The following is a 114876-nucleotide window of genomic DNA, read 5'->3' on the forward strand; positions in this document are numbered from 1 at the left end:
GACCCGACAGCGCCACACCGAGTTTCGCGGCCGCCGCCTGATCGGCCACCGCCACGTTGCCGGTCCCGGTGGCCGCGATCTGCTGGGCCAGCAGGTCCGCATTGCCCCCGCGCGCCGCGAGACCCACCACTTCGAAGCGGTCGGGGTTGGCCGCGATCACCTCCAGTGCCTGCGTACCAATCGAACCGGTGCTGCCCAGCAGCAGAACTCTCACAACGTCGGACACGGATCCATTGTCCCCTGCCCCCTGCTCGCTACGACGCTGGGTCGTATGTCACGATATTGGCCAGCAATCGATTCGAGCCGTAAAGGAGCCACAGTGGCCGCCACGGAACTGGAACCCGCGCACCCCTCTGAGGTTGTCACCAAGGTCGACACCGCCGAGGTTCCGTCCGCCGCGTGGGGCTGGAGCGGCGAGTCGCGCCGTACCGCTCGCGCCGCCGGCTGGGTCGTCGTCGTGATCCTGCTGGCCATGCTGTTCGAGAACCAGCAGGGCAGCTCCTCGGGCACCGGCAATGTCGGTTACATCTTCCTGGTGCTGTTCGCAGCCGGTCTCGCCTTCGTGCTGATCCGCGACTCCATCGTGTCGCGCCGCCCGCGCTAGTTCGATACGAAATCCCTTGCCCCACGGACATGTCCGTGGGGCATTCGGGTTTTGCCGGACCCTTCCGGCAGCACCGCCAACGAATTCGGGCCGGATCGCCCCCAAGCGATCCGGCCCGAATTCTGTTGTCACGCAATGCCTCCTGCACCGGCACTGCTGCTCGCCGCGGCGGGCGCGCCGCCCGCCGCGGCCCGGCCGGACCGTGGTGGTCCCGGTCCGGCAGTCGTTCAGCGGCTAGCTGGCCGGGGTGGAGTCCGGTGCGTTCAGGCGGTTGAACAGGCCGATGCCGACCGCGATGGCGGCGGGCCCGCCGACACCGATCAGACCGGCCGCGGCGCCCAGCGGGATGCCGATCGCGGCGCCGGCGACACAGCCCGCGATGCCGGTCGGAACCGACATGATCACGACACCGGCGATGGCGCCGCCCAGCGCGCCGATGGCGCAGCCGGCCACGCCGCCGACGAGGGTGCCCAGCAGGGTGCCCATGGAGCTGGCGATGCCGAACTGGTTGACCGCGGCGCCGAACGCGGCGTCCTGGTCGGCCTGGCTGGCGACGTCCTTGACCACGGGGGCCGGCAGGGCCGGGGCCGGGAAGTCGGCGGCCGGGTCCATGTTCGGGGTGAAGGTGGCGGTGTTGCCGTCGATCTTGGCGGCGACCGGGTGGGCGACGTCACCGGTGATGATATTGAGCGGGAACTGGGTGACCAGGCCGCCGTTGTTGTCACGCACCTGGAACTGGCCGTCCTGGGTGGTCAGCGAGCCCGCGTCGGTCTTCAGCACCACCGAAGCGCCGTCGATCTTGGTGTCCCAGTGGATCCCGGGATCGGCGGCGGCCGCGGGATCGGCATAGGCGGTCCCGGCGGAGATGCCGAGGGCCGCGATGGCCAGGGCCGAGGTGGCGGCAAACTTCGTGTAACGCATACTTCTCGTCGCTTTCTTGAACGGGCGCTTCCCTCCTGGGAGCGAGGTCCTCATCGAGCACCCGGATCAAGATAAGTCAGCAAATGTTGCCTACTTGTTGCCAAACCGTAGCGAAGACACTCCTTAAAGTATGTTTTGCGTAAAGACAGCGTTCGCTGAGTCTTTTACAAGTGACCCAGGCAACCTTTCGGCGCATAAAGAGGCCCGCCTCACACGCCCATCGGGGGCGTCGGGGCGGGCCTTTCTGCGTGAGCCGACCACTACTGGTTCGCCGGATCACGTGTATCGATAGCCGATATCACCGACTCCAAACATGGTGAGCCAGGTCACTTTTCAGTGGATCAGCGGCGGAAGCGCTCGCGCAGCTGCGGGTCGTTCTCCCACCACAGTCCGGTGGACACCGGCTCGTCGTCGGCCTCCGTGCCCCGGGTCGCGGTGCGCGATACCGCCTTCCGGCGCGGCCGCGCCGCCTCGGCGGCATCCAGCTCGGCATCGATCTCCCCGGCCCGGCGCTTCTCGTCGGCGGCGAAGGCCCGCATGACGACCAGCGAGTAGATCAGCCCGAGGAGATCGCCGAGCAGCCACAGGATGCCCGCGCCGATGGTCTGGTCCAGGCGCGCGTCCGGACCCCAGGTGCGGCCGAGCGAACCGTAGTAGCCGGCGGCGACCAGCGGCCCCAGCCACAGCACGATGCCGAGGATGCCGTCGGCCAGGGACTCCGCGATGGTGATCAGCAGCGACAGCCCCTGCGTGAAGTGCTTGGGCACCGGATCGATCTGCAGGCGCGAGTAGAAGTACAGGAACCCGATGGCCACCACGATGATTCGGGTGACCGCGTCGACGCCCCCGTGCCGCAGCACCGACTCGTACCAGGGCGAGAGGAACAACGCCCAGGGCAGCAGCAGGATCAGCATCGAGGCGGTGGCCGGGTGGGTGAGCAGCCGGGCGACACTGCCGGAGAGCATGGCGTCCAGGCGTTTCCGGCCCGCCGGGCCCAGCGCCGCGCGCAGCACGGTGAACGGCGCACCGGCCGCGAGCGCGAAGGGCACCAGGTAGAGCAGCAGGAGCACCTGCAGCGCGCGCACCCAGAACAGGGTGTCGGAGTAGACGCCGATCATGCCGACGCCGGTGTACAGCCACACTCCCAGTCCGGCCAGCCCGAAGTAGAGGGCCCGGCTCACCGGAAGCTGTTCGCCGCGCTGTCTTCCCTTGAGGAAGCAGGCCGCGTACGCGAGTCCCAGGAGCGCGATGACCAGCACGGTCGAGGTGTCCCACCGCCAGGAGCTCACCAAACTGCTCACCTGCAGCGGTGTTCGGGTCTGTAGCACGGGACCCAGTATGCGCCGTGCCGCCGCGGGGGACGGCACGGCTCCCAGGAAGGCGTTGCGCGGCTAGCGGGAGACCAGGCGGCGGTAGGTCACGGTGTCGAATTCGCGCCCGTGCTCGTCGACCGCGACGACGTCCATCTCGCTGGAGAACACACCGGGCCGCACATCCACGCGAATGAACGAGTAGCGGCTGAACCGCACCCGCGACCAGGCGACGGCCTCCTTGCCCTCCTTGCCGTCGGAGCCCCACAGGGTGCTCTCCGGCACGAAGGTGTCGGGCTGCTCGTTGCCGCGGTAGGTGTCGCCCGCGGCGAAGGTGCCGTGCGCCGCGCCGCCGCCGCCGACCACGTAGTAGACGGTGCCGTCGGTGTCGGGGTAGACGATCGAGTTGTCGGGTGCGACCTTGGTCGGCCGCCCGCCGCGCATCGGGTCGGTGCGCTCGAAGTTGTGATTGTGGCCCTGCAGCACCAGATCGACCCGGTACTTGTCGAACAGGTCGGCCCAGGCCCCGCGCACGCCGCCGTCGCTGGCGCCGCCGATGCCGGTGGCGTAGGCGCACTCGTGGAAGAAGCAGACGATGAAGTCGATGCTCGGGTTCGCGCGGTAGCCGGCCAGGGTGGATTCCACCCAACTGTTCTGTGCGCCACCGGAATAGCCGAGATTGGCGCGGACCTGCCAGCTCACCTCGTTGGCATCCAGCGACAGCACCGCCACATTGCCGTAGGTGAAGGAGTACACCGACGGGCAGCCCGTGGGCCCGTTGTCCGGAAAGTCCATGCGCGCCATCAGGCCGCCGTAGCCGTGATTGCCGTAGACGGCTTCCATGTCGTGGTTGCCGGTGGCGAACATCCAGGGCACGTGGCCCGCGCTGCTCTCGATGGCCTGCAGGTAGGTGTCCCACACGAACGGGTTGTAGGCGTCGATGGCGTCGGTGTCGGCTTTGCCATTGGGCACGAACCAGTCCGGGCCGCCGCCGTGGGAGGTGTCGGCGTAGCAGATGTCGCCGGCCAGAATGTGGAATTCCGGGTTGCTGGCGACGATCTGGCGCTGGATGTTCTCGGCATTGCGGGAGCTGGGGGCGTCACCCTCGCCGTACCTGTTGCGGTACGCGCCCGCCGGCATGCCCGCGGGCAGTGCCGGGGTGTCGTCGACGCCCTGGTCGCCCATCATGGTGAAGCGGAACGGCAGCAGCGCGGCGCGTGAGCTCGGCATGGCGGTGTTCGCGGAGAGCACGTCGCTGCTGTAGCCATCGGCGGTGCGCCAGCGGTAGAAGTGCGGCAGGCGGCCGGGCAGTCCGTCGACGGGGGCGTGGACGTAGAACTGTTCGGCCGACAGCACTCCCCCGTCGGTGCGCGGGAGCTGGGTGACCAGGTTGCGGACCTCGGCCTCGAGGGTGCCGCCGAGGGTGGGGGTCGGGCCGTGGTCGAGGAAGACCTTGGTGGCGCCCGGGTTTCGCGACAGCTGGGCCGAGAAGCGCAGTTGGCTGGCCGCGTCCGTGCCGTACCCGACGCGGCGGCCGCCGACGGTCAGCGGGGCATCGTCGGCGTAGGCGACGCCGCGGCCGCCGAAGGCGGAGCCGAGTCCGGCGGCCATGGCCGCGGCGGCGCTGCCTCGCAGGAAGGTACGCCGGCTCACGCGATGCCGTTTCAAATACGAACGGTGCCAGTCGTATTGCTCGTCCATCGTCATCTGCGCGGCGAGCTGTGCCGGAATGCCCGTGCGGGGCACCGTGCCTAGAGGATTCAGCATCGAGAAAACCTTGTCACCGTGAGTCCGTTTGCGCGGTCATCAAAACGCCGCAAGCTTACGGACTCGCGACATGGCGGTGAACACAGGACGATTCGCGCGGCGAGCCGCCGGAATCAGGCGGGCAGCGCGATGTGCGGGTCGGTCGAGCGGTACGGCTCGGCGCGCGGGCCGGTGGCGAATCCGCGCAGCACGGTGGCGACGGCATGGTCGATGGCCGCCTCGCGATGGGCGGGCTCGGCGTCGGCCAGCGGGCCGTCGATGATCAGGCTCGCCAGTCCGTGTACGGCCGCCCATGCGGTGAACTCCGCGCCGGGACGCTGACGCGGATCCATGAATCCCGTCGCGACCAGGGCGTCGATTCCGGTCCCGATGAGCTGGAAGATGGGATCCTCGAGCACCTCTTTGTTCACGTCGACATCGCTGCCGCAGAACGCGGTCCGGAACAGCCCGCGCTCCCGCTCGGCGTACTCGATGTAGGCGCGCCCGGCGGTGGCCAGCCGGGCGATCGCGGTCGCGGTCGGATCAGCTTGCGCCGGAACGTTTTTCATCGCGCCGTCGAGGGCCTCGAACAGGGCTTCCTCGGCCTGCTCGCGCACCGCGGCGAGCAGTTCCTCGTGACCGTTGAAGTGGCGGTAGGCCGCGGTGGCGGTGACGCCGACCGCCCGGGCGGCGGCGCGGACGGTGACCGCGGTGGGCCCGCCGATCTCGGCGAGCTGCGCGGAGGCGCTCACCAGGGCATTGCGCAGGTCCCCGTGGTGGTAGGGACCCTCGCGTGCGGGCTTCTTCGCCACATCGTCGGTGATGTCCACGACATTGATGTTGACACCTGTACAGATCACGAGGCAAGTTAACACCCATAAAGTTCACGCCCGTCAACATCAACTCGCACGCCTCCGAGAGGAATCACCGATGAGCGCTTTACTGGGCCGGATCGGCGACTTCGCCTTCCGGCGCCGTGGCCTGGTCGTCTCGATCTGGGCCATCCTGCTGATCGCCGTCGTCGGCGGTGCCGCGCTCGCGGGCGGCCGCCTCGACGACCGCTTCACCGTGCCCGGGGCCGAGTCCCAGCGGACGCTGGACACCCTGTCCGAGACCGCGCCCGACGCGGCGGGAGCCAACGCGCAACTGGTCTTCACCGCGCCCGAGGGACACCTCATCACCGAGGCGCCCTATCGCACGGCGATCCAGCACACCCTCGAGGTCGCCGGAACCGCGCCGGGAGCGATCGGGGTGACCACGCCCCAGCAGGGGGGAGCCGTCTCGCCGGACCAGCGCACCGCGATCGGTGTCGTGCACTTCGACGGCGACCGGTCCAAGGTGACCAGCGCCGCCCGGGACGCGGTCGAACGGTCGGGCGAGACCGCGCGCGAGGCCGGGCTGGACGTGTCGGTCGGCGGCTCCGCGTACGGGGCCGGGCAAATGCAGCCGGGCGTCACCGAGATCCTCGGACTCGGGGTGGCGGTGCTGGTCCTGCTGATCACGTTCGGTTCGCTGATGGCGGCCGGAATGCCGATCCTGTCAGCGGTTTTCGGCATCGCGGTCACGGTGGGCGGGCTGTCCGCCCTGAGCGCGGCGGTGCCGGTGTCGTCGACCGCGCTGACGCTGGCGCTCATGCTGGGCCTGGCGGTCGGGATCGACTACGCGCTGTTCATCCTGTCCCGGCACCGGTCCCAGCTGGCCGCCGGGCTGACGCCCCGGGAATCGGCGCGGCGGGCCAATGAGACCGCCGGCAGCGCAGTCGTTTTCGCGGGTACGACGGTGGTCATCGCGCTGGCCGCGCTGAGCGTGATCGGCATTCCGTTCCTGACCGTCATGGGGCTGGCCGCCTCCGGCGCGGTGCTGATCGCGGTGGCGGTGGCGCTCACACTGCTGCCCGCGCTGGCCGGATTCGCCGGCGCCCGGCTGACGCCGCGGGCGGGCTCGCGCGCCCACCGGCGGGCCACCGCCACCGGAGCCGACAGCATGGGCGCGCGCTGGGCACGGCTGGTCACCGCGCGGCCGCTCGTTACCGTGGTGGCCGTGGCCGGGGCGCTGATCCTGCTGGCCCTGCCCGCCGCCTCGCTGCGAATGGCTCTGCCCGACAATGGTTCCGCCGCCGCGGCGACGGGTCAGCGGCAGGCCTACGACACCATTGCCGAGAAGTTCGGTCCCGGCTTCAACGGCCCGCTGGTGGTGGTCGTGGACGCGCCGAACGGCGACACCCGCGCTGCCGCGACGGTCGCCGACACGGTGCGCGGACTGCCCGACGTCACGTATGTCGCACCGCCGCAGCCGACCCAGCGGGCAGGCCAGTCGCTGATCATGGTGATTCCGGCCAGCGCGCCGGAGTCGCGGCAGACCACCGATCTGGTCCACGCCATCCGCGATCGGGCGCCCGGCGCGGTCCCCGGGGCCGAGGTGGCCGTCACCGGCGATACCGCGGTCACCATCGATGTCTCGCAACGGCTTTCCGCGTCCCTGGTGCCGTTCCTGGGCATCGTGGTCGGCCTGAGCCTGGTGCTGCTGGTCCTGGTGTTCCGGTCGATCGCGGTACCGATGAAGGCGGCAGTCACCTTCCTGCTGTCGGTCGCGGCGGCGCTGGGCACCACGGTCGCGGTCTTCCAATGGGGTTGGGCCGCGGACCTGTTCGGCGTCTCGAAGGTCGGGCCGGTGGTGAGCTTCCTGCCGATCATCCTGGTGGGCGTGCTGTTCGGGCTGGCCATGGACTACCAGGTGTTCCTGGTGTCCGGGATTCGCGAACAGTGGCTGCACCGCCGCGACGCCGGGGCGTCGATCATCGAGGGCACCCGCCACAACGCCCGGGTGGTGACGGCCGCGGCGACGATCATGGTGGCGGTCTTCGCCTCCTTCGTCCCCACCGACGACGCCATGATCAAGCCGATCGCCTTCGCCCTGGCGGTGGGTGTGCTGGTGGACGCGTTCGCGGTCCGGCTGACGCTGGTCCCCGCGGTGCTGGCCCTGCTCGGCCGCCGGGCGTGGTGGCTGCCCCGCCGCCTGGATCGGGTGCTGCCGACGCTGAATATCGAAGGGCCGCAGGAGGACAGCGAGCCGGAGCCGCAGCGCGAACTGGCCGCGGTCTGAGCCGGGTGACGCCCGAAACCGATTGGGCTCAATCGGTTTCGGGCGTCATCAGTCCCTGGTGGGTCGCCTCGTACTCGGTCTCGAAGGCCCGCTCGCGGCGACGTTCGCGCAACTTCCACCCGATCAGCGCGAGCACGATGATGGCGACGACACCGATGGCCAGGTCCCGGCCGACCGTCTTGGCCACCGCCTCGTAGGACTGCCCGGCCACGAAGCCGAGCACCACGAACGTGGTGCCCCAGACGATTCCGCCGGCGGCATTGAACAGCAGGAAGCGCCGGTAGGGCATGCGCGAGGTGCCCGCCAGCGCGGGCATCATGGCCCGGAAGAACGCGGTGAACCGGCCGAGGAACACCGCCCAGCCGCCGCGCCGGGCCAGATAGTCCTGGGCGCGGTCGAGGCGGCCGCGATGCCGATCCAGCATCGAGGCCTGCAGCAGCCGCGGGCCCACGTGCTTGCCGACCTCGTAGCCGACGCTGTCGCCGAGGATGGCGGCGGCCACCACCAGCAGGATCATCAGCCACAGCAGCACATGTCCCTGGCTGGCGGCCACACCGCCGAGCACCGCCGCCGTCTCACCGGGGATCACGAAGCCGACGAAGATCGCGTCCTCGGCGAACACCAGCAGGGTGACGACCAGGTACACCCAGATCGGCGCGATATCCAATATCCGGTGCAGCAGCGAATTCATGTCCGCCACGGTACCCAGGCCGCTCGACCCGGGTGCTCGGGACGCTCAGCTCGCGGACGCCGCCACCCGAGCCTGTTCGGGACGCCGCCGCAGCAGCGCCCACAGGCCCAGCGCACAGCCCGCCGCGATCGCGAGGGCCGCCCAGCCGGGTGCGAACGAGGTGAAATCGGCTATGGTGCACGGCTTTCCAGGGTCGATCAGCAGGCAGTGCCCGCGCCGGGTGTAGTCGCGCAGCGCGAGCACCGGTGTGGGCACGTAGATCAGGGCGATGCCCAGCACCCGGGTAGAGGCGTAGCGCGGGGTGACTGCGCCGAAGCAGTAGCCGGTCAGCAGGGCGAGCAGCGCGTGTCCGAGCATGGTGAGGGCGACGGGATGCCCGGCCGCGACAGTCAGCACCGCGTAGCCGGACAGGCCGATGATGCCGACCGCGGCGACCCGCACACCGGGCCAGCGGATCCCCGCGACCAGCCCGCCGGCGACCAGCACCACGAGGCCCGGGATCGACCATCCCGGAAGGCCTGCCACGAGGACAGCGCTGCCCGTCCCGACGAGCGCCACCGCGAGCAGCACCTGGACGCCGTCCCGCCTGGGCAGCATGAACGCGGTGAGCAGGGCCCCCACCGCCGTGGCCGCGGCCGTCACCGCGATTGCGAGCGGGCTGTCGCCGTGGCGGGCCAGCACCCCACACCCGACCAGGCTGACGCCGATCATGAACGCGCCCGCGATGATCGGGACGATGGGCAGCTGGACCGTAGGCGTTTCCGCTGGATGCCCGCCCGGCTCGCGCAGGAACCGGAGTCCGATGACGAGCAGGGCCAGCGCGATCAGCCACAGCGGGGGCGCGTCGATGGCGGGCCAGTTCTGTGGGAAATGCGGATCGGCGAGCTTGGCCTGGGCTTGCGGGATGAGGTCATGGGCGACCACGCCGCCGATCGCGCCCAGCAGCCACGCCGGCGTCGCCCAGGTGTACCGGGATTCGACGCGGGAGCGGGACAGCACCCCGGCTCCCGAACCGCCGAGAATGAGCCCGCCGGCAATGGAATCCAGGAAGTTCAGCGTGGCCAGCGAGGTGCCGAGCACGGCGTGTCGTCCCAGCAGGTGGACGACGAACAGCAGCGCCGCCCCGCCCAGCGCCACACCCCAGCGCAGGCTCTGCCCGCCCAGCGCGGTGGACATTACCGCGATCACGATCGCGACCAGCGCCCCCGCCGCAATCGCCTGCGGCATGCTGAAGACCAGCAGTTCCAGGTGCAGCGCCGAACTGCGGGAGGTCCACGCGAAGTCGATGGGCACCATGAGCGACAGCCCGGCGACGAGCGCCGCCAGGAACGCGGTGCCCGCCTCGATGGCGTCGCGGCCGCCCCGGACCCTCATCGGGATCCGGTGGACCGAGATCCGTCCAGCCGCTGACCAGCACTCATGGCGCCAGATTAGCAATCATCACGCTATCGATCCGGGAGGTCTGCGGCCGCGTCCCCCCACCTGCGATTCGCACACTCCGGGCCGGTGAGCATGCTGGATACCATCCGGCGGGCGGAATCCCGTCAGGCCCAGTGCGCGAGGACCATCGCCATCGCGGCGAGCCCCACCGCCGCCACACCCGCGGACACCAGGAGCAGCAGCGGCCCGGTGCCGCGATGCGCGCCGCGGTGCAGACTTCGGCTGCGCGCCATGGCGATTGCCGCCACCAGCATCATGACCACGGCCGCGCTCAGCGGCAGCAGACCGGTCGGCTGCCAGTCGATCCCGCCCTCGGCGGCCACCTTCGTGAACAGTGCGGCATTGGCGATGGCGGAGATGGCGGTGCGCCGCCAGGCCAGCGCGGTGCGCTCGGTCGCCAATCCGGGATCGCGGGCGATCGCCGGCGTACTCACAGGCTGAGCACGCCGACCACGGCGATCGCGGAGATCAGCGCGACACCGGCCGCGAGTACCGGGATCAGCGCATTGCCCGGCAGCCGTTCGCCCGCCCGCATGGCCCGTTCCACCTTTCGCCACTGCGCGTACGCCCCGACCGCGAGCACCACCGCCAGCACGATGGCCGACATGGCGATGGCCGCGCGTACGCCGTGGATGCGGAAGCCTTCGACCAGCGTGTGGACGGCGACGCCGCCCGCGAGCAGGCCCAGCGCGGTGCGGATCCAGGCCAGGAAGGTGCGTTCGTTCGCGAGGGTGAATCGGTAGTCGAGTTCGGTCTGCTCTTCGGAAGCCACCCCTCCAAGTTATTGCGTAATAACTGCAATAGCAGCACGGTGTGAGCACTCGGACAGGCCGGTGACCGGCCATGGCCGGCGCGAGTCAGCGCACTCGGCTCGCCGGATCCTCCGCAAGGAAGGCGTCGAGAACCTTCGCGGTGGCCTCGGCGGGGATGCCGTGATCCGCGCCGCCCGGCACCTCCACATAGCGGGCGCGGGCGAGTTCGGCGGGCAGCGCCCGGGCAGCGGAGCGGACGCCGGGCCAGGATTCGGGGCTGCTGATCACGAGGGTCGCGAGGTCGAGGCGGGCCATGGCGGGGGTCGGCAGGTTGGGCGGGCGGCAGATGGCGGCGTCGTAGACCACCGTCTGGGCGATGGCTTCCAGGTGCGGCCAGACCGGTGAGTGATTCACCTGCTCGACCACGTCCGGCGGCAGGCCGATGCCCCCGAGCTGCATCAGTTCCACGGCCGCGCCGGGTTCACCGCGTGCGATGAGGTCGGCGAGGCGTTCCGGCAGCCGCCTCATCGCGGCCCGCGAATAACGGGCCGTGCTCGATCTCACCGCGAACGAGGCCGAGCGCGCCTACCTGCGCCGCCGGCTCGGCGAGGTCGGAGGCTGATTCAGCCGGCCGGGTCGGCGGGCGCCTGTTCGATCGGAAAAAGGATGGGGCTCAACAGGTATTGGTCGCGCCCGGAGCCGGGCTGGTTGGCCAGGCGCGGCAGGATCGCCGCGCGCAGCTCCGCGATCAGCTGCTCGAGTTCGTCACGGCTCAGCCAGAGCGCGTGCTGGCGGAAGCCGACGAGATCGGCTGCCGGATCCGCGTTCTCGCCGTCGAGGTAGGCATTGAATTCGGCGACGAGCACGGCCATCGCGAGGGCGAAGACCGGACGGTAGCCGTCGGCGGGCAGTGCGGCGGCGGCCTCGGCGTTGATGGCCGCGTTCTCCTGACGCAGCCGGTAGCGACGCTCGACCGCGCCGCGCACCCGCCGCTCCTCCGCGACCTCGAGAATGCCGGCGGCGGTGAGGGCGTCGACATGGCGGTACACGGTCGCTTTCGAGGTGTCCGGCAGGCGGGCGCAGAGGTCGCCGGTGGTCAGGGTGCGGTCGCCGCGCAGGGCGTGCACGATACGCAGCCGCGCCGGATGCGCCAGCAGCTCGAAGGTCTCCACTTCCCAACCTTCTCATAGCCTGCTACCTTTCTCAATCATAAGAATGGTTGCACTGATTGAGAGAGGTTCGGGGACATGACCGTTGACATCGATCCCGAGACCGTGGCCGCCACCGTGGCCGACCTGCTGCGGAACGAACGATTCGACGAGCTGGCGGAGCTGTTCGCGCCGCGACTGGCGGCCGTGGTGTCCGCGGAGACCGTCCGGGCCGGGTGGACCGGTGAGACCGCCAGGATCGGCGCGGTCCGGTCGCTCGGCGCCGCGGTCACCCGGCCCGCTGCCGACGGGCTGACGTCGGTGCAGGTGCCGGTCACCTGCGAGCGGGGTGCGCTCGCGGTACACCTGGCGGTGGACGCGGCGGGCCGGCTGCACGGGCTCCGGCTCGCCGCACCGGCCGAATCCGGCTGGACGCCACCGGATTACGCGGCACCGCGCCGATTCCGCGAACGGGACGTCACCCTCGGTGCGGGCGCTACCGCGGTATCCGCCACGCTGACCCTGCCGGTCGGGAGCGGAACCGGGCCCGCCGTGGTGCTGGTGGCCTCCGGGCCTGCCGACCGGGACCTCACCACCGGACCCAACAAACCGTTCAAGGACCTGGCGTGGGGACTCGCCAGTCGCGGTGTCGCCGTGCTGCGCTTCGACAAATTGACCCACGCGCACAGCGAATTCGAGAGTGCGGCGGGGTTCACCATGGTCGAGGAGTACCTGCCGCATGCCCTGGCGGCGGTCGAGGTGCTGCGCCGGGAGCCCGGGGTCGACTCGGCCCGGATCTTCGTGGCCGGGCACAGCGGCGGCGGCAAGGCCGCGCCGCGCATCGCGGCCGCCGACCAGGGCATTGCCGGGGTGGCGGTGCTGGCCGGGGATACCGTGCCACTGCCGCGGTCGATCCTGCGCGCGCTGCGGCACATCGCGACGGTCGAGCCCGAGCAGGACATCGGCGAGTTGCTGGAGAGCATGCGTGCCCGGGCGGCTCGGACCGAAAGTCCCACGCTGTCAACCGAAACCCCGGCCGCGGAGCTGTTGTTCAACTGGCCCGCATCGTATTGGCTGGACCTGCGGGACTACGACCAGGTCGCCACCGCCGCCGCCTTGGACAGACCCATCCTGCTCATCCAGGGTGGCCGCGACTATCAGGTCACCGCCGACGAGGACCTGGCGCTGTGGGAGGCCGGGCTGGCCGGGCGACCCGACGTCACCATTCGTGTCCACCCCACGGTCGACCACATGCTCTGCTCCGGTACCGGACCATCCACACCCAGCGGCTACCTGCGACCGCACCATGTCGATCCGGCGGTGATCAGCGATATCGCCGACTGGCTCGGCGCGGAACCCGTCCGGCCGCGCCTGGGCGAGCGCTGGAAACGCTTGCGCGGCACCGCCTCTCGAGCCACCATCAGCGGATGAAAATGAGACATGTTGCAGTGTTGACGGCGAGCGCGGCGGCCGCGCTCGGTATCGCCTCCGGAAGCGCGGGCGCGGCACCCATGTACACCCGCGACACCGCCATCGCGCTCGCCTATCTCGACGCGCTGGTCAGCCACGACGCGTCGGCGGTGCCGTTCGCGCCGGATGCGACCCGGGTCGAAGCGGGCCTGCAGACCGGCTTCTCGGGGCCGCAGCTCACCTACGACCTCGAGCACGGGCCGCAGTATTCGCTCGTGCAGCGCTTCTACAACCTGCGCCTGACCGAGGCGGACGGTGTGGTGACGGCGCGGTATCTGCTGGATTCCGGCGTCGCGCGGGTGCGGCTGGTGACGGTGGACATCACCGAAACCTTCGCGATCAGTGACGGTCTCATCCACACCATCGACGCCACCATCGTGCCGGTCGGCTAGCTCACCCGGGGGCGGCGCATGAGCAGCAGCGGCCGTCCCGTCGACACCAGCCAGTACTCGAAGGCGTTGAGGCCGGCCAGGATCGCGGTCGTCGCGGCCAGCGTCGCGATCTGCGGTAGCAGCGGCGCGGCGGCGGTCAGGACCGCCAGCGCCAGCGCGGTGACGAACCGGCCGAGGGTGGCCGCGCCGAACATGCGCCAGCGGGTGAACAGGAAGGTGGTCACGTACAGGGTGGCGCCCAGCGGCAGCAGATATCCGGTCACGCTGTGCGCCACCGCGGTCGGATGCTCGACCATGGTGCGCGCGCCCACCGCCACCAGCACCAGGCCGATCACCAGCAGCAGGTGCCCGTAGCTGAGCACATCCCGCACGACCGTGCCGCGCACCTGGTTGGTGCGCAGCGAATGCTCGACCGCGGCGAAGCCGTAGGCGAAGTATAGCCACCACAGACCGCAGCCGAGCACGAAGATCAGCACCACCGCGATCCAGGCCACCACGCCCAGATGTGCGTCCGCCGCTTGGGAACCCACCGAGGCGACAGTCTCGCCGAGCGCGATGATGACGAAGGTGGCGAAGCGTTCGGGCAGATGGGTCGCACCGAACTGGACCTTCTCCAGGCGGCGCGCCAGCAGCGCCGGACCGCCGAAGGCCAGTGCCACCGCGATGATCCAGAGCCCGTTGCGCATTCCGCCCGCGGGCGCGAGTGCGGCCGCCACCAGGAGCACCGCCGCCGCCAGGGTCACCGTGAACGGATTGAGCCAGTTCCCGAAGGTCCCCGCCGACGAGAACGCCCGCTTGTGCTGCATCTCGCCCCACAGCAGCAGCCGCAGTGCCAGGTGCGCGCCGGCCAGCAGCAGCGGTTGCGCGTGCCCGGTGAACGCGTGTGGCGCGGTGATCGCGATGACGAACATGCACAATCCGCAGGCGAACAGGAATATCCGCTGCTGGTTGGAATCCTCCACCCCGTGCACGGCCAGCGTGGTCCCCACCCACGACCACCACATGATGCCCAGCAGCAGCACCGTCTGCCCGACCGCGCCCCAGCTCTGCCCCGCCACCGCCACGTGCGCGGCCTGCGTCACCGCGAACACCAGCACCAGATCGAAGAACAACTCGGCCCAACTGGCCCGCTCGTGCGCCTCGTGTAGAGGTTCAGTCACACCCGTAAATCCCTGCCTAGCTCCGCATCCGGCGGGTTCACTCTAGATCGTCTGGGCGGCATCGGCTTCCGTCAGGGCGCGGAGGAAGGCGGGTGGGACCTCGGGCCAGTCGGGGCGCCAGCGGCCGGCGGCCTGGTCCGCGGCGAGGGCGGCGAGGGTGGCGACGACGTGCGGGCCGCCGTCGAGGATGTAGCGGACCGAGCCGTGTTCGGCGCACTGGGCGGTGACGGTGGCGAGCAGGGTCTTGGCGGCGTCGGTGCGGCCGGTGGCGGCCAGGCAGGCGACCAGCAGACGGCGGGCCTTCAGGAGTTCGCGGGGGCGGCGGACGGCTTCGAGCTCGTCGACCCATTCCTGGGCCCAGGTGCGGGCCAGTTCCCGGGATTCGGTGGCGGATTCGGCCAGCAGCAGGCGGATGGCGGTGAATTCCTCGTACAGGACAGTGAATTCGTCGATGGGGTCGATCGGGGTGCGGCGGTGGGCGTGGTCGACCACCGCGAGCGGGCCGAAGTCGGGGTGCGGCGGCAGGCCCAGGCGCAGCCGCTCGTTCTCGACCTCGGCGCGCAGACGGGGCAGCGACATCGAATCGGCCACGCGCGCACCCTCGTTCAGGCGGCGGATGGCGGCGGCGCGGTCGCCGCGCAGCGCCTTCACCCGGGCGCCGACCACATAGCGGGCCAGTTTGAAGTCGACGACACCGGCGTCGGCGCCGAGTTTGTAACCCTCGTCGAGCAGGCGCTCCGCCTCGGCGACCTCGCCACGCTCGTAGAGCAGTTCACCGAGCAGCGATCCGGCCAGGCGAGCCCCGTAGGAGTGGCTGCCACCGGATTGCTTGGCGATCTTCAGGGCGCTGCGGAAGTACTCCTCGGCACGTGGGATGTCGAGTTGCAGACTGGCGGCCAGGCCCAGAAAGCACAGGCCGTGAACATTGTTGTAATAGCCCTTGTTCCGGCGCATGTACGGAGCCGACCACTCCTGGATGCGGATCGCCTCCTCGAAGTCGTAGCGGTAACCCGCGGCCAAACTCGCGCAGTTGGCGCCGATGGCCACCACATACGGTGAGAGCTCGTCGGCCATCGCGAAACACGGTGCGAGCCAATCCTCCACGCCGGTCAGCACATCCGCGCGGACCGTCACCACCGCGTGCACCACACCCGCTTCGGCGCGCAGCCGGGTCGTGGTCCGCGGGTCGAGACCGCCGCGCTCGAGCGTCTGCTCCGCCAGGGACAGCGCGCGTTCGGCCGGACCGGCCCGGTGCAGCAGGATGTTCGCCCACGCCAGATCCAGTTGCAGCCGCGGATGGGATTCGATGACGGCCGGCGGCAGCTTGTTCACCAGGCCGATGAGGCTGGCCATCTGGCCGTATTCGAGCAGCGACATGCCGTCGCGCTCCACGATTTCGACCGCACGCTGCTCGTCACCGGCCAGCAGGGCGTGGTCGACCGCCTCGCTCACGTGCCGGCGCCCGGCGAACCACTCCGAGGCCGCGCGATGCAGGCGGTCGATCTCCGCCGGCCGACCGTGTTCGAGCCGCTGCCGCAGGAAGTCCTGGAACAGCTGGTGGTAGCGGAACCACGGGCCGCCGTCGACCCGGCGCAGGAACAGGTCCTGCTGCTCGATCCGTTCCAGCAGGGCCTGCCCGTCGGGCACGCCGGTGAGCGCGGCGGCCAGCTCGCCGCAGGTGCGTTCGGTGACCGAGGTCGCCACCATGAAGTCGAGTACACCGGGTTCCAGGGCCTCCAGCACGTTCTCGGCGAGGAATTCGCCGATGGCGTGATGACGTCCGGTGAGCTGCCCGATCAGCTGCCCGGGATCGTCACTGCCGCGCAGCGACAGCGCCGCCAGTTGCAGTGCCGCGACCCAGCCGCCGGTGGATTCGGTGAGGTCCGCCACGTCGTCGCGGTCCAGCTCCAGCCCGCCCAGCTCGACCAGCAGGGCATAGGCCTCACCGGCGGTGAATCGCAGTGCGGCGGTGTCGATTTCCACCAGTTCGTCGCGGGCGCGCATGGAGCTCATGGGCAGGCCGGTCTGGTGGCGGCTGGTCACCAGCATGCGCAGCACCGGACTGCAGCTCTCGATCAGGAAGCGCAGCGCGGCCTGGGTATTCGGGTCGCTCACGCGATGCCAGTCGTCGATGACCACGGTCAGCGGCTCACCGCGCTGGTCGATGTCGTTGATGAGCGAGGTCAGGACGAAGCGCCCGGCCTCGTCGCCGTGTTCCTCGAGGAGTTCGCCCAGTTCGCGCGCCAGGGCGGGCCGGACCGCGCGCACCGCCTCGATCAGGTGGGAGAGGAACCACACCACATTGTCGTCGTCGTTGTCGACGGTCAGCCAGGCCACCGATCCCCCAGCGGCGGTGACCGCCGCACACCATTGCGCGGCGAGGGTGGTCTTGCCGAAACCGGTGGGGCCGTGGACGACCGCGAGCCGGCGGTCGCTGCCCGAGCGCAGCGCGTCGAGCAGGCGCGGGCGGTCCACCAGGACCCGGGTGAGGGTGGGCGGGCGCAGCCGGGTGGCCGGGACCGGCGGCGTGGCAGTGGTGATGCGGGAGCGCCGGCGCCCGGCCTGGGGCGGGGTAGTGCGGCCGACGGTCCGGGCCCGGTCCGTCGGCGGTGGCGGTTCCGCGGCGGGCGCCGGAATCGGTATGTCGTCGGGTGGCAGCCCGTGCCGTTGCTGGATATCCCGCAGCGCCGCACCGAATTCGGCGGCGGAGCCGGGGCGTTGGGAGCGCTCGCGCGACATGGCCGCCTCGATCGCCCCGGTGAGGTCGGCGGGCAAGCCCTCCCCGGTCAGGTCCGGCATCGGATGCCTGGTGATCCGCACGAACTGTGCGACCAGCTGTTCCCCGCTGCGCCGTTCGAACACCGCGTGCCCGGTGGCCGCGCAGAACAGGGTCGCCGCCAGGCTGTAGACGTCGGCGGTCACATCCGGGGCCTGCCCCTGCAGCACCTCCGGCGCGGTGTAGGCGGGCGACCCGGTGATCGTGCCCGCCGCCGTCTCGAATCCGCCTGTCAGCCGCGCGATTCCGAAATCGGCGAGCTGCGGCTCCCCGTACTCGGTGAGCAGGATGTTCCCGGGCTTCACATCCCGGTGCAGCAGTCCCCGCCGATGCGCCGTCTCCAACGCCCCCGACAGCCGCACCCCGAGATGCAGCACCTCCGGCCATTCGACCGGACCGCCCTGCTGTATCCGGGTATCGAGCGACCCGTGCGCGTGGAACGGCATCACGATGTACGGCCGCCCGGTGTCGGTGGACCCGACCTCGAACACCGTCACGATGTTCGGATGCCCCGAGAGCTTCCCCATGGCGAGCTGCTCGCGCACAAACCGTTCCAGGCTCTCGGATTCCAGGTCCGCGGTCAGTACCTTGATGGCCACGGTTCGCCCCAGCGCGTGCTGAAAACAGCGGTACACCACGCCGAATCCCCCGCGCCCCACCTCGACCGGCTCCCCGAACCCGGCAGCCGCCAGTTCCGCCGCGAACCCGAGAGTCTCTTCGCGGCGCGTGGAAAACGGATCGGCATGCGGCACAGCGACCCCGATACGAGAACGAGCCAGTCACCCCGAGCATAAGCCGATCACCGCCACCGCGCGCCGATCTCCGCCCGCGTGAATCTGCGCCGCGCATCGGTCAGCCAGTCGGGCCGTTCCCGCCGCAGCCGCAGCACCTCCCCGACGGTCCAGCCGCAACCCAGTTCCGGCAGGTCCCCGACCGCGATGTTCAACCGCGCGGCCGCGGCCGCGCGCTTCAAGGGCGTTGCCGCCGAGGCATTTCGATTCCGCTTCGTTGTCATGGTCGTCCATGCTGGGGACAGTCCATGCGGCACCGCGGCGGTTCGGCGACTTCGCACCCCTCGGTGGTTCAGCGCGCCCGGAAGAAGTCCGCGGAGTCGGGGCCCGAACAGCGTGGCGTACCTTCCGGCCCCACACTCCCCAAATCCCCTTTCCCCGTTCCGATGACGGTCACGGAGTGCGCAGAGCTCCACGGCCATGACACGATTCCGCCCCCGCCGGGAGCTGCCGAGCGGGGGCGGTTGTGCGGATCAGTGGCGACGCGCGTAGTCGGCGGCTGCCGCCCAGTCGACGAGGACGCATGGTTCGTCACCGACGGTCCAGGCGTCGTGTCCGGGTGGGCAGATCATGAAATCGCCCGCGCCGATCTCGCGTTCGGTGCCGTCGTCCATCCGGATGCGCATCCGTCCCGACACGCAGTATCCGACGTGGGTCGCCTGGCAGCTGCCCGTGCCGGCGATCGGCTTGACGTGGGTAAATCAGATCTGCGACAACACTATCCGGTGGCACAGTCGCAGCGGACCGAACCGTCGCTTCCATGCGGACGCGGGATGGCGCGCCGCAGCGCTGCTACCGGCCGACCGCTGGGTATGGTGGTCGCGTCGCTGGTCCTTTCGGGAATTGCAAGGTTTCGGCACTCCCGCTGGACACAAGGTTCGCGAAACAATCCCGAGACAAGGATGGTTCATGGCCGTGAGCGTGAAGACAGTGCCGACGGCTCGGTCTGCCTCGGCCCGACGGAGGCGGATGCGGATGGGCCGGGCCGCGACAGCCACGCTCATGTGTGCGGCACTCGCCTCGACGATGCTCTCCGGCCGAGCGTGCGCCGAAACGGCCGATGGTTCCGAGGGGTGGTCGGCGATGGCGGAGGTATTCTCTCCGAACGATTTCCGTGCGGCGCCGTTTCTGGGCAACGGCCGCATCGGTGCGATGATCCCACCCAGCGGAGCCGGGTACCAAGGCTACGGCGCGGGAGTCGTCACCTCGTATCCATTGCAGGAGCCACGCTACACGGGCACCTATCTGGCCGGGTTCTACGCGGATGCCGCCTCCTTGCAATCCACCCAGGCATTGGCGGCGCTGCCGGCGTGGTCGGGGCTGACCGTGGCCGCGGACGGGAATACCTATCAAGCAGATGTCGATCCGGCGACGGTCGGCACCTATAGTCAGCGTCTGAACTACCGCGACGCGACCGCCACCACCAAGGCGACCTGGTCGCCGAGCCCCGAGCACCACGTGGATCTGGAGTTCGAGACCTTCATCTCCCGGTCCGAACCGAACCTCGCGATTCAAAAGCTCACCGTCACCCCGCGCTACTCCGGGCAGCTCGACATCACCGATCTCATCGACGGCGCCGCAGCCCGCCGAGTCACCCCGGTCACGGCCTCGAGCGACGCAGCGAGCAAACAGAGCACCGTCGGCGTGCGCGCCGAAAACACCGACAGCACAGCCTATCTGGTCTCCACTATCGACACCCCCGACAACCTGATTGCCACCTCGATCCCGGCGGCGGCCAACACCGCCGGACTGGGGTTCACCGCCTCGATGACCGCCGGTCACCCCTACACCTTCACCAAGTACGTCGGCATCGCCTCCTCCGACGACGGCCCCGACCCTCGGGCGATCGCCACCGCGGCATCCCAGCGCGGCCTCGAACGCGGCTACGCGGCCGAGCACACTGATCATGTCGCCGCATGGAACACCCTGTGGCAGCCCGCGATCGAGGTTCCCGGACGCGAGGATTACCGCCTCTGGCTCCGGGCCGCGCTGTACTCGGTGTTGTCCAGCGTGCGCGAAGGCGAACACTGGTCGGTGCAACCGGCGGGCCTGTCCTCCACCGATTACGCGGGCATGACTTTCTGGGACGCCGACACCTTCGTCTTTCCCATGCTGCTTGCCCTCTACCCGGCGTTGGCGCGCACCATTGTCGACTTCCGGGTCGCCGCGCTACCGCAGGCCCGCGCCAACGCACACGCCTACGGGCTGCCCGGTGCGGTGTATCCGTGGAACGATGGTCCCGCACAGCGCTGCGGGAGCCCGGTGGTGTGCGGGCTGAGCGAAGAACATCTGGCCAACGACATCGTGCTCGCCCAATGGCAGTACTACCTGGCCACCGCGGATCTGGCATGGCTGTGCACCGGTGGCGCGCCGGTGATCACCGCGATCGCCGACTACCTCACCGTGCGCGTCGGCCCGAAACTGCTCGACGGTCACTACCATTACGCACCAGTCGGTGGGCCCGACGAGTATGCCGCCGTCTCCATCGACAATGCCGTTACGAACGCCGGTGTGGTCAACACCATGCGTACTGCCGCTGCTGCCGCACAACTGTCCGGGCTTCCCGTGGACCCGCGCTGGGCCGACATCGCCGCGAACATGGCCATGCCTCCCGACATCGCTCCCGGCGTTCCTGCGGAATACCTCGGATATCAAGGCACACAGATCAAACAAGCCGACACCGTGCTGCTGAGCTACCCGTTCTCCTACACCGCACCGGGATACTCGGCGGTCGATACCTACCGCTACTACTTCGACCGCACCGATCCCGACGGCCCGAACATGAGCAACAGCATCGGAGCCATCATCGCCGCACAATATGATCCGGGCCGCACTCAGGAATTCCTCGACCGGTCTGTCCAGCCGTATGTCCGCGATCCCTACCATTTCCAATCCGAGGCGCGCGGGGACCGCTCCGGCGCCAACACCATCGGACAACCCGCGTGGATCTTCGTCACCGGCGCAGCGGGATTCCTGCAAGCAATGCTGTACGCCCCCTCCGGATTACGCTGGACCGACACCGGCCCTCGCCTGGACCCCATGCTGCCCAGCGGATTCCCGGACGGTCTCACCATCAGGAACCTCTCCATCCGAGGCAGCACCCTCACCCTGCGGATCCAACCCGAAATCTCCACTGTCGAAGTGACCGCCGGTGATCCGATCACTCTCGAAACACCTACCGGCACATACACTGTCACCTCGGCGGCGCCGTTGACCCTGCCAACACGACGAGCCGACCAATAGCACTCGAACAGCCGCCTCGAACCGGGCAACGCGCCCCCGCAGAGACAGCAGGCGGAATACCCGTGCAGGGCTGCCACTATGCCTGTTGTCTCTCGGGGTCCCTTCCTGGCAGGACGGACAGTGCCGCCGAGCGCGCGGCGATTCCACTGCCGAGACCCGGGCGATCTACCACCCACCCGGGCGCACGATCGACCAATTGCCGGTCCGGCATGTCTTGCCCGCCGCGATCTCACAAGCCTTGATTGCCACCCCTCGGCGGCCATCCCACTTGCTCCCCGGTGTTGCTCGACAGCTTACGAAAGGTCAGGTCCCAGCCACCGCAAACAGCTCGAGCTGCAGGCCGTCGGGGTCGCGGAAGCACAGAACCTTGCCGAACGGAGTGTCGGCCACCGGTGACCAGGTGACGCCGCGTTCGTCCAGGAAGGTGGACCACTCCTCCAGCGCAGCCGAGCTGTTCACCCCGAAGGCCAGGTGATCGAGCCCGCTCCGGCTGGGGTCGAAGCCCGAGCCGCCCGCGAGATGCTGCTGGAACGCGAGAATGGTGCCATTGGAGTCCATGCAGATGGTCTCCAGGAAGTCGTCGCAGTCGAGCGTGGTGAGCGGCTGGAATCCGAGGAGGTCGCCGTACCAGGCGACGCTGGCGTCGCGGTCACGGACCGACAGCGACAGGTGGGAAATACCGGTGATCTGAGGGGACAAGACTCACTCCAATACTCCGAAACGGAGCATTAGAATACTCCGGAACGGAGTATCGTGACAAGGTATGACGCTGACTACCACGTCGTATGCGATCCTGTCCCTGCTGGCCGTCCGTCCGTGGACAACCTACGAGCTCAAACAGCAGATGGACCGGAGCCTGCGCGCCATGTGGCCACGCGCGGGCAGCGTCCTCTACGAGGAACCCAAGAAGCTGGTGGAGCACGGCCTTGCGGTGAGCCGCGCCGAGTTCACCGGCCGCCGCAAGAGCACGGTGTACGAGATCACCGAGGCGGGGCGGCAGACGTTGCGGGAGTGGTTGGACGTGCCGGGAGCCGGTCCGGTCCTGGAGTTCGAAGGGCTGCTCAAGGTGGCGTTCGCCGACCACGGCAACCTCGACCAGCTCCGCGCCAACATCGCCCAGATCAGGGCCGAGGCCGAGTTCCGGATGGCAGCCGTCGCCGACCGGATGGCCGAATACCAGGAGAGCGGCGGTCCCTACCCCGAGCGGCTCCCGGTCATCGCGTTGAGCGCCCGCTTCCTGCGCGAACAGAACGAATTCATGCTCCGCTGGGCCCGGTGGGCGGAACAGGAGACCGCCCACTGGACCGGCACGACCCTCGAGGCCGGCGCCCGGGTCCCGCCGGACGCGTTCTCGGATTCGGTGTGACGAACCGGCCGCACCGCCGAGACCATCCTTCGGCCACCAACTGTCCCGCCGGAAACTTTGGAGCGGGGCTATCCCTCGGCGGCAAGCTGGCCGCACGCCGCTGCGATCTCCTGCCCCCGCGCATCCCTGTCCGCGTAATACCGTGCGGCATCCAGGACTTCGGCAACCGGCCAGCGGTTGTTGGCCGGCACCAAGGTGTCTCGGAGTTCGTCGTCGGGAGTGTGCGGGGAGACAGCCAAAGTCACCGAGAGGTCCTCGTCGGCGAGCTTGCGCATGGCCGGGGCCAGGCCGACGGTCGAGACCACCACATTGCGAGGGGAGATGCCGAGGCCGTCGGGGGCAGGAGAGGTGATGCGGCGGACCGCGTTCACCGCGCGCTTGTAGTTGGCCAGCGGCTCGCCCATGCCCACCTTCTTACAAGGGAGGACCAGCGGCGACGCGCCACGTCCGCTGAGGCTGCGCTGATCAGTCCAAGCGGGGCAGCGGCGCCCTTCGACCTGTCAGCCCTCGGCTGCGAGTTGGCCGCAGGCGGCGGCGATTTCCTGGCCGCGGGTGTCGCGGACGGTGCAGGTTACGCCCTGGGCATGGACGCGGCGGACGAACTCGTCCTGGGTCGGCTTCGGGCTGGCGTCCCACTTGCTGCCCGGGGTCGGGTTCAGGGGGATCAGGTTGACGTGGACCAGGGGGCCCAGGGCCTTGTGGAGTTTCTTGCCCAGCATGTCGGCTCGCCAACCCTGATCGTTGATGTCGCGGATCAAGGCGTATTCGATGGAGACTCGGCGGCCGGACTTGTCGGCGTAATAGCGGGCGGCGTCCAGGACTTCGGCGACCGGCCAGCGGTTGTTGACCGGTACCAAGGTGTCTCGCAACTCGTCGTCCGGAGTGTGGAGGGAGACAGCGAGTCTCACCGACATGTTCTCGTCGGCGAGCTTGCGGATGGCGGGGGCCAGGCCGACCGTGGAGACGGTGACCGAGCGCTGGGAGATGCCGAAACCCTCGGGTGAGGGGGAAGTGATGCGGCGGACCGCGTTCACCACGCGCTTGTAGTTGGCCAGCGGCTCGCCCATGCCCATGAACACGATGTTGGACAGGCGGCCGGGGCCGCCGGCGACCTCGCCGTCGCGCAGGGCGGACGCGGCGGCGCGGACCTGGTCGACGATTTCGGCGGTGGACAGGTTGCGGTTCAGGCCGCCCTGGCCGGTGGCGCAGAAGGGGCACGCCATGCCGCAACCCGCCTGCGAGGAGATGCACAGGGTGTTGCGGTCGGGATAGCGCATCAGCACCGACTCGAGCAGCGTGCCGTCGTTCGCCCGCCACAGGGATTTGCGGGTGGTCCCCTCGTCACATTCGATGTGCCGGACCTCGGTGAGCAGCGGCGGGAACAGCGCCTCGGCGACGGTGGCCCGCATGGCCTCCGGCAGATCGGTCATCTGGGCCGGGTCGGCGACCAGCCGTCCGTAGTACTGCCGTGCGATCTGATCGGCGCGGAACTTCGGCAGGCCGAGCTCCTCGACCACCGTCTTGCGCTCCTGCGAATCGAGGTCGGCGAGATGCCGCGGCGGCATACCGCGACGAGGGGCGTCGAAAACGAGGGGCAAGGGGGTAGTCATAACCGTTCCAGTGTCCCATCCCCCGGCGGGCCGACGCCGTCCGGGGGAATCGCGTTCCTCACAGTGAGCGCGATCACATGGGCGGCGGCTCCACGTCACAGGTGCCCCGGATCCGGGCGGCGGCCGCCCGCGATTCCGGATGATCGGGGCCGAGGGTGGCCGCGTAGGCCTCCAGGGTGTCCTGTTCCAGGTCGTCAGCGGCCTCGATGCGGCCCAGCGCACGCCAATCCAGGCTGAGGTTGAGCGCGCACTGCAGGGTGTAGGGATGCCAGCCGCCGCGCGCCCGCCGCAGCCGCGCCAGGGTGTCTGCCCCGAGTTCGGCGGCCTCGGCCGTGCGTCCCAGTCCGGCCAGATCCGAGGCCACGTCGGTCTGGGCGGCGAGGGTGTACGGATGATCGGGCCCCAGCCGGTCCAGGAAGATCCGCACCCCTTCCAGATCCGCCTGCAGCGCTTCGTCGTACCGCCCGAGCGTCCGCAGCGCCGCCGCGTGGTTGACCGCGCACGCGGCGGTGTACGGATGATCCGGCCGCACCGCCCGGCAGATCCGGTACGCCTCGGCCGCGTACCGCAGCGCCGCACCGGGATCCCCGGTCATCCGGTAGTCATTGGCGACATTCGTTCGGGCGGCGACGGATTCGGGATGCTCCTCCCCGTACACCTCGACATGGTCGGCCAGCACCGCGCACTGCATCTCCAGCGCCTGCGCGTACCGCCCGGACTTGCGGTAGGACACGGCGAGGTTCTTGCGAGCCCGCAGAATGTGCTGCTGCCGCGGATTCTCGAACAGCTGGACGAAATCCCGCAGCACCTGCTCCTGCAGCACCACGGACGCCTCGACGTCACCCAGCTCGCGGTGGTTGCGCGCAACATTGTTGACGCAGTGCAACTTCAGGACCGCTTCGGAGGCCAGCAGCGGATCGTTGCGGAACCGGTCGTAGTTCGCGACATCGGCGTCCATGGCATCGGCGAAGCGGCCGACCATCCGGTAGGCCACGGCGAGGTTGTGCTCGGCGCGAATGGTCTCGATATGACTGTCGCCCAGATGATCTCGCGCCCACCGGAACGACTCCTCGTTGACCTCGACCGCTCCGGCCCAGTCCCCGGACGTGCGCATGCAGGCGGCCAGCAGATCGCTGGACCACACGTGTTCCTCCGGATACCGCTCGCGCTGCCGTTCCACACCGGCCCGGGCAGCCGCCGCCACATCGCGGGCCTCGGCCGAACGGCCCAGCTGCCACAGCGCATTTCCGGTGACGACCCGGATGCGGACCACGCCGATGTGGTCGGGACCCAGCAGCTCCGAGTAGCTTTCCGCGGCCCGCAGGCCGAGCCCCGCGGCGGCGGTCAATTCGCCCTGCACACCGAGCGCGTCCACCACGTGCTGGATCAGCGCGGGCAGCTGCGCACAGGTGCCCTGCGGATCCGCCACCTGCCGGCAGGTCAGCGCCTCGGAGCAATCGAGCTGCTGCCACAGCCACAGGTACCGCTGCCAGAGCGCGGGCAGATCCGTGCGCTGCGGGTCGGCATCGCACAGCATGCCGTGCACGACGTGCCGGTTCTCCTCGACGACGGGCGCGCTCAGATAGTCCCGGATACCGTGCCACGGCACGGCGTGGATCTTCAACGCCTGGCCGCGATCGGTGAACGGATCGCGGCAGACGTCGGCCACCGAATCCCGCGTCGCGAGGGTGAGCACGTTCCGGCGGCGGTGTTCGGTGATCAGCGCGTCCCGCAGTGGCGCGGGCAGCCGGCGTCCCGGTCGCCGCTCGGTCCCGGGTAGCTGGGAGATCAACAGCGCCAACGGGATCGGCTGCCCCTCCTGGAACGCGGTGAGCAATTGCAGCAGCCGGCCGGCGGCCCATTCGTCACTGCCCACCGGGGATCCGATCAGCGGTTGCACCACGCCGCCGAAGATCAGCGCGGCCTGCCGGTACAACCCGCCCGCCAGCACCGGGAACGGCTTGTCGGCCACCGAGCGCACGAAGGTCTCGTCGATGACGTCGGCGCCGCCCGCCCCGCGGTGCGCGAGCGCGTTCAGCAGCACCGGGCTGCCGTCGACGGCCGCGCTCAATCCCTTGGCCAGATCATCCGGGAGCGCCCGGACGTGCCGCTGCAGGAAGTCGATGCCCTCCTGCTCCGAGAAGCGCGGCACCGTGATCGGCCGCGGCTCGTCCCAATCGCGGGCCTTCGACGTCAGCAGCACATGGCCGGGACCGTCCCACGGGATCACCTCGGACAGGCGTGCGGGCTTGCGCGGCAAGGGAAACCGCTCGCCCGCGGCCCGGTACCGGTCCGGCGTCACATTGTCGTAGATGATCAGGTAGCGCTTGCCGAGGGTCCGCAGCGCCTGCACCACATCCAGGTGCAGGGTCTCCCGCGGCAGCGAGTCCGGCAGGCCGAGCGGCTCGGCCAGCTTGCCCAGCTCGGCGCGCAGCACCGCGCCGTTCTCACCGGGGATCCAGGCGATCAGATCGTATTGTGACCGGAAGCGGTGCACGTACGCGGCGGCCAGCCAGGTCTTGCCGCTGCCGGGCCGGCCGGTCAGCACCACGACGTTCTCGGCGTCCAGCCGGGCGCGGATGTCCTCCATCTCCTGTTCGCGGCCGAAGAACCAATCCGCCTGGTACTGGGGCATGGTCATGGATTGATACCCGGGGTACATCTGCTCCCGCGGGTAGCGCACCTGCAATCGGCCGGCCTGCCGCAGGGTCTCCGGCACGGTCTCGGACGCCGTGTGGCCGAGCGCGTTCAGGACTCGCGCCCGCGCCTGCTGCGCACTGGGCAGCACGCGGAGGTTGACCACCGGTATGCGGTCCGAGTCGGCGGGTACGTCGGCGGCGCCGACCAGGACGGCGAGCACGCCCGCCCGATCGGCCAGCCGTGCCCAATCCTGCTGCGAGAACCCGGCCGCCCGGATGAAGTTCACGCTGACCACCAGCACCACCGTGCCGGCCGGCTCGGCGGAATCGGTCCCGTTCAGCCGCCGGGTGCGGACGTCGAGGCCGACGCCCGCGCACACCTGCTGAATCCACAGCCCCCAGACCGCGTCCTCGGGCGCGTGCACAATCACGATCGGCTGGTCGGCCGGAATCGGTTGCGGCGGAATCGATGCCAAGGGTCGCTACTCCGTTCGCCGGTTCGTGGCCGCGGTGCGGCCGTCGTGAAGTGCGGTGTGTCGCATGAGCTGGACGAAGCGGTGACCGGTCGGGGTCAACCGATCCGAGTGCAGCAGGGTGTCGCAGGCGTCGAGGGTCTGCGCGCGCACCAGGACGCCGTCGACGTGGTAGCCCTCCTGCCGGGACGCCCGCGCATGCAGTCGCGCCACCGCCAGATGCGCGTAGATGCCGTGCAGCACAGCGCTGGCCGGCCGCGGCTCCCGCCGCCACGGCGAGGGCAGATCGGCCGCGCCCTCGACGGCGATGAGCGGCACGACCTCCATCAGCGCGCACAGCTTCGAGTGCTGGAATTCGTGCAGCAGTGCGGTCGCGGCGGCCAGCTCGTCCGGCGGCCGCACCATGGCGGCCGCGCCGAAGGAGTCGGCCAGCGTGGAGCTGACGAAGCTGGACGAGCCCTGCGACCACGGCATGATCGCCCGCATGCCCCGGCACAGCGGTCCGGCCAGCTCGGGCACGGTCTGCCAGAGCAGCTCCAGCGCGGGTTCGAACAATCGCTGCCAGCCGTCGAATTCGGACTCCGGGCAGGGCTGCCACCGATGCCGCGGATCGGCGGGCGCGAGGTCCGGCCAGGCGGCGGGTGTCGGCGGCAGGTCGTCGAACTCCACGGTGACCACACCGTCCGGTAGGCGAGCGGCCAACCGCCGCACCGACGTCCACGGCTGTCCGATCTCGGGTGGCGTCGTCGAACCGGTGGCACGCACCCGGGCCGGGTCCGCGCCCGGGCCGGTCCAGCAGCCCAGTCCCGGCACCACGACGGCGTCCCCGCTCGCCGGCAACCACAGGTCGAACGGCGTCCCCGTCCGGATCGCGGCCGCCGCGGCGAACGAGGCCAGGTGTGCGGCGGGCACCGCATCGGCGCCCCGGTCCGCCCCGCCGGCCGTGAGCGCCGCGGCGCACACCGCGGCCCAGGCCCCGAATCGCGGGTGCTGCAGGGTATTCCGCACCGCGTCGGGGTGCTTGCGCTGCATCTCGGCCAGCAGCCCGAATGCGGTGCGCACCGCGTCATCGGCCACGGGTGCGCGGACGATGGCGGCCAGGAAGGCCAGGTTCCGGCTGAGCCGGGATCGCTGCAGCAGGCCCAGGGTGCTCGGCTCGTCGGACAGCCGTGCCAGGGCGTCGATCTGGTCCGCCGGTACCGTCAGGGTCGCCAGCTGCTCTGTGCCGCAGCCCAATCGGGACCTCATGACCCGATCCGCCGCGCTGTCATGCGCCACCCGCGCTGCGCCCCTTCATGCGCCACCCGCGCTGTGCCGTTTCATGCGCCACCCGCGCTGTGCCCCGCGAAGATTATCCCGGCGGATGCCCTGCGCGCCAAGGCGATCCGCAGTGCCTGCCCGATATCCGGCCGGTCGGAACGAGCCAGCACATCCAGCGAAATATCGGACAAATCGGGAACACCACGCGCCGTCTCAGGCTCCATCGCACAACCTCCCCCGGGCGGATCCGACCGTTTCCGGTGTCGCGACCAGACCCCGCCGAACATGCGATCCGCCCACCTTCTGTTGACACCGGCGGCTGATTTCAACATAACCGAAACCTCCAATTGCCGGTAGCGCCTGGGAAATTGAGCATTCAACTGACTCGGGAACAGCGTGGCGCCGCCCGCGCACCGGTAGGCCACGGCGACAGCGATGAGCATGCCGAGGGGCGGCAGCAGGTTTCCGCTCGCCTCGGTGGCGAGGAGGAGCGCGGCCCAGGGCGCGCGCACCGCGGGACCGAGGGTGGCCGCCAGACCGGTCAGGGCGAACAGCGCGACCGGGCCCGGGTGCGCGCCGGCGACCACCGCGAGCCGCCAGCACAGCGCCCCGGCCGAAGCGCCGATCACCATCGCCGGTCCGAACACACCGCCCACGCCGCCCGACTGCAACGTCACGGCGGTGGCGGCAATCTTGACCAGCGGCAGTATCGCCAAGACCCACAGGGGAATTGCCGCGACCCGGACCTCCGACAGTTCGGCGGCCACCGAGCCGTAGCCGGTCCCGAGGGTCATGGGAACAACGATGCCAACGGCACCCACTGCCGTGCCGCCCACAGCTGCGGCAATTATCGGCCACCGGCGCAGCGGAGCCAGCACCCGCCCGGTGCTCCCGAAGGTCCACACGTACACACGGGCCAGCAGGCCGCAGCTCAGCCCGGTGGCCGCCAGCAAGGCCAGGGAGGTCCAGCTCCCGGCACCACCGAGTTGCGCGGTGCCGAACAACGGCCGATAGCCGTACACCGAGACGAAGACGCCGAAGGCGACGAAGGCGGCGGGGATCGCGACAATCAGTGCCGTCCAATCGATTCCGCGCCTGCGCAACAGTTCCCCGGCCAGCAGAGCGCCCCCGATCGGCGCCTGGAACAGCGCGGCGACACCCGCCCCCATCGCGGCCGCCACGAGCAGCCCGCTCTCCCCCTCCGATAATCGCAGCCGCCGCGCCACCACCGCTGCCAGCGATGCCGACACCTGCACCACCGGCCCCTCGGTCCCGCCGGACCCGCCCGCGCCCAGCGTGACGGTGGTCCCGGCCAGCTTCACCACCGCGCCACGGGTATCCAGACCTGCCAGATCCCGCCCGTTGATCGCGGCGATCACACCATCGGTGCCATTGACCGGGGTCCGGTCGGTGCCATTGACCGGGGTCCGGTCGGTGCCATTGACCGGGGTCCGGTCGGTGCGATCGACCGGGGTCCGGTCGGTGCGATCGACCGAGGTTCCGTTGCACCGCGAAATCAGCACGGCCAGTGTCATTCCGGCCGCGACCATGACGGGCAGCAGAGCCACTCGGCGGTCATGGGCGAGGACCTGCGTCGGCTCCCACAGCCCACCCTCGACAGGATGCAACGCGAGGACCGCGCCCAGCAGCCGCGGGGTGGCGAATTCGAGCGCCCCGCGCAGCGCGACCGCGCCGAGCCCGGCCGCCACCGCCACCATCAGCAGCGCCGCGATGCGAATGCCCCAGTGTGATCGCCGTCGGGCGCCGACCTCCGTCATCGACCGCTGGACTCCGCTTCCGGCGGTGCCAGTTCCAGCAGTGCCCGCACTGCCGACAGTGCCGATCCGGGCTCGGCTGCCGAGTCCATCAGCTCCGGCAGGGCCGCCCGTACAATCCCGGTCAGTCGGTACATCAAGGTGGCTTCCAACCGCCCGGTGGCCGCGCCCGACTCCACCCGCCGCACGAATTCGTGCGTCGCCTGGTTCAGTTCGGTCCCGGCGTTCGTCAATTCTGGTGCGGCATAACGGAAGTCTTCGAGCAGCTGCTCCGCCACCGCGGGGTCCGGATACGCGGACAGCACCACGACATCCAGCCGTGCGCGCGCCAGTTTGAGCAACAGCACCGGCCCGCGCGACTCGTCGGCGCCCTCGACGGCCACCCGGTATCGATCGATCGCCTCCCATGCGTACAGCGGTTCGGCGGCCACCTCACAGCGCAGCACCAAGGCGTCACCGAGTTGTTCGGAAACCTGGACACCGAGTAGGCCGTACGGGTCCACGGCCTCCGCCACGATGCGGAGCACCCGGGTGGAATCGATCAGGAAGTCCACCCCGCCGACCGCGGAATACCGCCGGAACAGCAACCCGCCGAGTTCGGCCACGAATTCCGGATCGTCCTCCGCGTCGGGCATTTCGGTGAGCGCGGTTTTCGCCACCGCGATCGCCTCGTCCAGATCCGAGGTGTCGCCGAAACGCTCCCAGCGGACGCGCAAGAGCATTGCCATGCTGTGTAGCACCGTGATTCGCGGCGCATATCCCATCGGGACCGACGCCAGCGCGTACCGGCACCGCGTGAGCGCGAGATCCGGATCATCCAGCGCGACCGTTGCCACGGCATCACCGAGCACCGCGTCATAGCGGCGGCGGTCGTCCTCGTCGGGCGGTTCGCTCGGCGGATCGGGAAAGCTCGGGGCAATGCGCCGCAGGGTTTCCGGTGACAGATAGGCGAAAGGCGCGCCACCGCCGGAGGAGGGCTCGGAAACGGTGGCCCGGAAGACCTTTCCGGGCACGTCGTAATGCGTCTCGATGAATTGCGAGACGGCATTCAGCACCCCGGTCGCCTCGCTGCGCGGCAGGGCGTCCCGCAGGATGGCCGCGACCTCCTGCCGGAAGACGAACACGCGGCTGTCCTCGGGAATGGTGTAGGGCGGCGCGGAGGTCTCGGTGGCTTCCTCGATCAGGCCGCCCGCCAGCACCTCGGCCAGCACGCTCGCCCGGGTGCCGGGCAGCACAGCCCGCTGCACCAGCCGCATGATCGGCAGCAGCAGCGGCACCTGCGCCAGGCTGGCGGCCAGGCGGAAGGCGTCCGGTGAGGAGGCCGAACGGAAGCGGCGCACCCGTTCCAGCGGACGATCCCCGAGTTCGGCGTTCTGCCGGGCGGCGAGCGTGCGCGAGCGGTCCGGGTCGCTCGCCGGTCGGCTCAGCAGCGGGAAGCCGGCGGCCCGGCGGCGGCCGGTGAGCAGGTCGGTCCAGGGCGCGATCCAGCCCGGCGTCATCTCCAGCACCGGGACGGGCATCGGGCCGGAACCCGCCGGCGCGACCACGCGCAGCGGCGAGGGACAGTTGGGGATCACCGGAGTTATTCGGCCCTGCTCCCAGTTCAGACCGGTCCTACTCCAGATGCTGCTGGGCAGCGGCTGGATGACCGCCACCGGGGACACCTTGGCCAGCTGCTGCAGTTCGGCAGCGGCCGTGCCCCACTGCCACGCGTCACCCAGGCAGGCGCTGAAGACCATGATCACCCGGCTGCCCGAGGCGTCGTAGAGCTCCGACAGCGCCCGGTCCGCGGGTTCCCGTGCGCCCGTGGCCAATCGGAGCGCGCCCGCGGCGTCCTCGTCCAGGTACCAGACCCGCACCTGGCGAAAACCGACCTTCTCCACCATCTCTCGCACCGCGCGGGCCAGGCCGCCCCAGGCGACCATGGACGGATGCCGGTCGAACACCAGCGCGGCCTCGCGCCGGCGCACCAGCGCCGGGCGGGTGACCGGCCAGGCCACGCCCGTGCTCGCGCTGCGCTGCACCGTCGCTTCCTCGTCGAACTCGCGCTGGTCGGGATCCGGGAGTCGTTGTCCGAGCGGGCGGAATTCGCCCAGCAGCCGCAGTTCCGAATCCAGCGGTGCGGGTGCGGAGACCTCGATCTCCGCGCGGAAGGGCCAGCCGTAGGTGCGGCCGGGTGGCGCGGCGGGCGCGGCCCGGGGCGCCACCGGCAGGTCCGGCGGCGACAGGGCCGCAATCGGCGAGATGGGCTCGGACTCAGGTACTTCGGCCGCCGGCAATAGCGACGGTGTCGCGGCCGCGGGCTGATCCTCGATGTGCTTGGCGAGCCAGAGCGCCTCGGCGACCTGGTCGGGGTCCATCTCCAGCCCGCGCAGAGCCTCCAGCAGTTCGGACAGGCTTCCCACCTCAGCCCCCGCTCTCCGTCGGCTGCATCAGACGCTCCGCCAGCCGTTTCCGTCCCTCCTGGTTCAGATCGTCGCCGGCGGCCCGGGTGAGAACATGCAGAGCGATCAAAAGCCGATCGGTCGGTAGTGTTCCCAGATCATCCCGTCGTCTGATGAAAGTCTCGATAATCTCGTCATATTCCCGCACCACCGAGTCTCCCAGATGCGCGGCGACCACGCGCTCCAATTGCGCGCGTTCGGGTTTCGCCAACTGGAGTTGCAGGCAGCGACGCAGGAAGGCCGGCGGGAATTCGCGCTCCCCATTGCTCGTCAAGATCACGATCGGGAATGCGTTGCACTGCACGAAACCCTCGGAAATCGAGACTTGTTCCCGGCCCTCGTGGGTGAAAACGTCAACTGTCCCGCGCTGCGCCCGAATTCGGCGCAATTCGTCGATCTGGTACTCGCCGTTCTCGAACACGTGCAGCAGGTCGTTGGGCAGATCGACATCGGCCTTGTCGATTTCGTCGATCAGCAGCACCCGCGGCCGCCGGTACGGCAGCAGCGCGGTGCCCAGCGGTCCGAGCGTGATGTAGTCGGCCAGCTCCACCCGCCCCGTGCCCGGCAGCTGCGCCTCCTCGAATCGCCGCAGGGCATCGTAGTGGTAGAGCCCCTCGCGTAGCGTGCTGCGACTGGTGATCGGCCAGGTCAGCACCGGCCCGAGCGCCAGCTCGCGGGCGACGAGATAGGCCAGCGCGGATTTCCCCAATCCCGGTGCGCCCGTGACCAGCAACGGTCTGCGGCACAACAGCGCGGCATTGATGACATCCAGATCGTCGGGCCGCAACTGGTGCGCGCCGATGTCGCCCGCGCCGAGCTTGCGCCGGATCTGATCGGGCTGATCCGCCCGCTCCCGGGGCGGCGGCACCAGCGGCGCGCCGGTGAAGGTGCGCGCGAGCATGGGCGGCGGCACGGCATCCCAGCCGTCGGGCCGCGGCTCCCCCGAACCATGGAACACATGCCAATTGGGTGCTGTCATCCCCACTCCCTCATGCCATCCGCGGACCCGCCAGCGGCGGCCGGCGACGGCTCTCCCCCGGCTTGTCGAACAGGAAAACGATCTTGCGCCAGAACTGATCTCGCTGAGCCGAGGGCTGCGGCCGGCGCTGTTCGCGCCACACCGCGGCGTGCCAGTCCGCCGGCGGTTCGCTCTGCAGCCAGGCGGTCAGCTTCGCGTGGAATCGGAACCCGCCGCACGGCGCGCCCCCCACCGGGTGATCGGGGCAGCGTTCGGTGCGCCAGACCGTCACCGGCAGGGCGTTGCTCCGGGACGCCTCCAGGGCGTGCGCGGTCGGCGGTTCGGTGATCGCGAGACTGTCGTGCGGCTCCAGATCGTCCTCGTCGTAGACGAACAGTTCCTGCAGCAGACCCAGATCCAGGGCGCGCGGGTCGGCGCAGCAGATCCAGACCACCCCGTCGGACGCCTGCCGCAGCAGCCGCCGATAACGCTCCTCGACTTCGACGATCTTCTCGTCGTCCTTTTCCCAGGTAGAACTGCGGCGCAATCGCATCACGTATTTGCTGAACGGACGCGCATCCGGGCGCCGCCATTCATACAGCGGTTCCTCGGTGAGAAATTCATCCGGCAGCGCGACGACGATTTCGACCCCGTGCGTCGCTGCCCGGGTTTTGCTCAACTGGCGATCGAGCGCCGACTTCAATTCCTTTTTGACCAGATCGTATTCGCCCGGCTCATCGGATTGTTCGTCCTCGATCTGCAGGATTTCCTGGTCGTCGAATCTCTGGTGCACCTCGTAGCGAAAGGATGCGGGCCGCCCCTCGACCTTCGGCTCTTCGCTCGGCTGAATCACGCCGAAAAGCGTCGTGCGCACCGCGGCCTCGGGCAGCTGCGCCACCAGATACTGTTCCAGCGCCTCGAGTGCCGCGGGCGTGAGTATGCGCCCCTTGATGCGCTGCAGTCCTTCGAGAACGGCCTTGTCGAGTCCCGGCAGCAGCCGGGAGACCAGGATGCAGAAGCGGGCCAGGGCCTCATTGGGCCGCGGGAACTCGGTGCCCAGGAATTCGACCAGATCGCGCAGTGTCGCAAGGCGATTCACCTCCCGCGGCCGCACGAAGTCGCGGAAGAGGTGGCTGACCAACTCCTCGGGGGCCAGCCGGCCGGGGCCCGCCGGAATCTGCGCGAGCAGGCCGTGCAGATCGATCATCCAGCGGCGCAGCGCCGCGGAACGACCGGACAACCGGTCCGACCACAGCTGATTCGCACTGTGATACCGGTCGTGCGAGGTGATGATCTCCTGATAGAGCTCCGGCGGGCACAGCCGCCGCAGGCCGTCCAGCAGCAGGGCCACCGCGCCGCCCTGGGGTGCGTTGTAGTTCTCGCTCCCCTTCACCAATCCGAACACCCCGCCGTGCCGGACCGACCACACCGGTCCGCCCGACATGCCCTGGATCACCGCACGAGTCCCGTCGATGGTGCAGAACTTCGGCGGATGCGGTTCCCGCACAACGCAATCGCGATAGTTCTCGACGAAGTCCGCAACATAGCCAGGGTTGTAGGCGCAGATGAGCAGCTTGTCCCCGGGCTCCGGCACCGGTTCGGCCATGAGCACGCAGGGGACGGCCCGCACCTCGTCGGGCTCGAGGATGCGCAGCACGGCGATATCGTCGAAGTCCCAGCGAGTGCTGTCCGGTGGAGACGGGTGCGCGACCACGACCTCGGCCGCGCAGGTCCCACCGGTGAAGCGGAGCTCGACCCGCGCCCCCTCGGTGCGAGCCACATGCGCGGCGGTGATCGCGAAGCCGGGAGCCACCCGGAACGCCGTGCCGAGCGACTTCCCATCCCGCCGTCGCGGCACCGGAACCACCTCGGCGGTCGCGCCTTTCAGCAGTTCGGCTGTGTCATCTGGCACCCGGCATCACCCTGCCGCCTGGTCCCCCGCATCGCGCGCGTCCAGCTCCCAGTCGAGCTTGATCTTCACCGACGCCTTCGCACCGCCGGAGGCCAGCACGGCCATCACCCCATGGGCATCGACGGACAGCTCCAGCCCGAATTCGACCGAGACCTTGTCGGCCCGCAGACCGGAAACGCTCTGGCGCACCGAAGCGGCCACACCCTTGACGGTGTCGCCGAACTTCTCGAGTTTGAAGTAGTCGCCGAGGCCGGCGTCACCACCGGCCTGCTCGTCCTCATCGGAGACGACCCGGGCATGGATGATCGTGCCGTCGGGCAGTTCGATCTGCTTGATATCGCCCATGGTCGCCCCCTCGTCACCGCTGCCGCGTCAGCGCCCCTGCATTGAACCACCGAAACATTCTGAGCGGCAACCGTTTCAACGCGTCAGAGCAGCGCGGTGAGCACCAGCCAGGCCACGAAGGCCGAGGGCAGCATGGAATCCAGACGATCCATGATCCCGCCGTGGCCGGGCAGCAGCGTGCCCATGTCCTTGATGCCGAGCTCCCGCTTGACCTGCGATTCGATCAGGTCCCCGCTGGTCGCCACCAGCACCAGACCCACGCCGAGCAGCACGCCGATCATCGAGTTCGCCTGCAGCAGCAGCGTCACCGTGAGCAGGCCGCCGATCACGCAGAACACCAGCGATCCACCGAAGCCCTCCCAGGACTTCTTCGGGCTGATATGCGGCACCATCGGGTGCTTGCCGAACAGCACACCGGCCACATAGCCGCCCACGTCCGAGCAGACCACCAGGATCATGAAGGTGAGCACCCTCAGGTTGCCCTTGTCCTCCTGCAGCATCAGCACCGCGAAGGCCGCCAGCAGCGGAATCCAGGCCAGCACGAACACCGCGATGGCGGTGTCGCGCAGGTAGTTTCGCGGCGTGGCCCGCAGGCCGTGGTCGAACAGCCGCCACACCATGATCGTCAGCGCGGTCGCGCCGAAGGCGCCCAGCACCCCCTGCGGCCCGGACGGCCAGGCCAGCCACACCACCGCCTGCCCGCCGACCAGCAGCGGAATCCGGGGCACCAGCACATCGGCCTCGCGCAGCCGCTTGGCCACCTCCCAGGTGGCCACCGCGATCGCCACCGCGATCACGCCGATCAGCACCTTGGGCGCCCACAGCAGAATCGCGATGAGGGACAACCCCAGCCCGAATCCGACCGCCAGCGCCGCCGGCAGGTTGCGGCCCGCCTTCGACGCGGGCGGCTTCCCCTCGTCATTTCCCGGCCCTGCCGACTCCGCGCCCGCCGCCGGCGGTGTGGCGGCGTCCTCCGGCATCTCGCCGGTGGCGGCAGTCTCTTCGGCCACGATTGTCCCGTCGCTCACTTGTCGTCCGTTCGTCCCTACCCCCGGCCGGCGTCGGCCGTCCTAGACCTCGAGCAGCTCAGCTTCCTTGTGCTTCACCAGTTCGTCGACGTGCGCGACGTACTTCTGCGTGGTCTTGTCGAGTTCCTTCTCGGCGCGGCCGACCTCGTCCTCGCCGGCCTCGCCGTCCTTCTGGATGCGGCCGAGCTCGTCCATCGCCTTGCGACGGACATTGCGGATCGAGATCTTGGCGTCCTCGCCCTTGGACTTGGCCTGCTTGACCATTTCCCGGCGGCGCTCCTCGGTCAGCTGCGGGACGCTGACGCGAATGATGTCGCCATTGTTGGTCGGGTTCACCCCGAGGTCCGAGTTGCGGATCGCGGTCTCGATCGGCTGCAGCTGGGACTGCTCGTAGGGCTTGATGACGAGCATGCGCGGCTCGGGCACCGTGATGGAGGCCATCTGGGTGATCGGCGTCGGCGAACCGTAGTAGTCGACCACTACTCGCGAGAACATGCTGGGATTCGCGCGCCCGGTCCGAATGGAGCCCAGATCGTCCTTCACCACCGAGACGGCCTTCTCCATTTTTTCCTCGGCGTCGAAGAGCGCTTCTTCAATCACGGCGATTCCTCCACTGCGTCATCGTTCTTGTCTCGGTCATGACCGGACCAGCGTGCCGATCTTCTCACCGGCGACCGCACGGGCGATATTTCCCTTGGTCAACAGATTGAACACCAGCATGGGCATCTGGTTGTCCATACACAGGCTGAAAGCGGTGGCATCGGCGACCTTCAGGCCGCGTTCCAACGCCTCCTTGTGGGTGATCTCGGTGAACATGGTGGCGTCGGGGTCCTCCCGCGGATCCGCGGTGAAGACGCCGTCCACGGCCTTGGCCATCAGGACCACCTCGGCACCGATCTCCAGCGCGCGCTGGGCGGCGGTGGTGTCGGTGGAGAAGTAGGGCATGCCCATGCCCGCGCCGAAGATCACGACGCGGCCCTTCTCCAGGTGCCGCTTGGCGCGCAGCGGCAGGTACGGCTCGGCGACCTGACCCATGGTGATGGCGGTCTGCACCCGGGTGTCGATGCCCTGCTTCTGCAGGAAGTCCTGCAGCGCAAGGGAATTCATGACGGTACCGAGCATGCCCATGTAGTCCGAGCGGGCCCGCTCCATGCCGCGCTCCTCGAGCTCGGCGCCACGGAAGAAGTTGCCGCCGCCGATGACGACCGCCACCTGGACACCGGTCTCGACGACCTCGGCGATCTGCTCCGCGACCGCCTGCACCACATCGGGATCGAGACCCACCCGACCACCGCCGAACATCTCGCCACCGAGCTTGAGGAGCACTCGGCGGTAGCCCTTGCGATCGGGGGCGGTATCCGGGTCCGTCATCGGTCTCCTTGTCTCGGCGGTCGAGCGTGCGCACGCACATGAAAAGACCATCCCGGCCGATAGATTGCACGGGACGGCTTGAAAGCTCCATCCATCCTGCCTCACGACCGGTGGCGAGCGTGACCCGACCCTCGATACGGCCTACCGATTCGTGACATTTACCCGATTTGCCCGGCTGCCAGGACCGCGGCGATTCGCCCGGCGGCGACCGGCGTTGCCGGGGCCTGCACCACCATCAGCAGGTTCGGGTACTCGACCGGGCGCAATTGGAATACTTCGAGTTCGATCGGCCCGGCCCGCGGATGACGCACGGTAATGGTGGCGGGCCGGAATCGGCGCACCGGATACTCCGACCACCAGCGCCGGAAGTCCGGGCTCACAACGGACAATTCCGCCACCAAAGCGGCCAGCCGGGGATCGTCGGGGCGACGGCCCACGGCATCGCGCACCTGACTGACCACCGCGCGCGCCGCACGCTCCCAATGCGCCATGCGCATGCGATTCGCGTTCTCGGTGAACATCATCCAGAGCAGATTGCGGCGTTCCGGCGGCAGGGCGAGCGGATCGTCGCGAACCAGCACATAGGCCCGATTCCAGACCAGATAGTCGAATCCGGCGTCGTACACGCTGGCCGGACTGGGCATGACCGCGTCCACCAGGCGCTGCAGCCGAGACCGGTCGGCCTCGGGCTCGGCGTCCTCCGGCTCCGCGAGGCCGGCCAGAAACCGCAGGTGACGATGCTGATCGAGATCCAGCCGGAGAGTGCGGGCCAGGGCATCGATGACCTGCCGGCTGGCCGCCACCTCACGCCCCTGCTCCAGCCAGGTGTACCAGGTCACCCCCACCCCCGACAGCTCGGCGACCTCCTCCCGCCGCAATCCGGGCGTACGCCGCCGCGCGGGATCGCCGTACGGCACCAGGCCCACGTCCCCCGGCTGCAACCGCGCCCGCTGCGCCCGCAGGAACTCGCCCAGCTGCGCGTGCCGGGCGGAGACGTGATGCGAGCCGGAAGTGCCTTTGCCGCTTACCATTCGGCCGTCCCCCTGTACAGAGGCCTGCCTAGCATTATCGCCACCAGGACAGGCGCGCACGCGGCTTCCTATCGTCGAATCGAGATCGACGCGACGGGAGCTGGAGATGAGCGCGGACCTGGCCGCCAAAGTCGGCGTCGCGCACCTGGTCTACAGCTCGCTGCACGGGGTCGGAGCGGGCTCCGGCATCGATGGGAAAGATGTTCGCCTTCTTCAACTCCCGCCCCGGCCATCGACGTGCCCGCCCTGCGCGCGGCTCTCCCCGATCTGTTGACCCTCGACGCCTGGCCGACCGCCACCGACTGGACCCTGTAAGGAGCACACCATGACCGACGGACTACTGGCCGCCGACGGACTGCTGCTGCCACCCGGCGTAGGCGAGAAGGTGCAGCCCACCATGACGCTCAAGGTCGGGGCCGACCACTCCCGAGCCTGGTCCGCCTTCGAGGCCGAGGTTCCGCCCGGTTTCGACGTCGGCGCGCACTGGCACGGGCACGCCGAGGAGATCTTCTACATCGCCGAGGGCGAACTCGACCTGCTGGCCTTCCACCCCGAGGCCGAGGCCGTGGGCGACTGGCTCACCTGGCAGGCCGCCGACGGCACGCCCGTCTACCGCGGCGGCCCGGGCAGCTTCATGTACGTACCCGCGGGCTGCCCCCACGCCTTCCACAATCCCGGAACCACCACCGCCAGAATGCTTTTCATGGTCACGCCGGCCGGGCACGAGAAGTACCTCGCCGAGCTGAGCGACCTGCTACTGTCCGGTTCCGCAACCACGGAGGCTATCTCCGAGCTACGGCTGAAGCACGACATCCACCAGCTGACGGCACTACAGAACCGACCCACCTGACGCCCGGCCCCCGGCGGAAACAGTGCCCAGGAAACCGGGAGCGCTCGATTGTGTCGTAGCGCCGTGGATACGAGAAGGCCCCTCGCTCATCGGAAACCGATGAGCGAGGGGCCTTTTCGATGCTTCAGGCGATCAGGCCTGACCGACCTCGAAGCGGGCGAAGCGGGTGATGGTGACACCGGCGTCGTCCAGCTGCTGCTTGACGGTCTTCTTGGAATCGGTGACCGACGCCTGCTCCAGCAGGACGACGTCCTTGTAGTAGCCGTTGACGCGACCCTCGACGATCTTCGGCAGGGCGGCCTCCGGCTTGCCCTCCTCCTTGGCGGTCGCCTCGGCGATCTCGCGCTCCTTGGCGACGAGCTCGGCCGGGACGTCCTCGCGGGTCAGGTACTTGGCCTTGAGGGCCGCGACCTGCATGCCGGCCGCACGGGCGGCGTCGGCGTCGGCGTCGGTGCCGGTGTACTCGACCAGAACGCCGACGGCGGGCGGCAGGTCGGTGGCGCGCTTGTGCAGGTAGACGGTGGTGGTGCCGTCGAAGGTGGCGACGCGGCGCAGCTCGAGCTTCTCGCCGATCTTGGCGGCCAGCTCCTGCAGCACCTGGTCGGCGGTCTTGCCGTCGACCTCAACGGCCTTCAGGGCGTCCAGGTCGGCCGGGCGGGCCTTCGCGGCGGCGGCCACGATGGCGTTCGCGACGTCCTGGAACTCCTGGTTCTTGGCCACGAAGTCGGTCTCGGAGTTGATCTCGATCAGGACGCCGTCCTGCGCGACGACCAGGCCCTCGGCGGTGGCGCGCTCAGCGCGCTTGCCGACATCCTTGGCGCCCTTGATACGCAGGAACTCGACGGCCTTGTCGAAGTCGCCCGCGTTCTCCTCGAGCGCCTTCTTGCAGTCCATCATGCCGGAGCCGGTGAGCTCGCGGAGCCGCTTCACATCGGCGGCGGTGTAGTTCGCCATCTCGGGCGAGCCTCCCTTTGTGAGTGAAAGTCTGTGGGGGTCACACCTTGCCGACCGTCATGGAACATGAGCGGTCGGCAAGGTGAACAGATGCCTCGCGGCTGGAAATCAGAAGTCGGCCGGGGTCTTGGGGGCCGGCTCTTCCTTCACCTCGGCCTCGGCCGCGGTCTCCGGCTCGGCGGCCGGGGTGGCCTGAGCCAGCAGCTCCTGCTCCCACTCGGCGAGCGGCTCGCCGGCGCCGGCCTCGGGCTTCGCATCGCCGGTGGCACGCGCGGCACGAGCCTGCACGCCCTCGGCGACGGCGGAGGCGACGACCTTGGTCAGCAGCGCGGCCGAGCGGATCGCGTCGTCGTTGCCCGGGATCGGGTAGTCGACCAGGTCCGGGTCGCAGTTGGTGTCCAGGATCGCGATGACCGGGATGTTCAGCTTGCGAGCCTCACCGACGGCGATGTGCTCCTTGTTGGTGTCGACAACCCAGATGGCCGAGGGAACCTTGGCCATGTCCCGGATGCCGCCCAGGGTGCGCTCCAGCTTGTTCTTCTCACGCGTCAGCATGAGGATTTCCTTCTTGGTGCGACCCTCGAAACCGCCGGTCTGCTCCATCGACTCCAGCTCCTTCAGGCGCTGCAGCCGCTTGTGGACGGTCGAGAAGTTGGTGAGCATGCCGCCCAGCCAGCGCTGGTTCACGTAGGGCATGCCGACGCGGGTCGCCTCGGAGGCGATCGACTCCTGGGCCTGCTTCTTGGTGCCGACGAAGAGAACGGTGCCGCCGTGGGCAACGGTCTCCTTGACGAACTCGTAGGCCTTGTCGATGTAGGTCAGCGTCTGCTGCAGGTCGATGATGTAGATGCCGTTGCGGTCGGTGAAGATGAACCGCTTCATCTTCGGGTTCCACCGGCGGGTCTGGTGACCGAAGTGCGCGCCGCTATCGAGCAGCTGCTTCATTGTTACGACAGCCATGGCTCCGTAACTTCCTCTCGTTGCTGGTTGACACAGGAATCGGCGATCCCTGCCCTGGCGCTCACGGCCACCGGAACCCTCCGAAAACGAATCAGTGGGACCAGCCGGCGACACTCACTGTGGGCGCGCGAAGTCGGTCTGCGTTCACGCAAACCGCTGGATCAGTTTACGCAGCGGAGGCGTCAGACCGAAATCGGGCCCGGGGGGTGCGCGTTACTCAGGTGCGCAATCGCAGGTCAGCGGCCTACGGTGGGGCAATGCTGCGAACCGGGCGACTGGCGCTCACACCGGTGCGCGCGAGCGATCGCGACGAACTCGTGGCGCTGTGGCATGACCCGCACGTCCGCGAATTCCTCTTCGACGGCGAAATGCTCTCCGTCGATGAGGTCACGCGGATCATCACGAATTCCGAAAATAGTTTCGCCACCGTGAATTTCGGGCTCTGGGCGCTCCGAGAAAGGAGCGGCGGGCCACTGGTCGGCACGGCTGGATTGCGTGGACTCGACGGCGGCCCCGACCTGGAGATCGTCTACAGCCTGACCCCCGGCCGCTGGGGCCGCGGCCTGGCAGGCGAGGCCGCAGCCGCGGTCCTGGACTACGCCTTCGACACGCTCGGGCTGGATCGAGTCCTCGCCGAAATCGACGAAGGCAACACCGCCTCACGAGCCGTTGTGGAGCGCCTGGGAATGCGTCCTTTCGAAACCGTCCAGGGCGTACTCGGCCCGATGATCCACTACTCCCTGACGCGACCCAGCAACTGACATTCACGTTGTCCACAACCGGTCGTGTCATCCACACTCGCCGTGCACCCTCTCGCCCACCGCCCCCACCGCGGCGCAGGCTGATTCCCATGCCCGAACCACCGCCTCCCACCCAGCACACCGACGTCTCAGCCGTGCCGTCCCTGACGGCTTCGAATGCCGCGGGCGCGGGCGTTTCCCCCGGACTGCACACCAGATTTGGACTCGCATCGCGCGGGCACGGTCCGGGCGGCACGGTCGTCCGGGTCGTGGCCGGTGCGTGCGCGACGAGCCTGATCGGGCTGTGCGCCGCCATGCCTGCTGCCGGCGGTTCACCAGCGCCCGGCGGCGATTTCGACTGGCCGCTGCGGCCGCGGCCCGGGGTCGTGCGTGCCTTCGACAAGCCCGAACACGATTGGCTGCCGGGGCATCGGGGGGTGGATTTGGCGGGCGATCGGGGGCAGGTAGTGCTCGCGGCCGGGGACGGCATCGTCGTCTTCGCGGGAATCGTGGCCGGCAAACCGGTTGTCTCCATCGACCATCCCGGCGGACTCCGGACGACCTACGAGCCAGTCACCGCGGCAATTCCCGTGGGCCGCAGGCTGACTCGCGGCACACCGATCGGGCTGCTGGAGGCCGGACACCCGCCCTGCTCTCCATGCCTGCACTGGGGAGCCCGGCGGGACGGCGAATACCTCGATCCGCTCGGGCTGCTCCACCGCACTCCGATCCGGCTCAAGCCCCTCACCGGCGACATCCCGGCCCCTCCCGGCCGCATGGACGTGAACTTCGAAACCGAGCGAGGATGGTGACCATGTCGCAGAAACCCGCGCCCTTCACGTACTCCGATGTCGGCGCGACCGCGGGTGAATTTCCGCCGGGCTACGACCATTTCCGGCTACGCAGGCATATCGGTTCGGGCCGAGCGCTGTTCGAGCAGGCGGCCGACCACATTCTCGGGTACGGGATGCAGCGCGGTACCGGGATCTTCCGGGACGCGACCACGCCGGTAGCCGAGCCGGGAACCGAGCTGACGGTGCGGCTCGGGCTGGGGCCGATCGGCGTGAGCGCGCCGTGCCGGGTCGTCTACGTCCTCGACGAGCCGGATCGGCGCGGTTTCGCCTATGGGACCCTCCCCGGCCACCCCGAGAGCGGTGAGGAGTTGTTCTGCGTCGAATACGACCCCGCCGACGGCTCGGTCCACGGGCTCATTGCCGCGTTCTCGAAACCGGGCGCCTGGTACACCCGCCTCGGCGGCCCGATCGTGCGACTCATCCAGCGCTGGTTCGCACACCGCTACATCGGAACCGTCCGGCCACGCTGAAGCGCACGGCCTCAGCCATCCGCGAGGTGAGCGGAGAGGGCAGCGGCCTCGGCGCGCAGCGAGGCGGCACGGTCCGCCCCACCGGAGAGCGCATCGTATTCCCCTGCGGCAGTGAGACGGTCGTCGATCTCGGCACGCACGATACCGGCGATATCGGACTCGGTGAGGTCGCGGCGAGCACGTTCAGCCGCGCCCAGCCCCACAGCACTGGACTCGATGGCCCCGGCGCGAACATCGGAACCGTCCACAGCTTCGGCATTGTCGATAGCGCCCAGCGCCGAACGAAGCGCCGCGGTGGCATTGCGATCGCGAGCCTTCATCGCCACGGGCAGCGCGGCGCGCAGACGTTCACGCAGGGAGGATGGGGTCGTCATGATCATCGACGCTACCCGCTGAGCTTTCGGGTATGGCACTGCGGTGGGGGGTGTCCGGGACCGAAACATGTTGTCCGAGGCGGCGCCTGGCACGACGGGGACACATGCACCTGGAGGCGATCCTCACACCACGGCCCCGCCACTCGGTCCGGCAACCACACCTCGACCAACTCGAACACGTGCTGACGCCGTAATCCCCGGCCGCGCCTACGATTTCGTCCCGGAAACCCGGCTACGGCTGCTCCAGCTCGGTCCACTAGCCGAGGCCCAAACCCCGCTCATGTGGATTACCGTGCCCGGAATGTGCGGCGGCTTCAGCATCAAGCCGTCCCAGCCGGGCACGACACCGGAACTGACAGTCGAAAGCTGGTGCCGAGTCGTCGGCGGATCCGGTCAGCGGTATGTGGTCCGCCCCAACGGATTCGACCTCGTCGACATGGGATTCGTCTGACCTATCGCGCAGAGGGCCGCGTCGTCGTGCTGTGCGCCTCGCGACAGCGGCATTGCCGATCTCGGTTATGTGCTGCAGAGAACGCTGGGGATGTGCCCGCGGAGCCCGCCGCACATGCGTGCGGCGGGCCGTAGGGGGCCACCCGAGTCGGGAGGAATGGATCGGCTAAAGGGCTGCGGGGGTGGCCTTTTCGCGTTCGGCGAGTTCGGACTTCCAGCGGCGGAAGCCCTCTTCGGTGCGGCCGCGCCGCCAGTAACCGGAGATGGATGCCCAGTCGGTGGGGACGCCGCGGTCCTTGCGGATGTAGGGGCGGAGGTCGTGCATGACGGCCTGGGCTTCACCGTGGATGAAGACGTGCACCTGGCCCTCACGCCAGGGGGCGGAGTGGACGGCGGTGGCGAGGCGCACTCCCGGTTCGTCCGCGCCGCGGTGAATCCAGGTCAGCTCCACGCCCTCCGGGTGCGCGAAGGCGAGCTCGTCGGCGGGATCCGCAACCTCCACGAACACTTGCCCGACCGCATCGGCGGGCAGCGACTCGCAGGCCGCGGCAATGGCGGGGAGTGCGGATTCGTCGCCGGCCAGCAGATGCCAGTCGGCATCGGAACGCGGGGCGTAGGCGCCGCCCGGGCCCATCAGGTCGATGGTGTCGCCCGGCTGGGCCGCGGCGGCCCACGGTCCGGCGACGCCCTCGTCACCGTGGTAGACGAAGTCGATGGCGAGCTCCTGCGCCGCGCGATCCACCTCGCGCACGGTGTAGGTGCGTACGGTGTCGCCGTCGACACCGGGGAAGACCAGTTTGACGTAGGCGTCGGTGCGGTCGTTGGGCTGGAAGGACGCGAAGCCGGGGCCGCCCAGCCGGACCCGGATCAGGTGATCGGTCAGCCGGATCGTGTTCTGGACCACCAGCGTGATGCGTGTGCGTGCCAAAGGAAGCCTCCATAATTAGGATTACCTAAGTGACGCTAGCATGAATTCCGATAGGTCGTCGATAGTATTTCGATAGGCCGTCGGTCACCGGATATCGGCAATAAGCGCGGCCAGGGCGGCAGCCAGGCGATCGATTCCGGGGCCGGGCGGGCCGCCGGGTTCGGACAGGTACAGGTCGCGGCGGATCTCCACCATCAACGCGGTGACGCGGGGTTCGGTGCCGTAGAAGTCCAGTGGCACATAGGTTCCCGCGAACGGGCTGTTGACGCCGACGCCGCCGCAGTCCACGAAGGCCCCGGCCGCACGGGTGAGCAGTTCGGTCGGCGTGTGAAAGGCGTCCGCGCCCAGGCAGATCGGCGGACGTGGTAGGTCACCGTGCAGCTCATAGGGCAGGGGCTGAGCCGGGTAGGAGTGGACGTCGATGATCACCGCGTGGCCGGTCGCCGACAGACGATCGGCGACCAGATCCGTCATAGCCTGCGCATAGGGGTGGAAGTAGCGGTCCAGCAACGGTGCGGGATCGAAATCGGCCGCCCGCAACGGCATCCGGTCCGTGGTGGCGGTGTACACCGCACCCATGCCGACGGCGAGCATCTCCTCCCGCTCGTCCGGGAACCGCTCCGGGTCGACGACCAGCCGGGACATCCGGTTCACGAATTGCCATGGCCGAGTGGGCGACAGGCGCGCGGCCGCGTCGGCCAGCCGCGCGGTATGGGCGTCGGTGATGGCGTCGAGCTCGCGGTCGAGCGCCCCGTCATCGAGCAGCAGTTCCGTGCGGACAGCGGCGGGAATCGTGCGAGCGGAGTGCGGAATGTGCAGCACCACAGATGAATCGGCGGCGCCGGGCAGCAGTTCGGCCGAGTCGGGGATTCGCATGACGATCAGGCGCGCGGGTGGGCTTGGTCGTGCACCTTCTTGAGCCGATCGATCGACACGTGGGTGTACAGCTGTGTGGTGGCCATGCTGGCGTGGCCCAGGATCTCCTGCACCACCCGCAGATCGGCCCCGCCCTCGAGCAGATGGGTCGCGGCGGTGTGACGGAAACCGTGCGGGCCCATATCGGGTGCGCCCGGAATGGCGGAAACCACCTCGTGCACAACAGTTCTGGCCTGCCGCTGGTCGATGCGTCGCCCGCGCCGACCCAGCAGTAGCGCGCGCCCCGACTCCGCAGTGGCGAAGGCAGCCCGGCCGAACCGCAGCCAGCCGTCCAGCGCCTGCTCGGCGGGCACGCCGAACGGCACCGCCCGCTCCTTGTTCCCCTTGCCCAGCACGCGCACCAGCCGCCGTTCCCGATCCACGTCCTCGATGTCGAGCCCGCACAGCTCGCTCACCCGGATCCCGGTCGCGTACAGCATCTCGACAATCAGCCGATCCCGCAAGGCCATCGGATCATGCTGCGCCGCACCAGATTCCGCCGCTGCCATGGCCGCCTGCGCCTGCTCGCGCCCCAGCACCGACGGCAGCACCCGATGCGCCCGCGCCGACCCCAGCCGCGGCCCCGGATCCACCGCCAGCCGCCCCGTGTGCGTCAGCCAGGCCGTGAACGTCCGAGCCGACGAGGCTCGCCGCGCCATGGTGGTCCGCGCCGCTCCCCCCGCCGACTGCGCCGCCAGCCACGACCGCAGCAACGCCAGATCCACCTCTCCCACACCGGAATCCACCGCCCGCCCCAGCAAATGCTCCAGCAACCCGCGCGCATCGCCCACATACGCCCGCACCGTATGCTCCGACCGATTCCGCCCCAACCGCAAGTGCCGCCCGTACTCGGCCAGCAATGCCTCCACATCCTCGGGCAGCTCACTCATCCGTCCACGCTGACCCGAATCCCGCCACATATCAAGCTCCCCCGCCGCCGCGCCCATCACACGTCCCGGCCACCAGCGGTTGTCCATACCCGGCACCACATTGCTGTGCAGGCGGGCCGGTTGGTCAACGATGGCGGTCATGGGCGGCGACTATGGCGGCGGTGGCCGAGGTCGGGTGAGTGGTGCGGTACCAGCCGTTGCCGTCGCAGGCGACCAGGCCGGCGATCTCCAAGGCGGACAATGTTGCCCGCACGGCGGGCAGTGGGAGGCCGGTGTCGGTGGCCAGGCCACGAGGCAGGCGGGAACCGGTGTTGGGGAGGGCGGCGAAGACCAGGGCCTCGTCGCCGGAGAGGTCGTCCTCGGGGCTGGGTGGGACCGCGCCCGGCAGGGACAGGCGCAGCGGCCCGGCTTCGTCGAGGATGTCCTCGGCGCGGGTGACGATGAAGGCTTCGCCCTCGCGGATCATGCGGTGGCAGCCGACCGAGGCGGCCGAGGTGACCGGGCCGGGAACGGCCATCGCGGGCCGGCCCAGCCGACGGCACCATTTCACCGTGTTGCGTGCCCCGCTGCGCATCCCGGCCTCCACCACTACCACACCGTCCGCGAAGGCCGCTATCAGCCGATTGCGGGCCAGGAAATGGTGTTTGTGCGCGGAGGTGCCGGGTGGGTACTCGGTGACGACCAGACCCGTATCGACGATCTCGGCCAGCAGCTGATCGTGCTGCACCGGATACGGCCGATCCGGACCGCAGGCGAGCACGGCGATCGTCATACCGCCGACGGCCAGCGCGGCCCGGTGTGCCATCCCGTCGATCCCGAATGCCGCCCCGGACACGATCGTCCACCCGCGCGCCGCGAGCGCACCGGCAATCTCGCCGGTCGCATGATTTCCGTACCCGGTGCTGCACCGCGCCCCCACCACCGCGATCGCCCGCTCGGTGGTCTCCAGCAGCGACCGCGGCCCCCGCACCCACAGCACCAGCGGCACAGCCGCATCCGCATCCTGCGCCGGATCCAACTGCCCCAGTCCGAGCATCCGCCAGGCCGGCCACTCCGCATCGTCCGGCGTCACCACCCGCCCACCCAACCGCTCGATATACGCCAAATCCCTTTCCGCCCGGTCGATCCCCCGCCGCAGCTCGGTAGGCCCCCGCAACACCTCGGGCAATGCACACTCCCGCACCGCCCGCGCCGCCTCCACCACCCCCACCGACCCGATCAACGCCGACAACGCCGCACAGGGCCCCTCCACCACCCGCGACAAATACACCCAAGCCAACCGCCTCTCATCGGCATCCCCACCCGCAACTGCCCCGCCCACAGCGCCTTTCGCGCCGTGCTTCGCCCCCGTCCACCCGGAGCCCCGGCCGAATTCGCTGACGTGACCGGGTGCGCGTGACCCGGAATCGGTGATGCAGACCGAACCAGACCGACCAAGCCCGGTGCCGGTCGCACTGGCAGCACTTCGAGAGGACGGCGCGACCGGTGCTCCCGCCGCCACATCCTCTGCGGCCGAATTGGATTCGTGGCACACGCCAGTGCGCCCCATCGAATCGGAGTTGTCCGACGTCTCGCTCATGCTCCACCTCGCTGTCGAAAGCTCAATGCCTGCAGGACGTCCTGTGCGCTGGGCACATCACCGCCACGCAAGTCACAGACGGTCCAGGCAACTCTGATCGCGCGGTCGGCGCCGCGGGCGGACATGCGGCCGTGCTGGAGGGCGTTCTCGACCGGGGCGAGCGCCTCACGGGGCAACCGGAAGCGCTGGCGGAGTGTGTGACCGGGCACCTCCGCATTGGTGGTCATGCCGAGTTCGACCCATCGTCGGGCGGCCGCGTTCCGTGCCGCCGTCACGCGGGCACGCACCTGTTCGCTGCTCTCGACCTCGTCGCCGGTGAAGGCTCCGGCGGCCTGGGCGTGCATCTGCACCGCGAGATCGATGCGATCCATCAGCGGGCCGGAGAGTTTGCCGAGGTAGCGACGGCGGGCCAGGGGCGCGCAGATGCAGTCGATATCGCGGGCGGGTGCGCACGGGCACGGGTTGGCCGCGAGGACGAGTTGGAATCGGGCCGGGAAACGCGACACCCCGTCCCGGCGCGCGATGCGAACCTCGCCCTCCTCCAAGGGAGTTCGCAGCGCCTCGAGAACCTTGCTGCCGATCTCGGCACACTCGTCCAGGAACAGGACGCCGCGATGGGCGCAACTGACCGCCCCGGGCCGGGCGGAGCCCGAACCGCCGCCGATCATCGCCGTGACCGACGACGAGTGATGGGGTGCCACGAAGGGCGGCGCGGTGATCAGCGGGGCATCGTCGGACAGTGTGCCCGCCACTGAGTGAATCGCGGTCACCTCCAGGGAATCCCGCTCGCGCAGCGGCGGCAGCAAGCCTGGAAGCCGTTGCGCCAACATGGTTTTCCCGATGCCGGGCGGGCCCGTCAGCAGCAGGTGATGCCCGCCCGCCGCGGCCACTTCCAGGGCCCAGCGCGCCTCGTCCTGGCCCACCACCTCGCGCAGGTCCCCGATCGATGTCTCGGCCGTCGGCTGGACCGGATCGGGAAGCGCGAGCTCACCGCCGCCACGCAGCCAATCCAGTAATTCGAGCAGGGTCGACGCCCCGAGGACGCGAATGCCGTCGACCAGGCCCGCCTCGGGCAGGGCGGCCGTCGGGACGATGACGGTGCGCCGCCCGGCGTTCCGCGCCGCCAGTACCGCCGGAAGAATGCCGCGCACCCGGCGCACGCGGCCGTCCAGTGCCAGTTCACCCAGTAGTACCGACTCCGAGAGACGATTCGACGGAATCGCTCCGGCCGCGTCCAGCACGGCACCGGCCAGAGCGACGTCGTACACGCTGCCGACCTTCGGCAGCGTGGCCGGGGACAGGGCGAGGATGACGCGGCCGTCGGGCCACTTCTCGCCCGTATTGGTGACGGCGGCGCGGACGCGGTCGCGGGATTCCTGGAGGGTGGTGTCGGGGCGGCCGACCAGGTGGACCGAGGGGAGGCCCTGGCCTATGTCGGCTTCTATTTCTACGAGTTGGCCCTCCACGCCGTTGACGGCGACGGAATAGGCTCTGCCCAAAGGCATTTCAGAACACCGCCTTCAGGTGGCGGATTTCCGGGGTGCGGCCCGGACGCAGGAGGACGGCGACCACGTCGAAGCGGATACGCAGGTATGGGCCGTTCTGTTCGTGGAGCCAGCGGGCGGCGAGTTCGCGAATACGGCGCTGTTTGAGGTAGGTGACGGCTTCCTCGGGTGGGCCGCAGGTCAGGGTGCGGCGGGTTTTGACCTCGACGAAGGCCGTCACCTCGCCCTCGCGGGCGATGACATCGAGTTCGCCGAAGCGGCATCGCCAATTGCGGGCGACGATCTCCATGCCGGCGGCGCGGAGAAAGTCCGCGGCCAGTTCCTCCCCCTGCGCTCCCAGCGCCAGATGCTGTGCCATTCAGCCAGCATGGCCGGGCCCGTGACGGACCCGGCCATGCCGAACTGGGAAAACAGTGAGCCTGTGGATAACCTGCGGCCTGTGGACTAGTCGGGAAGCCGCAGGTCGGTCTTCTCCAGCTCCTCGATGTTCACGTCTTTGAAGGTGATCACGCGAACGTGCTTCACGAAGCGCGCCGGCCGGTACATGTCCCACACCCATGCATCCGACATCCGTACCTCGAAGTACACCTCGCCATCGGCGTTCTGCGGCCGCAGTTCGACGGAATTGGCGAGGTAGAAGCGACGTTCGGTCTCCACCACGTACGAGAATTGCCCGACGATGTCCTTGTACTCGCGGTACAGGGATAGCTCCATCTCGGTTTCGTACTTCTCGAGGTCCTCGGCGCTCATCGGGTGGAACGTCCTCCTTGTCGCCCAACTGGGTGTAGAGACATCATCCCGCATACGCCGTGTCGGTAGCCACTCGGCCGGTCTCCCGGACGTTTCGCCACGAACGGCGGTGCTCGGGGGTGATGCCGAGACGGGTCAGCGCCTCATTGTGCTCGGGGGTGTTGTAGCCCTTGTGGGCGGCGAATCCGTAGCCTGGGTATTGCTCGTCCATCTCCACCATGATGCGGTCACGGGTCACCTTGGCCAGCACGCTGGCCGCGGCGATGCAGGCCGCCGAGGCGTCGCCGCCGATCACCGGCAGCGACGGCACCGGGATGCCGGGCACCCGGAAGCCATCGGTGAGCACGTAGCCGGGTACCGGATCCAGCCCGGCCACCGCACGCCGCATGCCCTCGATATTGGCCACGTGGATGCCGATGGCGTCGATCTCCCAGGCCGGGACGACCACCACCTTCCAGGCCAGCGCGAGCCGCTTGATGATGGGGAACAGCTGTTCGCGGGCGTTCTCGGTGAGCTTCTTCGAGTCGTCGAGGCCGGCGAGGGAGGCGTATGCCTTGGGTGGCAGCAGACAGGAGGCCACCACCAGCGGGCCCGCCGCGCAGCCGCGCCCGGCCTCGTCGACGCCCGCGACCGGACCGAGGCCACTGCGGATCAGCGCGGCTTCCAGGGTGCGTAGCCCGCCCGCCTGCCGCATGACCACGCGCGGCGGCCAGTCACCGCGGTCGATCCGCTGAATCTTCTTGCCGCCGCTCGCCTTCCGGCTCACACCGGGCCCGGCGGCCCTCGCCATCTTCCCCACCGGTCGATTATCCCGCGATTCTCGCTTCTACTGCGGGTCCTGCGCCCGGACCGGACCCATCCGGCTCGGCGGCCAGATCTTGAACACCGCCTTGCCGCGCACATCCTTCACCGGCACGGTGCCCTGCAGCTCGTCCTTCATGTGGTAGCGGGAGTCGGCGGACTCGGCGCGGTTGTCACCCATCACCCACAGATTGCCGGCGGGCACCTTGATCTCGGGGAAGGCCCGGCCGCCCGCGTTGAACTGCACGTCCGGGTGCTGAGGGTCGAAGGGGTTGTTGAACTTCACGTACGGCTCGTCGAGCGGCTTCCAGTCGGCGCCGGGGCTGTCGTCCTTGACGAGGATCCGGCCTTGCGCGTCACAGCATTTGACCGATTGCCCACCCGTGGCGATCACCCGCTTCACCAGATCGTTCTCGTCCGGCGGCACCAGGCCGAAGAAGGACAGGAAGTTCTGCACCCCGCGCACCACGGTGTTGGAGGAGCGGATCGACTTGTAGTGGCTGTTCCACGAGCTGGTCGGGCCGACGAACACCACCACGTCACCCGGCTCGGGATCGCCGAAGTAGTAGCTCAGCTTCTCGACATAGATGCGGTCGCCGGTGCAGCCCGCGCAGCCGTGCAGGGTGGGTTCCATGGACTGCGAGGGAATGACGTAGGGCCGGCCGATGAAGGTCACCAGCAGCGCCACGATCAGCGCCGCGAACCCGATCAGGATGGGCAGCTCCTGCCAGAACGGGCGTTGCTTCTTCTTCGACTTCGGCTGGGGTGTCTCGGGCGCCTCGGGCGTCTTCGCCCCATTGCCGTTGCCGGACCCGGACTTCGTCACCGACTCGCTCTCGTCTGCCACCGGAACAGAGTAGCCCGGCACCGCGAAGAACCATGCGGTGCCGGGCTACTCGTTGTCGGCGAGCCGACTGTCGATCCTGCGCCGAGCCGTTCCTCCGGCTCAGCGGGAGCTGCGACTACTTCAGCGCTTTTCCTTGATCTTGGCGGCCTTGCCGCGCAGATCGCGCAGGTAGTACAGCTTGGCGCGACGCACGTCACCGCGGGTCACGACCTCGATCTTGTCCAGGTTGGGGCTGTGCACCGGGAAGGTGCGCTCCACGCCGACACCGAACGAAACCTTGCGCACGGTGAAGGTCTCGCGGATGCCACCGTTCTGGCGGCGGATGACGACGCCCTTGAAGACCTGGATGCGCTCCTTGTTGCCTTCGATAACCTTCACGTGCACGTTGACCGTGTCACCCGGGCGGAAGTCCGGGATGTCGCTGCGCAGCGAGCTTGCGTCGACGAAGTCGAGGGTGTTCATGTCCGTCCTTATTGGAGTTCGCGCGAACAGAGGAACCTGGCGGCTACCCGGGGAGGGCGCTCTACCGGTTCGTGCTCCGGATATTTGGGCGGTGCCCGGGCACAGTGCGCCCAAAGCAACCTGAGCATTGTGCCAGACGCCGGGATCGCGCGGTTAATCGGCCCCTACGTGCGGGTATTCGCGCGGGTGAGGGCGGAGGCAATGTCCGAGACCAGCGGCGGGTAGTCGGTGGCGCCGGTGATCACCTGCAGGAAGACCAGCCGGTCCTGCTCGTCCGTCGCGGCTTTCAGACAGTGTTGCAGCTCGCCGACCGTGGTCGCGCGGAGGGTGAGGACGGACTCGGCGTCGCCACCGAAGGCGTGCGGGAGTTCGGGCCAGCGCCACGGGGCGATGTCGTTGTACGGGGCGGCCGGACCGTGGATGGCGCGTTCGATGGCGTAGCCGTCGTTGTCGACCAGGATGATCACGCCGTTCAGCTGCTCGCGGATCCAGGTGCCCAGCTCCTGGATCGAAAGCTGGGCCGCGCCATCGCCGATGACGAGGACCGCGCGACGGCCGGGGCAGGCGATGCCCGCGCCGAGGGCGGCCGGGAGGGCATAGCCGATCGAGCCCCACAGCGGCTGGCCGAGAAAGGTGATGCCGGTCGGCATGCGCAGCGTGGCCAAGCCGAAGAAGGCCGAGCCCTGGTCGGCCACCACAATGTTGTTGTTGCCCAGCGCTGCCGCGACCAGGGGCCACAGGGCGGCCTGGGTGAGCGGGGCATCCCCGGCGGGCGGGGCGGCCGGGGCGGCGGCCGCCGGGGCGGGAATCGGTGCGGGAGCGGCGAATTCGGGGGCGAGCTCGGTGAGGATCTCCAGGGCCGCGGTGAGCGACAGCGGCGCGAAGGCGTCGACTCCCCCGATCACCGTGCGCTCGGGACCGATATCGATGGTGCGGTGCGGGTCGATGCGGTGGCTGAAACCCGCGGTGATGCTGTCGGTGTACTGGACTCCGATGGTCACCAGGCGGTCGGCGTCCTCGACGGCGGCACGTACCGGCGGCGGGGAGGCCGCGCCGGTGTAGACGCCGAGGAAGTTCGGGGCGGATTCGTCGACCACGGTCTTGCCCCAGGCCAGGGTGGCGTGCGGGAGTCCGTGCGGTTGTCCCCCGGTCGGGCCGACCAGGGTGCGCAACCGGTCGGTCGCTCCGACCCGGTCGACGAAGATGTCCGCGAGGACGGTCACCCGCCGGCCGCCGAGGAATTCGCGTGCCGCCTGCGCGAAGGCTGCCCGCGCGCCCGCACTCGAGAAGTCGGCGGGCGGCGCCAGCGGCGCCGCGGGCGGGGCCACCCCCACCCGCGCGGTATCGGTGGCCAGCATGAGATACCCCGGACGGCGGTGCACGCGAACCGAATTCAGCACCCGGTCGATTTCCTGGCAGGCGTCGGCCGCGCCGAGATCGGCTTGCGCACAGGTGACTTCGGCGGCGATGCGGCGGAAGTGGTGGAAGTCGCCGTCGCCGAGGGTGTGGTGGATGACGCGGTGACCGGCCTGGATGTCCTTGGCGGGGACGCCGACGACGTGCACCACGGGCACATGCTCGGCGTAGCTGCCCGCGATGGCGTTGACCGCGCTCAGCTCGCCCACGCCGTAGGTGGTGACGACCGCGCCGATGCCGCGCAGCCGCGCGTAGCCGTCGGCGGCGTAGCCGGCGTTCAGCTCGTTGGCGCTGCCGATCCAGCGAATGTCGGGGTGGGCGATGACATGGTCGAGGAACTGCAGATTGAAATCACCGGGAACGCCGAAGATTTCGGTGACGCCGAGTTCCCGGAGCCGATCGAGCAGATAGTCGCCGACAACGTAGCCCATGGCTCAACACTGGCACGCCGACCGAGAGTCAGCAACTCATTGGCTATCGACCGATTCCGGGGGACGCTCGGCGGACTTGGGCTCGAGGGGCCGATCCACGTGCTTGCGCCCGTGCATGAGGTGCAGGTGGGCCGAGGGCGGCGCGTGCGGGGCCGGGACCACGGTCCGGGCCAGCTCCTCCTCGGCGGCGCGGAGTACGTGCGCGGCATCGGGCTTGCCCGCCAGCAGGTCCTGCACGAAGATCTTGGCCCGGATCACCGGGCGGCGATAGCGGCGCTCGCGCCGCACCGCACGCCGCATGAGGCCCGAGCCGGCGGCATAGCGCCAGCGCGCCCAGGGTGCACCCGGGCGGCTCAGCCGCAGCGCGCCGATGACCAGCAGCGGCGGGAAGAACATCCCGAACAGACCGGTCCAAATCTTGCCCTTGGCAATGACAATGGCCGCCAGCAGCAGATTCCCGAACGCGAACCCGACCGTGAACAGCCGCTCGGGCACATTCTGATCGGTCCGGAGATCACGGATATTGCCGATGTTCAGCAACCACAGCGGATGGAAACCGAGCAGCAGCAGCCCGGTCACGGCAAGGGCCACGAACACCGCATCGACCGAGGTGCGGCCCTGCTCCTCCCAGTACACGTCGCGCAGGTAGTAGATGAGCGCGAACTCGTCGAGCACCAGCGCCGCGCCGAGCCCGAACACGGCGGCCAGCGCACTGGTGACGCCGACGCTGCTCTGATACAGCGTCACGAAACCGACGCCGGCGCCGAGCACCAGGATCACTCCGAACACCATGTGGTGGATGTGCACGTCTCCCGCCCGCACGTTGCCCGGCCACCAGCGCACCTGTTTGCGAATGAGCCGCACGCTGATTCGGATCAGCAGGAACCCCACGATGAACCCCAGAAGCAGGCATGCCAATGGCAATCTGCCGTGTGCCACCACGACATCTTCCCACCACCGATGTACGTGCATGCCCGTGTCGCCTCCGAAACCCTCGTGCGAACGTCGACCCCCGCCACGCTACCCGCGCCGCCGACCCGCACGGCAAGATCACCTGCGGTCGCGACGCGATTGAGCAACCTTCCAGACACCATCGAAATGGCGGCCACCGGTGACTAGGCTCACCACCATGCGACTGAGTACACGAAACCAACTCGATGGAACAGTCACCCAGGTCACCCGCGGCGAGGCCATGGCGGTGGTGCGCATCCGCCTCACAGGTGGTGACGAGATCACCTCCTCCATCACCCGCGACGCCGCCGACGACCTGGGTCTCGCCGACGGCAAACCCGTCAAGGTCCTCATCAAATCCACCGAGGTCTCCCTCGGCGTCGAATAACCCACCACGAGCACGCCGAGGCGCCCCCGAACCGGGACCGCCTCGGCGTCTTCATTTTTCGGAGCTTCCATGCCGGACGACATCACCTTCGATCGCGTCGCCCCCGTGATTCCGGTCCTCGACCTCGACGCCGCCCTGGCCCGCTATCGCCGCCTCGGGTTCAGCGTCCACGCCTACGAGGGCGACGCCCGCTACGGCTTCGCCGACCGCGGCCGCGTATCCCTGCACCTCACCGAGTGGGACGAACACGACTCGATACGAACCGCAGCGGCCGTCTACCTCTACGTCTCCGACGCCGACGCGCTGCACGCGGAGTGGGCTGCCGCAGACCCGCCCGGCCGCCTCACCACCCCGATCGACACCGATTACGGCCTAAGGGAATTCGGCTACGTCGACCCCGACGGCACCCTGCACCGGGTCGGCTCCCCACTGAGTTAGCCGTGCCGGTCCGAGTTCGGAAACGGCCGTCCGGCCGGACCCGGGTGTGGGTGCGGCCGGACGGGTGATTCGGGATCGGCTGCTCAGCGGCCGAAGCCGGCGCGGCGGAGAGCGTCGGCCATCGAACCGCTGGGGGCGGGCTGATTGCGGTTGCCGCCGCCCTGACGCTGTCCGCCCTGGCGCTGGCCACCTTGGCCGCCCTGCCGGTTGTCGCGGTTGCCGCCGCGCTGGCCGCCGCCCTGGTTGTTGCGCGGGCCGCGGTCGGCGCGGTCGGGCTTGGCGTTTCCGGGCTCGTCGTCGAGGCGCAGGGACAGGCCGATGCGCTGACGCTGGACGTCGACCTCGAGGACCTTGACCTTCACGACGTCGCCGGACTTCACGACCTCGCGAGGGTCCTTGACGAAGTTGTGGGACATGGCCGAGACGTGGACCAGGCCGTCCTGGTGGACGCCGATGTCGACGAAGGCGCCGAAGGCGGCCACATTGGTGACGACGCCCTCGAGCACCATGCCGGGCTTCAGGTCGGCGACCTTCTCGATGCCCGCGGCGAATTCGGCGGTCTTGAATTCGGGCCGAGGGTCGCGGCCGGGCTTCTCGAGTTCGGCGATGATGTCGGTGACGGTCGGGACACCGAACCGCTCATCGGTGAAGTCGGCCGGCCGCAGGGCGCGCAGGGCGGAGGTGTTGCCGATGATCTCCTTCACACCCTTACCGCTGGCATCGAGGATGCGCCGTACCACGGGGTACGCCTCGGGGTGCACGCCGGAGGTGTCCAGCGGGTCGTCGCCCTCGCGGATGCGGAGGAAGCCCGCGCACTGTTCGAACGCCTTGGGGCCCAGGCGCGGGACATTCTTGAGTGCGGCGCGACTGCGGAACGGCCCGTTGGCATCGCGGTGCGCCACGATGCTTTCCGCGATCGAGTTGGAAATGCCCGAGACCCGGGACAGGAGCGGGACGGAGGCGATGTTCACGTCGACGCCGACGGCGTTCACCGCGTCCTCGACGACCGCGCCCAGCGAGCGGGCCAGCAGGGTTTCGGAGACATCGTGCTGGTACTGACCGACGCCGATGGACTTCGGGTCGATCTTCACCAATTCGGCCAGCGGGTCCTGGAGCCGGCGGGCGATGGAGACGGCACCGCGCAGCGACACGTCCATGTCGGGCAGTTCCTGCGAGGCGTATGCGGAGGCCGAGTACACCGACGCGCCCGCCTCGGAGACCACGATCTTGGTGGGCTTGTTCTCGGGGATGCGCGAGATCAGTTCGGCGGCAAGGGCGTCGGTCTCGCGGGAGGCGGTGCCGTTGCCGATGGCGATGAGCTCGACATTGAAGCGGACGACCAGTGCACCCAGCACGGCCAGGGACTTCTCGGTCTGCCCCTGCGGCTTGTGCGGGTAGATGACCTCGGTGGCGACCACCTTGCCGGTGGCGTCCACGACCGCGACCTTCACACCGGTGCGGTAGCCCGGGTCCAGGCCCATGGTCGAGCGGGTGCCGGCGGGCGCCGCGAGCAGCAGGTCGCGCAGGTTGGCCGCGAATACGTCGACGGCATCGCGTTCGGCGGACTGCCGCAACCGCATTCGGGTGTCGATGCCCATGCTGACCTGCAGCTTGGTCCGCCACGCCCAGCGCACGGTGTCCAGCAGCCAGGAGTCGGCGGCGCGGCCCTGATCGGCGATGCCGAACTTGACGGCGATGCGGCCCTCGTAGATCGAGCGCTGCCCGTCCTCGCCACGGGCGGAGCCTGCGGAGCCCGCATCGGACGCCGTCTCGGTGTCGGGTTCGAGGTGCAGGTTGAGCACCTCTTCCTTCTCGCCGCGCAGCAGCGCCAGGATGCGGTGCGAGGGCAGCTTGCTGAAGGGCTCGGAGAATTCGAAGTAGTCGGCGAACTTCGCGCCCGCCTCCTCCTTGCCCGCGCGCACCGTCGAGCTCATCTGCCCGCGTTCCCACATCAGCTCGCGCAGTTCACCGACCAGGTCGGCGTCCTCGGCAAAACGCTCCACCAGGATGGCCCGCGCGCCGTCGAGCTGCTCGGCGTTGTACTGCGCGGGATCGGTGGTCGGGTCGGTCAGCAGCGCGTCGGCCACGGGCTCGTGCCCGGCCTCGCGCGCGATCTGCGCCTTGGTGCGCCGCTTGGGCTTGTAGGGCAGGTAGATGTCCTCGAGGCGGGCCTTGGTGTCGGCGAGCATGATCTGCGCGTGCAGCGCCTCGTCCAATTTGCCCTGGCCGCGGATGGATTCGATGATCGAGCCCCGGCGCTCGTCGAGTTCACGCAGGTAGCTCAGGCGCTCGTCGAGGGTGCGTAGCTGGGCGTCGTCGAGTCCGCCGGTGACTTCCTTGCGGTAGCGGGCGATGAACGGCACGGTCGACCCGGCGTCCAGGAGTTCGACGGCGGAGCGCACCTGTTCCTCGCGCACCCCCAGCTCGTCGGCGATACGCCGGCCGACGCTGGCGAGGCGGACGGTGCTCTCGGTGCTCGCTGCACCCGTGGATGCGGCACCTGCGGATGCTGCGCTGACGGTTTCGGAGGCTGTCGTCACGCCCGCAGACACTACCGCCGCCACCCGACAGTGCGTGCAAGGCCCACACAGGATTCGGTCACTGCCCCGCCTCGCCGAGACTTCAGCGCCTCGCCGAGAGCCGTCACCCGTGACGCATGCGTGCCTGCGCCGGGTGCCGAATCAAGTCCGGGCGCACCCGGCGAGCTATCCCAATCCTCGCGAAATCAGTTGTTACGTGCCGAATTTCACCGTCAGCCGAAATCTCTTGGGGACGCCCTGAATTCGGGGCAGTACACCGAGACGGCCGCGCGGGCGAGCTTTTCCCCGAATCCCCACTGGTCGGTCGCTACAACCGGGGTGCCCGCGCGCAGGTGTGCGCAGATGTCCTTGCCCTCGGCGATCAGGCGTTGCCCGTCCGCGGTGTCCTCGTAGCCGGGCGACGCGACCGTCTGGTCGCCCAGGTGACTCAGGAAGAGCACATCGAGGTTGTCCGCGACCGCCTTGCCGCCGCCGAACATCGCGGCGAACAGGGCCAGCCCGGCCAGCGTCGCGCTGAGAAATCCTCTGGTTTCACGCATGATCGACTCTCCTTCACGCATGGCCCAGGTTATCCGGTAGGAGGTCGGGCCTGCGTTCGGCCGTGCGGCGCAACGACTGTTCGTGCCGCCACCCGGCGATCTTGGCATGGTTGCCGGACAACAGGATTTCGGGGACGTCGAGGCCGCGCCAGGACACCGGCCGGGTGTAGGAGGGGCCTTCCAATAGACCGTCGGAGAACGAATCCTGTTCGTGGGATTGCTGATTGCCGAGGACGCCCGGGATCAGCCGGACGAACGCCTCGGTCATGACCAGCACGGCCGCCTCGCCGCCGATGAGCACGTAGTCGCCGATGCTGACCTCTTCGACGCGCACCCGGCGCGCGGCATCGTCGAAGACGCGCTGGTCGATGCCCTCGTAGCGCCCGCAGGCGAACACGATGTGCTGTTCGGCGGACCACCGTTGCGCGGTCTCCTGCGTGAACGGCACGCCCGCCGGAGTCGGCACCACCAGGAGCGCGTCGTCCGGGCACACCTCGTCGAGGGCGTCGCCCCACACGGTCGGCTTCATGACCATGCCCGGCCCGCCGCCGTACGGGGTGTCGTCCACCGACTTGTGGACGTCGTGGGTCCAGCGGCGCAGGTCGTGCACCTCCACCTCGAGCAGACCCTTGTCGATCGCCTTGCCCAGCAAGGCCGCTCGCATCGGCTCGAGGTATTCGGGGAAGATCGTGACTACGTCGATTCGCACGCCGCTACTCCGGGTCCAGCAGGCCCTCGGGCGGGTCGATGACGATCAGGCCGTCGGCGACCGACACCGTCGGCACCATGGCCAGCACGAACGGCACCAGGATCTCCCGGCCCGCCGGCGGGAACGCGTCCCCGGCCTTGATCGAAAGCAGTTCTCCCGCAGCGGAATGCAGCACCTCGTTCACGGTGCCGACCCGGGTGCCGTCGCCGAGTTCGACGCGCAGGCCCTCGAGTTCGTGATCGTAGTACTCGTCCGGATCCTCCGACGGCGGCAGATCCGCGGAGTCCACCACGAAGAGCATGCCCCGCAACGCATCCGCGGCCGTGCGGTCGGCGACGCCGTCCAAACGCAGGAGAAGCCGGCCCGAGTGCTCCCGGACCGACTCCACTTCGAATTCCTGCGTCTGCTTCGCGCGCGGCAGCTTCCCCTTCAGGACGCTGCCGGGCGCGAACCGCAGTTCCGGCTCGTCGGTGCGGACTTCTACGACGAGTTCGCCACGCACACCGTGTGACTTGGCGACCCGCCCGACGACCAGTTCCATCTACTGATCCGTGTCGACCACGTCGACGCGGATGCCCTTACCGCCGATCCCGGCGACCAGGGTGCGCAGGGCGGTCGCGGTACGACCGCCACGACCGATCACCTTGCCCAGATCATCCGGGTGCACGTGCACCTCGACGGTCCGGCCACGACGGCTGGTGATCAGCTCGACGTGGACGTCGTCGGGATTGGCGACGATGCCGCGTACCAGGTGCTCGACGGCATCCGCGACAACGGCACTCATTACTCGGCGGCTTCGGTGGTGGCCTCGGCCTCGGCGGCCTCGTCCTTCTTGGCGGCCTTCTTCTTCGGGGTGACGGCCTCGGCGACCGGCTCGTTCTCGGCGGCGGCCAGCGCGGCGTTGAACAGGTCCAGCTTGGACGGCTTCGGGGCCTTGGTCTTCAGGGTGCCCTCGGCGCCCGGCAGGCCCTTGAACTTCTGCCAGTCGCCGGTGATCTCCAGCAGACGCTTCACCGGCTCGGTCGGCTGCGCGCCGACACCCAGCCAGTACTGAGCGCGCTCCGAGTCGATCTCGATGAGCGACGGCTCTTCCTTCGGGTGGTACTTGCCGATGGACTCGATAGCGCGGCCGTCACGACGGGTACGGGCGTCGGCGATGACGACGCGGTACTGCGGGTTGCGGATCTTGCCCATACGGGTCAGCTTGATACGAACAGCCATGAGCTGATGCCTTTCAAATGGTTGGTCACGTCGCAATTCAGCAGCCCACACGAGGTGGACCCGGTTTTGCGTCAAGTGCTGTGACCGCCGCGCGGTACGGAACCGGAGACGGGCTGACACTGTCCTCGATGAGGACGGTCGTCCATTCTGCCAGAGCACCGGCGGCCCGGAGAAATCGCCCCGACCCGGCCAGGAAACACCCGCGACCCGGCCCGGAAACACCACAGCCCACCGGGTACGACCCCGATGGGCTGCGTCTCACGTAGAGCCTACGGCTGAACCGGGCCGGGCCCGGAGCTCCCGGACGTCAGCAGCTTCACGATCAAACCGGCCAACACGCCAATGGCCAGGGTTTCGATAGACCCCACGGTCATCTCCTCATCGAGTCGAAACAACAAACGTCTGAAGCATGACCGATTCACTTTAAATGCGCAGCCGAATCGCCAGACCCGCCCGAGCGGCCCCGCACCTGCGCGCACCCAGATCGCGGTGCCGGAGTGACGGATTCGGTTACCGATTCCGAGGGAATGGGCGAGTCTTCAGCGCAACTCGGCGGTTGCCACCTCGACCGGGACGGGGGAGGGAGCCGACACCGTCTCCCCCGCAGCCGCATGGATCTCCTGGCGATACCCGGATTCACCCAACCGGTAGCCGCAGAACTTGGCGGGTTTGCCGTCGGGCAGTTCGACAATCCAGAGGAAAGGGACTCGGGCAGCGGCATATCCCGCGATCTTCGTATCGCGTTCCTCACGGGTATTGCCGGACGACCAGACTTCGACGGCGAGCACCAGTTCATGCGACTCGAAGCACTTGTGGTGTGCCTCCGCCGCGACGACCGCGACATCGGGGATGACAGCTGTCCTGAACGCCGTACTGATCCGCACACCGACACCGGGAAGCACCTGCAGGTCCGATCGCCCCGCAGCTCGGACCGCACCTCGCAGTGCCACGAACAACTCACCGGTCGCGTACTGGTACGACCCTGTGGGTGGAGGTGTCATGTAGAGGTAGCCCAGGATGAGCTCGAGACGAGATCCATCGGACGGCTGCTCCGCAGCCAGCCACTCTTCCACGGTTGTTGGCCCAAGTGGGTGGAACGTCGAAACCTCAGCGGTCATCGTCATTTCCCGTCCGATCAATCCGCTTCGAACGCAGTCGGTGCCGTACCGGTCCGAATCGTGTCTCCGGCTGTATCGGATTCAATCCAATCGACATTGTTCCATGTGCGGGATATGCACGTTCCATACGCTGAACAAGCAATTCTCGTCGCCTCAGCAGCCGGAGTTCAGCGGTGGCTGGTGACCGGGTCGCGGCGGTTGTAGACGCGGCCGCGTAATACCACCCAGGCGGGGGTGGCGAGCGCGGCCAGGTTTTCTCGTGGGTCTTCTTGGTACACAACGAAATCGGCGGGGGCGCCGGGTTCGATGCCTGGGCGGCCGAGCCAGGTGCGGGCGTGCCAGGACGAGGCGCCGAGGGCGTTGTGGGGGGTGAAGCCGGCGCCGGCGAGGGCGGCGATCTCGTCGGCGACGCGGCCGTGGCGGATGGATCCGCCGGCGTCGGTGCCGGTATAGATGGGGACGCCGGCCTCGTGGGCCTTGGCGACGGTGGCGCGGGAGCGGCGGTGCAGGTCGCGCATGTGGGCGGCGTAGCTGGGGAATTTGGTTGCGCCGTCGGCGATTCCGGGGAAAGTGTCGATATTGATGAGGGTGGGGACGAGGGCGGTGCCGTGGGCGGCCATCAGGGCGATGGTGTCGTCGGTGAGGCCGGTGCCGTGCTCGATGCAGTCGATGCCGGCGTTCAGCAGGCCGGGCAGGGCGTCCTCGCCGAAGACGTGGGCGGTGACCCGGGCGCCCTCGCCATGGGCGGCGTCGATGGCGGCCTTCAGGATGTCGTCGGACCACAGTGGGGCGAGGTCGCCGATCGCGCGGTCGATCCAGTCGCCGATGATCTTGACCCACCCGTCGCCGCGGCGGGCCTGCTCGGCGACGATCTCGGGCAGGTCGCGCTCGTCGTCGAGTTCGATGCCGAGTTCGCGGATGTAGCGCCGGGGGCGGGCGATGTGTCGGCCCGCGCGGATGATGCGCGGGAGATCCTCGCGCTCGTCGATGAAACGGGTGTCGATGGGCGAGCCCGCATCGCGCAGCAGCAGGGCGCCCGCGGCCCGCTCGACCTCGGCCTGGGCGATCGCGCCCGCCGAATCCTCGTGTCCGCCGCCGTATTTGATGCCGACATGGCAGTGGGCGTCGACCAGGCCGGGCACGATCCAACCGGAGGCCTGCACGGTGTCGGCGTCGGGAATCGGCTCCGCGGAGATCCGGCCGTCGCGCACCCAGAGGTCGCGGACTTCGTCATCGGGCAGGACCACGCCGCGGAAATGCAGCCGCATGCCGACCTCCTCGCCTGGACGGTATGTCTCGACACGAATCCGGGTCCACTATCGCATCAGTCGTCGAGCACGGTGATATCGGTGCGCTCCCGGCAAAGCCCGCGAATGGCGTCCAGCCCGGCCGCGATCACCGGATGCTCGGCGCTGCCCCGCCGCACCGCGGACAGGTGACGGCGGACCGGGACCGGATCGTCGTGCAGCGGGACGCGCACCACCGCCAGCTCCGGCGGCAGGAACGCGAGCCGGGGCACCAGGCTCACCCCGAATCCGTGCGCCACCATGGCCGCTACACCCGGGAAATCAACCGCCTGCCCAGCGATCCGGGGTGTGAACCCGGCCGTGGCGCAGGCGGCCGACACCACCAGGTGATGGGTGATGCGCGCACGCCCGGTGATCCACGGCTCGGTCGCCGCCTCGGTCAGGGCGACGCTGTCGCGCCCGGCGAGTGAATGATCCACGGGCACAAGCAGATCCAACGGCTCGGCCAGCAGCGTGCGCTGCTCGAAGCGCAGGTCGTCGGGCGCGGGGCTGCCGGGCGCGGGCAGCACTATCCCGATATCGCTGTCGCCGACCAGCAGGGTTTCGAAGCAGTGCGCGCTCTCGTCCTCGATCAGTTCCACGGTCAGCCCCGGATTCGCGTCCCGCAGCCGGGCGGCGGCCGGCGCCACCAGGGCCGCGAGGGCGGTCGGCATCGCACTGATCCGCAGCACCCCCGCGATGCCCGCCCGGTGCGCCGCCAGCTCCGCCCGTGCGCTCTCCGCCTGTGCCGCAAGCAGATCCGCGTGCCGCACCAGCGCGTGCCCCGCGGCCGTCAACTGCACCCTGCGCCCCACCTGCTCGAGCAGTTCGACATCCAGCTCCCGGGCCAGGCCACGCAGCTGCTGCGACACCGTGGACGGCGTCAGATGCAGCGCCGCCGCGGCCGCGGTCACCGTGCCGTGCTCACGCAGTACCCGCAGGGCCTGCAACCGAGGATCGATCATGTGGCAATTCCGAACGATTCGCTACGAAAACTTTCGATGGACCGAGACTACCGCCCCCGCGAAGACTGGCCGCATGACCGAATCGGACCGACAGTGTCGCCATTGCGGCTGGCCCACATCCCAACCCTTCCAAGTCCTTTCGCGCCACCGCACCTCCGAGGGCATCGTCAGCTACACCCGCTGCGCCTGTGGCGCCCTGCGTATGCACTTGTCCCCCGCGGCATTCAAGTTTTGAAGCACGCGAGTTTCAATATCCGTTTAGGATCGGGCCACACATCACTTTGCAGGAGGCCCACCCATGTCATTGCTGTTCGCCCGCAACCGAATCCGCCTGACCGTCGCCGCGTTGGCGATCGGTGCGACCGTCACCGCAGTCGGCGCCACCGCACAGGCCGCGCCGGTCTCCCTCGACCAGCCGTCCCCGGACACCACCGCCGCCCCCGTAGCGACCAACTCGGGGTCCAGTGCCTTCGGAGTGAACTGGGATCCGGGCATGATCACCGCCTCGGCCGCGGCACCCATCTCGATCGTGGCCGTGATCCTCTGCAGTATCGGGTTGAGCACCGGCAGCACCAAGGTCACGCCCGGCAGCGACAACCCCTGCCTGCCGATCTGACCCCACCGCGGCGATCACGGCCGGGCGAAATCACCCAGCAGGCTCGACAGGTCGTGCCGGACCGGCAGCCCATGCCCGGGAACCAGAATCCCGGCCTCCAGCGTGCAGAGCGCGCGGGCGCTCGCGAGCGTCCCCGCCTCATCGTGGTTGAACACGCTCGGAAGAAGTTGCAGACCGGTCTCGAGCAGCAGGGGGTGGCCGGTGACCAGGGCGTCGCCGGAGAACAACACGCCCTCGGACGGCATCAGATACGCGGTGTGACCGTTGGTGTGACCGGGCGTCGGCACCTCGACGAAACCGCCGGGTAGCGCCGCCAGGGTGTCGGCGTCGGCGGTTCGAGCGGTCGGCACGGTCATCCCGATATGACCGACGCAGGCGCGCAGGGTCTGCGCGACCCAGACCGCCCCGCGCCGAGTCCGCAGCTGCCGCACCATGTCCACGGGCGTGATCTGTTGCAGGTATTCACGTTTGGCGTGCCGGACCTCCTCGGCGCCGGTGTAGACCGGCACGCCCAGGCGTTCGACCAGGGTCGGAATCGCACCGATGTGATCGAGGTGCGCATGGGTCAGCAGGACCGCGGCGATATCGCCGAGCTCGTGCCCGATCTGGCGCACCGAGCTCAGCACCGACTCGGTGTCTGCGGGATATCCGGCGTCGACGACGGTCACACCGCGCTCGCCACTGACCAACGCCCAGTTGACGTTCGTGCCCGCGACGACGTAGACGGAATCGGAAACCTGGTCGATTTTCACGTACCCCTCCTCAGTGTCGGATTCGGTGGTCGATCACGGCTGGATTCGATGTTCGATGACGCCGATGCCGTCGATCTCCAGGCGGAGCTCGTCGCCGGGAGCCAGCCAGCGGCCCACTTCCATACCGCTGCCACCCGGCAGGGTGCCGGTGGCCAGCAGCTCACCCGGATACAGCTGCTCGGAGCGCGAGACATGCGCGATGGCCTCACCGAGCGAGAAGCGCATGCCCCCGGTCCCGGTGCGGGACACCGTCTCCCCATTGATCGCCACCGTGGCCGTGAGCCGATCGAGCCGGTCGGCCACCGCCGCACCGGCGACCGCCGTCCCGGACATCGAGCTGACGAAGTGCTTGGACTTCTGCGGACCGAAACCCGACCGCATTTCCGCCAATTGCACATCCCGCGCCGAGAAGTCGTTGACGACCACCACCGCCGCGATCGCGGCCAGCGCCTGCTCCGGCGACGCGTCACGCAGCGGAGCGCCCAGCACCACCCCGAGTTCGAGCTCGAAATCCAGTGCGCGAATGTAGGCGGGCGGCGCGATCGGGACACCCGAGGGCACGATGGTCAGCGCATTGGACAGGTAGTAGATGGGCTGGGCGTACCAGAGCCGGTGCGGCCGGTAGGCCGGGAACGTCCGGCGGGTCAGCGTCTCGAACGCCTGCCCGAGCCGGTAGCCGGCGGGCAGGAACCGGCGGGCCATCCCGCGCGCGGCGTCCACGGCATGCTTCTCGTAGAGCATGAAGTCCCGGAACGAGGCCGGGCAGACCGGCAGCACCGTGGCCCCGTCGGCGAGGTCCAGGCGCTCGTAGCGGGCCAGCTCGAACTCCTCGGTCCAGGCCGAGGGTACGAGATCGGCTGCACCGCCATCGGATTCGCCGACCGTCGTCCACCCGCCGCCGGTGTCGAGCTGGCGGAGGATGCGCCGCCGGCCGCGGTCGAGGGTGCGGCGCAGGCGCGGGAGCGGGGTGGGTTCGGTCATCGCATCACCGGTTCTGCCGCGTCGGAGGACACCAAGTGGTCACGCAGGAACCGTACCGATAATTCCGACCATTGCACGGCATGACCCATGGCGCAGTGGTCGTCGTCGGCGTACAGGACCAGTTGGGCGTTGGGGGCGCCGATGGCGATGTCGATCGAATCCCGGGTGCTGATCAGGGTGTCATTGGCGCCGTTGACCACCAGCAGCGGAATCTCGATGCGCCGGTAATGGTCTTCCAGGGACATGCCGCGCAACCTGCGGGACAGATCCGCGAGACCGGTGGCGCCGGTGGCGTGGCGCAGCGTGGACACGATGACCTCCGGCACGCCGAGGGAGCCGCCCGGGCCGAAGGAGTGGTGCGCCGGAGCGCCATTGGCGACCGCCACCCGCAGCCGGGGCTCGACCGCCGCCATCCGCGTCGCCCAGTACGCCCCGAAGCTGAAGCCCAGCATGCCGATTCGATCGGCGTCCACCCGCGGATCGGCGGCCAGCACGTCGAGCACGGTCGAGTAGACGCGCTCCGCGGCCGGGGACAAGGGTTCGCGATAGGAGTACGTACCGGGCATCTCCATGATGAAGAACCCCACGCCCGCATGGCGATTCGCGAGCAGCGGGAGCGTCACCTCCGCCAGCGTGCCCTCGAGCCCATTGGTGACCAGCACCAGCGGCACGGTCGTGACACCCTGCGGGAGGATGAGGTAACCGCGCACCGCGTCCCCGTCGCCGAGCGGGATCCGCACCGATTCGATGGTCACCCCCATCGCGGGAGCCAGTGCGGTGAGCAGGATTTCGGTCAGCCGGTGCGACCGCTCGTAGGCTTCCAGCCGACACGGGCTCCAGCCCGGCCAGGCGGCGACGAACTCGTACACCATCGCCTTGATCAGCGCGTCCAGTGCGGTCGCGGCGTCGGCGTCCTCGGGGTTGCCGGAGCGGAAATGTTGCACCGCATCGGGATTCGCGATCGGACCGCGGTCGGCGAGAATCGTCACGGCCGGTGCCAGCAGCTTGCCGAGTTCGTCCGAGGCGACCGTGACGGTGGGATCGAACAGTTCCGAGGTGGCGGGGCCGCCGAGGCGGGCGAGCACGGTATCGGCGCGCTCCAGGTGCTGCCGGGCGAAGCCCTGCCAGTAACCGGCCCAGCGACCGTCCTCGAAGGAGCGGCATCCGGCCAGCTGGGCGCGGAATTCCGCGTCCGGCATCCCGCCCAGATGGGTGAACCGGTCGGCGAACAGCGCGGGAAGAAAGGGGGCGGGACCGAAGCGGCGAGTCATCCGTTCGGTGGTGTGGGTGAGCGCGCATGCGCTGATGAAGATCCGCTCGGCGAGTTCCGGCAACGACGTCATTGGAGAGCCTTCCATCCAGCTGCCTTGGTAACGCAGAAGTATCTGCATTAGCGAGGATAGGGAGACCGGCATCACAAAAGCAAGAACTTCTGCTTTAGCATGTGGGAGTGACCAGCAACGAGGACCGCGACACGCCAGCCGACGCGCCGCAACGCCGACCGGGCGGGCGCTCGGCCCGGGTGAAGGAGGCCGTCCACCGGGCAGTCCTCGACGCGGTCGCCGAACACGGGGTCGACCAGATCGGCATCCCTGACATCGCCCGCCGCGCCGGAATCCGCGACAGCTCCCTCTACCGTCGCTGGGGCACCCGCGAAAACCTGGTCCTGGACGCCCTGCTCGGCTACAGCGAGCAGGTCCTGCCGATCCCCGACACCGGCACCCTGCGCGGCGACCTGACGGCCTTCGCCACCGAACTGGCCGCCTACCTCGCCACGCCCCTGGGCCACGGCGTCGCCCGCGCCCTCGCGTACGTCACCGACACCGACTCCATCACCGAGGCGCGACATGCCTTCTGGGCCGAGCGCTATCGCCTCGTGGAACCGATCCTCGCCCGCGCCGCCGACCGCGGCGAACTCCCGCCCGGCACCGACGCGCGCATGGCCCTGGAACTGCTCATCGCACCGATCCACTTCCGCGCCATGCTCACCCGCGAACCCGCCGACACCGACTACATCGACCGCCTGGCCGGATACGTGACCCGAGCCCTCGGACCCGATCCCGCGCCCGGCTGAGCACCCACCCGCACCACCCCGGGCCGGAAACGCACGATGGCCCGTGGCCGGAAACGCACGATGGCCCGTGGCCGAGAATGCAATTCGGCCCCGCCCGGGTGGGGCGGGGCCGAATCAGGTTCGCGCGGATCAGTTCTTGGGGAAGTTCAGCTTCGAGAGGTCGAAACCTTCCAGGCCCGGCGGCAGCTCGTTGAGACCGGCGGGAAGGTTGGAGAGGTCGGGCATACCGGCGGGCATGCCGCCCGGGAGGCCGGGCATGCCGGGGAAGCCGCCGCGCACCTTCGGCGGGGTCGGGCCGCGCCCGCCCTTCTTGCCCTTCTTGCCCTTCTTGGTGTTCTTGCCGCCACGGCCCGCGCCCGGCAGTCCGAACTGCCGGGACATCGCGCCCATCATCTTCCTGGCCTCGAAGAACCGGTCGACCAGCTGGTTGACGTCGGACACCGCGACACCCGAGCCATTGGCGATGCGCAGGCGGCGAGAGGCATTGATGATCTTGGGGTTGGCGCGCTCGGCGGGAGTCATGCCGCGGATGATGGCCTGCACCCGGTCGAGCTGCTTGTCGTCGACCTGGGCCAGCACGTCCTTCATCTGCCCCGCGCCCGGCAGCATGCCCAGCAGATTGCCGATCGGGCCCATCTTGCGGATGGCCAGCATCTGCTCGAGGAAGTCCTCGAGGGTGAGCTCACCCGAGCCGATCTTGCGGGCGGCCTCCTCGGCCTGCTTGGCGTCGTAGACCTGTTCGGCCTGCTCGATCAGGGTGAGCAGGTCGCCCATGCCGAGGATGCGGCTGGCCATGCGGTCGGGGTGGAAGACGTCGAAGTCCTCGAGCTTCTCGCCGGTGGAGGCGAAAAGGATGGGCTGGCCGGTGATTTCACGCACCGACAGCGCCGCACCACCGCGGGCGTCGCCGTCGAGCTTGGTGAGCACGACACCGGTGAAGCCGACGCCGTCGCGGAAGGCCTCGGCGGTGGCGACCGCGTCCTGACCGATCATGGCGTCGAGGACGAACAGGGTCTCGTCGGGGTTGACGGCGTCGCGGATACCCGCGGCCTGCCGCATGAGCTCCTCGTCGATACCGAGGCGACCGGCGGTGTCGACGATGACCACGTCGTACTGCTTGGTCTTCGCCTCTTCGATACCGGCGCGCGCCACATCGATCGGATCGGAGGCCGAGACGCCCAGCGGGTTCTCACCGCCGCCGATGGAGGTGCCCGGATGCGGCGCGAAGACCGGCACCCCGGCCCGCTCGCCGACCACCTGCAGCTGGGTGACCGCGCCGGGACGCTGGAGGTCACAGGCCACCAGCATCGGCGTATGACCCTGCGCCTTCAGCCATTTGGCGAGCTTGCCGGCGAGGGTGGTCTTACCGGCACCCTGCAGACCGGCCAGCATGATGACGGTCGGCGGGTTCTTGGCCAGCCGCACCCGCCGGGTCTCGCCGCCGAGGATATTGATGAGTTCCTCGTTGACGATCTTGACGACCTGCTGCGCCGGATTCAGCGCGGCGGAGACCTCGGAGCCCTTGGCCCGCTCCTTGATCCTGGCGATGAAGCCGCGCACCACGGGCAGCGCCACGTCGGCCTCGAGCAGCGCCAGCCGGATCTCACGGGCGGTCGCGTCGATATCCGCCGGCGACAGGCGTCCCTTGCCACGCAGATCCTTGAGGGCACCGGCCAACCGGTCGGAAAGGGATTCGAACACCGATGCTCCTGATCTCGAGGGACGTCACTCGAGATACCAGGGTAGTGGGATCCGCGTGATGCCGTTGCGCCAGGCTCGGACCTGCGCGAACGGGGCGGCGCGGCAAGCGGTTCCGGTGGCTATTCCAGCGAGCGGGGACGCGGGCCGGGCCGCCGCAGATCGTGGTTCTCGGTGGCGACCATACCGACCGCCTCGCGGGCGGTGAGGCCCAGTTCCAGGGCGAGCCCGTCCAGCAACGCCCATTCGGCGTCGGAGGGCGCCTGGTCGGCGACGGTGGACGCGATGGTCATCGCGGTCACCGCCTGCTGGCCGCTCAGGGTGCGCCCCGGCAGCCAGGAGACCACCCAGCGATCACCACCGACGCAGCGGGCGATGTGTGCGGTCAAATCGCTGGTCATCATCGACGCGGATACGACTTCGATTGCCACCGACCTGCTCCCCTCATGCTCGCGACAGCTTGGGACCTCCGGATCGACCTTGCACGCGAATACTAGGGTGTGACTCCGATCACCAGATCGGTATTACAGCAAATCTCCTGCAACATTCTTATTAACAGGCAAACGCGCGGTTTGTCCGCTAATCCCGGTTCCTGGCGAACAATTGGGAAACCGTCGGGAGATCCGATTCAGCTGTCCGGTTCGAGAGGTTTCTTCGGTTGTTGTGGCGGCACCACCGTCAGCACCGCCGCCTCGATCTCCGCCCGCCGCCCGGGCGTGTCGGTAGCGCCCAGATCCAGGCAGAACGAGTCGATGACCGCCGAACCCATGGTCACCACCTTCGCCCAGCAGACATTCACCCCGGCCTCGGCCAGCGCCGCGGCCAACCGGCTCAGCAACCCGATGCGATCCTCGGCACGCAATTCCAGCAGTACCCGGCCCGGATCGGCGGTCTCGTGCCAGAACACCCGCGGCTGCGCCTGCGCGAACGGCCTCGGCTGGGCGCCGCCCGCATCGCGCTCCTTGCGGGCCAGCACCGAGGCCAGATCCAGATCGCCGTTGATGGCGCGGATCAGTTCCTGGCGCAGCAGGCCCGGGTCCGGTGGATCACCGAACCGCGGTGCCACGACGAAGGTATCGATGGCCGAGGCGCCCACACTGGCGAGTTCGGCCGACAGCACCCGCAGCGAGTGCACGGCCAGCACACCCGCCGCGTCGGAGAGCAGACCCGGATTGTCGGGCGCGACCACGGTGACCACATGCTGGTAGCGGCTCTCCCCCGGCTTCAGATCCACGTGCACGCCACCGGATTCCGCGCGGGTGCGCAGCTCGTCGGGAATCGGGGTCGGCTCGGGCAGGGCGTAGCCCGCCATGGCCGTGCGGCAGTTGCGCACGAGATCGCCGATGAGCGAGGCCTTCCAGTCGTTCCACACGCCGGGCCCGGTGGCCAGCGCATCGGCCTCGGCCAGGGCGTGCAGCAGCTCCAGCAGCTGCGGGTCACCGTCGAGGGCGTCGATCACCATCTTCACGGTGTCGGAATCGGTGATGTCGCGCCGCGTGGCCGTGTCGGGCAGCAGCAGGTGGTGGCGCACCACACCCGCGAGCGTCTGCACGTCGGAGGGCCACAGCCCCAGGCGATTTCCGATGGAGACGGCCAGCTCCGCACCGACCACGCTGTGATCCTCGGTGCGCCCCTTGCCGATATCGTGCAGCAGCGCGCCCAGCAGCAGCAGGTCCGGGCGGGCGACCCGGGTGGACAGCGCCCCGGCCTGGGCGACGGTCTCCATGAGGTGACGGTCCACGGTCCAGGTGTGCATGGCATCGCGCGGCGGCAGGTCACGCACCACGCCCCATTCCGGAAAGAGCCTGCCCCACAGGCCCGTCCGGTCCAGCGCCTCCACGGCATCGACGGCGCCGCGGCCCGTGCCCAGCAGGACCAGCAGGTCGTTGAGGGCTTCCTTGGGCCACGGCTCGCGTAGCTCGGGCGCGTCCTCGCCGAGCCGGTTGAGCGTGGTCGCCGACATCGGCAGCCCGGTCTGCGCCGAGGCCGCGGCCACCCGCAGGATCAGCCCGGGATCGCGCTGCGGCCGGGCATCACGGGCGAGCACCACCTCCCCGGAGTGTTCGACCACCCCCTCATCGAGTGGTCGGCGTACCGGGGCGCGGCGCAAGCGCGCGAGCCCGCGCCGAGGCAGCGCGTTCCCTGCGGTCCGCACCCCGACGTCGGTGGAGTAGCTCACCGTGCGGGCCGCATCACTGAGCGTGCGGGCCAGATCGAAGCGATCCCCGATGCGCAGGGCCGCCCCGATCTCGTCGGCGTCCTGGGCCCGCAACTGGTCGCGGGCCCGGCCCGCCACCCGGTGCAGTTCGGTGCGGACATCCAGCAGGCGGCGATGCGCCTGCTGCAACCCGCCGCCGGGCACATCCGGACCGAGCCCCGGCATGGCGTCGGTCAGTTGTGCGATGGCGAGCGCGTCCAGCAGCTGGATGTCGCGCAGCCCGCCGCGCCCGTTCTTGATATCGGGCTCGGCGCGGTGCGCGACGTCTCCGCTTCTGCGCCAGCGGGTTTGGGCCTGTTCGATCAGGGCGTCGAAACGGGACCGGATTCCGGCGCGCCAGTCCCGGCGCACGCCGCTGATGAGCAGGTTGCTCAGACCGTCGTCGCCCACGATGTGCCGGGCCTCGAGCATGCCGAGGGCGGCGGTGAGATCGTCGGCGGCCACGCGCAGCGCCTGCGGGACGGTGCGCACGCTGTGATCGAGCTTGATGTGGGCGTCCCACAGCGGATACCAGAGCTGATCGGCGACCTCGGCGACCCGCTGCGGATCGACGTCGTCGTAGAGCAGCACCAGATCCAGGTCGGAGTAGGGCAGCATTTCCCGGCGGCCCAGTCCGCCCACGGCGACGAGGGCGAGCCCGCTGTCGGCGGTGATGCCGACCTCGTGGCCCTTGGTGGTCAGCCACAGCTCGTAGAGATCCACCAGCGCTTCCCGCAGCGCCTCGGGGTCCAGACGGGCCGCGCGGCCGTTGGCGCTGTGCTCCGCGAGCAGTTGGTTGCGAGCCCGGACCAGGTCCGAGGCTCCGCCGGAAACCTGCTCGGCCTCGGTTCTGTCGTCGTGTTCCTGCTGGAAACCCACAACCCACCACCCGTCTGAATTCAGTTCTTCGCCGCACATGGGGGCGGCCCCGCCACCGCCGGTTCGACACCGACGGCGGCCAGGGCCGCCACTGGTTCCGCTGCTCTGGTTACCGCTTACAGAGCGTCGGAACCGCGTTCGCCGGTGCGAACCCGGACGATGGCGTCGACCGGGGTCACCCAGACCTTGCCGTCGCCGATCTTGCCGGTGCGGGCGGCCTCCACGATGACCTCGACGACCTTGTCGACGGAGGCGTCGTCCACGACCACCTCGACCCGAACCTTCGGGACGAAGTCGACGGAGTACTCGGCACCGCGGTAGACCTCGGTGTGGCCCTTCTGGCGACCGTAACCCTGAACCTCGCTGACGGTCATGCCGAGCACACCCGCCTGCTCCAGGCCGGTCTTCACGTCCTCCAGGGTGAACGGCTTCACGATCGCAGTGATCAGTTTCATTTTCGTCATGCCTCCTTGACGGCGGCGGTGCGCGCCGCACCACCCACAGCAGCGAAATCGTATGCCGTTTCAGCGTGATCCGACTCGTCCATGCCGACGAACTCCTCTTCCTCGCTCGCGCGGAGGCCGATGGTGAACTTGATGGCGAAGGCGATGATCAGCGTCACGATGAACGAGAAGGCAAGCACCACACCGGCTCCCACGGCCTGACGCCACAGCTGGTTGAAGCCGCCGCCGTAGAACAGACCCGCGACACCGGCCGGCGCCTCCTTGGTGGCCACCAGGCCGACCATCAGGGTGCCGATGATGCCGCCGACCAGGTGGACGCCCACCACGTCGAGCGAGTCGTCGAAGCCCAGCTTGAACTTCAGGCCCACGGCCAGGGCACAGGCCACACCGGCGACCGCGCCGATGGCCAGCGCGCCGAGGACGTTCACCGAGGAGCAGGACGGGGTGATGGCGACCAGACCCGCGACGACGCCGGACGCGGCGCCCAGCGAGGTGGCGTGACCGTCACGCAGCTTCTCCACGAGCAGCCAGCCGAGCATGGCCGAGCAGGTGGCGAAGGTGGTGGTCAGGAAGGTGGAACCCGCGGTGCCGTTGGAGGACAGCGCCGAACCGGCGTTGAATCCGAACCAGCCGAACCACAGCAGACCGGCGCCGAGCATGACGAAGGGCAGGTTGTGCGGACGCATCGGGGTCTTCGGCCAGCCCTTGCGCTTGCCCAGGACGAGGCAGAGGGCCAGGCCCGCGGCACCGGCGTTGATGTGGACCGCGGTACCACCGGCGAAGTCGATCACGTGCAGCTTGTTGGCGATCCAGCCGCCCTCGTGAATGACATTGCCGTCGGAGTCGGTGGCGTTGAAGTCGAAGACCCAGTGCGCGACCGGGAAGTAGACGATCGTGGCCCACACCGCGGCGAACAGCGCCCAGGCGCCGAACTTCAGGCGGTCCGCGACCGCGCCCGAGATCAGGGCGACGGTGATGATCGCGAACATCAGCTGGAACGCCACGAACACGGTCATCGGAATGTGGGTGTTACCGGCCAGCGGGATCCCGACGACCTTGGTCGGATCGGAATCCGCGACCGCGTCGGGACCGATCAGGCCCTTGAGGCCGAAGAACTGCTTCGGGTTGCCGATCAGTCCGAACTTGTTGTTGCCGAACGCTGCCGAGAATCCGAAGATTGCCCATAGCACGCCGACGATGCCCATGGCACTGATGCTCATCATGATCATGTTGAGCACGTTCTTGCTACGGACCATGCCGCCGTAGAAGAACGCGAGCCCCGGGGTCATTAAAAGCACCAATGCCGAACTCGCCAACATCCAGGCTGTGTCGCCGGTGTTCGGCAAATCAACGATGGGGTACGCCACCTTTGTCCTCCTCATCTCTGGCCCCGCAGCACCCTGCGAATAAGCCTGCAATGAGATTCACCAGTCGGTGTTTCAGCCGTGATCCTGCGGCGTTTCGCGTAGGTGAACGGGTGAGCTTGCAGTGTTGCGGTCACGTTTCCGAAACCGCACCGCTGTTATGACGACCGGGTGAGGATGATGTTGATTTCGGTATCGATGCAGTTCAGGAGCGGTTAACCGAGCAGGGCGTCGACGAAGGCGCCCGGCTCGAAGGGTGCGAGGTCGTCGGCGCCCTCTCCCAAACCGACCAGTTTGACCGGAACGCCCAGCTCATGCTGCACCTGGAAGACGATGCCGCCCTTGGCGGTTCCGTCCAGCTTGGTCAGCGCGACGCCGGTGATGTCCACGACGTCGGCGAAGACCCGCGCCTGCATCAGGCCGTTCTGGCCGACCGTGGAGTCGAGCACCAGGATGACCTCGTCCACCGCGGCCTTCTTCTCCACCACCCGCTTGACCTTGCCCAGCTCGTCCATCAGGCCGGTCTTGGTGTGCAGGCGACCGGCGGTGTCGATGAGCACCACGTCCACGCCGCGATCGATGCCGGCCGACACCGCGTCGAAGGCCACGGCCGCGGGATCCGCGCCCTCCTTGCCGCGCACGGTCTCCGCGCCCACGCGCTCACCCCAGGTCTGCAGCTGATCGGCGGCCGCGGCACGGAAGGTGTCGGCCGCGCCCAGCAGCACCCGGCGGCCGTCGGCCACCAGCACACGCGCCAACTTGCCGGTGGTGGTGGTCTTTCCGGTGCCGTTCACGCCCACGACCAGCAGGATCGACGGGTGATCGGCGTGCGGTAGGGCCCGGATGGAGCGATCCAGCTCGGGTCGTAGCGCGTCGACGAGCACCTCGCGCAGCAGGGCGCGCGCGTCGGCGGCGGTGCGAACGCTGCGGGCGGCCATCTCCTGGCGCAGTCGCTCCACGATGGCGGCGGTGCTGGCGGTACCCAGGTCGGCCATGACCAGGGTGTCCTCGATCTCCTCCCAGGAGTCCTCGTCCAGATCGCCACCGCCCAGCAGGCCGAGCAGCGACTTGCCGACGGCGTTCTGGGAGCGGGACAGGCGACCGCGCAGCCGGGTCAGCCGGCCCGCGGTGGGCTCGATCTCGGCGATGGCCGGGGCGGCCGCCTCGGCGGGGGGCGCGGTTTCGGGCGCGGCGGCGGGCGCGCCCGCGTGCGCGGCGATGGCGGCCTCGGCGGCAGCGGCCACCTCGGCGGCGGCGACGGCGGCCTCGGCGGCCTCCTCGGCGGCGGCCTCTTCCGAGGCGGGGCGCTCGACGACATCCCCGGCGGCGGTGCCGGCCGCGGTCTCACCGGCCTGCTCGGCGGCCTCGACCGCCGCGGCTCGGGCGCTGTCCTCGGCGTTCTCGGGTGACTGCGTGGCCGCGTCACCCGCGTCGGCGGCAGGGGCGGACTCGGTGGCGACGGGCTCGGTCGGCGTGACGGGCTCGGCGGGCGTGACGGGCTCGGCGGGCGTGACGGGCTCGGCGGCCGGAGCGAGCTCGGGGCCCTGGACCGGGTCGGGGAGGCGGACATTGGTGATGCTGCGCTTGGCGGCGTCGCGCGGGACGGCCGCGTCGTCGCCGACGTGCGGCTGACCCTCGTCGTCGGTGCGCTCGGGCGGGAGCGGCAGCGGTTGCGGCTTGGGTTTGGCGGCGGGCGCCTGCTCGCGCTCCGCAGTGCCGCTGCCCTGGCTGAAGTTGAATCCGCTCGAGGCCTGATATCCGCCCGACCGGTCGGTCACCTCCTTGGTCTCGGTGACCTCCGGGGTCAGCGAGATCCGGCGGCGCTTGTTCAGGGCGTAGCCGGCAACCAGCGCCACGAGCAGCACCGCCGCGATCGCGGCGATGAGAATCCACAGTTCAGCAGTCGTCACGCCCCCATCCTTTCAGAGGCACCTGCATTGCCGGATTCACATACCTACCGACGCGTCGCAGGGCAGTGTCGTCTATCACGCAGGGCAGTGTCGTCTATCACACAGCCATGCCGTGTGATGCGGAGACACGCCGGGTAGGGGCCTGGAAATCCCAGCAACTACCAACCGGTCTGCTCGAGAACGTGCCACAGTGCGGAAGGAGCGGCGAATGCGACACCGAGACAATAGGATCGGCGACGTGACCGATCGAAATGTGCTTGGGGGACCGCTGGAGGAGTGTGGCACCGATCCTCTCACCGGCTTCTACCGGGACGGATGCTGCAGCACCGGTCCCGAGGATTTGGGCAGCCACACCGTCTGCACCGTGGTGACGGCGGAATTCCTGGAGCACCAGAAGTCGATCGGCAACGATCTCGTCACTCCGCGGCCCGAGAACAACTTCCCGGGCCTGCAACCGGGCGACAGGTGGTGTGTGGTGGCCGTGCGCTGGCTGCACGCCCACGAGGACGGGGTGGCCGCGCCGGTGGTGCTGGCCGCCACCCACGAGAACGCCCTCGAGGTGGTGCCCATGGAAACCCTGCGCAAGTACGCCGTCGACGTCCCCGACGACGTCAGCGACCTGCTCTGAGACCCTGCCGCAGCCGGCTCAGCCGCCGGTGTGCAGCTCGTTGTCGCTACCCCTGCGCAGCAATGCCTCTGTGGCGCTGCGCAATTCGACGCGGGCCGCGCACAGCTGCGGGTCCGAGGCGAAGGCCACGCGGTCGGCGCCGGCGTGCAGGGGGCCGTGGAGGACCTGCAGGGCGATGGAGCCGGCGACGGCGCCGAAGAACAAGGCGATCAGGGCGGGGCGCTCACCGGCCAGGGTGAGGGCGAGCGCGGCCTGACCGCCGAACACGGCCGCGGTGGCCGCCGAGAGCACCAGCGAGTGGGTCATGTCGGCGCGCAGACCCTCGCCCTCGTCGTAGGCGTCCACCACGGCGATGCCCAGGCCCAGCACCACCAGGTCGGCCGCGATCACCGACAGCATGGCCGTGCGCGGCAGGACGTTGAGCCCCAACAGGATCAGGGCCGCGCTGAGCCCGAGCAGCAGCGCGCCGATGGTGAGCAGGCCGGCCGCCGACCGCCGCGAATCCTCGGACCATTCGGCGTGCTGTCCCAGCATCCCGAGCATGGTGCCGAGCAGCGCCAGCAGGGTGAGCGCGCCGAGCAGGTACCCGGCGGGCAGGAAGCCGCCGGCGGCGGGCATGGCCAGCAGGGCGCACAGCGGCAGCAGCCCGACCCGCCACCAGCGGTCCACGCGCTCGACGGCGCCGAGGGGCAGCAGCCGCACGAAGACTCCGCTGAAGGCCAGCACCGGCGCGCACACCAGCACGATCCGCGGACCGTCGAACCAGGAGTTGCCGCCGGCCAGCCGATCCGCCACCACGGCCGCGGCGAACGCCAGCAGCCCGATGGCAGCCCTGCGTAACAACGGCTTTCGCGGATCCCGCGCCAGTAGATACAAACCGAGCCACCATGCGACACCGAACGTCGCGGCCGACACCCAAACCACGCAGGGAGCGTACTTCCCCACTGCCCCGTTGCGGGTCCATACGAATACGCCAAATATGGCCTTCTACCAGTATTTTTCGCCTCCGCACCCGCCTCGTCACACCTTCGCATCCGTTCGGACACACCCAGGTCACGAAGTGCCCCAACGGCTTTCAGGGCGGGGCCGATTAGGGGCTCATGCGGGGGTGGCGTGGCGACGGCGATGTGCCTTCTGACGGCAGGCGGCGGAGCAGTAGCGGGCCGGGCGGCCGGTGCCGGGCGGGTGGATCGGGGTCGCGCAGATCGGGCAGTGCGGCGTTTCGTCACGCGCCGCGGTTTCGTCACGGGGCGCGGGCGGGTTCCGGGGTTTCGTTACGGTGCCGGACCCGGGCCGGGCCCGCATGGAGTCCAGGACCAGGGCGGCGGGTCGGGACAGTTCGCGACCCGGGCTGAGGCGTTGGATGGCAACACATCCCGTGAACAGGGCCAGCACGTCGGAGAGCGCGAGGTCCGGGCGGACCGCGCCGGCGCGCTGCGCGGCGACCAGCAGATCATCGAGGGCGGCGTGGAAGCGGGCGCCCGCGTCCTGCACCAGTTCGCGGGGCCAGCCGTCATTGGCGGCCAGGTCGCAGACGGCCTGGTTGCGATGGGACGAGACGATGACCTCGGTACAGAAGACGAAGAAGGCCCGGCCCGGGTCGGGCGCGTCCCGCAGGCGGCGCGCGAGAGCGGTGAGGCGGTCGATGCGCTGCTGCATGACCGCCTCCAGCAGTGCGGTTTTGGTGGGGAAATGCCGGTAGACGGTGCCCGCGCCGACGCCCGCGCGGCGGGCCACCTCGGCCAGTGACACGGCGACGCCGCCCTCGGCGAGGGCTCGCTGCGCCGCGGCCAGCACCAGCGCGCGATTGCGGCGCGCATCGGACCGGGTGTTCGGGGCGGGCTTGTCGCGGAGCCGGGTCGGCTCTACGCGGGACAGGGTGTGCTCTACGTGGGACAGGCGGGGCGCGGACATTTCGTTACGCGGGTCCTTTCCGGTCGTGGTCAACGGAAACGGGCGGTTCTAGCGTCCATATTCGGGTTGACCGACCCGAATACTACCGAACGAACGGCTGACGATGTCTTCTCGAAATGATCCGACCGAGCCTTCTCGCGATGATCCGGTGCTGGTGACCGGGGCGACCGGCAAGCAGGGCGGGGCCACCGCGCGCCGGCTGCTCGCCGCCGGCCGGGCGGTGCGGGCGCTGGTGCGTGATCCGGAATCGCCTGCGGCACAGGAACTCGCGGCCGCGGGTGCGCAACTGGCCGTCGGGGACTTCGACGCTCCCGAGTCCCTCGCCCCGGCGCTGTCCGGCGTGGGCGCGGCCTTCCTGGTGCCGCCCGCGACCTTCGGCCCGAACGGCTGGGACACCGAGCTGGAGGTCGAGCGCGGCACGCGGTTCATCGCGGCGGCGCGCACCGCCGGGGTGGAGTTCATCGTGTTCACCACCGTCGCCTCCTACACCGAGGACGGCAAGTGGGGTGCGCAGGGCAAGCGGCGGGTGGAGGAGGTGTTGCAGTCCAGTGGTCTGCACTGGACGATCCTGCGCCCGGCCCGTTTCATGGAGAACTACTTCATGCAGGGCTTCCCGGTGGACGGCATCAACGATGGCGTGCACAAGCATCTGTTCCCGGCGGACCGGCCGGTGCAGTCCATCGCCCTCGACGATATTGCCGTGTTCGCGCACCTGGCCTTCGAGGATCCGGCCCGATTCCACGGCCGGGTGCTGGAATTGGCCGGTGACGATCCGACCATGCCCGCCGCGGCCGCCGCCGTCACGGCCGCCACCGGGCACGCGGTGCGCTACCTGGAGGGCACCGAGGCCGAGGCCGAGGCCATGGGACCCGAGGTCGGGGCGGTCTGGCGCTTGTCGCGGCAGGGCCAGGGCTGGCACGCCGACATTCCCGCGCTGCGCGAAATCCATCCCGGCTTGCGGACTTTCGACATGTGGCTGGCCGAAACCGGTGCGGCGCGGTTGAAGTCGCTGCTGGACGGGTGAGGACCGCGGGCGAGGAGGACCCGAGCCTCCTCGCCCGCGTTCACGGGACTCGGTAGGTCACGCCAGGGCGCCGTTGTAGTCCGGCAGCTTGAAGGTCTTCAGGGCGTGGCCGCCGGACAGATCGGAGGCGCTGTTGCCGATATTGGCGACGATGGTGTAACCCTGGGCCTCGATGGAGGCGCGGGTTGCGGTCTTGTAGTCGGCGAGGGCGCCCGCGCCGCTGGAGCCGGTGGTGAGGCCGCCGCCGTAGAGCCCGTCCACCGGGTAGCCGACGGTGGTCAGGTTGATCTGGGTGTAGAAGTTCATGAGCGCGGGCCGGCCGGTCACGAAGATGATGGACGCGCCTTGGCTTTTCGCCCACTGCGCCAGCTTCAGGATCGGCTGGATGGCGGGGGTGATCGGGCCCGGATGGTAGGTCGTCTCGAGTACGGTGTTGTCGACGTCGAAGACGATGGCGGGCTTGGTGGTTCCGGGCAGCGCGGTGGTGAGGTAGGTCTGCGCGTCGGCGGCGATCGGGGTGATGTCGCCGATCCACTGGCTGTAGGGCGGCAGGTTGCTGTTGCCGCCGCCGGAACCGGACAGGGAGCCGGTGCCCGAGCCGGAGGCCGATCCGGATCCGAGTGCGGAGGATCCGGAGTCGGCCAGGGCGACCGGGAGCGGGGCGACCAGGCCGACGGCGATGCCGGCGGCCAGTACTGCGAGGGAGCGTCTCATGGGGCCGGACGCTAATGCCTCGCCCATGCGACGCGCAGGCGTTTCACTTTGCCCCGCACCGCAATCCCGCTCACCGGTACGGCGGCGCCGGGGTCGTCACCGGGTCACGGTGTCGCGCCGACCAGATTCTCCCCGCGCATGCGCTGCGAGATCACCTGCGTGATGCCGTCACCGCGCATGCTGACGCCGTAGAGCGCGTCGGCGATCTCCATGGTCGGCTTCTGGTGGGTGATGACGATGAGCTGGCTCTTCTCGCGCAGCTGCTCGAACAGGCCGATGAGCCGGCGCAGATTGGTGTCGTCCAGCGCCGCCTCGACCTCGTCCATGACATAGAACGGGGAGGGGCGAGCCCGGAAGATCGACACCAGGAATGCCACTGCCGCAAGGGATTTCTCGCCACCGGAGAGCAGCGACAACCGCTTGACCTTCTTGCCCGGCGGGCGGGCCTCGACCTCGACGCCGGTGGTGAGCATGTCGCTGGGATCGGTGAGCAGCAGCCGCCCCTCACCGCCGGGGAACAGGCGCCCGAAGACGCCGGTGAATTCGCGTTCGACGTCCTCGTAGGCCTCGGTGAAGACCTGCAGGATGCGCTCGTCCACCTCGGCGACCACGTCGAGCAGATCCTGGCGGGCCTTCTTGACGTCCTCGAGCTGGGTATTGAGGAAGGTGTAGCGCTCCTCGAGGGCCGCGAACTCCTCCAGCGCCAGGGGATTCACCTTGCCGAGGGTGGTGAGGTCCTTCTCGGCGCGCTTGGCGCGGCGCTCCTGAGTGGCGCGGTCATAGGGCATGGGCTGGGGTGCGCTGACTGCTTCGCCGCGGTCGCGGGCCTGCTCGTACTCCATCAGCTCCAGCGCGGTGGGCGGCATGGGGACGTCCGGGCCGTATTCGGCGATGAGGTCGTCGAGGCTGATGCCGAACTGTTCGGAGATGGTGGTCTCGACCTGTTCGATGCGCAGTGCGGCCTGGGCGCGGGCCACCTCGTCGCGGTGCACGGCGTCGGTGAGCTGGGTGAGCTGGGTGGTGAGGGCGCGGGAGCGTTCCTTGGTCTGCTCCACCTGGGCCGCGAATTCGCTACGGCGGCACACCAATTCGTCACGGCGGGTGGCGGCCTGGCCGACCACCTGCTCGAGTTCGGCGGCCACCCGTTCCGCGGACTCGGCGACCACGGCCGCGACGGCGGCGGCCTGGCGGCGGGCGGCCTGGGCGCGTTCGGCGCGGGCGCGGGTCTCGCGTTCGGCGCGGGCCGCGCGGCGCAGCGAATCCGCTTTGCCGCGTACCGATTCCGCGCGTTCCTCGGCGGTGCGGACGGCCAGGCGGGCCTCGACCTCCATCGAGCGGGCCTCGGCGAGGGCGGCGGCGGCCTCCTCGCGGGCGTACCCCGCGGTCTCGGTGCCGGCGGCCTCCGGATCCATTTCGGCCTGTTCGAGTTCGGCATGGCGCAGCCGGTCCTCGAGGTCGGCCAGTTTGGAAAGCGTGTCCTCGCGGCCGGTTTCGGCTTCGTCGCGCTGGGCCAGCAGGCGGTCGCATTCGCGCTGGGCGGTGCGGGCGCCGTGACCGAGGCGGCCCAGGCGGTCGTAGATGGCGACCAGGGCCTGATCGGATTCGTGCAGGGCGAGCAGGGCGTGGTCGACCGCCTCCTTGCGGTCGGACTGCTCGGCGAGCGCGCCCGCGAGCGCGGCCTCGAGTTCCTCGGCCGTGCGCTGCCAGGAGGCCAATTCGTCCTTGGCGGAATCGATGTCGGCCTGCACCTCGAGCTGGCTGGGGGCGCGGTCGGAGCCGCCGAGCAGCCAGCCGCTGCCGGTGAGGTCGCCGTCGCGGGTGACCACGCGCAGTTCCGGGCGCTCGGCGAGGACCCGGGCGGCGGTGGCGAGATCGTCGGTGACGGCGATCCCGGCGGTGAGGGCGGCGATGGCGCCACGCAGGTCGGCGGGGCAGTCCACCACCTCGGTGAGCCAGCGCGCGGCGGCCGGTAGTCGCGAATCCGCCGGTGCCACCGGCTGATCGGTGGCGTCGGCGTAGACGATGGCGGCGCGGCCGCCGTCGGATTCCTTGAGGGCGCGCACGGCGGCGTGGGCCGAGTGCCCGGTGTCGGCGGCGACGGCGTCGGCCAGCGGGCCCAGTGCGGCGGCGACCGCGGACTCGAAACCGCCGTGCACCCGGATCAGCCCGGACAGCGGGCCGAGCAGGCCGTCGGTGCGGTGCTCGAGCAGCCAGGCCGCGCCGTCCTTGCGGCGCAGGCCCATGGTGAGGGCCTCGATCCGGGCGGTCAGCGAGGCGACGCGTTTACCGGCCTCGCGGTCCTTCTCGCGCAGTTCGGTGACGCGCTGGTCGGCCAGGGCGAGCGCCTGGGCGGCGTGCTCGTAGGAGGTGTCGAGGCCCTCCTCGCCCGCGTCGAGTTCGCTCAATTCGCCCTGGACTGCCTCGAATTCGGCGTTCGCGTCCTCGCCGCGGCGGCGGGCCTCGGCGATGCCGGTGGACATGCGCGCGATCTCGCCGTCCACGGACTGGGCGCGGATGCGCAGGGTGTCGACCTGGCCGGACAGGCGGGCCAGGCCCTCGCGGCGGTCGGCGATGGCGCGGACGGCGGCCAGGTGGGCCTGTTCGGCGGCCTTGGCGGCCTGCTCGCGTTCGTGCAGTTGCTCGCGGGCGGCTTCCAAGGTTTCGGTGGCCATTTCGACCGCTTCGCGTAGTTCGGCCTCTTCGGCTTCGACCCGATCCGCCTCGCGCTCCAGCTGTTCCGGGTCGCGGCCGGCGCCGGCGGGTTGCTCGATGGTGAGGTTGCGCGCGCGATCGCGGGCAATGCGGATAGTGGCATTGACGCGTTCGGTCAGGGCGGACAGCTGGAACCAGGTCTGGGCGGCGGCCTCGGCGCTGGGGGTGAGCTTGGAGAGCTCGAATTCCTGCTGGGCCAGGGCGGCATTGGCGGCGTCCAGCTCGGCCTGCACGTTGACCTGCTGCTCGCGGGCGTAGGCCTCCTTGCTCTGCTGGCTCTCCAGTTCGCGGCGGCGGCTCACCAGATCGTCGGCGGCCAGGCGCAAACGGGCATCGCGGAGCTCGGACTGGACGGTCGCGGCGCGGCGGGCCACCTCGGCCTGCCGGCCCAGCGGCTTCAACTGCCTGCGCAATTCGGTGGTGAGGTCGGTGAGGCGGGCCAGGTTGGCCTGCATGGCGTCCAGCTTGCGGACCGCCTTCTCCTTGCGCCGCCGGTGCTTGAGCACGCCCGCGGCCTCCTCGATGAAGGCCCGCCGATCCTCCGGCCGCGATTCCAGAATCGCCGACAGCTGGCCCTGACCGACGATGACGTGCATTTCCCGGCCGATGCCGGAGTCGCTGAGCAGCTCCTGGACATCCATGAGCCGGCAGGAGTTTCCATTGATCTCGTACTCGCCCGCGCCGTCGCGGAACATGCGGCGGGTAATGGACACTTCGGAGTACTCGATGGGCAGCACGCCGTCGGAGTTGTCGATGGTCAGCGTGACTTCGGCACGACCGAGCGGGGCGCGGCCCGCGGTACCGGCGAAGATGACGTCCTGCATCTTCCCACCCCGCAGGGCTTTCGCGCCCTGCTCACCCATCACCCAGGTGAGCGCGTCGACGACATTGGATTTCCCCGACCCGTTGGGCCCGACCACGCAGGTGATCCCCGGTTCGAATCGCAACGTCGTCGCGGACGCGAAGGACTTGAACCCCTTCAGCGTCAGACTCTTCAGGTGCACAGCGGCTCAGACTACCCGCTCCGCCGGGATTGCCCCGAGTATGCCGGACACCAGGACTTGAGTCTCCACCAAGGGGAAGCACCAAGGTTGACGCATGGACGACGAAACGCTCTACACGATCGGGGCGCTGGCCGAACGCACCGGCCTGACGGTCAAGACCATTCGGTTCTACTCCGACAAGGGGATCGTTCCGGCGACCATGTACAGCCCCGGCGGCTACCGGCTGTACGACATCGAGGCCGTGGCGCGCCTGGAACTGGTACGCACCCTGCGCGAACTGGGCATGGACCTGGCGACCGTGCGGCGCGTGCTGTCCCGCGAAACCTCCCTGACCGAGGTCGCGACCGCGCACGCCGAGGCGGTGGACGTACAGATCCGCGTACTGCGGCTCCGGCGCGCGGTGCTCCGCGCGGTGGCCAACCGGGGATCGGATGACAAGGAGATGGGATTCATGCACAAACTGGTGCAATTGTCCGAAGCCGAACGCGCCCGCATCATTCACGACTTCGTCGACGACACCTTCGGCGCCGTGGACGGCAACCCCGCCGTGCTGGAACTGCTCCGTTCCACCATGCCGGAACTCCCCGACGACCCCACCCCCGACCAGGTCGGCGCCTGGATGGACCTGGTGGAACTGGTGCAGGACAAAGAATTTCGCGCCGCGGTCCGCCGCATGGCGGACTACCAGGCCGAGGAACGCGCCGCCGGCGACCACACCGGCCTCCACCACGACCTCACCGAGGCCGTCCGCACCGAAGTCGCCCGAGCCCTGACCGACGGCATCGCCCCCGAAAGCCCAACCGCAGCACCCGTCCTCGACACCCTCACAGCCCGCTACGCCGAAACCTTCACCAAGCCGGACGACCACAATCTCCGAGAATGGATCCTGACCCGCCTGGAAATCGCCAACGACCCACGCGTAGAACGTTATTGGCGCCTGGTAGCCACCATCAACGCCTGGCCCCCACTCCCCGACCTGACCCCAACCTTCGACTGGTTCGCCACCGCGCTGCGCACCCAACTCGCCCAGTAGTCAAGGCACCGGAAGCCCGTGCCGAGAACCGATCAGTGTGCAGCAAATCCCAGATGGGAAGTGCTGCACACTGATCCTCGAACACCTCGTCGAGACTTACTGCGGTGAGTAGCACCCGTCCACACCGGACTCGCAGCCGGTCCGGATTCGCAGTCCAGACGATGCCGAAAGCCTCCTGGCCGATGTGCCGGACTTGATCGGCAACCACTCGGCCAGAGCCTCGGCACAGCCCCCGAAGTGGCCTCGGACACGCGGCGATGTCACGCCCTAGCGAGCACTCGGGGTCAGCGGGGGCGGGAGCGGTTCCAGGCGGCGGATTCCCAGCCCATGACGACGCGGAAGACGAGGACTGCGCCCCAGGGGCCGATGACCCAGATGGGCCAGGGGTAGGTGAATTCGCCTGTGGTGAGGGAGATTGCGGCCCAGATGACGAGGCAGAGGAGGCTGACGCCGAGCCAGGCGCTGCCCTCGATCCGCTGCCAGATGGGGAAGCGGGTGCGGGAGATGGACTGGGGTGCAACGGTCTTGGGCAGTTTGGGGAGGTCCTGGAGGACCAGTTGGAGGTCTTCGCGGGTGGCGGTGGCGTAGACCCGGGTGAGGCGCTCGTTGTATTCGGCCAGGTCGAGGCGGCCGTCGGAGAGGTGGCGGCCGAGGAGGTCGGCGATCTGGGCGCGCTCGGCGTCGGAGGCGCGGGTGCCGGTGGTGATGTCCATGTCGATCCTCTCGGTCGGACGCTGCCATATGTTCCACAGTGGAATATGAATCCAGGATAAACCTCCATAATGGAATGTCAAGACCATTCAACTGAAGGCGGGTGCCAGCACATTTGCCAGCAGGGGTGATGCGATGAGATGGTTACTTCCAGTTCTCGGACAAGGAGTCATCGTGGACCTCGACTGGTCGCCTGCCGATCTGGCATTTCGTGATGAAGTGCGCAGCTTCCTCGACGAAAAGTTAACCGGCGATCTTCGCCGTGCGGGACGGTTGGCGACCAGCGTCTACCCGGACCACGAGGCCAGCATGCAGTGGCAGGCCATCCTGCACGAACGCGGCTGGGCCGCCCCGGCATGGCCGGTGCAGTACGGCGGCTGCAACTGGAGCCTGACCCAGCACTACATCTTCGGCCGCGAATGCACCCTGGCCGGCGCACCGAACCTGTCCCCCATGGGAATTCGCATGGTCGCGCACGCCATCATGGCCTTCGGCACCCCGGAGCAGCAGGACTTCTTCCTGCCCCGCATCCTCACCGGCGAGGTCTTCTTCTGCCAGGGCTATTCGGAGCCCGAGGCGGGCTCGGATCTGGCCTCGCTGACCATGGCCGCGGTGCCCGACGGCGAGGACCTGGTCGTCACCGGCTCCAAGATCTGGACCACGCACGCCACCGAGGCCAACTGGATCTTCGCCCTGGTCCGCACCTCCCGGCAGGCCAAGAAGCAGCAGGGCATCACCTTCGTGCTCATCGACATGCGCACCCCCGGCATCGAGATCCGCCCGCTGGTCATGACCTCCGGCGAGCAGGTACAGAACCAGGTGTTCTTCGATCAGGTGCGGGTGCCGCAGGCGAACGTGCTGGGCGCCATCGACGAAGGCTGGACCGTCGCCAAGTACCTGCTCAACTTCGAGCGCGGCGGCGGCGCGGCGGCCCCGGCCCTGCAGGTCATGGCCGAGGAGCTCGCCCAGGCGGCCACGGAGCAGGTCGCCCCGAACGGCGGCGTGCTCATCGACGATCCCGCCTTCGCCGCCAAACTGGCCGATGCCCGCCTGCGCGCGGACGTGCTGGAGATCCTCGAATACCGCACCCTCGCACTGGTTTCCAGCGGAAAGGATCCCGGCCCCGCCGCATCCACCATCAAGATCCTGGGCACCGAGCTGAGCCAGACACTCACCGAGCTCGCGCTGGAGGCCGCCGGTCCGCGCGGTCGCGCCTATCAGCCGCACGCCACCATGCCGGGCGGGCCGATCGCCGATTTCACCCCGCCCGCAGACGGTTTCGTCGCCGGCGCCGACTGGCAGGCGGTCGCCCCGCTGCGGTACTTCAACGACCGCGCCGGCTCGATCTACGCCGGCAGCAACGAGATTCAGCGCAACATCATCGCCAAAGCCACCTTGGGACTGTAGCCATGGACTTCTCCTTCACCGCCGAACAAGAACTGCTCCGCGACACCGTCACCGAGTTCCTGGCGGCGCGCTATCCGCTCGAGCCCAGCCGCGCGGCGGCGCGCACCGGGGCCGGCTGGCAGCCGGAGGTGTGGCGCGGGCTGGCCGAGGAGGTCGGGATTCTCGGGGCGAGCCTGCCGGAGTCGGTGGGCGGCATCGGGGGCGGCCCGGTCGAGACCATGATCATCGCCGAGGCGCTGGGCGCGGCACTCGTGCTGGAACCGTACGTGGACACCGTGGTGGTCGGCGGCGGCCTGCTGCGGCGCGCCGGCGGCAAGCGGGCCGAGGATCTGCTGACGGGCATCGCCGCCGGCGAGGTGGTCACCGGGTTCGCCGCGCTGGAACCGCGATCCGGCTACGACTACACCGCTGTCGCGACCACCGCGGTCCGCGACGGTGACGGCTGGGTGCTGACCGGTGAGAAGACGGTGGTGATCGCCGCACCGCTGGCCACCCACCTGCTGGTGACCGCGCGACTGGACGGCGACATCGCGCTGTTCGTGGTCGATTTCGACGCCGCCCATTCCCCGGCCGGGCTCGTCGCGCGCCCGTACCGCACCATCGACGAGCGCCAGGCCGCGGACCTGACCTTCGAGGCCCTGCGCGTGCCCGCCGACGCCCTGCTGCTCGCGGACGCGGGCGAGGCCATTGCCGCCACCCTGGACGAGGCCATCGCGGCGGTGTGCGCCGAGGCGGTCGGAGCCATGCGCAAGGTGGTCGCCGACACCGTCGCCTACAGCAAGCAGCGTCAGCAGTTCGGCGTCCCGATCGCCAGCTTCCAGGCGCTGCAGCACCGTATGGTGGACATGCTGCTGGAGCTCGAACAGGCCGTGGCCGCAACGTATCTGGTGACGCTGAAGCTGGATGCCCCCGCACCCGAGCGGGCCCGCGCCGCCTCGGCCGCCAAGGCCACCATCGGCCGCGCCGCCCGGCGCATCGGCCAGGAGTCGGTGCAGTTGCACGGCGCCATGGGCATGACCGAGGAGCTGGCCATCGGCCACTTCTTCAAGCGCCTGACCGCTGTGCAGTACGAGTTCGGCACCACCGACCAGCACATCGCCCGCTATGCCGCACTGACGCGGCCGTAGCGGTTCCCGCGCACCGGTTCAGGGGTGATCCGGTGTCCGGCCGGGTTCCGGTGGATCGCCTGGGGGATCCACCGGAACCTGGCCGTCGCGCGGGCGATCCCGTGGCTACCGGCGATGGCCCTGGTCGGCACCGACGGGTATCCGTCCGGCATCACGGCGTCCGGACCGGGGCGCGGCGGCGGCGCCCCGCGCCGACCCTCGCACGGCGAGCACGATAACCAGCGCCAATGCGGGTCCGGTGACGAAGCACAGCAGACCCAGCGCGATCAGCAGAACTGTTCCCACGTGCGGATTATTGTCCGCCGCGCCGCATTTCGCACAATTACGGCAAACGCCACCCTCCGGACCGAACGAGCCGACCGGTCCAGCTGGGACGCGGCCCGGGAACCCACCGGCAACTGCGGCCGCGACCAGCGCCATGCTGGTGTGATGGAGGCCACAGCGGCCCACCCGTCACGTCCGCGGGCCCTGTCTCGTCCTTGGTGTGGAAACGAACCGGAGGAAGGACGACACCATGTCGCGATTGAACATGCAGCAGGCGGCCCCCGAGGTCTACCAGGCCTGGATCGCCGCCGAGACCGCGATCCGTCGCGGCCCCCTCGACGCCACCGTGCGGGAACTGGTCAAGATCCGGGTCTCACAGGTCAACGGTTGCCTGTTCTGCATCGACATGCACTCCACCGAGGCCCGCAAGGAGGGCGAGACCGAGCGACGGCTCTGGCACCTCAACGCCTGGCGGGAGTCCGAGCTCTTCACCCCGGCCGAGCAGGCGGCGCTGGAATACGCCGAGGCCACAACGCAACTCGGCCCGCACGGGGTGAGCGACGAGATCTGGGCGGGCGTGGAGAAGCACTTCGACGAGGGCCAGCGGGCGGGTCTGGTCGCGGTGACCGCGCAGATCAACCTGTGGAACCGCCTCGGCGTCCCGCTACGGCTGGAGCCCCTGGGCGAGTAGGCCCGCACCGGCCACGGCCCGAATAGCGTTGACAGCCAGGATGGTTCTGTGGCTGGCTGACGGTATGGGCCGTGGTGAGACCGATTCCGGACGCGTCCGGATCGCGGCAGTGGGCGATCTGCACATGCGCGAGAGCATGCGCGGCCGATTCCGGCCCGCCCTGCTGGAACTGGGCGAACGCGCGGATGTGCTGCTGCTGGCCGGTGATCTGACCAATGGCGGCACCCTGCGCGACACCGACGCGCTGTGCGCCGAGATCGAGGAGCTGCCGGTCCCGGTGGTCGCCGTCCTGGGCAATCACGATCACGACCGCCGACTCGGTTTCCGAATCTCGGTGCGGCTCAGCGAGATCGGCGTGCACATGCTCGACGGCACCGCGATCACCCTGCCCGTCAACGGGATTCGCCTGGGCATCGCCGGGGTGATGGGCGGCAGCGGCGGATTTCCCGGCCACCCCGGCAATCCCGCCGAGGGCAGTGTCGAACACCGCGCCCGCTTCCGCCGCGGCCCCGCCGACGCTACCCGCCTGCGCGCCGCCCTGGAATCCCTCGACACCGATCTCCGCATCGCCCTCATGCACTTCTCCCCCGTCGTCGGCACCCTGGCCGGCGAACCCCCGAAGATCTACCCGGGCCTGGGCTGTCACGATCTCGCCGAGGCGGTGGACGCGGCCGGCGCCGCCCTCGCCATCCACGGCCACGCCCACGGCGGCACCGAATTCGGCCGCACCGCGGGCGGCGTCGAGGTGCGCAACGTCTCCTATCCAGTCATCCGCGCAGCCTGCCGGGTGTACGAGCTCAGCCACCCGAGCGACAGGTAAACCCGTTCGCGGTACCGTTGACGAAATCTCTACACACGGTGTGCCGGGAAGTCTGGTCGGCCGGTCCGAAACCTCGGGCCGCACGGTCCGACCTGGGAGTTTCGATGCGGCATCCGTTTTCGATCTTGACGTATTCTGCTGCCGTGAACGCCCGGCTCTTCGTCGTATCCTGCAGTTATGCATGCCGCTCAGATGGCCGAGGATTATCCCGTGATCGATCTGGACTCCGACGCGATCGACGCGGCGAAGTTGCTGGCCGAGCATCGGCTACCCGGGATTCTGGTGACCGATGCCAAGGGGGAGCCGCATTCGGTGCTGCCGGCGTCGCAGGTCGCGCTGTTCATCGTGCCGAAGTACGTGCAGGACGATCCGTCGCTGGCGGGGGTGCTGAACGAGTCCATGTGCGGGCAGGTGGTGAAGCGGTTGCGGGGCAAGAAGGTTCGGGATGTGATTCCGGAGCGGCTCACCAAGATTCCGGCCGCGAAGGCCGACGACAATATCGTCGAGGTGGCCGCGCTGATGGCGAAGTACAAGTCGCCGCTGGTGGCGGTGCAGGACGGGACGACGTTGCTCGGCGTGATCACATCCGCGCGGCTGCTCGAGGTCGCGCTGGCCAACTGAGCCCGCCGGGGCGGCAGTCGTGACCGCCGTCGCCATCGCCGTCTTCGTCGTCGCGTATGTGCTCATCGCGACGGAGCGCGTGCACAAGACCATTGCGGCGCTGGTCGGCGGGGGCGTGGTCATCGGTATCGGCATCCTCGACTCCGACGACGTCTTCTACTCGCACGAGACCGGCATCGACTGGAACGTCATCTACCTGCTGCTCGGCATGATGATCATCGTCGGGGTACTGCGGCAGACCGGCATCTTCGAGTATGTCGCGATCTGGGCGGCCAAGCGCGCCAAGGGATCCGCGCTGCGGGTGATGGTCCTGCTGGTGCTCATCACCGCCACCGCGTCCGGCTTCCTGGACAATGTCACCACCGTGCTGCTCATCGCCCCGGTCACCCTGCTGGTGTGCGAGCGCCTCGAGGTGCCGCCGGCGCCCTTCCTCATCGCCGAGGTGCTGGCCTCCAATATCGGCGGCGCGGCGACCCTCATCGGCGACCCGCCCAACATCATCATCGGCAGCCGGGCGGGGCTGTCGTTCAACGACTTCTTCCTGAATCTGACACCGATCGTGCTGATCACCCTGGCCGTGTTCGCCCTGCTGCTGCCGCGCCTGTTCAAGGGCTCCTTCGACGTCGATCCCGAACGCGCCGCCGACATCATGCAGCTGAACGAGCGCGAGGCGATTCGCGATCCGAAGCTGTTGATCAAGTGCGGAATTGTGCTCGCCGCCGTGTTCGCGGGATTCTTCGGCCATCCGATTCTCCACCTCGAACCGTCGCTGGTGGCATTGCTCGGCGCGGGCGCGCTGGTGCTGATTTCCGGTCTGCCGCAACGGGATTACCTGTCCGCGGTGGAATGGGAAACGCTGCTGTTCTTCGCCGGCCTGTTCGTGATGATCGGGGCGCTGGTGAAAACCGGCGTGATCGCCCGGCTGGCGAAATCCGCGACCGAACTCACCGGCGGTGACGCGCTCGTGGCAACCATGCTGATACTCGTGGTCTCGGCGGTGCTGTCGGGCGTCATCGACAACATCCCGTACGTGGCGACCATGAGTCCACTGGTGGCCCAGCTGGTGGAGCACGTCGATCACCCGGCCCAGGCGAACGCCCTGTGGTGGGCGCTGACACTGGGCGCGGATTTCGGTGGCAATCTCACAGCAGTCGGGGCCAGCGCGAATGTGGTGATGCTCGGCATTGCGCGGCGTTCGGACCATCCGATCTCGTTCTGGGAATTCACCCGGAAGGGCATTCCGGTGACTGCGGTCACGATTGCGGTGGCCGCGCCATATCTGTGGCTGCGCTATTTCGTATTCGCCTGACCAGCGACAATCGGCACAACACGGACCTCTTCTGTGTGGCGATTGGTAATTTCCGCGACCCCTGACCGACAATGGCAGCCGCCATGTCCATATCCAGCACCGATCACCCGACCGCGCCGGGCAGCGACCGACAGGACGCACCGGACGCACCCACCAGGCCCGGGGCCTACCGACGCGATCTGGACGGATTGCGCGGCGTAGCTATCGCGCTGGTGGTCGCCTTCCACATCTGGGCCGGACGCGTATCCGGCGGTGTGGACGTGTTCCTGGTGCTGTCCGGCTTCTTCTTCACCGGCATGCTGGTGCGCCGCGCCGACAGCGGATCGGTGGGTGTGCTGACCACCATCCGGCGCACGCTGCGCCGGCTGCTGCCCGCCATGGTGGTGGTGCTGGCGGCGGTGGTCGCCGCCACGGTGGTGCTGCTCCCCCACACCCGCTGGTCGAATATCGCGGGCCAGACGCTGGCCTCGCTGTTCTACTACCAGAACTGGTACCTGGCGCTGTCCTGGTCGGACTATCTGGCCGCGGATCCCTCGGTGAGCCCGCTGCAGCATCTGTGGTCGATGTCGGTCCAGGGCCAGATGTATCTCGTACTGCTGCTGACGGTCGCCGCCGTGGCCTGGGTGTTGCGCCGCGTGGTCCGGGCGGGGGCGTGGAAACTGGCCGCCGAGTACCCGCTGCTGCGCCGCACCGGACAGGACGGCGTGCTGCGGCTGACGCTCGCGGTGATATTCGCCGCCGCCGCCATCATCTCGTTCCGCCATGCCGGTGCAGGCGTTTCGACCCAGCAGGGCTGGAACTACTACGACACCTTCGCCCGTGCCTGGGAACCGCTGGTGGGCGGTCTGCTCGCCCTGGCCGCGCCGCTGATCCGGCTGCCCAGGCCGACGCGGGAAGTGTTCGCCTGGACCGGAATCGCGGCCATCGCCTGCTGCGGCTGGATGGTGAACGGCTCCCTGGTCTTCCCCGGCCCGGCCGCGCTGATTCCGGTCCTGGCCACGGCCGCACTGATTCTCGCGGGTGCGGGCCGCGACACCGCCGATCAGCCGGTGGTGAATCGCCTGCTGGCCACCGGACCGGTGGTGCAGCTCGGCGGGTTCGCCTACGCGCTGTACCTGTGGCACTGGCCGATGCTCATCTTCTATCTGGGTGAACAGCATCAGCGCCGGGCCGGGTGGCTGGGCGGGCTGGTCATCATCTTGATCTCGCTGCTGCTGGCCTTCGTGACCCATCATCTGATCGAGGAGCCGCTGCGGCTGCGCTCGCGGCCCGCCGCGACCCCCGCGTTCGGCCGCGTGCTCGCCGGGGTGGCGGTGTCCACGGTCGGGGTGCTGCTGGTCGGCTCGACCCTCGCCTGGCAGTGGAGCATGGGTGCGAAGGCGCACGCGGTCGGCGAGCTGGATCCCGCCAAATACCCGGGCGCGGAGGCGCTCACCGATCACGCGCTGGTGCCGCGCGCCCCGATGCGCCCCACCACCGAGGAAGCCCCCGCCGATATCCCCTACCCCACGCGCGACGGCTGCATCTCCGACTTCGACACTCGCGCGGTCACCACCTGCACCTACGGTGATCGCGACGCGCACCGGACCCTCGCGGTGGTGGGCAATTCGCATGCCGAGCACTGGATTCCGGCATTGCAGATCCTGGGCGAGCAGTACCGTTTCCGGGTCGTCGTCTACTTGAAGATGGGCTGCCCGCTCACGGTCGCCGAGGAGCCCGTGTACAAGGGCCAGCAGAATCCGGACTGCCGCGACTGGTCGTCGGAGGTGATCGACCGGCTCGGCGTGGAGCGCCCCGACTACGTCTTCACCACCGCCACCCGCCCCAGCGACAATGGCGGCGACGAGACCCCGCAGGACTACGTCGACGTCTGGTCGGCGCTCTCCGACCGCGGCCTCCAGCTCATCGGCATCCGCGACACTCCGTGGCTGCGCCGCAACGGCATTCGCTACCGCGCCATCGACTGCCTGGCCGGCGGCGGCGATCGCCTCAGCTGCGGCATCCCGCGCGCCGAGGCCCTCAATGCGGAGAACCCGGCCGCCACACCCGCCGCCGCCTTCCCGAACATGCACCTCATCGACCCCAACGACGCGGTCTGCGAACACGACATCTGCCCCGTCGTGGAGGGCAACATCCTCATCTACCACGACGAACACCATTTGACCGCAAGCTATTCGCGGTCCATGGCCCCCGAACTGGCCCGCGAACTCCAGCCCATCCTGGACTGGTGGTAGCCCGCGAAGCGGTGTCCGGAAACCTGGCGAGTGCCCGGTGGATCGAGCTGCTCAGCACAGCTGGTCGAGAGCCGACGCGGTCTCGCGGATGGCCTCGGCGACGGCGTGGAAGTCCTTGGCGAGGATCTTGGAGTGGTTGCTGCCGACCCGCGCGCTGATCGTCAGATTGGGGTTGACCGCCAGCAGCGGTTCCAGGGAGGCCCGCACCGCTTCGATCTCCTCTTCGGCCGCACCGAGATTGGCGCCGGTGGCCACGACATAGCGGACCGGGCAGCGCAGTCGTTCCAGGACCGGGGCGAGGGCGGCGCAGAGCTGGTTGAGCTCGACATTGACCTCGGCGTGCTGCTCGGCGCTCATCCGTGCGGCCAGGCCCAGCGGGCGCAGCACCGGCATCATCGGCCCCATCTTGCGGAACATCGCCCGGATCCGCTCCAGGTTCTCCGCGTCGGTGAATCCCCAGGGCATCGCGCCGTCGGCCGACACGACGCCCGCGATGCGGTCCGGGTTCCGGTCGGCCCAGTGCACCGCGACCAGCGCACCGTAGGACCAGCCCACCAGAATCGGCCGCTGCTCCACACCCCGCGCCGCGAGCACGGCATCGACATCCCGCACGCAGGCGTCGAACGAGTAGTCCGCCGAGGTCTGCGACTTGCCGCGCGCCCGCTCGTCGAAGGTGATGTGCCGGAACCCGGGACCGAGATCGGCGATCACCTTCTTCCAGTTCTTCTGCGTGGCGTAGGAACCGTTCAGGTAGACGACCGGAACGCCGCTCCCGCCGGTGTCGGTGACCGCGAGGGCCGTGTCCTCCACCGTCACCAGGCCGGTCCAGGTCGAGGTGGCCGGGAAAGTGCTGTTGTTCGTCATGACAGGTTGCTCCTTGATCCGCGTCGGGCGATGTCCGCAACTGTCGTCGCCCCCGCTGCCACACACCTGACACGGACCTGACACGCCCCCTGACACGACGATTCCGGGCCCGATGCTGCGCGGACCCGCCTGGTGATCAGCGGTCGCGGGCCGAATGCGGCTCTGGCGGAGCGCTTCCCAGACCGCGAAGCTGCTGAGCAATTCGACGGTGCGCCAGCCGCTTTCGCTCAGGTGGACGGGGCCGGTGGAGTCGAGGGGGTCGTCCCAGGGGCCTCGCAGGTGCTCGGCACCAGCCCCCTGCGCCGGGCGCCACCTCCCGCCGCACCATCGCGGCCACCAATCCGCCCGGATCGGATACTCCGACGCGGCAAGGGCTTCCGGCGTCGAGACGGTGACATGCCAAGGGGCCCGGTCGCCCTCGTGAGCGAAGCGACCGGACCCCAGGGGTCGGCTGATCAGCCTTTGGACGGGTACTTGCTGTCCAGGTCGTAGTTCAGCTCGACGACATTGACCGTGGGCTCGCCCATGAAGCCCAGGGTCCGGCCGCTCCGGTGGGCATCCACGAGGGCCTTGATCTGATCTTCGGAGACGTGGCGCGCCTTGGCAACCCGCGCCACCTGGATGGCGGCGTACTCCGGGGAGATCTGCGGATCCAGGCCGGAGCCCGAGGCGGTTACCGCATCGGTCGGGACCGGGGTGTCGGAGGAGGCGTCGCCGCGGATCGGCACGATCTGGCCGGCCGAGTAGTCCTCGCCGCGCTTGGCGCACTCCACCTTGACACCCTCGTACGCCTGCATGAACGGCGTCGTCGGGTTCTTCGGATCGGTCGAGCATGCCTCGTTGACGCTGATCACCTGGGTCGGGTGGGTGACCAGACCGTGCGAGTCACGGTCGCCCATGACCGACAGCACCGAGCCGACACCACCGGAGGTGCAGTAGGGACGGCTGCCGTCCACGCCCTCCAGCTGCCCGACCGCCGCGCTACGTGAGCACACGGTGCTGAGCAGGCTCGGCTTGTCCTTCTTCGGGTCACTGGCGTCGAGGGTGTCGACCACCGACTCCGGGCCCATATTGCCGAACGCGGTGTTGGTCGGGTCGTAGCCGTCGGGAATGCTGCCGTCGGCCGGAGCGGAGTTGGACGGCCGCGTCTGGAAGTACTGCACCAGCGCATTGCCCTTGCCGTCGGTGAACGCCTGCCCGATCAGGCTGGAGCCCACCAGCTTTCCGTCCTTGGTGATCAGCGACCCGTCCGCCTTGTCCTTCAGCCCGGGTATCTGCGAGATACCCAGAACCACGGCCGGGTAGATGAGCCCGGTGATCACCGTGAGCACCAGCAGCGCGCGCAGCGCCGCGATGTGTTGCCGAATCCAGGCTGACATACGCATTAGGACATCCCCGGGAAGAATTGAATGACAAGGTCGATGAGCTTGATCCCGATGAACGGCGCGATGATGCCACCGAGGCCGTAGATGTACAGGTTGCGGCTCAACAGTTTCGACGCGCTCGACGGACGGTAGTTCACACCGCGCAGCGCCAGCGGGATCAGACCCACGATGACGAGCGCGTTGAAGATGACCGCCGAGAGGATCGCCGACTGCGGCGAGTGCAGCCGCATGATGTTGAGGATGTCCAGACCCGGGAACAGCACCACGAACATCGCGGGAATGATCGCGAAGTACTTGGCGATGTCGTTGGCGATCGAGAACGTGGTGAGCGCACCACGGGTGATCAGCAACTGCTTGCCGATCTCCACGATCTCGATCAGCTTGGTCGGGTCGGAATCCAGGTCGACCATATTGCCGGCTTCCTTGGCCGCCGACGTACCGGTGTTCATGGCGACACCCACGTCGGCTTGCGCGAGCGCGGGCGCGTCATTGGTGCCGTCACCGGTCATGGCGACCATGCGGCCGCCGGCCTGCTCCTTCTTGATGAGCGCGAGCTTGTCCTCCGGAGTCGCCTCCGCCAGGAAGTCGTCCACGCCCGCCTCGTCGGCAATGGCCTTGGCGGTCAACGGATTATCGCCGGTGATCATGACGGTGCGGATGCCCATGCGGCGCATCTCGTCGAAGCGCTCCCGCATGCCCTGCTTCACCACGTCCTTGAGGTGGATGACGCCGAGCAGCGTGGCGGTGCCCTGCTTGATCTCGGCCACCACCAGCGGGGTGCCGCCGGACGCCGAGATGCCGTCGACGGTCACGCCGACCTCGGTCGGTACCTGACCACCGTTGGAGCGGACCCATTCGGTGACGGCGCTGGCCGCGCCCTTGCGCAACTGGTGGCCGTCGGCCAGGTCCACCCCCGACATGCGGGTCTGGGCGGTGAATTCCACCCAGTGGGCGCCGGTCAGCTCACCCGGAGTGCGCTCGCGCTTGTTGTACGCCTGCTTGGCGTACACCACGATCGAGCGGCCCTCCGGGGTCTCGTCCGCGAGGCTGGAAAGCTGTGCGGCGTCCGCCAATTCGTCGGCGGTGATGCCCGGCATCGGCACGAAGTCCGAAGCCTGGCGGTTGCCCAGGGTGATGGTGCCGGTCTTGTCCAGCAGCAGCGTGTTCACGTCACCGGCGGCCTCGACGGCCCGCCCGGACATGGCCAGCACATTGCGCTGCACCAGCCGGTCCATGCCGGCGATGCCGATGGCCGACAGCAGCGCGCCGATGGTGGTCGGGATGAGGCACACCAGCAGCGAGACCATCACGATGCCGGTGACACCATTGAGGTCCAGCGCCAGATTGTCCGGCACGCCAGGGTTGTTGGCCTTGGAGAAGATGGCCAGCGGCTGCAGGGTCGCCACCGCGAACACGAAGATGATGGTCAGCGCGGCCAGCAGGATGTTCAGCGCGATCTCGTTCGGCGTCTTCTGCCGCGAGGCGCCCTCGACGAGCGCGATCATCTTGTCGATGAACGAGCCGCCCGGCTCCTGGGTGATCTTGACGACGATCCGGTCCGACAACACCGTGGTGCCGCCGGTGACCGCGGAACGGTCACCGCCGGACTCGCGGATCACCGGCGCGGACTCACCGGTGATGGCCGACTCGTCCACGGAGGCAATGCCTTCCACGACATCGCCGTCACCCGGAATGACCTGGCCCGCCTCGACCACCACGTAGTCGCCGCGCTGCAGGTCGGGGGCCGCGACCTTCTCCTCGACCACCCGCGCGCCCGGGGACCAGTCCACCAGACGGCGAGCGATGGTGTCGGTCTTGGCCTTTCGCAGGGTGTCGGCCTGCGCCTTGCCGCGGCCCTCGGCCACCGCTTCGGCCAGGTTGGCGAAAATCACTGTCAGCCAGAGCCATACGACGATCGCCCAGGCAAAGAACGTCGGATGCACCAGCGCGAGAATGGTGGACCAGACCGCGCCGATCTCGACGATCAGCATCACCGGATTGCGCCACATGGTGCGCGGATCCAGCTTCTTGACCGCGTCCGGCAAGGACTTCACCAGCATCTTGGGGTCGAACAACCCCGCCGAGACACCGCGTTTCGGCTTGCTGTGCGCCTGTTCCGCCGGCGCGGAATCGAGGGTGGGAGTGCTCATGAGTGGATTCCTTCAGCGAGCGGGCCGAGCGCCAGCATCGGCAGGAAGGTGAGCGCGACCAGAATGATGGTGACGCCCGCGACCATGCCGACGAACTGCGGCCGATGTGTCGGCAGCGTGCCCTCGGAGGCGGGGGTGTGACCCTGAGCCGCCAGCGAACCGGCCAGTGCCAGCACGAAGATCATGGGGATGAAGCGGCCGAACACCATGGCGAAGCCGAGTGCGGTGTTCCACCACACCGTGTTGCCGGACAGACCGGCGAAGGCCGAACCATTGTTGTTGGCCGCGGACGTGAAGGCATACAACACTTCCGAGAGCCCATGTGGACCCGAGTTGGCCATGCCCGCACGCTCGCCCGGCAGTGCCATCGCGATGGCGGTGCCGGTCAGCACGATCAACGGCGTCACCAGGAAATACGAAGCAGCCAGCTTGATTTCGCGGGGATTGATCTTCTTGCCCAGGTACTCCGGGGTGCGGCCGACCATCAGACCGGCGACGAAGACCGTGATCACGGCCAGGATCAACATGCCGTACAGGCCCGAACCGGTGCCACCGGGCGCGACCTCACCGAGCTGCATGTTGAACATGGTCATCATGCCGCCGAGGCTGGTGTACGAGTCGTGCGCGGAATCCACTGCACCGGTGGATGTCAGCGTGGTCGCGGTGGCGAAGGTCGCCGAATTCGATACGCCGAAGCGAGTTTCCACGCCCTCCATGGACGCCCCGATGGCACTCGGGACGGTGCCGTGGTGCTGCAGCTGGAAGAAGTTCATCACCGTGACGCTCAGGATGGCCAGGGTCGCCATGACGGCGGCGATGGCCACGCCCTGCTTCTTGGAGCCGATCATGCGACCGAAGGTCCGCGGCAGCGAGAAGCTGATCACCAGCAGCATGAAGATCTCGACCCAGTTGGTCCACGCGGTCGGGTTCTCGAACGGGTGCGCCGAGTTCACGTTGTAGAAGCCGCCGCCGTTGGTGCCGAGCAGCTTGATCGCCTCCTGGCTGGCAACGGGTCCGCCCGGCAGGGTTTGCGAACCGGTGTTGCCCACCGTCTGGGCGATCTGGTCGTACACGTGCAGGTTCTGGATGGCGCCGCCCGCCACGAGCACGATGGCGAACACGATCGACAGCGGCAGCAGAATACGGGTGGTTCCCCTCACCAGATCCACCCAGAAGTTGCCGAGTTCGCCGCTGCGACGCCGGGCGAAGCCGCGCACCAGCGCGACCGCCACGGCCATGCCGACGGCCGCCGAGACGAAGTTCTGCACGCTCAGGCCCACGGCCTGAACGACGTGACCCATCGTCGATTCACCGGCATAGTTCTGCCAGTTCGTGTTCGTGACGAAGCTGATGGCGGTGTTCCACGCCAGATCCGCGGTCATCTTGGTGCCCGGATCATTCAGGTGCAACGGCAGTTTGCCCTGAATCAGCTGCAGGAAGAACAGGAGCAGCACGCTGATGGCCGAGAAGGCCAGCACGCTGCGCGCGTAGACGGCCCAGGTCATCTCGACGCCCGGCTGCACGCCGATCAGTCGATAGATGCCCTTCTCGGCCTTGGAGTGCTTCTCGCTGCTGTAGACCCGGTACATGTAGTCGCCCAGGGGCACATGCACCGCGGCCAGCGCGATGATCAGGGATACCGCGAACAGGATCCCCGCTGTTGTCGTGCTCACTCAGAACCTCTCCGGATACAGCAGCGCCGCCACCAGATAGATGGCGATACCGACGGCCAGGACCAGACCGATAATGTTCTGCGTCACAGCCGTTCCACCCCGCGTTGGATCAAGCCGAACAGGGCGAAGATCGCCACCGTCAGCACCGTGAACACCACGACAGACATGTCTCGAAACCTCTCTGCTTTCGGGCACGTCCTGAGACGCGCCGGAGTGAGTCAAGCGCCCGGATAGCCCGACTTCGAGGTCCTTTACGCCTTCTTAGCGTCCCAGCGGGTCGCATTGACGCTCCGCTTACAGGGTCGCGCCGCGTGTCGCAGAGATGTCGTCGACATATCGCCCAAACCCATCAAGAAACCGTCAGGACCTGGTACTTCGACGGAATCCGGACGCGGAGCAGCCCCGGAGAGCGATGCTCTCCGGGGCTGTTGCGAAGCCGACGTGGGTCAGCCCAGGGCGTCCGCCGTCTCCGGCGCCGCGGCCGCCGGCGAAGGCGCGGGAGTCCGATGTCCCAGCAGCAGGCACGCGGCGATACCGATGATCAGCACCGCCGAGGGCAGCACCATCGACTGCGCCAGCGCGGCACTGAACGCGGATTGCACTGTGCCCGATAGGGATCCGCTCCCGCCTTCACCGACCGACGGAATGCCGTGCGCGGCAAGCCGAGCCGGAATCAGCGCGCCGATCCCGGCACTACCGAGCACCAGACCCACCTGCCGGGCGGTGTTGTACACGCCCGCGCCGACCCCGGCCTGATGCATGGGCAGCCCATAGGTGGCGATCGCCGCGAGCGGCGACCAGACGCAGGCGTTGGAGATACCCATGCACACCAGCGGCAGCAGCAACTGCCACAGCGGCGTCTCCGGCTTCATCACCAGCCCGAACCAGGCGATGCCGACGGCGAATCCGGCGAATCCCACCACCGGAACTACGCGGGGGTGCACCCGGTCCACCAGCTTGCCGACGATCGGGGAGAACAGCGCGGTCAGGAAGGCCATGACGATCCACACCATCGCGGCCTCGGTCGGCTTCATCCCGCGCACGTTCTCGAGATAGAAGTACCCCGGCAACATCATCCCGGTGGTGGCCACGCCCATCGCGGTCATGGCCAGCGTGCTCAGTGCGAAGTTCCGGTCCCGGAACAGCGACAACGGCACCAGCGGCTCACCCGCATTGCGCGCCTGGACCCCGAGGAAGGCCACCAGCAGGACCAGTCCCGCCCCGATGCACAACCAGATCCGCCCCGACCAATCATCGGTATTGCCCTGCTGAATCCCGAAGACCACCAGGAACATCCCCGCCACACTCAGGGCCACCGACGGCAGATCGAACCGGTGCCGATGCGTCGGCAGCGCCGGTACGAACAGCACCGCCAGCACGAAGGCCACCACGCCGATGGGCACATTCACCAGGAAGATCCACTTCCAGCCCAGCCCGTCCACCAGAATGCCGCCGATGATCGGGCCCACCAGCGAGGCCACGCCCGCGACCGACCCCCACGCGCCCATGGCCGCACCGCGCTTGTCGGGCGGGAAGATTCGCGTGATCACCGCCATGGTCTGTGGCGTCATCAAGGCCGCGCCGACCCCCTGCACGGCCCGCGCCACGATCAGCATGCCGATACTGGTGGACACGCCGCACCCCAGCGAGGCGAACGTGAACACGGTCAGCCCGGCCAGATAGACCGTTTTCGGACCGAACTGGTCACCCAGCCTCCCGGTAACCAGCAGCGGCACCGCATAGGCGAGCAGATAGGCGCTGGTCACCCACACAACAGTCGATACGCCCGTGTGCAACTCGGCCATGATCGCCGGATTGGCCACCGCCACGATGGTCATATCGACCAGCAGCATGAAGAACCCGAAACACAGTGCCCCCAGGGTGGCCCAGGGGCTCCGGTCGGTCTGGGCGGTCATACGATTCCCACTCCTTGTACTCGTGCCGGATTCAGATCGCAGATGAGCACCGGCACTTCACGTTCGGCCCATCGCTGCATCCAGGCGAATTCGCGGTTCTTCCGCGCCAGCAGCGACCAGGTCCGCGCGCGCTCATCGGAGCCGGGCTCGAGGATCCTGGCCCAGGTCTCGACCTTCCGGCCCGCGATCTGCACGGTGACATCCGGGTTCTGCTGGATATTGCGGAACCAGTTCGGCAGCGACTCCTGCCCGCAGTGCGAGGCTGCGAAGGCGATGCGGTCGTCGTCCATCGGCAGGTACACCACCGCGACCGTCCGCGGCGCACCCGACTTGCGCCCCACGGTGGTCAATACCGCGATAGGCAGCGGGTCTTTCCGGAAGCTGCCGAAGAAGTTCCACTGTGCGGCCCGGCGGCCGTCGGTCCTGAGGTAGATCCAGGTGTTGAGCTTGGTGACGACCTTCAGAATGCGCGCGTAGGCGCGGGTGTTCAGCCAGAAGGGAGTGATTCTCATTTCGCACGCGCCCTCATCATCATCGGCAGGCCGTTGTCGGGTCCCAGTACGCCGCGCATCCGCCAGCGCGAGCCGGTAGTTCGGCACCGTCACCGGCGCGAACCGGCGGGCCAGCAGGATCACCAGCAGGTGGGTTTCCATGAACGTGAAGCTCTTTCCGATGCACACCCGGGAACCACCGGCGAACGGGTGGAAGGCGTAGGGGTGCATGTGGTGCTCGGCGTCATCGGCCCAGCGCTGGGGATCGAACTTCTCCGGGTTCTCCCAGAAGTCGCGGTGCCGATGGGTGAAGTACGGCGCGTCCTTCAGATCCTCGAGCGAAATATCCTGCGGCAGTGCGTCGATCTCGTCATGCAGGTTTGCGGCCACCTCCGGGTTGGTGGCCAGGACGTACCAGACGAAGGCGAGAGTGCGCGCGGTGCTCTCGTGCCCGGCGATCAGCATGGTGACGCACTGGTCGCGCAGAAGCCTGTCGCTGAGCGTGGATTCGCCCGACATGATCTGTGACAGCAGGTCCGCCGGGCGTTGGTCGGCGGGCAGCTCGCGGCGTTCGGTGATCACTCTCAGCACGAACTCGTCGAGCCGATCCCGGGCGATCTCGTATTCGCGGCGCGCCGGAGTCGGCACCCACTCCGGCGGGCGGAACCGGTTGAGCTGGCGGCCGGAGGTGTACTGGATCATCGTCTCGACCGCGTCCTGCAGTTGCTCCCGGACGTCCTGCGCCGTGGTGCTGAACAGGCTCTTGAGAATGACGGACGCGGTGAGAGCGGCCATCTCCGAGAGCATTTCGACCGGCTCGTGGCCGCCCGCGCGGGATTCCCAACGGCGCGTGAACCATTCGGCGTCCTCCATCATCAACGGCGCGTACCCACGCACCGCCTTGGGAGTGAAGAAGGGAGACAGCAGCTTTCGCTGCGTCTTCCACTCCCTGCCGACGCTGGTCACCAGACCGTCGCCGATCAGCAACGCGCGCGCGCCGTCGTAGCTGGGGCCCTTGGTGTACTTCTCCATCCGCTCGACGTTCACGGCGCCGCGTGCTCGGGATGCGCCAGCACCACGATGCGTTTGTCGGCCACCCGTAGTTCGGAGATGTCTCCGTACTCGCGCCACATGCGCTCGATGATCTCCAGAATTCCATTGCGCTGGAAATCAATCGCGGTAAGTACTCCGGCGACCCGGTGATAGTCGTTCACCACCTGGGCGTGCATGCCGTACCGGCTTGTCCGCGGCGGCTCCGGGCGGGATTCTCCCTGCCCGTGAAGTTCGCCGACGACTACCGTGCAACCGCGCTCCCGCAATTCACTTGCGAATTGCCGATATTGCGCACCGCGGGCCCCGATGCCGGGCCACACCACGACAACCGGTGCGTAGGCCTCCGCCGCGCGCAATATATCCACTTTCGTGCCGACACCGTCCGGCATTTCGATAGTCCAGGATTCACATGCTCCAGGATCCATATCGACCCCCATTCTTGAAACTCTAGGTTTTCTCAACCCGTTTCGGACCATACGGGCCGACCGGTACGGCCGAAAGTTCACTGCGCGCGGATCGCTACCGCGAACTCCGTATACATGGGGCGAATTCATCGATGGCGCAGGTCATCTGGCGCGGAGGAGAAGAATCCCGGCGTTATGAAAGGAACAGCCACCCGCACACATGGCGTAACGAAACACCGAATTCGTAACGGCCCCGGCTCGATAGCCGAAACGCCCCGCGCCTTGTGTGGCCGCGCCACGCGACGCGTGAGAACATCGAAGACGCAAGACCTTCGATAACCAGAGAGTCCAGCACGAACGATGCCTCGACCGATCCGCACCGCGACCGTGCCGCGTCTCGCCCCGCGTGCCGAGGCGCGAGCTACCTACGCCCGCATCCTGGATGCCGCCCAGCAAGCCTTCGCGGAGCAAGGCGCCTCGGTGTCGCTGGCCGAGATCGCCCGCCGGGCGGGCGTGGGCGCGGGGACCGTCTACCGTTGCTTCCCGACCAAGGCCGGACTGCTGGAAGCGGTTCTCGAGCAACGGATCGAACGACTGAACGCTCTGGCCGCAGATCATCTCAGACATCGCGATCCCGGTGTGGCTTTCTTCGATTTCTGCGTCGAGGTCGTCGCCTCCGCGCCGACCGAGGAGACGCCCTGCGATCTGCTGACACTGGGCGACGGCTGGCCGCGCGCCCGGGTGCACGGTGCGGGCATGCGCTTTCATCAGGGCCTGACCCTGCTGCTGGCCGCCGCCCAGCACCACGGCGCGGTGCGCGCCGACATCTCGGTGGCCGATGTGCTCGGCATCTTCACCGCATGCACGGCAGCCCAGCGCCTGCCGGGGCAGACCGCTCGCATCGGCCGCACCACCGCGCTGATCCTGGATTCTCTTCGGGCCGACCGGAATTCGACCGCCACCCTCGACACCATCTGCGGTGCGCGCGACCGCGCCACCGACGATCGAGCCGACGACGCCTGCCACATCTGCGGTTCCGCGCTCTCCCGCTCGGGCACCGGCCGCCGCGCCCGCTACTGCTCCCCGGCCTGTCGCCAGAAGGCGCATCGGGAACGGAACCGGCCGGCCGGGCCGTCCTCGACCGTGGCCTGACCGTCGGGGCTACTTGTGGGGGTAGGTCTTGACGATGGTGCCGTCGAGGCCGGCCGCCAGGTAGGCGCCGCCGTAGTCGTCCGAGAGGTAGACCAGCAGGCTGGGCTGGTCGTCGTTGAAGGTCCAGGCGGGGTTGACGATGATGTAGCGGCTGGTGGGTTTGGGGACGTTGAGTTGCTGGGCTGCGGCGGTGAAGAGGGCGGGGAGGAGGTCCCAGTTGATAGCGGACAGGTCGATGGTGGGATCGGTCAGTGTGGAGCCTGGGCCGTCGCGTTTGACGACGCCGTCGCGGTAGGAGAACGTGTCGTAAACGTTGGGCCGGCCCTGGACCGGGGCACCCGTGCTGATGTAGGTCGGGTAAATGGTGGTTTCGGTGAATTGCTTACCGCCCGTGACCTTTTCGAGGGCGGCGACGGCCTTGCGGATGCCGTCGGGTGTCAGCAGGTCGGTGGTGGCATCGCCCTTGGCGGTGGTGGGGGCGATGACGGTGGGCGGGATGATGCCGCTCAGGGGGATGCCGGTGGGTTGGGTGGGGATGTTCGGCTGGCCCGATTGGCCTTGGCCGCCGCCGGAGGCGGAGGGCCACAGGGCGATGGCGGCGACCGCGGCGACAGCCAGGACGATACCGACGCCGGCGAGGATCAATGGGCGCGAATTGCGTTGCGGTGCAGTGTGGACAGGGTTCGGCGAGCCTGGCGGGAATTGCTGTGATGCGGTGAATCCGTGGGGTTGCTGGACTGTCGGGTATCCCATCGGCGGTGGCGAGATCGGGAAGCCCTGCTGCTGCGGTGTGGTCGAAAACCCTTGGGGCGGGGGCGTTACCGGGAAGCCCTGCGACGGCGGCGCGTCCTGAGGTCCGGACGCCGTCGTGAATCCCTGGAAATGGGACGGCGACGTGAAGTCCTGGGGCGATGAGGTGAAGGTGTGGGACGGCGGCGTGTAGTCCTGGGTGACCTGGGCGAGCATCTGGTCGACCTGGTCGGCCGGCGGGCGGTGGCCGGGGTTGGGGACCAGGAGGGCTTGCAGGACCGGGGTCAGCTGGCCCGCCTGGCGTGGGGGTGGGACCGCGCCCATCAGGACGGCGGCGAGGGTGGCGACGTCTGTGTCGCGGCGCATGGGTTGGTAGCCCTCGACGGCGGCGAAGAGGACCAGGCCGAGGGACCAGAGGTCGGAGGCGGGGTGACCCTCGTGGCCCTGGAGGCGTTCGGGGGCGACGTACGGGAGGGAGCCGACGACGCTGCCGGTGGAGGTGAGACCGGTGAGGTCGTTCACCGCGGCGATGCCGAAGTCGGTGAGGACGGGGGAACCGTCGGCGCGCAGCAACACATTCGGGGGTTTCACATCGCGGTGCAGGACACCCACCGCGTGTGCGGCGCGGAGGCCGGCCAGGATGCCGCGACCGACCCAGGCGGCCTGTCCCGGCGACATCGGCCCCTCGTCCAGCCGGTCCGCGAGCGAGCCGCCCGCGACCAGTTCCATCACGATCCACGGATGCTTCTCGGCGGGTGTGTCCACGATGTGGTGGATGGCAACCACATTCGGGTGCGTGATGCGCGCCAGCGCGCGCGCCTCGCGCAGCACCCGTTCCCGCTGCACCTCCGCGGAGCCCGCGTCGCCTTCGGCCCGCACCTCTTTCAACGCCACCTCACGGTGCAGCGCGATGTCGTAGGCGCGCCACACCGTGCCCATGCCGCCGCTGCCGAGTGGTTCGATCAACTCGAAACGCCCGTCGACCATTGCCCGCCCGGAATTCACGCACGACAGCTTAGGGTTCCCCCACTGCCCACGCGAGATCTCGTACCGGTCAGTCTTTTCGAGCGCGGTGAATTCCGGCTAAGTGCCCTGCATACCGTTGCCCTGCCCGGTCGCTGCGCCGAGCTCGTAACCGACGGCTGCGCCCACGACGCCGGCGGAAACAGCGCCCACCAGACCACCGACCACAGCACCGACCACACCACCGATACCGGCCCCCGCGAGAGCGCCGCCTGCGACCCCCATGGGCGCACCCACCCCCATGGTCGGAACGGCCATGACCACGCCGCCCGCGATCGCGCCGGCAATCGCACCGAACGCAGCGCCGATAATCGCTCCCGGTATCGCCCCGACCACCGCGCCCGGTACCGCCCCCACGACCGTGCCGATGATGAGACCGGCGGTGCCGCTACCCACGTTCAGCCTGGTGACCCGGTCCGAGTAGTTGTCGTCGACCGAGTGCAGGCCGTCGTCGAGGGCGGCATTGGCAGCGGCTGCAGCGTTCTGCGCCTGATCGCGCATGGCGTCGGGGACGCCCTGCGGCACCGGGATGCCGAACGCACCGGGCTGTACCGGGCTCGTCCAGAGCTGCTCGACAGCCGCGGGAGCCGGGACGCCGTGCTGCGCCGCGGCGTCGCCCGTGGCGATGGAGCAGGTCACCGCGACGGCCAGTGGTATCGCGCCGACGATCGGCAGCAGGGCGCGTCGCGACGCGCTGGTCTTGGATTCTCCATACCGACGAGTCATGCGACCACCCTCTCGCTGAATTCGACTTGGAACAGCTCCCCTGACCACTGGTTGGCGGACACTTGCGTCAAGAATGATAGCTACACAGTAACTATGCTCTGCGGGAAAGTGTGGCGTAACACACATTTTTGATCACGGGCCAGACCGAGCCAACAAAGAGCCGCACGCCTTGCGGAGGGGCTTCGGCTTCGATGCAGCACGATGTTTGCTGTCTTGTTGCTACGCGCGCATCAGTTCGCCGAGCGACCCCCGGTTGCCGACATCCAGCCTGATCTCGTACCGGTAGGTCCTTCCGAGGCCGCTCGGATCCTGTCAACAACGCGAGACACCACCGTAAAGAAATCGTCAGGATCAGCGACCTGACCAGCATCGGAGGTATGAAGTGGGGAACCCGTACGCGCGCACGCGCGCCCGGGCGCACACCCCGATATCTAAAAGGAGAAGCCGTGCCGCACATCGCCGTCACCCTGATGGTGATCTTCGGGTTCCTCGGTTGCGCGCTGATACTGCGCGTCCTGGCCGCCGCCGAAGGCACCCGCGAATCCATCCACGCGGCACAGCAGGGCTTCCGCGCACACCGCGCGATGATGGACGAGTGAAACGCGGCCAACTACGGATCTACCTCGGCGCGGCCCCCGGCGTAGGCAAGACCTTCTCGATGCTCGCCGAAGCGCATCGGCGGCTCGAGCGTGGGCGCGATGTGGTGGCCGCCGTCGTCGAGACCCACGGCCGCAGCAAGACCGCCGAGTTGCTGGCCGGAATCGAGCGCATCCCGCCCAGGATGATCGAGTATCGCGGCACCACCATGCCCGAACTGGATGTGGACGCCGTGCTGCGCCGGCATCCGGCGGTGGTGCTGGTCGACGAGCTGGCGCACACCAATGTCCCGGGCAGCAAGCACGAGAAGCGCTGGCAGGACGTCCAGGACCTGCTGAACGCGGGCATCGACGTGGTGTCCACGGTCAATGTGCAGCACCTGGAGAGCCTCAACGACGTGGTCGAGCAGATCACGGGCGTGGTGCAGCGGGAAACCGTGCCGGACTGGGTGGTTCGCTCCGCCGACCAGGTGGAGCTGGTGGACATCACGCCGGAAGCCCTGCGCCGCCGCATGTCCCACGGCAATGTCTACGCCGCCGAGAAGGTCGACGCGGCGTTGCGCAACTATTTCCGCCCGGGCAATCTGACTGCGCTGCGCGAGCTGGCGCTGTTGTGGCTGGCCGATCAGGTCGATGCCGCGCTCGCCAAATACCGTGCCGACCACAAGATCACCACCACCTGGGAGGCGCGCGAACGCGTCGTGGTCGCCGTGACCGGCGGCCCGGAATCGGAGACCATCGTGCGGCGCGCCAGCCGCATCGCCGCCAAATCCAGCGCCGAGTTGATCGTGGTGCACATCGTGCGCGGTGACGGCCTGGCCGGGGTCTCGACGCAACGGCTGAACCGCCTGCGCGACCTGGCAACCAGCCTCGACGCCAGCCTGCACACCGTCACCGGCGAGGACGTGCCCACGGCGCTGCTGGATTTCGCGCGTCAGGTCAATGCCACCCAGCTGGTGCTGGGCACCTCCCGCCGCTCACGCTGGGCGCGCATGCTCGACGAGGGTATCGGCGCCACCGTGGTGCAGGAGTCGGGCAAGATCGACGTACACATGGTGACCCACGAGGAATCCAACAAGGGCGGCTTCCGCTGGTCCTCGCTGACCCGGCGCGAGCGAAAGGTCGGCTCCTGGTCGGCCGCGTTCATCGTGCCCTCGGTGATCTGCGCGGTCATCTACTTCTGGCTCGATCGCCTGCTGGACCTCAGCGGTGAGAGTGCCCTGTTCTTCATCGGCGTCATCGCGGTCGCGCTGCTCGGCGGCGTGGCCCCCGCGGCGCTGTCGGCGCTCCTGTCGGGCGTCCTGCTGAACTGGTTCTTCACCGAACCCCGCTACAGCCTCACCATCGACCAGCTCGACAACTTCCTCACCATCGTGGTGCTGCTGTTCGTGGCGGTCGCGGTCGCGGCGCTGGTGGATGTGGCCGCCAAGCGAACCATGGAGGCGCGCAAGGCCTCTCGCCAGGCCGAGCTGCTGACGCTGTTCGCGGGCTCGGTGCTGCACGGCGCGGATCTCCCGGATCTGCTCGAACGCGCCCGCGAGACCTACGGCCAGGACGCCGTCAGCCTGGTCACCGACGACGAGGTCATCGCGTCGGTGGGCGAGCGGCCGCCGACGAAGGTCAGCGATGCCGAAACCGCTCTGGAGGCAGGCGATGACATGCACTGGCTGCTGTTGCGAGGACGTCCCGTGACCTCCGGGGACCGCCTGGTACTGGGCGCGGTCGCGAATCAGGCGGCGGGACTGGTGCAACAGAAGCAGCTGCAGGAGGAGGCCAGCGCCGCACAGGCGGTCATGGAGGCCGACAAGCTGCGCCGCGCCCTGCTGTCGGCGGTCAGCCACGATCTGCGCACCCCGCTGGCCGCGGCCAAGGCGGCGGTGTCCAGCCTGCGCAGCGACGATGTGGAGTTCTCCCCCGAGGACACCGCCGAACTGCTGGAGACCATCGAGGAATCCGTGGATCAGCTGACCGCGCTGGTCGGCAACCTGCTGGACTCCTCGCGCCTGGCGGTCGGCGTGATCAAGCCGCAGGTGCGCAAGGTCTACCTCGACGAGGTGGTGCATCACGCGCTCATGGGCATGGGCACCCGCGGCATGCGCCGCACCACCATGGACCGGGTGAAGGTGGACGTCGACACCGTCTCGGTGCGCGCCGATCCCGGTCTGCTGGAACGGGTCCTGGCCAATCTGATCGACAATGCCGCCCGCTACTCCCCCAGGGATTCGATGGTGCGGGTGGCGGCAGAGCAGGTCGGCAAGCGGGTGGCCGTTACGGTGGTCGATACCGGTCCGGGCGTACCGACCGGCCTGGAGGACCAGCTGTTCGAGCCCTTCCAGCGGCTCGGCGACCGCGACACCTCCACCGGCGTGGGCCTGGGCCTGTCGGTGGTGCGCGGTTTCGTGGACGCCATGGGTGGCACCGTGCACGCGGAGCCCACCCCGGGCGGCGGTTTGACCATGGTGATCGATCTGCCCGCGGGGGACGACCCCGCGAACACCGAAGAGGAGGTCGGGTGACGAACGCGGCGGCAGCGCCGATCAAAGTGCTCGTGGTCGACGACGAACCACAGATCCTGCGCGCCCTGCGCATCAATCTGTCGGTCCGCGGCTACGAGGTGACCACCGCGTCCAATGGGGCCGCGGCCCTGCGCGCGGCCGCCGAGAAGCACCCGGACGTCATAATTCTCGACCTCGGCCTGCCCGATATGGACGGCATCGAGGTGCTGGCCGGCCTGCGCGGCTGGTCCACCGCCCCGGTCATCGTGCTCTCCGCCCGCACCGACTCCTCCGACAAGGTGGAGGCCCTCGACGCCGGCGCCGACGACTACGTCACCAAGCCCTTCGGCATGGACGAACTGCTGGCCCGGCTGCGCGCCGCCGTCCGCCGCTCGGCCAGTACCGCCGACACCGCCGAGCCGGTCATCGAAACCGCCTCCTTCACCGTCGATCTCGCGGCCAAGAAGGTGACCCGCCACGGCCACGACGTGCACCTGACTCCCACCGAGTGGGGCGTGCTGGAGATGCTGGTCCGTAATCGCGGCAAGCTCGTCGGCCGCCGTGAGCTCCTGCGCGAGGTCTGGGGCCCGTCCTACGCGACCGAAACCCATTACCTGCGTGTCTATCTCGCCCAGCTGCGCCGCAAACTCGAGGACGACCCCTCCCAGCCCAAACACCTCCTCACCGAGGCGGGCATGGGCTACCGCTTCCAGTCGTAAATCCCCCCGGACAGCGATCAGGGAGCTCTCACCGCGCGGTATCGGACAGAGTTCCGCGTCGAGAGCTCCCTGATCTGGTATGGACCCCCTAGCTCGGCAGAGTCGCCGTGTGTTCGGATTTCACGGCGTCGAGTGTGCGGGGGTCCAGGCCGAGGCGGGCCAGGATGGTCGGAGCGACCTGGGTGAGGGAAACCTGGTCGGGGACATCGTGCTTCGAGATGCCCGAGCCCACGACCACCAGC

Annotated in this window: 107 protein-coding genes and 1 pseudogene (2 of these 108 cut by a window edge); 29 read left to right on the forward strand and 79 right to left on the reverse strand. The window is 68.9% G+C overall.

Annotated elements, in window-relative coordinates:
• Positions 1 to 226, reverse strand: the 5' end (the start) of a protein-coding gene (gene dxr / locus ACWEQQ_RS08915) for a 1-deoxy-D-xylulose-5-phosphate reductoisomerase (RefSeq protein WP_452347820.1). 914 nt of this gene lie to the left of the window's left edge; only the first 226 of its 1140 coding nucleotides appear in the window; it begins with the start codon at positions 224 to 226; its stop codon lies off the left edge, out of view.
• Between the two features lie 93 nt (positions 227 to 319).
• On the opposite strand from dxr, the gene ACWEQQ_RS08920 reads away from it, so the two are divergent.
• Complete coding sequence (locus tag ACWEQQ_RS08920; protein ID WP_379386585.1) at positions 320 to 604, forward strand: DUF2631 domain-containing protein; 285 nt, start codon at positions 320 to 322, stop codon at positions 602 to 604.
• 234 nt (positions 605 to 838) lie between these two features.
• Here ACWEQQ_RS08920 and ACWEQQ_RS08925 read toward each other — a convergent pair whose 3' ends face one another.
• The 4 genes from ACWEQQ_RS08925 to ACWEQQ_RS08940 form a co-directional block, all read right to left on the reverse strand.
• Positions 839 to 1525: a hypothetical protein gene (locus tag ACWEQQ_RS08925; RefSeq protein WP_452347821.1), complete on the reverse strand. Its 687-nt coding sequence runs from the start codon at positions 1523 to 1525 to the stop codon at positions 839 to 841.
• 341 nt (positions 1526 to 1866) lie between these two features.
• Positions 1867 to 2826: a cytochrome c oxidase assembly protein gene (locus ACWEQQ_RS08930; RefSeq protein ID WP_452347822.1), complete on the reverse strand. Its 960-nt coding sequence runs from the start codon at positions 2824 to 2826 to the stop codon at positions 1867 to 1869.
• 90 nt (positions 2827 to 2916) lie between these two features.
• Complete coding sequence (locus ACWEQQ_RS08935) at positions 2917 to 4602, reverse strand: metallophosphoesterase (protein ID WP_452347823.1); 1686 nt, start codon at positions 4600 to 4602, stop codon at positions 2917 to 2919.
• Positions 4603 to 4715: 113 nt separating this feature from the next.
• A complete protein-coding gene (locus ACWEQQ_RS08940) occupies positions 4716 to 5441 on the reverse strand; it encodes a TetR/AcrR family transcriptional regulator (RefSeq protein ID WP_452347824.1) in 726 nt (241 codons plus the stop codon).
• Between the two features lie 70 nt (positions 5442 to 5511).
• On the opposite strand from ACWEQQ_RS08940, the gene ACWEQQ_RS08945 reads away from it, so the two are divergent.
• Positions 5512 to 7683 (forward strand): MMPL family transporter, encoded by a 2172-nt coding sequence (locus ACWEQQ_RS08945; protein ID WP_452347825.1) that lies wholly within the window; start codon positions 5512 to 5514, stop codon positions 7681 to 7683.
• 28 nt (positions 7684 to 7711) lie between these two features.
• On the opposite strand, the gene ACWEQQ_RS08950 is transcribed toward ACWEQQ_RS08945, so the two are convergent.
• From ACWEQQ_RS08950 to ACWEQQ_RS08975, 6 genes are all read right to left on the reverse strand, one after another.
• Entirely contained in the window at positions 7712 to 8374 is a 663-nt protein-coding gene (locus tag ACWEQQ_RS08950; RefSeq protein ID WP_452344365.1) for a DedA family protein, read from the reverse strand.
• Positions 8375 to 8419: 45 nt separating this feature from the next.
• Complete coding sequence (locus ACWEQQ_RS08955; RefSeq protein ID WP_452347826.1) at positions 8420 to 9748, reverse strand: hypothetical protein; 1329 nt, start codon at positions 9746 to 9748, stop codon at positions 8420 to 8422.
• A 170-nt stretch (positions 9749 to 9918) separates the two neighbouring features.
• Entirely contained in the window at positions 9919 to 10248 is a 330-nt protein-coding gene (locus tag ACWEQQ_RS08960; protein WP_452347827.1) for a DUF202 domain-containing protein, read from the reverse strand.
• Positions 10245 to 10586: a YidH family protein gene (locus tag ACWEQQ_RS08965; RefSeq protein ID WP_379427706.1), complete on the reverse strand. Its 342-nt coding sequence runs from the start codon at positions 10584 to 10586 to the stop codon at positions 10245 to 10247. Before ACWEQQ_RS08965 ends, ACWEQQ_RS08960 begins: the two co-directional genes overlap by 4 nt.
• A gap of 85 nt (positions 10587 to 10671) precedes the next feature.
• On the reverse strand, positions 10672 to 11094 hold the full coding sequence (locus tag ACWEQQ_RS08970; protein ID WP_452347828.1) for a hypothetical protein: 423 nt from the start codon (positions 11092 to 11094) through the stop codon (positions 10672 to 10674).
• A gap of 95 nt (positions 11095 to 11189) precedes the next feature.
• Positions 11190 to 11738 (reverse strand): helix-turn-helix domain-containing protein, encoded by a 549-nt coding sequence (locus ACWEQQ_RS08975; RefSeq protein ID WP_452347829.1) that lies wholly within the window; start codon positions 11736 to 11738, stop codon positions 11190 to 11192.
• Positions 11739 to 11813: 75 nt separating this feature from the next.
• Between ACWEQQ_RS08975 and ACWEQQ_RS08980 the strand changes: the two genes are divergently transcribed.
• Both ACWEQQ_RS08980 and ACWEQQ_RS08985 read left to right on the forward strand, forming a co-directional pair.
• The gene (locus tag ACWEQQ_RS08980) at positions 11814 to 13145 is read left to right on the forward strand and encodes a hypothetical protein (protein WP_452347830.1); all 1332 of its coding nucleotides are present in this window, start codon (positions 11814 to 11816) and stop codon (positions 13143 to 13145) included.
• The gene (locus ACWEQQ_RS08985) at positions 13142 to 13576 is read left to right on the forward strand and encodes a hypothetical protein (RefSeq protein ID WP_452347831.1); all 435 of its coding nucleotides are present in this window, start codon (positions 13142 to 13144) and stop codon (positions 13574 to 13576) included. Before ACWEQQ_RS08980 ends, ACWEQQ_RS08985 begins: the two co-directional genes overlap by 4 nt.
• Here ACWEQQ_RS08985 and ACWEQQ_RS08990 read toward each other — a convergent pair.
• From ACWEQQ_RS08990 to ACWEQQ_RS09005, 4 genes are all read right to left on the reverse strand, one after another.
• On the reverse strand, positions 13573 to 14736 hold the full coding sequence (locus tag ACWEQQ_RS08990; protein WP_452347832.1) for a low temperature requirement protein A: 1164 nt from the start codon (positions 14734 to 14736) through the stop codon (positions 13573 to 13575). The two genes, ACWEQQ_RS08985 and ACWEQQ_RS08990, sit on opposite strands and share 4 nt — an antisense overlap.
• Before the next feature lie 42 nt (positions 14737 to 14778).
• On the reverse strand, positions 14779 to 18264 hold the full coding sequence (locus ACWEQQ_RS08995; protein ID WP_452347833.1) for a protein kinase domain-containing protein: 3486 nt from the start codon (positions 18262 to 18264) through the stop codon (positions 14779 to 14781).
• A 47-nt stretch (positions 18265 to 18311) separates the two neighbouring features.
• The gene (locus tag ACWEQQ_RS09000; RefSeq protein ID WP_452344355.1) at positions 18312 to 18527 is read right to left on the reverse strand and encodes a hypothetical protein; all 216 of its coding nucleotides are present in this window, start codon (positions 18525 to 18527) and stop codon (positions 18312 to 18314) included.
• Between the two features lie 249 nt (positions 18528 to 18776).
• Entirely contained in the window at positions 18777 to 18986 is a 210-nt protein-coding gene (locus ACWEQQ_RS09005; RefSeq protein WP_452347953.1) for a cupin domain-containing protein, read from the reverse strand.
• A 400-nt stretch (positions 18987 to 19386) separates the two neighbouring features.
• Here ACWEQQ_RS09005 and ACWEQQ_RS09010 point away from each other — a divergent pair, with 400 nt between their 5' ends.
• A complete protein-coding gene (locus ACWEQQ_RS09010) occupies positions 19387 to 21546 on the forward strand; it encodes a glycosyl hydrolase family 65 protein (RefSeq protein ID WP_452347834.1) in 2160 nt (719 codons plus the stop codon).
• A 303-nt stretch (positions 21547 to 21849) separates the two neighbouring features.
• Here ACWEQQ_RS09010 and ACWEQQ_RS09015 read toward each other — a convergent pair whose 3' ends face one another.
• A complete protein-coding gene (locus ACWEQQ_RS09015) occupies positions 21850 to 22245 on the reverse strand; it encodes a VOC family protein (RefSeq protein ID WP_452344353.1) in 396 nt (131 codons plus the stop codon).
• 64 nt (positions 22246 to 22309) lie between these two features.
• Here ACWEQQ_RS09015 and ACWEQQ_RS09020 point away from each other — a divergent pair, with 64 nt between their 5' ends.
• Positions 22310 to 22912 (forward strand): helix-turn-helix transcriptional regulator, encoded by a 603-nt coding sequence (locus ACWEQQ_RS09020; RefSeq protein WP_452347835.1) that lies wholly within the window; start codon positions 22310 to 22312, stop codon positions 22910 to 22912.
• Positions 22913 to 23007: 95 nt separating this feature from the next.
• On the opposite strand, the pseudogene ACWEQQ_RS09025 reads toward ACWEQQ_RS09020, so the two are convergent.
• The 13 genes and pseudogenes from ACWEQQ_RS09025 to ACWEQQ_RS09085 form a co-directional block, all read right to left on the reverse strand.
• A pseudogene (locus tag ACWEQQ_RS09025) lies at positions 23008 to 23322 on the reverse strand (23S rRNA (adenine(2503)-C(2))-methyltransferase RlmN); the annotation flags it as partial.
• 90 nt (positions 23323 to 23412) lie between these two features.
• On the reverse strand, positions 23413 to 24522 hold the full coding sequence (gene rlmN / locus ACWEQQ_RS09030; protein WP_452347836.1) for a 23S rRNA (adenine(2503)-C(2))-methyltransferase RlmN: 1110 nt from the start codon (positions 24520 to 24522) through the stop codon (positions 23413 to 23415).
• A 73-nt stretch (positions 24523 to 24595) separates the two neighbouring features.
• A complete protein-coding gene (fxsT, locus tag ACWEQQ_RS09035; RefSeq protein WP_452347837.1) occupies positions 24596 to 27637 on the reverse strand; it encodes an FxSxx-COOH system tetratricopeptide repeat protein in 3042 nt (1013 codons plus the stop codon).
• Positions 27638 to 27643: 6 nt separating this feature from the next.
• Complete coding sequence (locus ACWEQQ_RS09040; protein ID WP_452347838.1) at positions 27644 to 28882, reverse strand: aKG-HExxH-type peptide beta-hydroxylase; 1239 nt, start codon at positions 28880 to 28882, stop codon at positions 27644 to 27646.
• A 71-nt stretch (positions 28883 to 28953) separates the two neighbouring features.
• The gene (locus ACWEQQ_RS09045) at positions 28954 to 30672 is read right to left on the reverse strand and encodes a chloride channel protein (protein ID WP_452347839.1); all 1719 of its coding nucleotides are present in this window, start codon (positions 30670 to 30672) and stop codon (positions 28954 to 28956) included.
• Entirely contained in the window at positions 30669 to 33074 is a 2406-nt protein-coding gene (locus tag ACWEQQ_RS09050) for an SAV_2336 N-terminal domain-related protein (RefSeq protein WP_452347840.1), read from the reverse strand. The genes ACWEQQ_RS09045 and ACWEQQ_RS09050 overlap by 4 nt, the downstream gene beginning before the upstream one ends.
• Position 33075: 1 nt before the next feature.
• On the reverse strand, positions 33076 to 34092 hold the full coding sequence (locus ACWEQQ_RS09055) for an AAA family ATPase (RefSeq protein WP_452347841.1): 1017 nt from the start codon (positions 34090 to 34092) through the stop codon (positions 33076 to 33078).
• A 10-nt stretch (positions 34093 to 34102) separates the two neighbouring features.
• Positions 34103 to 35983, reverse strand: a complete 1881-nt coding sequence (locus tag ACWEQQ_RS09060; RefSeq protein ID WP_452347842.1) for a trypsin-like serine peptidase — start codon at positions 35981 to 35983, stop codon at positions 34103 to 34105.
• A gap of 6 nt (positions 35984 to 35989) precedes the next feature.
• Positions 35990 to 36328 carry a CU044_2847 family protein gene (locus ACWEQQ_RS09065; RefSeq protein WP_452344345.1) on the reverse strand — a complete coding sequence of 113 codons (339 nt, stop codon included), beginning with the start codon at positions 36326 to 36328 and terminating at the stop codon, positions 35990 to 35992.
• A gap of 83 nt (positions 36329 to 36411) precedes the next feature.
• Positions 36412 to 37308, reverse strand: coding sequence for a phosphatidate cytidylyltransferase (locus ACWEQQ_RS09070; protein ID WP_354837972.1), 897 nt, complete (start codon positions 37306 to 37308; stop codon positions 36412 to 36414).
• Between the two features lie 90 nt (positions 37309 to 37398).
• Positions 37399 to 37956, reverse strand: coding sequence for a ribosome recycling factor (gene frr, locus ACWEQQ_RS09075; RefSeq protein ID WP_364613922.1), 558 nt, complete (start codon positions 37954 to 37956; stop codon positions 37399 to 37401).
• Positions 37957 to 37992: 36 nt separating this feature from the next.
• Positions 37993 to 38727 carry a UMP kinase gene (pyrH, locus tag ACWEQQ_RS09080; RefSeq protein ID WP_040859803.1) on the reverse strand — a complete coding sequence of 245 codons (735 nt, stop codon included), beginning with the start codon at positions 38725 to 38727 and terminating at the stop codon, positions 37993 to 37995.
• A gap of 158 nt (positions 38728 to 38885) precedes the next feature.
• Complete coding sequence (locus ACWEQQ_RS09085; protein WP_452347843.1) at positions 38886 to 39758, reverse strand: helix-turn-helix transcriptional regulator; 873 nt, start codon at positions 39756 to 39758, stop codon at positions 38886 to 38888.
• 325 nt (positions 39759 to 40083) lie between these two features.
• Between ACWEQQ_RS09085 and ACWEQQ_RS09090 the strand changes: the two genes are divergently transcribed.
• Positions 40084 to 40608, forward strand: a complete 525-nt coding sequence (locus ACWEQQ_RS09090) for a cupin domain-containing protein (RefSeq protein WP_452347844.1) — start codon at positions 40084 to 40086, stop codon at positions 40606 to 40608.
• Between the two features lie 132 nt (positions 40609 to 40740).
• On the opposite strand, the gene tsf is transcribed toward ACWEQQ_RS09090, so the two are convergent.
• Complete coding sequence (gene tsf, locus ACWEQQ_RS09095; protein WP_452347845.1) at positions 40741 to 41562, reverse strand: translation elongation factor Ts; 822 nt, start codon at positions 41560 to 41562, stop codon at positions 40741 to 40743.
• A gap of 108 nt (positions 41563 to 41670) precedes the next feature.
• On the reverse strand, positions 41671 to 42522 hold the full coding sequence (gene rpsB / locus ACWEQQ_RS09100; protein WP_354837680.1) for a 30S ribosomal protein S2: 852 nt from the start codon (positions 42520 to 42522) through the stop codon (positions 41671 to 41673).
• A 257-nt stretch (positions 42523 to 42779) separates the two neighbouring features.
• On the opposite strand from rpsB, the gene ACWEQQ_RS09105 reads away from it, so the two are divergent.
• From ACWEQQ_RS09105 to ACWEQQ_RS09115, 3 genes are all read left to right on the forward strand, one after another.
• The gene (locus ACWEQQ_RS09105) at positions 42780 to 43283 is read left to right on the forward strand and encodes a GNAT family N-acetyltransferase (protein ID WP_452347846.1); all 504 of its coding nucleotides are present in this window, start codon (positions 42780 to 42782) and stop codon (positions 43281 to 43283) included.
• A 293-nt stretch (positions 43284 to 43576) separates the two neighbouring features.
• The gene (locus ACWEQQ_RS09110; RefSeq protein WP_452347954.1) at positions 43577 to 44074 is read left to right on the forward strand and encodes a M23 family metallopeptidase; all 498 of its coding nucleotides are present in this window, start codon (positions 43577 to 43579) and stop codon (positions 44072 to 44074) included.
• Positions 44075 to 44076: 2 nt separating this feature from the next.
• A complete protein-coding gene (locus ACWEQQ_RS09115; RefSeq protein WP_452347847.1) occupies positions 44077 to 44586 on the forward strand; it encodes a DUF1990 family protein in 510 nt (169 codons plus the stop codon).
• 11 nt (positions 44587 to 44597) lie between these two features.
• Here the strand turns inward: ACWEQQ_RS09115 and ACWEQQ_RS09120 are convergent, their stop codons facing one another.
• On the reverse strand, positions 44598 to 44960 hold the full coding sequence (locus tag ACWEQQ_RS09120; protein ID WP_452347848.1) for a hypothetical protein: 363 nt from the start codon (positions 44958 to 44960) through the stop codon (positions 44598 to 44600).
• A gap of 280 nt (positions 44961 to 45240) precedes the next feature.
• Here ACWEQQ_RS09120 and ACWEQQ_RS09125 point away from each other — a divergent pair, with 280 nt between their 5' ends.
• Entirely contained in the window at positions 45241 to 45411 is a 171-nt protein-coding gene (locus ACWEQQ_RS09125) for a hypothetical protein (RefSeq protein WP_452347849.1), read from the forward strand.
• A 165-nt stretch (positions 45412 to 45576) separates the two neighbouring features.
• Here ACWEQQ_RS09125 and ACWEQQ_RS09130 read toward each other — a convergent pair whose 3' ends face one another.
• From ACWEQQ_RS09130 to ACWEQQ_RS09185, 12 genes are all read right to left on the reverse strand, one after another.
• The gene (locus ACWEQQ_RS09130) at positions 45577 to 46338 is read right to left on the reverse strand and encodes a siderophore-interacting protein (RefSeq protein WP_452347850.1); all 762 of its coding nucleotides are present in this window, start codon (positions 46336 to 46338) and stop codon (positions 45577 to 45579) included.
• Between the two features lie 84 nt (positions 46339 to 46422).
• Entirely contained in the window at positions 46423 to 47214 is a 792-nt protein-coding gene (locus ACWEQQ_RS09135) for an N-formylglutamate amidohydrolase (protein WP_452347851.1), read from the reverse strand.
• Positions 47215 to 47219: 5 nt separating this feature from the next.
• Positions 47220 to 48143, reverse strand: a complete 924-nt coding sequence (locus ACWEQQ_RS09140; RefSeq protein ID WP_452347955.1) for a tyrosine recombinase XerC — start codon at positions 48141 to 48143, stop codon at positions 47220 to 47222.
• Positions 48144 to 48267: 124 nt separating this feature from the next.
• A complete protein-coding gene (dprA, locus tag ACWEQQ_RS09145; RefSeq protein WP_452347852.1) occupies positions 48268 to 49422 on the reverse strand; it encodes a DNA-processing protein DprA in 1155 nt (384 codons plus the stop codon).
• 296 nt (positions 49423 to 49718) lie between these two features.
• Positions 49719 to 51227: a YifB family Mg chelatase-like AAA ATPase gene (locus ACWEQQ_RS09150; protein WP_452347853.1), complete on the reverse strand. Its 1509-nt coding sequence runs from the start codon at positions 51225 to 51227 to the stop codon at positions 49719 to 49721.
• A gap of 1 nt (position 51228) precedes the next feature.
• Complete coding sequence (locus ACWEQQ_RS09155; RefSeq protein WP_452344332.1) at positions 51229 to 51585, reverse strand: YraN family protein; 357 nt, start codon at positions 51583 to 51585, stop codon at positions 51229 to 51231.
• A gap of 86 nt (positions 51586 to 51671) precedes the next feature.
• Positions 51672 to 51977: a DUF2469 domain-containing protein gene (locus tag ACWEQQ_RS09160; protein WP_040859817.1), complete on the reverse strand. Its 306-nt coding sequence runs from the start codon at positions 51975 to 51977 to the stop codon at positions 51672 to 51674.
• Positions 51978 to 52020: 43 nt separating this feature from the next.
• Positions 52021 to 52776: a ribonuclease HII gene (locus tag ACWEQQ_RS09165; RefSeq protein WP_452347854.1), complete on the reverse strand. Its 756-nt coding sequence runs from the start codon at positions 52774 to 52776 to the stop codon at positions 52021 to 52023.
• Positions 52777 to 52803: 27 nt separating this feature from the next.
• Positions 52804 to 53625, reverse strand: a complete 822-nt coding sequence (lepB, locus tag ACWEQQ_RS09170) for a signal peptidase I (protein WP_379401136.1) — start codon at positions 53623 to 53625, stop codon at positions 52804 to 52806.
• A gap of 120 nt (positions 53626 to 53745) precedes the next feature.
• On the reverse strand, positions 53746 to 54087 hold the full coding sequence (gene rplS, locus ACWEQQ_RS09175; RefSeq protein WP_033086110.1) for a 50S ribosomal protein L19: 342 nt from the start codon (positions 54085 to 54087) through the stop codon (positions 53746 to 53748).
• A 164-nt stretch (positions 54088 to 54251) separates the two neighbouring features.
• Entirely contained in the window at positions 54252 to 55934 is a 1683-nt protein-coding gene (locus tag ACWEQQ_RS09180; protein ID WP_452347855.1) for an alpha-keto acid decarboxylase family protein, read from the reverse strand.
• A gap of 36 nt (positions 55935 to 55970) precedes the next feature.
• Positions 55971 to 56906: a hypothetical protein gene (locus ACWEQQ_RS09185; RefSeq protein ID WP_452344329.1), complete on the reverse strand. Its 936-nt coding sequence runs from the start codon at positions 56904 to 56906 to the stop codon at positions 55971 to 55973.
• 157 nt (positions 56907 to 57063) lie between these two features.
• Between ACWEQQ_RS09185 and ACWEQQ_RS09190 the strand changes: the two genes are divergently transcribed.
• The gene (locus ACWEQQ_RS09190) at positions 57064 to 57273 is read left to right on the forward strand and encodes a TOBE domain-containing protein (protein ID WP_452344328.1); all 210 of its coding nucleotides are present in this window, start codon (positions 57064 to 57066) and stop codon (positions 57271 to 57273) included.
• A 69-nt stretch (positions 57274 to 57342) separates the two neighbouring features.
• Positions 57343 to 57711, forward strand: a complete 369-nt coding sequence (locus ACWEQQ_RS09195) for a bleomycin resistance protein (protein ID WP_452347856.1) — start codon at positions 57343 to 57345, stop codon at positions 57709 to 57711.
• 83 nt (positions 57712 to 57794) lie between these two features.
• Here the strand turns inward: ACWEQQ_RS09195 and ACWEQQ_RS09200 are convergent, their stop codons facing one another.
• The 9 genes from ACWEQQ_RS09200 to ACWEQQ_RS09240 all read right to left on the reverse strand — a co-directional run bounded on the left by ACWEQQ_RS09200 (position 57795) and on the right by ACWEQQ_RS09240 (position 66089).
• Positions 57795 to 60146: a Tex family protein gene (locus ACWEQQ_RS09200; protein WP_452347956.1), complete on the reverse strand. Its 2352-nt coding sequence runs from the start codon at positions 60144 to 60146 to the stop codon at positions 57795 to 57797.
• A gap of 317 nt (positions 60147 to 60463) precedes the next feature.
• Positions 60464 to 60790 (reverse strand): DUF732 domain-containing protein, encoded by a 327-nt coding sequence (locus ACWEQQ_RS09205; protein ID WP_452347857.1) that lies wholly within the window; start codon positions 60788 to 60790, stop codon positions 60464 to 60466.
• A 13-nt stretch (positions 60791 to 60803) separates the two neighbouring features.
• Positions 60804 to 61499, reverse strand: a complete 696-nt coding sequence (gene trmD, locus ACWEQQ_RS09210; RefSeq protein WP_379386693.1) for a tRNA (guanosine(37)-N1)-methyltransferase TrmD — start codon at positions 61497 to 61499, stop codon at positions 60804 to 60806.
• A gap of 4 nt (positions 61500 to 61503) precedes the next feature.
• A complete protein-coding gene (rimM, locus tag ACWEQQ_RS09215) occupies positions 61504 to 62040 on the reverse strand; it encodes a ribosome maturation factor RimM (RefSeq protein WP_364613856.1) in 537 nt (178 codons plus the stop codon).
• A complete protein-coding gene (locus ACWEQQ_RS09220) occupies positions 62041 to 62283 on the reverse strand; it encodes an RNA-binding protein (RefSeq protein WP_029930032.1) in 243 nt (80 codons plus the stop codon).
• Positions 62283 to 62720: a 30S ribosomal protein S16 gene (rpsP, locus tag ACWEQQ_RS09225; protein WP_356997761.1), complete on the reverse strand. Its 438-nt coding sequence runs from the start codon at positions 62718 to 62720 to the stop codon at positions 62283 to 62285. Before rpsP ends, ACWEQQ_RS09220 begins: the two co-directional genes overlap by 1 nt.
• A gap of 539 nt (positions 62721 to 63259) precedes the next feature.
• Entirely contained in the window at positions 63260 to 63838 is a 579-nt protein-coding gene (locus ACWEQQ_RS09230; RefSeq protein ID WP_452347858.1) for a Uma2 family endonuclease, read from the reverse strand.
• A gap of 167 nt (positions 63839 to 64005) precedes the next feature.
• Positions 64006 to 65106 (reverse strand): amidohydrolase family protein, encoded by a 1101-nt coding sequence (locus ACWEQQ_RS09235; protein WP_452347859.1) that lies wholly within the window; start codon positions 65104 to 65106, stop codon positions 64006 to 64008.
• A gap of 56 nt (positions 65107 to 65162) precedes the next feature.
• Positions 65163 to 66089: a LysR family transcriptional regulator gene (locus ACWEQQ_RS09240; RefSeq protein WP_452347860.1), complete on the reverse strand. Its 927-nt coding sequence runs from the start codon at positions 66087 to 66089 to the stop codon at positions 65163 to 65165.
• 298 nt (positions 66090 to 66387) lie between these two features.
• Between ACWEQQ_RS09240 and ACWEQQ_RS09245 the strand changes: the two genes are divergently transcribed.
• Positions 66388 to 66705, forward strand: a complete 318-nt coding sequence (locus tag ACWEQQ_RS09245) for a hypothetical protein (protein WP_452347861.1) — start codon at positions 66388 to 66390, stop codon at positions 66703 to 66705.
• Positions 66706 to 66719: 14 nt separating this feature from the next.
• On the opposite strand, the gene ACWEQQ_RS09250 is transcribed toward ACWEQQ_RS09245, so the two are convergent.
• From ACWEQQ_RS09250 to ACWEQQ_RS09260, 3 genes are read right to left on the reverse strand one after another with little or no spacing between them, the layout of a single operon-like run.
• Entirely contained in the window at positions 66720 to 67457 is a 738-nt protein-coding gene (locus ACWEQQ_RS09250) for an MBL fold metallo-hydrolase (RefSeq protein WP_452347862.1), read from the reverse strand.
• A 33-nt stretch (positions 67458 to 67490) separates the two neighbouring features.
• Positions 67491 to 68438, reverse strand: coding sequence for a fumarylacetoacetate hydrolase family protein (locus ACWEQQ_RS09255; RefSeq protein WP_452347863.1), 948 nt, complete (start codon positions 68436 to 68438; stop codon positions 67491 to 67493).
• Positions 68435 to 69781: an alpha/beta hydrolase family protein gene (locus ACWEQQ_RS09260; RefSeq protein WP_452347864.1), complete on the reverse strand. Its 1347-nt coding sequence runs from the start codon at positions 69779 to 69781 to the stop codon at positions 68435 to 68437. Before ACWEQQ_RS09260 ends, ACWEQQ_RS09255 begins: the two co-directional genes overlap by 4 nt.
• A gap of 107 nt (positions 69782 to 69888) precedes the next feature.
• Here ACWEQQ_RS09260 and ACWEQQ_RS09265 point away from each other — a divergent pair, with 107 nt between their 5' ends.
• A complete protein-coding gene (locus ACWEQQ_RS09265) occupies positions 69889 to 70512 on the forward strand; it encodes a TetR/AcrR family transcriptional regulator (RefSeq protein ID WP_452347865.1) in 624 nt (207 codons plus the stop codon).
• A 129-nt stretch (positions 70513 to 70641) separates the two neighbouring features.
• Here the strand turns inward: ACWEQQ_RS09265 and ffh are convergent, their stop codons facing one another.
• From ffh to ftsY, 6 genes are all read right to left on the reverse strand, one after another.
• Positions 70642 to 72213, reverse strand: coding sequence for a signal recognition particle protein (gene ffh, locus ACWEQQ_RS09270; RefSeq protein WP_452344316.1), 1572 nt, complete (start codon positions 72211 to 72213; stop codon positions 70642 to 70644).
• Between the two features lie 119 nt (positions 72214 to 72332).
• Positions 72333 to 72641 (reverse strand): hypothetical protein, encoded by a 309-nt coding sequence (locus ACWEQQ_RS09275; protein WP_354837728.1) that lies wholly within the window; start codon positions 72639 to 72641, stop codon positions 72333 to 72335.
• Positions 72642 to 72838: 197 nt separating this feature from the next.
• A complete protein-coding gene (locus ACWEQQ_RS09280; protein ID WP_452347866.1) occupies positions 72839 to 75286 on the reverse strand; it encodes a [protein-PII] uridylyltransferase in 2448 nt (815 codons plus the stop codon).
• A 116-nt stretch (positions 75287 to 75402) separates the two neighbouring features.
• Positions 75403 to 75741 carry a P-II family nitrogen regulator gene (locus ACWEQQ_RS09285; RefSeq protein ID WP_040859831.1) on the reverse strand — a complete coding sequence of 113 codons (339 nt, stop codon included), beginning with the start codon at positions 75739 to 75741 and terminating at the stop codon, positions 75403 to 75405.
• 5 nt (positions 75742 to 75746) lie between these two features.
• Complete coding sequence (locus ACWEQQ_RS09290; RefSeq protein WP_364613820.1) at positions 75747 to 77132, reverse strand: ammonium transporter; 1386 nt, start codon at positions 77130 to 77132, stop codon at positions 75747 to 75749.
• Between the two features lie 197 nt (positions 77133 to 77329).
• Positions 77330 to 79024 carry a signal recognition particle-docking protein FtsY gene (ftsY, locus tag ACWEQQ_RS09295; protein ID WP_452347867.1) on the reverse strand — a complete coding sequence of 565 codons (1695 nt, stop codon included), beginning with the start codon at positions 79022 to 79024 and terminating at the stop codon, positions 77330 to 77332.
• Positions 79025 to 79262: 238 nt separating this feature from the next.
• Here ftsY and ACWEQQ_RS09300 point away from each other — a divergent pair, with 238 nt between their 5' ends.
• On the forward strand, positions 79263 to 79652 hold the full coding sequence (locus ACWEQQ_RS09300; protein ID WP_326357779.1) for a DUF2237 family protein: 390 nt from the start codon (positions 79263 to 79265) through the stop codon (positions 79650 to 79652).
• A gap of 18 nt (positions 79653 to 79670) precedes the next feature.
• Here the strand turns inward: ACWEQQ_RS09300 and ACWEQQ_RS09305 are convergent, their stop codons facing one another.
• Both ACWEQQ_RS09305 and ACWEQQ_RS09310 read right to left on the reverse strand, forming a co-directional pair.
• The gene (locus ACWEQQ_RS09305; RefSeq protein WP_452345296.1) at positions 79671 to 80576 is read right to left on the reverse strand and encodes a hypothetical protein; all 906 of its coding nucleotides are present in this window, start codon (positions 80574 to 80576) and stop codon (positions 79671 to 79673) included.
• A 174-nt stretch (positions 80577 to 80750) separates the two neighbouring features.
• Complete coding sequence (locus ACWEQQ_RS09310) at positions 80751 to 81566, reverse strand: TetR/AcrR family transcriptional regulator (protein ID WP_452347868.1); 816 nt, start codon at positions 81564 to 81566, stop codon at positions 80751 to 80753.
• 103 nt (positions 81567 to 81669) lie between these two features.
• On the opposite strand from ACWEQQ_RS09310, the gene ACWEQQ_RS09315 reads away from it, so the two are divergent.
• The gene (locus tag ACWEQQ_RS09315) at positions 81670 to 82590 is read left to right on the forward strand and encodes an NmrA family NAD(P)-binding protein (RefSeq protein WP_452347869.1); all 921 of its coding nucleotides are present in this window, start codon (positions 81670 to 81672) and stop codon (positions 82588 to 82590) included.
• A 57-nt stretch (positions 82591 to 82647) separates the two neighbouring features.
• On the opposite strand, the gene ACWEQQ_RS09320 is transcribed toward ACWEQQ_RS09315, so the two are convergent.
• Together ACWEQQ_RS09320 and smc are read right to left on the reverse strand one after the other, a co-directional pair.
• Positions 82648 to 83304, reverse strand: coding sequence for an HAD family acid phosphatase (locus ACWEQQ_RS09320; RefSeq protein WP_452347870.1), 657 nt, complete (start codon positions 83302 to 83304; stop codon positions 82648 to 82650).
• Between the two features lie 104 nt (positions 83305 to 83408).
• A complete protein-coding gene (smc, locus tag ACWEQQ_RS09325) occupies positions 83409 to 87020 on the reverse strand; it encodes a chromosome segregation protein SMC (protein WP_452347871.1) in 3612 nt (1203 codons plus the stop codon).
• A 94-nt stretch (positions 87021 to 87114) separates the two neighbouring features.
• On the opposite strand from smc, the gene ACWEQQ_RS09330 reads away from it, so the two are divergent.
• Positions 87115 to 88053: a MerR family transcriptional regulator gene (locus tag ACWEQQ_RS09330; protein WP_452347872.1), complete on the forward strand. Its 939-nt coding sequence runs from the start codon at positions 87115 to 87117 to the stop codon at positions 88051 to 88053.
• Between the two features lie 284 nt (positions 88054 to 88337).
• Here the strand turns inward: ACWEQQ_RS09330 and ACWEQQ_RS09335 are convergent, their stop codons facing one another.
• Positions 88338 to 88766, reverse strand: a complete 429-nt coding sequence (locus ACWEQQ_RS09335) for a DUF1707 SHOCT-like domain-containing protein (protein WP_452347873.1) — start codon at positions 88764 to 88766, stop codon at positions 88338 to 88340.
• 172 nt (positions 88767 to 88938) lie between these two features.
• Here ACWEQQ_RS09335 and ACWEQQ_RS09340 point away from each other — a divergent pair, with 172 nt between their 5' ends.
• Both ACWEQQ_RS09340 and ACWEQQ_RS09345 read left to right on the forward strand, forming a co-directional pair.
• Entirely contained in the window at positions 88939 to 90171 is a 1233-nt protein-coding gene (locus ACWEQQ_RS09340) for an acyl-CoA dehydrogenase family protein (RefSeq protein WP_452347874.1), read from the forward strand.
• 2 nt (positions 90172 to 90173) lie between these two features.
• Positions 90174 to 91298: an acyl-CoA dehydrogenase family protein gene (locus tag ACWEQQ_RS09345; RefSeq protein WP_452347875.1), complete on the forward strand. Its 1125-nt coding sequence runs from the start codon at positions 90174 to 90176 to the stop codon at positions 91296 to 91298.
• A 105-nt stretch (positions 91299 to 91403) separates the two neighbouring features.
• On the opposite strand, the gene ACWEQQ_RS09350 is transcribed toward ACWEQQ_RS09345, so the two are convergent.
• Positions 91404 to 91583, reverse strand: coding sequence for a hypothetical protein (locus ACWEQQ_RS09350; protein ID WP_452347876.1), 180 nt, complete (start codon positions 91581 to 91583; stop codon positions 91404 to 91406).
• Between the two features lie 229 nt (positions 91584 to 91812).
• Between ACWEQQ_RS09350 and ACWEQQ_RS09355 the strand changes: the two genes are divergently transcribed.
• From ACWEQQ_RS09355 to ACWEQQ_RS09375, 5 genes are all read left to right on the forward strand, one after another.
• Positions 91813 to 92253 carry a carboxymuconolactone decarboxylase family protein gene (locus ACWEQQ_RS09355; RefSeq protein ID WP_452347877.1) on the forward strand — a complete coding sequence of 147 codons (441 nt, stop codon included), beginning with the start codon at positions 91813 to 91815 and terminating at the stop codon, positions 92251 to 92253.
• A 40-nt stretch (positions 92254 to 92293) separates the two neighbouring features.
• Positions 92294 to 93073, forward strand: a complete 780-nt coding sequence (locus ACWEQQ_RS09360; RefSeq protein WP_452347878.1) for a metallophosphoesterase family protein — start codon at positions 92294 to 92296, stop codon at positions 93071 to 93073.
• Positions 93074 to 93250: 177 nt separating this feature from the next.
• Positions 93251 to 93694 carry a CBS domain-containing protein gene (locus ACWEQQ_RS09365; protein WP_452347879.1) on the forward strand — a complete coding sequence of 148 codons (444 nt, stop codon included), beginning with the start codon at positions 93251 to 93253 and terminating at the stop codon, positions 93692 to 93694.
• Between the two features lie 19 nt (positions 93695 to 93713).
• A complete protein-coding gene (locus tag ACWEQQ_RS09370) occupies positions 93714 to 95003 on the forward strand; it encodes an ArsB/NhaD family transporter (protein WP_452347880.1) in 1290 nt (429 codons plus the stop codon).
• A gap of 83 nt (positions 95004 to 95086) precedes the next feature.
• Positions 95087 to 97237, forward strand: a complete 2151-nt coding sequence (locus ACWEQQ_RS09375) for an acyltransferase family protein (RefSeq protein ID WP_452345282.1) — start codon at positions 95087 to 95089, stop codon at positions 97235 to 97237.
• Positions 97238 to 97288: 51 nt separating this feature from the next.
• On the opposite strand, the gene ACWEQQ_RS09380 is transcribed toward ACWEQQ_RS09375, so the two are convergent.
• The 8 genes from ACWEQQ_RS09380 to ACWEQQ_RS09415 form a co-directional block, all read right to left on the reverse strand.
• On the reverse strand, positions 97289 to 98101 hold the full coding sequence (locus tag ACWEQQ_RS09380; RefSeq protein ID WP_452347881.1) for an alpha/beta fold hydrolase: 813 nt from the start codon (positions 98099 to 98101) through the stop codon (positions 97289 to 97291).
• 455 nt (positions 98102 to 98556) lie between these two features.
• Complete coding sequence (locus ACWEQQ_RS09385; protein WP_452347882.1) at positions 98557 to 99486, reverse strand: potassium-transporting ATPase subunit C; 930 nt, start codon at positions 99484 to 99486, stop codon at positions 98557 to 98559.
• Positions 99486 to 101636, reverse strand: a complete 2151-nt coding sequence (gene kdpB, locus ACWEQQ_RS09390) for a potassium-transporting ATPase subunit KdpB (RefSeq protein ID WP_452347883.1) — start codon at positions 101634 to 101636, stop codon at positions 99486 to 99488. Before kdpB ends, ACWEQQ_RS09385 begins: the two co-directional genes overlap by 1 nt.
• Positions 101633 to 103309 (reverse strand): potassium-transporting ATPase subunit KdpA, encoded by a 1677-nt coding sequence (gene kdpA, locus ACWEQQ_RS09395; protein ID WP_452347884.1) that lies wholly within the window; start codon positions 103307 to 103309, stop codon positions 101633 to 101635. Before kdpA ends, kdpB begins: the two co-directional genes overlap by 4 nt.
• Positions 103310 to 103504, reverse strand: a complete 195-nt coding sequence (kdpF, locus tag ACWEQQ_RS09400; RefSeq protein ID WP_452347885.1) for a K(+)-transporting ATPase subunit F — start codon at positions 103502 to 103504, stop codon at positions 103310 to 103312.
• A 251-nt stretch (positions 103505 to 103755) separates the two neighbouring features.
• On the reverse strand, positions 103756 to 105225 hold the full coding sequence (locus tag ACWEQQ_RS09405) for a DHA2 family efflux MFS transporter permease subunit (RefSeq protein ID WP_452347886.1): 1470 nt from the start codon (positions 105223 to 105225) through the stop codon (positions 103756 to 103758).
• Positions 105222 to 106763, reverse strand: coding sequence for a cytochrome P450 (locus ACWEQQ_RS09410; RefSeq protein ID WP_452347887.1), 1542 nt, complete (start codon positions 106761 to 106763; stop codon positions 105222 to 105224). The genes ACWEQQ_RS09405 and ACWEQQ_RS09410 overlap by 4 nt, the downstream gene beginning before the upstream one ends.
• Positions 106760 to 107158: a hypothetical protein gene (locus ACWEQQ_RS09415; protein ID WP_452347888.1), complete on the reverse strand. Its 399-nt coding sequence runs from the start codon at positions 107156 to 107158 to the stop codon at positions 106760 to 106762. The genes ACWEQQ_RS09410 and ACWEQQ_RS09415 overlap by 4 nt, the downstream gene beginning before the upstream one ends.
• A 375-nt stretch (positions 107159 to 107533) precedes the next feature.
• Between ACWEQQ_RS09415 and ACWEQQ_RS09420 the strand changes: the two genes are divergently transcribed.
• Entirely contained in the window at positions 107534 to 108325 is a 792-nt protein-coding gene (locus tag ACWEQQ_RS09420) for a TetR/AcrR family transcriptional regulator (RefSeq protein WP_452347889.1), read from the forward strand.
• A gap of 9 nt (positions 108326 to 108334) precedes the next feature.
• Here ACWEQQ_RS09420 and ACWEQQ_RS09425 read toward each other — a convergent pair whose 3' ends face one another.
• Positions 108335 to 110080: a protein kinase domain-containing protein gene (locus tag ACWEQQ_RS09425; protein WP_452347890.1), complete on the reverse strand. Its 1746-nt coding sequence runs from the start codon at positions 110078 to 110080 to the stop codon at positions 108335 to 108337.
• A gap of 78 nt (positions 110081 to 110158) precedes the next feature.
• Positions 110159 to 110824: a hypothetical protein gene (locus tag ACWEQQ_RS09430; protein ID WP_452347891.1), complete on the reverse strand. Its 666-nt coding sequence runs from the start codon at positions 110822 to 110824 to the stop codon at positions 110159 to 110161.
• A gap of 446 nt (positions 110825 to 111270) precedes the next feature.
• Between ACWEQQ_RS09430 and ACWEQQ_RS09435 the strand changes: the two genes are divergently transcribed.
• Genes ACWEQQ_RS09435 through ACWEQQ_RS09445 form a run of 3 tightly spaced genes read left to right on the forward strand, consistent with a single transcriptional unit; the run spans position 111271 to position 114634 of the window.
• Positions 111271 to 111423 (forward strand): hypothetical protein, encoded by a 153-nt coding sequence (locus tag ACWEQQ_RS09435; RefSeq protein ID WP_452345271.1) that lies wholly within the window; start codon positions 111271 to 111273, stop codon positions 111421 to 111423.
• Complete coding sequence (locus tag ACWEQQ_RS09440; protein ID WP_452347892.1) at positions 111420 to 113936, forward strand: ATP-binding protein; 2517 nt, start codon at positions 111420 to 111422, stop codon at positions 113934 to 113936. Before ACWEQQ_RS09435 ends, ACWEQQ_RS09440 begins: the two co-directional genes overlap by 4 nt.
• Complete coding sequence (locus ACWEQQ_RS09445; RefSeq protein ID WP_354837780.1) at positions 113933 to 114634, forward strand: response regulator; 702 nt, start codon at positions 113933 to 113935, stop codon at positions 114632 to 114634. Before ACWEQQ_RS09440 ends, ACWEQQ_RS09445 begins: the two co-directional genes overlap by 4 nt.
• Before the next feature lie 88 nt (positions 114635 to 114722).
• Here ACWEQQ_RS09445 and ACWEQQ_RS09450 read toward each other — a convergent pair whose 3' ends face one another.
• A protein-coding gene (locus tag ACWEQQ_RS09450; RefSeq protein WP_452347893.1) for an alkaline phosphatase family protein crosses the window boundary here: on the reverse strand, positions 114723 to 114876 show its 3' end. The gene runs 1469 nt beyond the window's last position; the window shows 154 of its 1623 coding nt (coding positions 1470-1623); its start codon lies beyond the right edge, outside the window; it ends in the stop codon at positions 114723 to 114725.

This window comes from Nocardia sp. NPDC004123, assembly GCF_053603795.1.

Bases quoted from the DNA above. Each gene is read 5' to 3' on its own strand.
- ACWEQQ_RS08925 (WP_452347821.1), bottom strand. From the start codon at position 1,525: ATGCGTTACACGAAGTTTGCCGCCACCTCGGCCCTGGCCATCGCGGCC.
- ACWEQQ_RS08935 (WP_452347823.1), bottom strand. From the start codon at position 4,602: ATGCTGAATCCTCTAGGCACGGTGCCCCGCACGGGCATTCCGGCACAG.
- ACWEQQ_RS08945 (WP_452347825.1), top strand. From the start codon at position 5,512: ATGAGCGCTTTACTGGGCCGGATCGGCGACTTCGCCTTCCGGCGCCGT.
- ACWEQQ_RS08950 (WP_452344365.1), bottom strand. From the start codon at position 8,374: ATGAATTCGCTGCTGCACCGGATATTGGATATCGCGCCGATCTGGGTG.
- ACWEQQ_RS08955 (WP_452347826.1), bottom strand. From the start codon at position 9,748: ATGAGGGTCCGGGGCGGCCGCGACGCCATCGAGGCGGGCACCGCGTTC.
- ACWEQQ_RS08970 (WP_452347828.1), bottom strand. From the start codon at position 11,094: ATGAGGCGGCTGCCGGAACGCCTCGCCGACCTCATCGCACGCGGTGAA.
- ACWEQQ_RS08980 (WP_452347830.1), top strand. From the start codon at position 11,814: ATGACCGTTGACATCGATCCCGAGACCGTGGCCGCCACCGTGGCCGAC.
- ACWEQQ_RS08985 (WP_452347831.1), top strand. From the start codon at position 13,142: ATGAAAATGAGACATGTTGCAGTGTTGACGGCGAGCGCGGCGGCCGCG.
- ACWEQQ_RS09000 (WP_452344355.1), bottom strand. From the start codon at position 18,527: ATGACAACGAAGCGGAATCGAAATGCCTCGGCGGCAACGCCCTTGAAG.
- ACWEQQ_RS09010 (WP_452347834.1), top strand. From the start codon at position 19,387: ATGGCGGAGGTATTCTCTCCGAACGATTTCCGTGCGGCGCCGTTTCTG.
- ACWEQQ_RS09020 (WP_452347835.1), top strand. From the start codon at position 22,310: ATGACGCTGACTACCACGTCGTATGCGATCCTGTCCCTGCTGGCCGTC.
- rlmN (WP_452347836.1), bottom strand. From the start codon at position 24,522: ATGACTACCCCCTTGCCCCTCGTTTTCGACGCCCCTCGTCGCGGTATG.
- ACWEQQ_RS09040 (WP_452347838.1), bottom strand. From the start codon at position 28,882: ATGAGGTCCCGATTGGGCTGCGGCACAGAGCAGCTGGCGACCCTGACG.
- ACWEQQ_RS09045 (WP_452347839.1), bottom strand. From the start codon at position 30,672: ATGACGGAGGTCGGCGCCCGACGGCGATCACACTGGGGCATTCGCATC.
- ACWEQQ_RS09055 (WP_452347841.1), bottom strand. From the start codon at position 34,092: ATGACAGCACCCAATTGGCATGTGTTCCATGGTTCGGGGGAGCCGCGG.
- ACWEQQ_RS09065 (WP_452344345.1), bottom strand. From the start codon at position 36,328: ATGGGCGATATCAAGCAGATCGAACTGCCCGACGGCACGATCATCCAT.
- ACWEQQ_RS09070 (WP_354837972.1), bottom strand. From the start codon at position 37,308: ATGCCGGAGGACGCCGCCACACCGCCGGCGGCGGGCGCGGAGTCGGCA.
- pyrH (WP_040859803.1), bottom strand. From the start codon at position 38,727: ATGACGGACCCGGATACCGCCCCCGATCGCAAGGGCTACCGCCGAGTG.
- ACWEQQ_RS09085 (WP_452347843.1), bottom strand. From the start codon at position 39,758: ATGGTAAGCGGCAAAGGCACTTCCGGCTCGCATCACGTCTCCGCCCGG.
- ACWEQQ_RS09090 (WP_452347844.1), top strand. From the start codon at position 40,084: ATGACCGACGGACTACTGGCCGCCGACGGACTGCTGCTGCCACCCGGC.
- tsf (WP_452347845.1), bottom strand. From the start codon at position 41,562: ATGGCGAACTACACCGCCGCCGATGTGAAGCGGCTCCGCGAGCTCACC.
- rpsB (WP_354837680.1), bottom strand. From the start codon at position 42,522: ATGGCTGTCGTAACAATGAAGCAGCTGCTCGATAGCGGCGCGCACTTC.
- ACWEQQ_RS09105 (WP_452347846.1), top strand. From the start codon at position 42,780: ATGCTGCGAACCGGGCGACTGGCGCTCACACCGGTGCGCGCGAGCGAT.
- ACWEQQ_RS09110 (WP_452347954.1), top strand. From the start codon at position 43,577: ATGCCTGCTGCCGGCGGTTCACCAGCGCCCGGCGGCGATTTCGACTGG.
- ACWEQQ_RS09115 (WP_452347847.1), top strand. From the start codon at position 44,077: ATGTCGCAGAAACCCGCGCCCTTCACGTACTCCGATGTCGGCGCGACC.
- ACWEQQ_RS09120 (WP_452347848.1), bottom strand. From the start codon at position 44,960: ATGACGACCCCATCCTCCCTGCGTGAACGTCTGCGCGCCGCGCTGCCC.
- ACWEQQ_RS09125 (WP_452347849.1), top strand. From the start codon at position 45,241: ATGTGGATTACCGTGCCCGGAATGTGCGGCGGCTTCAGCATCAAGCCG.
- ACWEQQ_RS09135 (WP_452347851.1), bottom strand. From the start codon at position 47,214: ATGCGAATCCCCGACTCGGCCGAACTGCTGCCCGGCGCCGCCGATTCA.
- ACWEQQ_RS09140 (WP_452347955.1), bottom strand. From the start codon at position 48,143: ATGAGTGAGCTGCCCGAGGATGTGGAGGCATTGCTGGCCGAGTACGGG.
- ACWEQQ_RS09150 (WP_452347853.1), bottom strand. From the start codon at position 51,227: ATGCCTTTGGGCAGAGCCTATTCCGTCGCCGTCAACGGCGTGGAGGGC.
- ACWEQQ_RS09155 (WP_452344332.1), bottom strand. From the start codon at position 51,585: ATGGCACAGCATCTGGCGCTGGGAGCGCAGGGGGAGGAACTGGCCGCG.
- ACWEQQ_RS09160 (WP_040859817.1), bottom strand. From the start codon at position 51,977: ATGAGCGCCGAGGACCTCGAGAAGTACGAAACCGAGATGGAGCTATCC.
- rplS (WP_033086110.1), bottom strand. From the start codon at position 54,087: ATGAACACCCTCGACTTCGTCGACGCAAGCTCGCTGCGCAGCGACATC.
- ACWEQQ_RS09180 (WP_452347855.1), bottom strand. From the start codon at position 55,934: ATGGGCTACGTTGTCGGCGACTATCTGCTCGATCGGCTCCGGGAACTC.
- ACWEQQ_RS09185 (WP_452344329.1), bottom strand. From the start codon at position 56,906: ATGCACGTACATCGGTGGTGGGAAGATGTCGTGGTGGCACACGGCAGA.
- ACWEQQ_RS09190 (WP_452344328.1), top strand. From the start codon at position 57,064: ATGCGACTGAGTACACGAAACCAACTCGATGGAACAGTCACCCAGGTC.
- ACWEQQ_RS09195 (WP_452347856.1), top strand. From the start codon at position 57,343: ATGCCGGACGACATCACCTTCGATCGCGTCGCCCCCGTGATTCCGGTC.
- ACWEQQ_RS09205 (WP_452347857.1), bottom strand. From the start codon at position 60,790: ATGCGTGAAACCAGAGGATTTCTCAGCGCGACGCTGGCCGGGCTGGCC.
- rimM (WP_364613856.1), bottom strand. From the start codon at position 62,040: ATGGAACTGGTCGTCGGGCGGGTCGCCAAGTCACACGGTGTGCGTGGC.
- ACWEQQ_RS09220 (WP_029930032.1), bottom strand. From the start codon at position 62,283: ATGAGTGCCGTTGTCGCGGATGCCGTCGAGCACCTGGTACGCGGCATC.
- rpsP (WP_356997761.1), bottom strand. From the start codon at position 62,720: ATGGCTGTTCGTATCAAGCTGACCCGTATGGGCAAGATCCGCAACCCG.
- ACWEQQ_RS09230 (WP_452347858.1), bottom strand. From the start codon at position 63,838: ATGACCGCTGAGGTTTCGACGTTCCACCCACTTGGGCCAACAACCGTG.
- ACWEQQ_RS09235 (WP_452347859.1), bottom strand. From the start codon at position 65,106: ATGCGGCTGCATTTCCGCGGCGTGGTCCTGCCCGATGACGAAGTCCGC.
- ACWEQQ_RS09240 (WP_452347860.1), bottom strand. From the start codon at position 66,089: ATGATCGATCCTCGGTTGCAGGCCCTGCGGGTACTGCGTGAGCACGGC.
- ACWEQQ_RS09245 (WP_452347861.1), top strand. From the start codon at position 66,388: ATGTCATTGCTGTTCGCCCGCAACCGAATCCGCCTGACCGTCGCCGCG.
- ACWEQQ_RS09255 (WP_452347863.1), bottom strand. From the start codon at position 68,438: ATGACCGAACCCACCCCGCTCCCGCGCCTGCGCCGCACCCTCGACCGC.
- ACWEQQ_RS09260 (WP_452347864.1), bottom strand. From the start codon at position 69,781: ATGACGTCGTTGCCGGAACTCGCCGAGCGGATCTTCATCAGCGCATGC.
- ACWEQQ_RS09285 (WP_040859831.1), bottom strand. From the start codon at position 75,741: ATGAAACTGATCACTGCGATCGTGAAGCCGTTCACCCTGGAGGACGTG.
- ACWEQQ_RS09290 (WP_364613820.1), bottom strand. From the start codon at position 77,132: ATGAGGAGGACAAAGGTGGCGTACCCCATCGTTGATTTGCCGAACACC.
- ACWEQQ_RS09310 (WP_452347868.1), bottom strand. From the start codon at position 81,566: ATGTCCGCGCCCCGCCTGTCCCACGTAGAGCACACCCTGTCCCGCGTA.
- ACWEQQ_RS09315 (WP_452347869.1), top strand. From the start codon at position 81,670: ATGTCTTCTCGAAATGATCCGACCGAGCCTTCTCGCGATGATCCGGTG.
- ACWEQQ_RS09320 (WP_452347870.1), bottom strand. From the start codon at position 83,304: ATGAGACGCTCCCTCGCAGTACTGGCCGCCGGCATCGCCGTCGGCCTG.
- ACWEQQ_RS09330 (WP_452347872.1), top strand. From the start codon at position 87,115: ATGGACGACGAAACGCTCTACACGATCGGGGCGCTGGCCGAACGCACC.
- ACWEQQ_RS09335 (WP_452347873.1), bottom strand. From the start codon at position 88,766: ATGGACATCACCACCGGCACCCGCGCCTCCGACGCCGAGCGCGCCCAG.
- ACWEQQ_RS09345 (WP_452347875.1), top strand. From the start codon at position 90,174: ATGGACTTCTCCTTCACCGCCGAACAAGAACTGCTCCGCGACACCGTC.
- ACWEQQ_RS09355 (WP_452347877.1), top strand. From the start codon at position 91,813: ATGTCGCGATTGAACATGCAGCAGGCGGCCCCCGAGGTCTACCAGGCC.
- ACWEQQ_RS09360 (WP_452347878.1), top strand. From the start codon at position 92,294: ATGGTTCTGTGGCTGGCTGACGGTATGGGCCGTGGTGAGACCGATTCC.
- ACWEQQ_RS09365 (WP_452347879.1), top strand. From the start codon at position 93,251: ATGCATGCCGCTCAGATGGCCGAGGATTATCCCGTGATCGATCTGGAC.
- ACWEQQ_RS09375 (WP_452345282.1), top strand. From the start codon at position 95,087: ATGTCCATATCCAGCACCGATCACCCGACCGCGCCGGGCAGCGACCGA.
- ACWEQQ_RS09380 (WP_452347881.1), bottom strand. From the start codon at position 98,101: ATGACGAACAACAGCACTTTCCCGGCCACCTCGACCTGGACCGGCCTG.
- ACWEQQ_RS09385 (WP_452347882.1), bottom strand. From the start codon at position 99,486: ATGCGTATGTCAGCCTGGATTCGGCAACACATCGCGGCGCTGCGCGCG.
- kdpB (WP_452347883.1), bottom strand. From the start codon at position 101,636: ATGAGCACTCCCACCCTCGATTCCGCGCCGGCGGAACAGGCGCACAGC.
- ACWEQQ_RS09405 (WP_452347886.1), bottom strand. From the start codon at position 105,225: ATGACCGCCCAGACCGACCGGAGCCCCTGGGCCACCCTGGGGGCACTG.
- ACWEQQ_RS09415 (WP_452347888.1), bottom strand. From the start codon at position 107,158: ATGCCGGACGGTGTCGGCACGAAAGTGGATATATTGCGCGCGGCGGAG.
- ACWEQQ_RS09420 (WP_452347889.1), top strand. From the start codon at position 107,534: ATGCCTCGACCGATCCGCACCGCGACCGTGCCGCGTCTCGCCCCGCGT.
- ACWEQQ_RS09430 (WP_452347891.1), bottom strand. From the start codon at position 110,824: ATGACTCGTCGGTATGGAGAATCCAAGACCAGCGCGTCGCGACGCGCC.